The sequence below is a fragment of the Microcoleus sp. bin48.metabat.b7b8b9.023 genome, from assembly GCF_013299185.1.
GTDB lineage: Bacteria > Cyanobacteriota > Cyanobacteriia > Cyanobacteriales > Microcoleaceae > Microcoleus.
On sequence record NZ_JAAFKG010000024.1, the window covers coordinates 1 to 95,971 of the forward strand.

Annotated in this window: 85 protein-coding genes, 1 other RNA gene and 2 pseudogenes; 38 read left to right on the top strand and 50 right to left on the bottom strand. The window is 45.0% G+C overall.

Going from position 1 to position 95,971, the window contains the following annotated elements:
* A pseudogene (locus tag QZW82_RS15270) lies at positions 1-87 on the bottom strand (IS1 family transposase); the annotation flags it as partial.
* Positions 88-252: 165 nt separating this feature from the next.
* Complete coding sequence (locus QZW82_RS15275; protein WP_293149510.1) at positions 253-1,692, bottom strand: serine/threonine-protein kinase; 1,440 nt, start codon at positions 1,690-1,692, stop codon at positions 253-255.
* A gap of 123 nt (positions 1,693-1,815) precedes the next feature.
* Here QZW82_RS15275 and QZW82_RS15280 point away from each other — a divergent pair, with 123 nt between their 5' ends.
* Positions 1,816-2,346: a hypothetical protein gene (locus QZW82_RS15280; protein ID WP_293149512.1), complete on the top strand. Its 531-nt coding sequence runs from the start codon at positions 1,816-1,818 to the stop codon at positions 2,344-2,346.
* A 233-nt stretch (positions 2,347-2,579) separates the two neighbouring features.
* Here QZW82_RS15280 and QZW82_RS15285 read toward each other — a convergent pair whose 3' ends face one another.
* Positions 2,580-3,266, bottom strand: a complete 687-nt coding sequence (locus QZW82_RS15285; protein WP_293149514.1) for a uracil-DNA glycosylase — start codon at positions 3,264-3,266, stop codon at positions 2,580-2,582.
* A gap of 185 nt (positions 3,267-3,451) precedes the next feature.
* On the opposite strand from QZW82_RS15285, the gene QZW82_RS15290 reads away from it, so the two are divergent.
* Together QZW82_RS15290 and QZW82_RS15295 are read left to right on the top strand one after the other, a co-directional pair.
* Positions 3,452-4,123 carry a phosphoribosyltransferase family protein gene (locus tag QZW82_RS15290; protein WP_293149516.1) on the top strand — a complete coding sequence of 224 codons (672 nt, stop codon included), beginning with the start codon at positions 3,452-3,454 and terminating at the stop codon, positions 4,121-4,123.
* 72 nt (positions 4,124-4,195) lie between these two features.
* Positions 4,196-4,456 (top strand): hypothetical protein, encoded by a 261-nt coding sequence (locus QZW82_RS15295; protein WP_366665030.1) that lies wholly within the window; start codon positions 4,196-4,198, stop codon positions 4,454-4,456.
* 193 nt (positions 4,457-4,649) lie between these two features.
* Here the strand turns inward: QZW82_RS15295 and QZW82_RS15300 are convergent, their stop codons facing one another.
* Positions 4,650-5,024 carry a VOC family protein gene (locus tag QZW82_RS15300; RefSeq protein ID WP_293149520.1) on the bottom strand — a complete coding sequence of 125 codons (375 nt, stop codon included), beginning with the start codon at positions 5,022-5,024 and terminating at the stop codon, positions 4,650-4,652.
* A gap of 115 nt (positions 5,025-5,139) precedes the next feature.
* Here QZW82_RS15300 and QZW82_RS15305 point away from each other — a divergent pair, with 115 nt between their 5' ends.
* Complete coding sequence (locus QZW82_RS15305) at positions 5,140-5,595, top strand: hypothetical protein (protein WP_293149522.1); 456 nt, start codon at positions 5,140-5,142, stop codon at positions 5,593-5,595.
* A 108-nt stretch (positions 5,596-5,703) separates the two neighbouring features.
* Here the strand turns inward: QZW82_RS15305 and QZW82_RS15310 are convergent, their stop codons facing one another.
* Entirely contained in the window at positions 5,704-6,048 is a 345-nt protein-coding gene (locus tag QZW82_RS15310) for a hypothetical protein (protein WP_293149524.1), read from the bottom strand.
* Positions 6,049-6,111: 63 nt separating this feature from the next.
* Between QZW82_RS15310 and QZW82_RS15315 the strand changes: the two genes are divergently transcribed.
* The 5 genes from QZW82_RS15315 (at position 6,112) to QZW82_RS15335 (ending at position 10,449) form a co-directional block, all read left to right on the top strand.
* A complete protein-coding gene (locus QZW82_RS15315) occupies positions 6,112-6,282 on the top strand; it encodes a hypothetical protein (RefSeq protein ID WP_293149526.1) in 171 nt (56 codons plus the stop codon).
* A gap of 83 nt (positions 6,283-6,365) precedes the next feature.
* Entirely contained in the window at positions 6,366-7,202 is an 837-nt protein-coding gene (locus QZW82_RS15320; RefSeq protein WP_293149528.1) for a PHP domain-containing protein, read from the top strand.
* 185 nt (positions 7,203-7,387) lie between these two features.
* On the top strand, positions 7,388-7,597 hold the full coding sequence (locus QZW82_RS15325) for a CsbD family protein (protein WP_293149530.1): 210 nt from the start codon (positions 7,388-7,390) through the stop codon (positions 7,595-7,597).
* Positions 7,598-7,734: 137 nt separating this feature from the next.
* Positions 7,735-9,327 carry an AAA family ATPase gene (locus tag QZW82_RS15330; protein ID WP_293149532.1) on the top strand — a complete coding sequence of 531 codons (1,593 nt, stop codon included), beginning with the start codon at positions 7,735-7,737 and terminating at the stop codon, positions 9,325-9,327.
* Positions 9,328-10,449, top strand: coding sequence for a hypothetical protein (locus QZW82_RS15335; protein WP_293149534.1), 1,122 nt, complete (start codon positions 9,328-9,330; stop codon positions 10,447-10,449).
* Between the two features lie 51 nt (positions 10,450-10,500).
* On the opposite strand, the gene xseB is transcribed toward QZW82_RS15335, so the two are convergent.
* Together xseB and xseA are read right to left on the bottom strand one after the other, a co-directional pair.
* A complete protein-coding gene (xseB, locus tag QZW82_RS15340) occupies positions 10,501-10,728 on the bottom strand; it encodes an exodeoxyribonuclease VII small subunit (RefSeq protein WP_293149536.1) in 228 nt (75 codons plus the stop codon).
* A gap of 5 nt (positions 10,729-10,733) precedes the next feature.
* The gene (gene xseA, locus QZW82_RS15345) at positions 10,734-11,894 is read right to left on the bottom strand and encodes an exodeoxyribonuclease VII large subunit (protein WP_293149538.1); all 1,161 of its coding nucleotides are present in this window, start codon (positions 11,892-11,894) and stop codon (positions 10,734-10,736) included.
* A 496-nt stretch (positions 11,895-12,390) separates the two neighbouring features.
* Between xseA and QZW82_RS15350 the strand changes: the two genes are divergently transcribed.
* Complete coding sequence (locus QZW82_RS15350) at positions 12,391-13,158, top strand: hypothetical protein (protein ID WP_293149540.1); 768 nt, start codon at positions 12,391-12,393, stop codon at positions 13,156-13,158.
* Positions 13,159-13,307: 149 nt separating this feature from the next.
* Here the strand turns inward: QZW82_RS15350 and gmk are convergent, their stop codons facing one another.
* The 4 genes from gmk to QZW82_RS15370 form a co-directional block, all read right to left on the bottom strand.
* A complete protein-coding gene (gene gmk, locus QZW82_RS15355) occupies positions 13,308-13,871 on the bottom strand; it encodes a guanylate kinase (RefSeq protein WP_293149542.1) in 564 nt (187 codons plus the stop codon).
* Between the two features lie 78 nt (positions 13,872-13,949).
* Positions 13,950-14,216, bottom strand: coding sequence for an extracellular matrix/biofilm regulator RemA (remA, locus tag QZW82_RS15360; RefSeq protein WP_106149020.1), 267 nt, complete (start codon positions 14,214-14,216; stop codon positions 13,950-13,952).
* 901 nt (positions 14,217-15,117) lie between these two features.
* The gene (locus QZW82_RS15365; protein WP_293149545.1) at positions 15,118-17,220 is read right to left on the bottom strand and encodes a M3 family metallopeptidase; all 2,103 of its coding nucleotides are present in this window, start codon (positions 17,218-17,220) and stop codon (positions 15,118-15,120) included.
* 397 nt (positions 17,221-17,617) lie between these two features.
* A complete protein-coding gene (locus tag QZW82_RS15370; protein ID WP_293149547.1) occupies positions 17,618-18,439 on the bottom strand; it encodes a hypothetical protein in 822 nt (273 codons plus the stop codon).
* Between the two features lie 127 nt (positions 18,440-18,566).
* Here QZW82_RS15370 and QZW82_RS15375 point away from each other — a divergent pair, with 127 nt between their 5' ends.
* Positions 18,567-18,743, top strand: coding sequence for a hypothetical protein (locus QZW82_RS15375; RefSeq protein WP_293149549.1), 177 nt, complete (start codon positions 18,567-18,569; stop codon positions 18,741-18,743).
* Between the two features lie 129 nt (positions 18,744-18,872).
* Entirely contained in the window at positions 18,873-19,007 is a 135-nt protein-coding gene (locus QZW82_RS15380; protein WP_293149551.1) for a hypothetical protein, read from the top strand.
* 112 nt (positions 19,008-19,119) lie between these two features.
* On the opposite strand, the gene QZW82_RS15385 is transcribed toward QZW82_RS15380, so the two are convergent.
* The 5 genes from QZW82_RS15385 to QZW82_RS15405 form a co-directional block, all read right to left on the bottom strand.
* The gene (locus QZW82_RS15385) at positions 19,120-19,413 is read right to left on the bottom strand and encodes a TIGR03792 family protein (protein ID WP_293149554.1); all 294 of its coding nucleotides are present in this window, start codon (positions 19,411-19,413) and stop codon (positions 19,120-19,122) included.
* A 311-nt stretch (positions 19,414-19,724) separates the two neighbouring features.
* Positions 19,725-21,920 carry a PAS domain S-box protein gene (locus tag QZW82_RS15390; protein ID WP_293149556.1) on the bottom strand — a complete coding sequence of 732 codons (2,196 nt, stop codon included), beginning with the start codon at positions 21,918-21,920 and terminating at the stop codon, positions 19,725-19,727.
* Positions 21,921-22,208: 288 nt separating this feature from the next.
* A complete protein-coding gene (locus tag QZW82_RS15395) occupies positions 22,209-23,417 on the bottom strand; it encodes an AAA family ATPase (protein WP_293149558.1) in 1,209 nt (402 codons plus the stop codon).
* Positions 23,418-23,488: 71 nt separating this feature from the next.
* The gene (locus QZW82_RS15400; RefSeq protein WP_366665028.1) at positions 23,489-24,037 is read right to left on the bottom strand and encodes an RNA 2'-phosphotransferase; all 549 of its coding nucleotides are present in this window, start codon (positions 24,035-24,037) and stop codon (positions 23,489-23,491) included.
* Between the two features lie 143 nt (positions 24,038-24,180).
* Positions 24,181-24,876 (bottom strand): class I SAM-dependent methyltransferase, encoded by a 696-nt coding sequence (locus QZW82_RS15405; RefSeq protein WP_293149560.1) that lies wholly within the window; start codon positions 24,874-24,876, stop codon positions 24,181-24,183.
* Positions 24,877-25,520: 644 nt separating this feature from the next.
* Here QZW82_RS15405 and QZW82_RS15410 point away from each other — a divergent pair.
* Positions 25,521-28,355: a diguanylate cyclase gene (locus QZW82_RS15410; RefSeq protein ID WP_293149562.1), complete on the top strand. Its 2,835-nt coding sequence runs from the start codon at positions 25,521-25,523 to the stop codon at positions 28,353-28,355.
* A gap of 410 nt (positions 28,356-28,765) precedes the next feature.
* Positions 28,766-30,487 (top strand): leucine-rich repeat domain-containing protein, encoded by a 1,722-nt coding sequence (locus tag QZW82_RS15415; protein ID WP_293149564.1) that lies wholly within the window; start codon positions 28,766-28,768, stop codon positions 30,485-30,487.
* Between the two features lie 357 nt (positions 30,488-30,844).
* On the opposite strand, the gene QZW82_RS15420 is transcribed toward QZW82_RS15415, so the two are convergent.
* Positions 30,845-31,600, bottom strand: a complete 756-nt coding sequence (locus tag QZW82_RS15420; protein WP_293149566.1) for a pentapeptide repeat-containing protein — start codon at positions 31,598-31,600, stop codon at positions 30,845-30,847.
* Positions 31,601-31,752: 152 nt separating this feature from the next.
* Here QZW82_RS15420 and QZW82_RS15425 point away from each other — a divergent pair, with 152 nt between their 5' ends.
* The 4 genes from QZW82_RS15425 (at position 31,753) to QZW82_RS15440 (ending at position 34,799) form a co-directional block, all read left to right on the top strand.
* The gene (locus tag QZW82_RS15425) at positions 31,753-32,046 is read left to right on the top strand and encodes a hypothetical protein (protein ID WP_293149568.1); all 294 of its coding nucleotides are present in this window, start codon (positions 31,753-31,755) and stop codon (positions 32,044-32,046) included.
* On the top strand, positions 32,033-33,169 hold the full coding sequence (locus QZW82_RS15430; RefSeq protein ID WP_293149570.1) for a DUF6745 domain-containing protein: 1,137 nt from the start codon (positions 32,033-32,035) through the stop codon (positions 33,167-33,169). Before QZW82_RS15425 ends, QZW82_RS15430 begins: the two co-directional genes overlap by 14 nt.
* A gap of 424 nt (positions 33,170-33,593) precedes the next feature.
* On the top strand, positions 33,594-34,448 hold the full coding sequence (gene purU, locus QZW82_RS15435) for a formyltetrahydrofolate deformylase (protein ID WP_293149572.1): 855 nt from the start codon (positions 33,594-33,596) through the stop codon (positions 34,446-34,448).
* Between the two features lie 213 nt (positions 34,449-34,661).
* Positions 34,662-34,799, top strand: coding sequence for a hypothetical protein (locus tag QZW82_RS15440; RefSeq protein ID WP_293149574.1), 138 nt, complete (start codon positions 34,662-34,664; stop codon positions 34,797-34,799).
* On the opposite strand, the gene QZW82_RS15445 is transcribed toward QZW82_RS15440, so the two are convergent.
* On the bottom strand, positions 34,782-35,684 hold the full coding sequence (locus tag QZW82_RS15445; RefSeq protein ID WP_293149576.1) for a hypothetical protein: 903 nt from the start codon (positions 35,682-35,684) through the stop codon (positions 34,782-34,784). The two genes, QZW82_RS15440 and QZW82_RS15445, sit on opposite strands and share 18 nt — an antisense overlap.
* Positions 35,685-36,225: 541 nt before the next feature.
* Between QZW82_RS15445 and QZW82_RS15450 the strand changes: the two genes are divergently transcribed.
* From QZW82_RS15450 to QZW82_RS15460, 3 genes are all read left to right on the top strand, one after another.
* Positions 36,226-37,161, top strand: coding sequence for a class I SAM-dependent methyltransferase (locus tag QZW82_RS15450; protein ID WP_293149578.1), 936 nt, complete (start codon positions 36,226-36,228; stop codon positions 37,159-37,161).
* 209 nt (positions 37,162-37,370) lie between these two features.
* Positions 37,371-37,694 carry a hypothetical protein gene (locus QZW82_RS15455; protein WP_293149580.1) on the top strand — a complete coding sequence of 108 codons (324 nt, stop codon included), beginning with the start codon at positions 37,371-37,373 and terminating at the stop codon, positions 37,692-37,694.
* A 287-nt stretch (positions 37,695-37,981) separates the two neighbouring features.
* Positions 37,982-38,368: a tautomerase family protein gene (locus QZW82_RS15460; RefSeq protein WP_293149582.1), complete on the top strand. Its 387-nt coding sequence runs from the start codon at positions 37,982-37,984 to the stop codon at positions 38,366-38,368.
* Positions 38,369-38,463: 95 nt separating this feature from the next.
* On the opposite strand, the gene QZW82_RS15465 is transcribed toward QZW82_RS15460, so the two are convergent.
* The 7 genes from QZW82_RS15465 to QZW82_RS15495 form a co-directional block, all read right to left on the bottom strand.
* Positions 38,464-38,970 carry a MogA/MoaB family molybdenum cofactor biosynthesis protein gene (locus tag QZW82_RS15465; protein WP_293149586.1) on the bottom strand — a complete coding sequence of 169 codons (507 nt, stop codon included), beginning with the start codon at positions 38,968-38,970 and terminating at the stop codon, positions 38,464-38,466.
* Positions 38,971-39,053: 83 nt separating this feature from the next.
* Positions 39,054-39,389 carry a photosystem II reaction center protein Psb28 gene (gene psb28, locus QZW82_RS15470; protein WP_293149588.1) on the bottom strand — a complete coding sequence of 112 codons (336 nt, stop codon included), beginning with the start codon at positions 39,387-39,389 and terminating at the stop codon, positions 39,054-39,056.
* A 393-nt stretch (positions 39,390-39,782) separates the two neighbouring features.
* Positions 39,783-41,315, bottom strand: coding sequence for a DUF1565 domain-containing protein (locus tag QZW82_RS15475; RefSeq protein WP_293149590.1), 1,533 nt, complete (start codon positions 41,313-41,315; stop codon positions 39,783-39,785).
* A gap of 318 nt (positions 41,316-41,633) precedes the next feature.
* Complete coding sequence (locus QZW82_RS15480) at positions 41,634-42,230, bottom strand: Uma2 family endonuclease (RefSeq protein WP_293149592.1); 597 nt, start codon at positions 42,228-42,230, stop codon at positions 41,634-41,636.
* 132 nt (positions 42,231-42,362) lie between these two features.
* Complete coding sequence (locus tag QZW82_RS15485; RefSeq protein WP_293149594.1) at positions 42,363-44,111, bottom strand: hypothetical protein; 1,749 nt, start codon at positions 44,109-44,111, stop codon at positions 42,363-42,365.
* 244 nt (positions 44,112-44,355) lie between these two features.
* The gene (locus QZW82_RS15490) at positions 44,356-44,604 is read right to left on the bottom strand and encodes an SMP-30/gluconolactonase/LRE family protein (protein WP_293149596.1); all 249 of its coding nucleotides are present in this window, start codon (positions 44,602-44,604) and stop codon (positions 44,356-44,358) included.
* 90 nt (positions 44,605-44,694) lie between these two features.
* A complete protein-coding gene (locus tag QZW82_RS15495; RefSeq protein ID WP_293149598.1) occupies positions 44,695-46,407 on the bottom strand; it encodes a zinc metalloprotease HtpX in 1,713 nt (570 codons plus the stop codon).
* Positions 46,408-46,933: 526 nt separating this feature from the next.
* On the opposite strand from QZW82_RS15495, the gene QZW82_RS15500 reads away from it, so the two are divergent.
* The 5 genes from QZW82_RS15500 to folB all read left to right on the top strand — a co-directional run bounded on the left by QZW82_RS15500 (position 46,934) and on the right by folB (position 51,438).
* A complete protein-coding gene (locus QZW82_RS15500) occupies positions 46,934-48,214 on the top strand; it encodes a glutamate-5-semialdehyde dehydrogenase (RefSeq protein WP_293149600.1) in 1,281 nt (426 codons plus the stop codon).
* Positions 48,215-48,343: 129 nt separating this feature from the next.
* Complete coding sequence (locus QZW82_RS15505) at positions 48,344-48,946, top strand: hypothetical protein (protein WP_293149602.1); 603 nt, start codon at positions 48,344-48,346, stop codon at positions 48,944-48,946.
* Between the two features lie 283 nt (positions 48,947-49,229).
* Entirely contained in the window at positions 49,230-49,427 is a 198-nt protein-coding gene (locus QZW82_RS15510; protein ID WP_293149604.1) for a hypothetical protein, read from the top strand.
* 82 nt (positions 49,428-49,509) lie between these two features.
* Positions 49,510-50,877, top strand: coding sequence for a serine/threonine-protein kinase (locus QZW82_RS15515; protein ID WP_293149606.1), 1,368 nt, complete (start codon positions 49,510-49,512; stop codon positions 50,875-50,877).
* 204 nt (positions 50,878-51,081) lie between these two features.
* Positions 51,082-51,438 carry a dihydroneopterin aldolase gene (gene folB / locus QZW82_RS15520; RefSeq protein WP_293149608.1) on the top strand — a complete coding sequence of 119 codons (357 nt, stop codon included), beginning with the start codon at positions 51,082-51,084 and terminating at the stop codon, positions 51,436-51,438.
* Positions 51,439-51,839: 401 nt separating this feature from the next.
* On the opposite strand, the gene QZW82_RS15525 is transcribed toward folB, so the two are convergent.
* From QZW82_RS15525 to QZW82_RS15570, 10 genes are all read right to left on the bottom strand, one after another.
* Complete coding sequence (locus QZW82_RS15525; protein ID WP_293149609.1) at positions 51,840-53,129, bottom strand: adenylate/guanylate cyclase domain-containing protein; 1,290 nt, start codon at positions 53,127-53,129, stop codon at positions 51,840-51,842.
* A 22-nt stretch (positions 53,130-53,151) separates the two neighbouring features.
* Positions 53,152-53,547 (bottom strand): response regulator, encoded by a 396-nt coding sequence (locus QZW82_RS15530; protein ID WP_293149611.1) that lies wholly within the window; start codon positions 53,545-53,547, stop codon positions 53,152-53,154.
* Between the two features lie 44 nt (positions 53,548-53,591).
* The gene (locus QZW82_RS15535; RefSeq protein ID WP_293149613.1) at positions 53,592-55,490 is read right to left on the bottom strand and encodes an ATP-binding protein; all 1,899 of its coding nucleotides are present in this window, start codon (positions 55,488-55,490) and stop codon (positions 53,592-53,594) included.
* Between the two features lie 5 nt (positions 55,491-55,495).
* A complete protein-coding gene (locus QZW82_RS15540) occupies positions 55,496-57,901 on the bottom strand; it encodes an ATP-binding protein (protein ID WP_293149615.1) in 2,406 nt (801 codons plus the stop codon).
* Positions 57,902-58,685: 784 nt separating this feature from the next.
* Entirely contained in the window at positions 58,686-58,991 is a 306-nt protein-coding gene (gene nuoK, locus QZW82_RS15545) for an NADH-quinone oxidoreductase subunit NuoK (RefSeq protein ID WP_228042566.1), read from the bottom strand.
* Positions 58,992-59,115: 124 nt separating this feature from the next.
* Positions 59,116-59,739 carry an NADH-quinone oxidoreductase subunit J gene (locus tag QZW82_RS15550; RefSeq protein ID WP_293149672.1) on the bottom strand — a complete coding sequence of 208 codons (624 nt, stop codon included), beginning with the start codon at positions 59,737-59,739 and terminating at the stop codon, positions 59,116-59,118.
* Positions 59,740-59,965: 226 nt separating this feature from the next.
* Positions 59,966-60,544, bottom strand: a complete 579-nt coding sequence (ndhI, locus tag QZW82_RS15555; RefSeq protein WP_293149617.1) for an NAD(P)H-quinone oxidoreductase subunit I — start codon at positions 60,542-60,544, stop codon at positions 59,966-59,968.
* A gap of 98 nt (positions 60,545-60,642) precedes the next feature.
* On the bottom strand, positions 60,643-61,761 hold the full coding sequence (gene nuoH / locus QZW82_RS15560; RefSeq protein WP_293149619.1) for an NADH-quinone oxidoreductase subunit NuoH: 1,119 nt from the start codon (positions 61,759-61,761) through the stop codon (positions 60,643-60,645).
* Between the two features lie 675 nt (positions 61,762-62,436).
* Positions 62,437-62,827: a transfer-messenger RNA gene (ssrA, locus tag QZW82_RS15565) on the bottom strand.
* 216 nt (positions 62,828-63,043) lie between these two features.
* Positions 63,044-64,801, bottom strand: a complete 1,758-nt coding sequence (locus QZW82_RS15570) for a serine/threonine-protein kinase (protein WP_293149621.1) — start codon at positions 64,799-64,801, stop codon at positions 63,044-63,046.
* On the opposite strand from QZW82_RS15570, the gene QZW82_RS15575 reads away from it, so the two are divergent.
* Complete coding sequence (locus QZW82_RS15575; RefSeq protein WP_293149623.1) at positions 64,788-64,973, top strand: hypothetical protein; 186 nt, start codon at positions 64,788-64,790, stop codon at positions 64,971-64,973. The two genes, QZW82_RS15570 and QZW82_RS15575, sit on opposite strands and share 14 nt — an antisense overlap.
* Positions 64,974-65,200: 227 nt before the next feature.
* Here the strand turns inward: QZW82_RS15575 and QZW82_RS15580 are convergent, their stop codons facing one another.
* The 4 genes from QZW82_RS15580 to QZW82_RS15595 all read right to left on the bottom strand — a co-directional run bounded on the left by QZW82_RS15580 (position 65,201) and on the right by QZW82_RS15595 (position 69,325).
* Positions 65,201-65,791 (bottom strand): hypothetical protein, encoded by a 591-nt coding sequence (locus QZW82_RS15580; protein ID WP_293149625.1) that lies wholly within the window; start codon positions 65,789-65,791, stop codon positions 65,201-65,203.
* A 2-nt stretch (positions 65,792-65,793) separates the two neighbouring features.
* A complete protein-coding gene (locus QZW82_RS15585) occupies positions 65,794-66,447 on the bottom strand; it encodes a serine protease (protein ID WP_293149627.1) in 654 nt (217 codons plus the stop codon).
* 192 nt (positions 66,448-66,639) lie between these two features.
* Positions 66,640-68,607: a glycosyltransferase family 39 protein gene (locus QZW82_RS15590; RefSeq protein WP_293149629.1), complete on the bottom strand. Its 1,968-nt coding sequence runs from the start codon at positions 68,605-68,607 to the stop codon at positions 66,640-66,642.
* A gap of 148 nt (positions 68,608-68,755) precedes the next feature.
* Positions 68,756-69,325, bottom strand: a complete 570-nt coding sequence (locus tag QZW82_RS15595; RefSeq protein ID WP_293149631.1) for a hypothetical protein — start codon at positions 69,323-69,325, stop codon at positions 68,756-68,758.
* Positions 69,326-69,726: 401 nt separating this feature from the next.
* On the opposite strand from QZW82_RS15595, the gene QZW82_RS15600 reads away from it, so the two are divergent.
* Both QZW82_RS15600 and QZW82_RS15605 read left to right on the top strand, forming a co-directional pair.
* The gene (locus QZW82_RS15600) at positions 69,727-70,056 is read left to right on the top strand and encodes a DUF565 domain-containing protein (RefSeq protein ID WP_293149633.1); all 330 of its coding nucleotides are present in this window, start codon (positions 69,727-69,729) and stop codon (positions 70,054-70,056) included.
* 160 nt (positions 70,057-70,216) lie between these two features.
* A complete protein-coding gene (locus QZW82_RS15605; RefSeq protein ID WP_293149635.1) occupies positions 70,217-71,305 on the top strand; it encodes a glycerate kinase in 1,089 nt (362 codons plus the stop codon).
* Between the two features lie 106 nt (positions 71,306-71,411).
* Here the strand turns inward: QZW82_RS15605 and QZW82_RS15610 are convergent, their stop codons facing one another.
* Both QZW82_RS15610 and QZW82_RS15615 read right to left on the bottom strand, forming a co-directional pair.
* Positions 71,412-71,552 (bottom strand): hypothetical protein, encoded by a 141-nt coding sequence (locus QZW82_RS15610; protein WP_293149637.1) that lies wholly within the window; start codon positions 71,550-71,552, stop codon positions 71,412-71,414.
* 41 nt (positions 71,553-71,593) lie between these two features.
* Positions 71,594-71,971 (bottom strand): hypothetical protein, encoded by a 378-nt coding sequence (locus QZW82_RS15615; protein ID WP_293149639.1) that lies wholly within the window; start codon positions 71,969-71,971, stop codon positions 71,594-71,596.
* 322 nt (positions 71,972-72,293) lie between these two features.
* On the opposite strand from QZW82_RS15615, the gene QZW82_RS15620 reads away from it, so the two are divergent.
* Positions 72,294-72,821 carry an orange carotenoid protein N-terminal domain-containing protein gene (locus QZW82_RS15620; RefSeq protein ID WP_293149641.1) on the top strand — a complete coding sequence of 176 codons (528 nt, stop codon included), beginning with the start codon at positions 72,294-72,296 and terminating at the stop codon, positions 72,819-72,821.
* Positions 72,822-73,564: 743 nt separating this feature from the next.
* Here the strand turns inward: QZW82_RS15620 and QZW82_RS15625 are convergent.
* Positions 73,565-75,445 carry an ATP-binding protein gene (locus tag QZW82_RS15625; protein WP_293149643.1) on the bottom strand — a complete coding sequence of 627 codons (1,881 nt, stop codon included), beginning with the start codon at positions 75,443-75,445 and terminating at the stop codon, positions 73,565-73,567.
* A gap of 392 nt (positions 75,446-75,837) precedes the next feature.
* On the opposite strand from QZW82_RS15625, the gene QZW82_RS15630 reads away from it, so the two are divergent.
* Together QZW82_RS15630 and QZW82_RS15635 are read left to right on the top strand one after the other, a co-directional pair.
* The gene (locus QZW82_RS15630; RefSeq protein WP_293149645.1) at positions 75,838-76,560 is read left to right on the top strand and encodes a response regulator transcription factor; all 723 of its coding nucleotides are present in this window, start codon (positions 75,838-75,840) and stop codon (positions 76,558-76,560) included.
* A gap of 519 nt (positions 76,561-77,079) precedes the next feature.
* Entirely contained in the window at positions 77,080-78,732 is a 1,653-nt protein-coding gene (locus QZW82_RS15635) for an alpha-amylase family glycosyl hydrolase (protein ID WP_293149646.1), read from the top strand.
* Positions 78,733-79,056: 324 nt separating this feature from the next.
* Here the strand turns inward: QZW82_RS15635 and QZW82_RS15640 are convergent, their stop codons facing one another.
* Both QZW82_RS15640 and QZW82_RS15645 read right to left on the bottom strand, forming a co-directional pair.
* Positions 79,057-81,732 carry an EAL domain-containing protein gene (locus tag QZW82_RS15640; RefSeq protein WP_366665029.1) on the bottom strand — a complete coding sequence of 892 codons (2,676 nt, stop codon included), beginning with the start codon at positions 81,730-81,732 and terminating at the stop codon, positions 79,057-79,059.
* A gap of 301 nt (positions 81,733-82,033) precedes the next feature.
* Positions 82,034-82,411: a DUF2267 domain-containing protein gene (locus QZW82_RS15645; protein ID WP_293149647.1), complete on the bottom strand. Its 378-nt coding sequence runs from the start codon at positions 82,409-82,411 to the stop codon at positions 82,034-82,036.
* A 594-nt stretch (positions 82,412-83,005) separates the two neighbouring features.
* Between QZW82_RS15645 and QZW82_RS15650 the strand changes: the two genes are divergently transcribed.
* Complete coding sequence (locus QZW82_RS15650; protein ID WP_293149649.1) at positions 83,006-83,461, top strand: response regulator; 456 nt, start codon at positions 83,006-83,008, stop codon at positions 83,459-83,461.
* Here QZW82_RS15650 and QZW82_RS15655 read toward each other — a convergent pair.
* From QZW82_RS15655 to QZW82_RS15670, 4 genes are all read right to left on the bottom strand, one after another.
* Positions 83,430-83,846 (bottom strand): DUF2294 domain-containing protein, encoded by a 417-nt coding sequence (locus QZW82_RS15655; protein WP_293149651.1) that lies wholly within the window; start codon positions 83,844-83,846, stop codon positions 83,430-83,432. The two genes, QZW82_RS15650 and QZW82_RS15655, sit on opposite strands and share 32 nt — an antisense overlap.
* A gap of 555 nt (positions 83,847-84,401) precedes the next feature.
* Positions 84,402-84,788 carry a BON domain-containing protein gene (locus tag QZW82_RS15660; protein WP_293149653.1) on the bottom strand — a complete coding sequence of 129 codons (387 nt, stop codon included), beginning with the start codon at positions 84,786-84,788 and terminating at the stop codon, positions 84,402-84,404.
* A 236-nt stretch (positions 84,789-85,024) separates the two neighbouring features.
* The gene (locus QZW82_RS15665) at positions 85,025-85,459 is read right to left on the bottom strand and encodes an alpha amylase C-terminal domain-containing protein (RefSeq protein WP_293149655.1); all 435 of its coding nucleotides are present in this window, start codon (positions 85,457-85,459) and stop codon (positions 85,025-85,027) included.
* Positions 85,453-85,740, bottom strand: coding sequence for a glycogen-binding domain-containing protein (locus QZW82_RS15670; protein WP_293149657.1), 288 nt, complete (start codon positions 85,738-85,740; stop codon positions 85,453-85,455). Before QZW82_RS15670 ends, QZW82_RS15665 begins: the two co-directional genes overlap by 7 nt.
* 854 nt (positions 85,741-86,594) lie before the next feature.
* Between QZW82_RS15670 and QZW82_RS15675 the strand changes: the two genes are divergently transcribed.
* Positions 86,595-86,843 carry a hypothetical protein gene (locus QZW82_RS15675; RefSeq protein ID WP_293149659.1) on the top strand — a complete coding sequence of 83 codons (249 nt, stop codon included), beginning with the start codon at positions 86,595-86,597 and terminating at the stop codon, positions 86,841-86,843.
* Positions 86,844-87,098: 255 nt separating this feature from the next.
* Positions 87,099-87,224 (top strand): hypothetical protein, encoded by a 126-nt coding sequence (locus QZW82_RS15680; protein ID WP_293149661.1) that lies wholly within the window; start codon positions 87,099-87,101, stop codon positions 87,222-87,224.
* On the opposite strand, the gene QZW82_RS15685 is transcribed toward QZW82_RS15680, so the two are convergent.
* Together QZW82_RS15685 and QZW82_RS15690 are read right to left on the bottom strand one after the other, a co-directional pair.
* Positions 87,225-88,133, bottom strand: a complete 909-nt coding sequence (locus QZW82_RS15685; protein WP_363318788.1) for a cyanophycinase — start codon at positions 88,131-88,133, stop codon at positions 87,225-87,227.
* A gap of 1,045 nt (positions 88,134-89,178) precedes the next feature.
* Positions 89,179-89,376 (bottom strand): hypothetical protein, encoded by a 198-nt coding sequence (locus QZW82_RS15690; protein ID WP_293149664.1) that lies wholly within the window; start codon positions 89,374-89,376, stop codon positions 89,179-89,181.
* Positions 89,377-89,987: 611 nt separating this feature from the next.
* Between QZW82_RS15690 and QZW82_RS15695 the strand changes: the two genes are divergently transcribed.
* The 3 genes and pseudogenes from QZW82_RS15695 to QZW82_RS15705 all read left to right on the top strand — a co-directional run bounded on the left by QZW82_RS15695 (position 89,988) and on the right by QZW82_RS15705 (position 95,757).
* A complete protein-coding gene (locus QZW82_RS15695; RefSeq protein WP_293149666.1) occupies positions 89,988-91,898 on the top strand; it encodes an acetate--CoA ligase family protein in 1,911 nt (636 codons plus the stop codon).
* A 459-nt stretch (positions 91,899-92,357) separates the two neighbouring features.
* Positions 92,358-93,575 (top strand): annotated as a pseudogene (locus QZW82_RS15700) (transposase).
* 97 nt (positions 93,576-93,672) lie between these two features.
* Positions 93,673-95,757, top strand: coding sequence for a CHASE domain-containing protein (locus QZW82_RS15705; RefSeq protein ID WP_293149668.1), 2,085 nt, complete (start codon positions 93,673-93,675; stop codon positions 95,755-95,757).
* Positions 95,758-95,971 lie beyond the last annotated feature (214 nt).

Consider the following 95,971-nt stretch of genomic DNA (forward strand, 5'->3'; position numbering starts at 1 on the left):
ACTGCATTGGACACAAATGTGATTTTGTTTTCCTTTCTTCTTGCCGTTTTTACGGATATGGGTTGATTTACATTCAGGGCATTGCATAAATTATTCCTCCTATTCATACTCTAACTCAGCAACGCCGAAAATAGCTAGTTTCTACTCTTTAGTAATTTGGTAAATTGAAAGTACCAGGTATCGGAAACGTAGAGCTGGCGTGGTTTCGTGGTTTTAGCCGTTGTTATAAATTTTAACGAAACTCTGAAACGCTTAGATGTTACACTTTACAACTCTCGACACGAGAGAAGAGACTCTTGTAAACCCACCCCCTTCCCCCACACTCCACTCACCTTCCCCAGCCCACCCAGCCCACCCCTCTCTTCCCACACACCTCACAGGGAGGTGTCCTTCTGGTGCTTTCGAGTTGAATTTTAGATCGCAATAGTCGAACCACTTATCAAACCATTTATTTTCCACAACACACCAACCTACGCGAGCACCAAACTCTTTCCATTTCCAAGGATCGTATTCCCTGGTTCCGCCCAGACTTTGATAGATGGGCTTCTGCACTGAAAAGCCGAAGCGCCCATTACTGTATCTTACCCAAAGTTGGTCAATCGTTCGCAAGTCTTCACAAGGAAAATTATCTATTGATGACTCATCCAGATATTCTTCTTTCTCCCTACCTGCCACCTTCAGCATCACTCCCGCTGTTTCCCCATCTGCTTCTCGCCACTTTCCTGCTGCTAATAAATCTCGCAATTTTCTATAATCCATCCCCACCGCAGAAACCAATTGTACTTCATTAGCAGCCTGTTTAGGTATCACTAATTGTACCTCATTAGCAGCCTGTTTAGGCATCACTAAATTAGCAGCCTGTTTAGGCATCACTAAATCCAACCATTCCTGCACCGACTGGGGGCGATTTTGCGGTTCCAACTCCATACCTTTAATAATCGCCGCATTCACCCTATCACTAATCCGAGAATTGAATTGCTTTGGCGGAATTAAAGGGTCAACTGGCTTTCTGTATCTTGACGGACAGGGTAACTCACCCGTTAACATCACGTAAAGAGTCACAGCCAAAGAATAAACATCCGTATAAGGGCCGCGTTCGGCTTGCCTTTGATACTGTTCGATGGGGGCAAAACACTCTGTGCCAAAAACGCTACTGCTTCTCAATTTCCCCGGCAATGTCAACTCCCGTGCTAACCCAAAATCAATCAAAACTGCTTCTAAATTCTGCTGTCTAAGCATAATATTTAGCGGTTTAACATCACGGTGAGTAATGTTCTGCTTGTGAACAAAACTCAGTGCGTCTCCTACTTGCTGAATAATTGGCAAAGCTTTTTCTTGGGACAAAATGCCGTTATCTTCGAGATGGCTAGCTAAGTCAACCCCCTCGATTAATTCCATCACCATGCACCATAATTCGATATTTCCTGCCATTTCGGAAAACACTTCGTAAACTTGGACGACGTGGGGATGGCTACACTTGGCTAAAGACAAAGCTTCGTTGAGAAATTTGGTTTGGTGTTCGCGGAAGTTAGGCTTGCCTTGAACGTTGGCATTGAGAGTTTTAATCGCGACTAACTTGTTTTCTTTGCGATTTTGAGCGCGGTAGGTGACACCGAAACCGCCGCCACCCAGGATTTCTTCTATTAAATATTTGCCTTTGTGCAGTTGTTGTCCCCGTTTCCAGTGCTGCATATTGCTGTATTATGGTGTGTAGATACAGGATATTGTAGCAGATGAGCCTTGCTTTGACAATTGGCGGGCTAAGATCGATGAGGAGTATTTCGGCGGTTGAATGTATTTCTGATAAGTAGTATTTTGGCAGCGATTATTTGGGGAGTTGGGAGTCATACTCTGACGGTTGATGTTGCCACATATCACGGAAGCGAGCATAATTTGTTAGCCCGATCGCCCTGTCCGGCTGATTTGGAAGCTTTAGTCGATCGCCTGTTGCAGAATTTGCCGAGTTATGCTAACCGCGTAATTGTGCGATCGGGCTTTGCTCCTAACAATTCTAGGGCGATCGGTTACGTACCGCGTCAAATAATTTTAGCAGGTCGCCCGGAGTTTGAACCGCTACCTTTAAATTTTGAAGAACCACTTCCTGAAAATACCAATCAAGTTTTTATTACTACATTGGAACGACAGTATCGCGATGGAAAACGAGTCGATATTCAGCAATATCACTGGCTGTTTTTAGCTAAAACAGAGAAGGGGTGGGAATTAATAAAAATTGTTTCTAGGTTTGGTACAGTGGCGGATGTTCGTCCGTTGTCGCCGCCAGAAAACGAAAACAGTGCAATTGCTGAGGCGATTCGTTTGTGGTTGCGAGATTGTCGTGAAAAATGAGAAGTACCAAGGGTTGAGAAGTTCATACCGCAACACATACAACTCTAAAACCGCAGTCATGATAGTCAAATTCCGGCGTATTGAAAAAGCGAAAAGCAGAACGGCAATTCCTCGGATGGTAAAGTGGGTGGGGCGGGTTTATGAGATTGTTGGTCTGAAGCCAGAGATGGTTGGTGAACCCGCCCTTACAATTATTGGGGTTTATTGGAGATGATATAAGGGGTTAATTTTGATTAACTTACTGTTTTGAATTCATCCAATTTGGCTTTTACTGCCTGCATATCTTGCCACATAAACCATTTTGGTGTTTCCGGTTCGCGGGAGGGATTTCGCAATAAGTATGATGGGTGAAAAATTGGCATACACAAACGTCCTTCCCATTCAATCCATTGACCTCTAATTTTACTAATTGGTCGCTTGTCGCTTAACAAACCTTTCAGGGCTGTTGCACCAGTTAATAAAATAATTTTGGGATCTAAGATGCGAATTTGTTCGAGCAAGTATGGTTTGCAAGCTTCGATTTCTTTGGCTGTGGGAGGGCGGTTGTTGGGTGGGCGACATTTGATGACGTTGGCTATGAATACGTCGGTTTCTGTGCTCAATTCTACGGATTCTAAAATCTTATCTAACAGTTGACCCGATCGCCCGACGAAGGGTAATCCGGTTTCATCTTCATTTTGTCCGGGCGCTTCTCCCACAATCAAAATCGAGGCTTGAGGATTGCCGCGCCCGATGACGGCGTGAGTGCGGGTATTTCCCAATTCGCAGCGGTGACAGCGGTTGCAGTGTTCGCCGATTTGTTCCATGTTTTGATAGGTGCCGGCGGGAATGGGAATTTTGGCATTTGCTGGGATTGAGTCGTTTTGGAAAGCGGCACTTTGATTGCTATCAAACAGGCTGAGTTGCAAGTCGCTGGACATATGTTTAAACAGTTGACAGTTGACAGTTGATAGTTGACAGTTGGCAGTTGACAGTTGATAGCGAAAATCAGATCTAGGTTTTGCTGTAATTGTCTGCTGTCAATTGTCAACTGCTAAAGATGAGGGAGATTTTTCGGAAGCTAGAGTTTATAGTTTAGATCGGGTTGGCTCTTACAGGCAGGAATATGTTGTCTATTCCGTTTTTTGACGATCGCGCCGATGCAGGCGAAAAACTGGCCGAGGCAGTTGCAGACGAGCTCTGCCAGTTGAATTTAACAACACAGGATACTATTAAACCGATTGTTTACGCCTTGCCGCGCGGGGGTTTGCCGGTTGCTGTACCGATTGCGCGCCGCCTGGGCTGTGCTTTGGATGTAGTAGTTGCAAAAAAAATTACTCGCCCAGATAATTTGGAATTGGCGATCGGGGCTGCAACTGCTGACGGCGAGGTTATCTGGCAAAAGCAAACTCAGCAAAATTTACGCTTGCAAAAATCAGCACTCCAGCAGGCTGAAAATAGCGCTCAATCTCTGTTGGCAGATTTGGCTTCGGGACGGCCCAATGTCAGCGCGGCGGGGTCATTGGCGATTTTGGTGGACGATGGGATTGCGACGGGGATGACGGTGGCTGTGGCGGCGCAGGCTTTGCAGTCGCAGCAACCGGCGGCTTTGTGGATTTGCGCGCCCGTCGCCCCGCCAGAGTTGATGGGATTTTTGGCCCAAATCGCTGATAAGTCGATTATTCTGGAGACTCCTCACCCTTTTTACAGTGTCAGCAGGTTTTACGCCCAGTTTCCGCAGGTGGAGACGGGGGAGGCTTTGGTGTGTTTGCAGCGACAGATTGAATGGCGATCGTAGGTTAAGCTAGAAGGCTACATCCAAAAGCTCGATCGTTAAAACATGAGAAGTTGGGAATATTGGTTGAACACTGTGATTCTGTCTAGCCAGCAAAATCCGCCTCGCTTTGTTGAGTTGGTGATGTTGACTTTGGCGATGATTTTTCTCGGGCTGTGGAGTATAACGTTGCAGTGGCAGTATTTAACGCTGTCTTTGAGTTATATTATTGGTTCGTCTTTTTCAATTTTGGTGCGGGAATCTATGGGGCCGCGGCCTCAATTTCAGTTAACTCATTTGACTGCTTTGTTGTTGTTAATTATCAGTTTTTGTAGTTTTGCTGAATTGATTAGATAGTTGAGGGGTTTTGAACGAACCACAGGCGGGACGCCTGTTCCACTGAGGAAGAGGAACTCGATGGTTGATAGCAAATCCGGCTGTACCGGAATGATTGAACCGCAGAGGCCGCAGAGGACACAGAGGAAGAGAGTAGAGAGATGAATCATGCCGATGAGGAGGGGATTTGAGATTGCAAATCATTAACTCTTATCTACTGATTCGATTGATGCAAAATTAGGCGATTTCCGGCTGGATCGAAGGCATAGATTTCTAAGCCGTGAGAAGCTTTAATAATTTCTCCGGCGGGCGGATATCCTAAGGCCCAGATTCGGGCGATCGCAGTTTCGATGTCGCTGACTTCTAAACACAAACTCATGCCTGTTTTTGCCCGATTTGCAAATTCCGATTTGTGGGAGTCTTTGGGTTTGAATATGCCGAGTCTTAAGCCGGGGAGTTGAAATTCAGCATAGGTATTCGGAATATAGGGGTTCGGTTCTAGGTCGAGAAATTTTGTGTAAAATTTAACGAGAACTTCTTTGTCAATGTCTGCTAAAGTCACGAAGGCGGCGCTGTATTGGAAACTCATATAAATTTATAATGGGGAATTGGGGGAATTGTGTTCAATCATTGGTATGTGACTAATGGCTGTGGCGAAAACTCTAAACTAGATTATCATATTCTAATACAACAAATATTTCTCTATGGAACTCACCAATTTTATTGCTCTGTCTGTGATTGTTGTGGCTGCCCTGGGGATTGGCATGGGAACAATGACTTGGGCTTACTCTGGTAAGGGCAGTATTTCTGTACTGTTTAAAGAACCTATTTTAAACTCGCCAGAATTTCCCGATACAGACAGCGGTAGGAAAGCTGCCGCTTATTTCCAAGCTGGAATTGAGGCTTATCAGTCGGGAAATTACCGCAAAGCTCAAGATAAATTTACTAGCGCTTTAGCACAAATTTCTACCTTGGCTGAAGCTTACCACAATCGCGGTTTGATTTTTGCGAATTTGCGATCGGATGGCGAGGCTGTTGCAGATTTGATCCGTGCTAGCGAATTATACCAAGAGCAGGGTAATGGAAGTGCGATCGACAGCATCAAACAAAATCTGGAAGCGTTGAAGCAGCGCAAGTTAGAACGGGAGAAGCAAAAATAAATCAAAAAATAATAACGAAATTCCCGGCTTTTTTAGGAAGTCGGGAATCAGAGAAGGCAAGCTGAATTTACGTTTGGTGCCAATCAAATTTAAATATTAGTTATGATTTTAAAATAGTCTTGTATCTTCGATTCTGTCAATTTGAGCAATCAACATTTCTCGGCTACAAGCAACGTGTCGATAATTAGTAATTGGATCGTAAGCTTCCCATTCTTGAGTTACTTCGCGGTCTTGCCACATAAACCATTCGCGATAAATTTCGCCTTCATCAATATCGCCGCATACAGCCAGCCAATCATCTCCTCCCAAACTGCTGTAATCTCCTCCCACTAAGTCGATCCAAGCAGCAGCGATACAATAGTCGATGTTACTGTGAGAATTCATCCCATGATTGTTGGAATTAATTTTTTGAGAGTGTACGGAAGTTTCGGGGAAGCAAAGAGTAGATTTCATATGTTTTTCCTGAATGTCATGTTGTTACTTTAGAAAAAATCCCTGAGTCAGGGTGCTCGCAAAATGCCACTATCCCTACCTACACACTTTTTCGCTCGATCGCGGATGACGGGCGATCGCACTCAACCTTTTGTGCTGTATAACTTAAGAGTCTGTTTCTGCGTACAAGCAACAGACGCTAAATTCAGCCAATTCGCCAAGTGGCACAAGGGCGAAGCTGGAACCCATAGTTAGGAATCACGGACTAAGGTTATACTTGCTCAGGGGGTGAGTTTCAGTACAGTTTGCGAAGTCGATCGATAATTAATCAGGTCAATATGCTAGAGCTTCACTGCCATACAACTTACTCCGACGGTACTCTCACCCCCAGCCAACTCGTAGCAGCCGCCGCTGCCTCAGGAGTTAGGGCTTTAGCCATCACGGATCACGATACGATGTCGGGTTGGGACGAAGCCTTCGCCGCCGCTAGCTTGTACGATATTGAAATAGTACCCGGACTGGAACTGAGTACGGTACATAACGGTCGATCGCTGCATATTTTAGGTTTTTATCCCGATGCCAACAGGCTGCGAGCTCCTTTGAACGATCGCCTGGAAGGACGGTTTCGGCGATCGCAGGAAATGGTAGACAAATTAGCAGCAATGGGATACGCGATCGAACTGCCCAAAACATCCCCAGGAATGGCACCGGGAAGGCCTCACATTGCTACCGCGCTGGTACAAGCAGGTTACGCCAAATCATCGCGGGAAGCCTTCGATCGCTGGCTGGGAGATGACGGCCCCGCCTACGTGCATTACGAGAAATTCTCGATCGCAGAAGGCATCGATTTACTCAAGAGTTGCGGTGCAGTTCCGGTATGGGCTCACCCTTATTTGTTTCGTGGCGGCGCGGTTGAGGAAGTCTTGAAAGAATTAGTAGATGCTGGTTTAATGGGAGTTGAAGTATACCATCCCAGCCACAGTTCCAGCCAAATTCATAAGTTAAAACAATTGTGCCTCGATCGCGGTTTGCTGATGACAGGTGGCAGCGATTATCACGGCCCCGAAGTAGAAAGAAATGAAAGAAAAGGTGTTGAAACTACTCACTTGAATATGCTGCATATACCGTTAGAATTGCTAGAACCGATTAAAGTTGCTGCGGCGAGTTTAAAATAATAACTGTAGTTACTGTAGGGTGCGTCAGTTGAGAGCAGAGTAAATCGAAATAATCAAGTCATTCTGACGCACCCTACTACTAATAAAAATCAAAATTAACATGAATTAATGTGAAGTTATCGAGCAACTTCTGTCGATCTAATGTTAGGGTGGTAGTAGCGTTCAACTACTCAATGGAGCTGATTATGAGTACAGAAGACAGAGCAAAGGCGATCGGCAAAAACGTAGAAGGCAAAGCTCAAGAAATTTTCGGTAACATCACCGGCAACAAAAAAGATCAGGCAGAAGGCAAAGCAAAACAAGCAGAAGCAGCCGCCCGCCACGCAGCAGAAGATGTGAAAAATGCTGTTAAAAATATGGCGGATAAGGCTAAAAAGGCGATCGACAAATTGTAAGCTGTCGGGCATCTAGATTGTAATTGTGGGGGCGGGCGAGACGCCCGCCCCACAAGATTTTTATCAAAATTAAATCTAAGATTTAGAGGCGTCTGGGCAGATAAAATATTAAAGCTATTCCTTATTAAGAGGTATGAATGGATTCTATTAGAGTGGAAAGATTACGTTGTCTTGGTGACACTGGCTATATTCAGTTAAAGCCTATAACTGTTCTTCTTGGGCAAAATAGTTCAGGTAAGAGTAGTTTTCTGCGTATTCTTCCTCTATTGAAACAAAGCCTAGAATCTAGAACAACTGGGCCAATACTTTGGTCTGGTCGCCTAGTTGACTTCGGTAATTTTGAGGATGCTCATCAAACAGGAGCAGAAGATAATATTGAATTTTCTTTTAACTTCAAGCTCGAATCAAGACAGTTTCCCTCTGCTAGAGATTTTTCTTACTTTCTTTTTTCGGGAGAAGCAAAGATTTTAAACACTTGTGATATAACGTTAACTCTCCAAGTCTCAGAAAATAAAAAGAAAGAAACAACAAGAACAAGTAGAATCTTTTTGCAGCTTGAAGATTCAAAAATCCAATTATCTTTTGGTGAGGATGATTCTCTAACGGACTTTTTCGTAAATTCATTTAACGTTTTAAATTTGGGTAATAAATATGTTACTAGAAAATTTGACAGGAGTCTGATTCTGCCAACTATTACTGAAAGTGAGCAAAAAAAAGAATATGAATTTGAAAAATCATCCTCACTATCTCCTGGTTTTGTGAGATATCGTTCTCGCTTCAGAGCTTTATTTCAAGCTTTGATAGACAAAACCAAAGAGACGGCTCATCATGCAACTAAGTTAGAGACTATTATTCAAATGGCACTCTCTTTTGGTCTCGGCAACTCAGAAAATATGTTAAAAGATATTCAAGAAAATAATATTGCTGGCAAATCTTGGAAGAATAAAACTAAGAATTGGACAGTTGAGACAAAAGATTTTAAAGATTTAAGGGATCTGATTATCGCAAATGCGATACCTTTTATTCTTGAAAAATGTGATGATACACTAGCGAACTTCTCAAAGAATATTAGCTATATTGGGCCAGTACGAGCTACAGCAGAGCGTTATTACCGAACTCAAGATTTAGCTGTTGATGAAGTGGATTACCAAGGTAATAATCTTGCAATGTTTTTACGCAATCTAACTGATTCAGAAATGAAAAACTTTTCTACCTGGACTTTAGATAATTTTGGATTTAAGCCATCAATTAAATCTAGCCTTGGTCACATTTCAGTAAAAATTCGTTCTAAAAATTCTGATAAATACCTGAATGTTGCTGATACTGGATTTGGTTTTTCTCAAATTCTTCCTGTTATTACTCAATTATGGTTACTAAGTTCATTTCGTCGAGTAAACCGAGGAACAATAACCTACGCTATTGAGCAACCTGAGTTACATCTTCATCCCCGCCTGCAAGGGACTTTAACAGATGCCTTGGTTAAGTCAATCAAAGCAGCTAAGGAGAAGAAGATTCAGCTACGTTTAATGATTGAAACCCATAGTGAAGTATTGGTAAATCGCCTCGGGCAATTAGTTGCTGAAGGTAAAATTTCTCCTGATGAAATCAACATTGTTTTATTTGAGCCATCAGACAAACTAGGAGAAGTAACAATCAGAAATGCTCAGTTTGATTCAGATGGGTATCTTTTAAACTGGCCGCTAGGTTTTTTCGAGATGGAACTTGTATAAATGCTAATTTTGATCGATAGCTCTGTAGTAGATAAGGGAGATGAAAATAGTTGGGACGATGAGACTGTTTTGGCTTTAGAAAATCTTGCATCTGCTCGCCGGGAAGGTAAGCATATAGTAATGGCTAAGAGAGAAACTTTAAAAAAGATTGCTCTCTGCTCTCGTCTATCTCAATTTGCCAGGAATATTTACCATAAATTATACAACCAATCTACACAATTGCAATCCTATCTTTCTGCGGTAACAAAATATATTGAAATTGTTAATCCTTGTTATGAACCAGCAGTGGTTTCTGATTCAGGTAAGCAAATTATTAAAGTTGCTCCACGTTTTTTTCAGGATTCAGAGTCAGTACAGAAAACCATACTCTTGTGTGAAAATAGTGATGATGCTTTTTTATACGAAATTATAGCAAAAGTTTATCTTATATGGAAAAAGATGAATGTACAAATAGTTTGCGAATCTAGAGGTGGTGGTGGAAATACAATTTCTAGTGAGTATATTAATATTCAAAAACCCAGAAAACGCTTTTGCCTTTGTATTGTAGATAGCGATAAAATTGCTCCTGATGGAAACCTTGGCTCCACGGCATCTCGCCTCCAAGCTTTGAGCGATTCAACTTGTATAAATACGGAAAATTTTATTCTTGATTGCCGTGAAGTTGAAAACTTAATACCTAACTCAATTTTATCTGAGTTGTGTTCAAAAAATCAGGAAAGACTCAAAGCATTAATACATTTTGAAAATATTAGTAGTAGTACAGTCGATATTAGGTATTTTTTAGATATAAAAAAAGGAACTAGAATGAAGGAAATTATTCAATCAAGTAACCCTAATATTAAGTCTTTTTGGGAAGTAAAGATTTCTATGAGTCCCCATATATTAAGTTGTATAGATAATTGGTGTCAAGTTAACTGGCAATGCAGTAGTAGTGGAGAATGTCAATGTAAAATCTCACTGGGATTTGGAGAAAATACGCTCAGCAATACCGTTGAATATCTTAAACAAAAAAGTCCTCATGAGATTGCCAAAATAATTGATAAGTCCATGGTTTCTGATTGGGAAAAGATGGGACAGGTTGTGATGAACTGGTGCATTGCTGAAAGTCCTATTCGTGCTTGATACCTTGCCATTACTTGTTTATTTATAAAGGCGAAGCGCCTAAATCTGCGCTTAAAACTCCGGTTCCGCAGCCAAAAGCTCGATCGCCAAATCCATCCGATCCTTCCCCCGCGCTAGAAAACCTTCGCACTCTTGCAAACACTCCACAGCCACCGCAAACTGCTCGAAAACCTCTTCTAGAGGCAACTCTCCCGACTCCACTCGATCGATAATCGCCTCAATGCGATCGACCGTTTGCTCGTAATTCCAGTCAGACTGACGCAACTTCGACTTAACCATAACATTTATTCAGCATCCAAAACTTCCACAATTTTAACCTTCAGCACACCGCGACTCAACCTTACAGTCAACTCTTCGCCCAATTCCAAACCCTCTGTTTGGCGGACAATCGTACCGTCACCTTTGATTACCGCCGCATAACCCCTTTCCAAAACCGCCGCCGGATTTAGCGCCGCTAACTTTTCTTGCAATACCTCCAGTTTACCAGTTGCTTGCCGCAAAGTTCGCGATGTCGCAGGTAACTGTTTTAAACGATTTTGTAACCGTTGCAAATGTTGTTCTTCCTCCTGAAATCTTGCCCTCACAACACTTGCTAAATTTAGCATTCTCTGCTTGTGTTCCCAGTAAATATCTGCCAAAATTGGTACGGCTTGAGCAGCCGCCGCCGTCGGAGTATGGGCTCGTTTATCTGCTACTAAATCTGCTAGAGATTCGTCTCTCTCGTGGCCGATTCCTGTAATAATTGGGATTGTGCAATTGGCGATCGCCCTGACGACTCTTTCATCGTTAAAACAAGCCAAATCCTCCGCAGCACCCCCGCCCCGCCCTAAAATTATGACATCCGCCCTACCGTCCAATTCTACACGCGCGATCGCCCTGACAATCGCAGCAGCAGCCAAATCTCCCTGCACTCCTGTCGGCGACAGCAACACCTGCAAACCCGGATATCTCTGCGCTAACGTGCGCTGAATGTCTCCCCAAGCCGCGCTGCTATCGGAAGCCACAACGGCGACAATTTGCGGGTGTGCGGGGATTTGGCGCTTTCTCGCCGGATCGAAAAAACCCTCAGCTTCCAAGCGCGATCGTAATTGCTGCAACCGCAAAGCCTCCAATCCTTCCCCACCCGGTAGCGATTGTACAACTGTCAACTGGTACTCGCCGCGATTTTTGTACACCCGGATGCTTCCCAAAACCAGCAATTGCTCCCCTTTTACGGGCAACTTCAATAATTTTGGGCGCTGCGAATTCCACACCACGCAGCGAATTGCAGCACTTTTGTCGGTGTCGCACAGAGTGAAAAAGCAGCCGCTGGCGTGCTGGGAAACGTTCGATACCTCGCCGATCAGCCAAACTGATTGCAAGTTGCGATCGCCCTCCAGCAACTCTTGCAGGTATGATGTTAGTCCGCCCACCGATAACGTTGTGTCAGGAAAAATTGAATTCATTAAATAAATGTAGATTTGAGTTTTGAGATTTGAGATTTAGGCTACTATATCTAAGGTATTAATTTGTAGGTCTATCCTCTGCGAGGGCTTCTCTACCGACGAAGGTAAATTAACAGCAAACAAACTAGTCAGTAACTCAGCTCTCTCATAGACTGAGCTTGTAAGAAATTGCAAGCTATACTGACCAGCCTAAGTCTTAACTGACTACGTTATTTGGGTCACGACACCGGAGAATGCGACGCTAGTTTTCCGCTCTGTCGCTAGTAGTTAAACAGTTTTAAAGTCACTGAAACAGTGCTGCTAGCCTAACAAGCCCTTATAACATTGACCGACAAGCGAACATTACCCGAAAGGGATTCGGAGACAACCATATCGACCTAGAGGGGCAACCATACCCCTCTAACCCCGAAAGGGGATTCAAGGCGGTTGAAACCGCTCTTGGAGTTTCCCTCTCTTTATCTGAAGCCACTGAGTCTCCCACTTACCGAACTGTTTTATGATATCAGATGTCATGACTTCGATGAATGTGCTGCGCCAAGAGGCTGCGGCGATCGGCATTACTGATGCCGAAGCCAGAAAATATGGCGATCTCAGACATAAAAGAACTTGGTCTTTGGCGATCGAACATCACCTCTCGATGCAAGATTTTGCCGATCGCGAAGCCCTCGAAGAAGATCGCACAGCATCCGATTCTGACAGCGCACTCAGCCGCTCTCAGACTGAAGATTCTAAAGACTACGGCATTCAGCTAACGGCGAACCTGGGTGAATCTAAAGTCAAAACAGAAAACAAAACAGCATCTGGGGCTTCGTCGCAACAGCCAGGAATGGCGATCCTCTTCGAGGGCTTCGCTAACGGGCGATCGCACCACAATTCCGATTACCGCACCAACCAAAACCGAGGTTTTAAACAAGTAGTTCAAAACCACATTAAAGCCTTAACAATTGCCTCAGCCTCCCGCACTATTCAGATAAATTCACAACTGAACAATTGGGTTTGTCCTGAGTGCAGCCCAAAGGGCGAATCGGGTTGTCACCTGTGCGCCGGAGAAGGCTATGTCAGCGATCTTGCAGCTATTGGCTGGACACTAGCTTATATGGAAATGTTGGGATGTTCTGCTCGCGAAATAGAACCGCTCAGAAAATTTTCGCCTGCGTGCGAAACTCTAGAATTGAATTTAAAATCTTGTGTTGCTATCAAGAAAAGTACCGAAGTTTTAGCGCGTACAGAAAAATGGTTGATTCAGTTGACAGTTGACAGTTGACAGTTGACAGTTGACAGTTGACTTGGAATTAAGAGGATTGGATTAATGAATAGTGTGATTTTAATTTCTACCTACAATGGTTCCGGCTTTAAACCAAGTCTTGCTGGTAGTTGGCAATTCGTAATTGGTAATATCACATCATCATCCCCTCATTTCCTGTCGCTAACAAACAACACGGATTCTAGTTTTTTTAAAGCAACTTCTAAATCGTCATTGATAACTTGGAAGTCAAATTCGCCCGCAGCTTCAATCTCCTCTTTAGCCCGCAGCAACCGACGGGCGATCGCAATTTCGGAATCTTGACCTCGACTCCGCAGCCGCCGTTCCAATTCTTCCCAAGAAGGAGGTAAAATAAAAATTCGCAAAGCTTCAGAAAACTTATTTCTAATTTGCCTTGCTCCTTCGAGCTCAATTTCCAGGATTACCAATTTTCCCTCGCCGATTCCCTGTTTGAGAGCAAAAAATGGAGTACCGTAAAAATTGCCAGCAAACTCAGCCCATTCAGCCAATTCGCCAGCCTCAACCATTTCCTCAAAGCGGCTGCGGCTGACAAAATAGTAGTGTTGTCCCTCAATTTCTCCGTCACGGGGCTTACGAGTTGTCACCGATACCGAAAGATATAATTCGGGATGGCGGTTGAGGAGCGATCGCACTAGGGTGCCTTTCCCCACACCGCTAGGCCCCGTCAGAACAATTAATTTACCGGATTTCATTTTTAGAAGAGAAACGTGTCACAATTTGAGTTTTCGCTTACTCTAGACTGTAAGTGCTCAAATTGCAACCGACAAATCTCAATCATCCCGACCTTGACTGTCTTTGCCGATCGCAAAACGATTAGCAACCGTTTCCGGCTGAATCGCCGAGAGGATAACGTGACTCGAATCAGTAATAATAACCGCCCTCGTGCGGCGGCCGTAAGTAGCGTCAACCAGTTGTCCGCGCTCCCGCGCATCAGTAATTATACGCTTAATTGGCGCTGACTCGGGACTGACAATGGCAATCACTCGGTTAGCCGACACAATATTACCAAAACCGATATTAATTAATTGAATATCCATGAATATCTCAATCTATAGGTGAACAAGTAACTATCAATCCTTACGTCTCATCATATATAAAAATATATTTTCTGGCAAGGCTAAAATTATTCATAACAAAAAATTTTAAATTTTTACCTTCATTTTTTGCTCTTTTTTGAAGCAGAGTCTGCCGATCTTTATCAAAACTTTAAAAAACTACTGCTGGTGACCGCTGTATGTTAAAGATTCGGTAAAATTCTCAATTTTTCGTTGCGAATAAAGGCTTTAGCTGTATGGAGGAGAAAACCGTCAGTAAATGTTGCGAAATATAAATTAAGTGTCAGGTGTAGGTAAAGTTAAGTATCATCACTGATTAATGATAGCAAATATTCACCAAAGGCAGTTTATACTGACAGTATTGAGATTAATGCTGCTTTGATGAGCCTTCAAGCTAATCTAAAAGCTGCTGGCGATTACCTACGGGATAGCTACGCGGCGCGTACATCATCCCCAATTTTCGACAAAAAGATTGGAAATTATGTGTAAAACTACAGATGTTTGTTGCATGATGTTCTACAAAAAAAATGGTTCGTAGTGAGGACTTTAGTCCTATTAATACCAATTTAAAAGTGTTACTATAACCCTTCGATATTGTTCCTATAAAATTAGGTACGTTGTTGGGCTTTAGCCCTCTTTATCTATACTCCAAAAGAGGGCTAAAGCCCAACAACGTACCTTTATTTATTAATAAGTTGGGTCTAATACGCTACCCCAACTTTGAGGAATTAGGGGGAATCTACCTTAAGTGAACTGTATTGGATTATATGTAAATAAAAATTATAGGACTAAAGTCCTCACTACAAACTTTTTAATTTCGCTAAAAAGCGGGATTAATGCAGATGAATTTACCTGCATTAATCCTCAATTATTCGACAGTTTGTTAAGCCGCAACTAAACCGCTGTGTCTCAACAAAGCTTTAGTGCTCGGTTCGCGTCCCCGGAATGTTTTAAACACTTCCATCGGGTGCAAACTGCCGCCCAATCCTAACACTGTATCTCTGAAGAGTTTACCTGTAGAGGCGATCGCACTTTCATCTTCCAAACCCGCCTCCTCAAACGCCGCAAAAGCATCAGCACTAAGGACTTCCGCCCATTTGTAGCTGTAATAGCCCGCCGCATAGCCGCCCGCAAAAATGTGTCCGAAAGCGCACAAAAATGCGTCTTCTTCCAGAGGAGGCAACACAGTTGTCGTTTTAGCGATGCGGTTGCGGACATCCGCCACGGTTTCACTGCCGCCCGATCGATAGCGGTGGTGCAATTCGATATCAACACTGCTAAAATGTACTTGCCTGAGCATGGCACTGCCGCTCATGTAGTGGCGCGCTGCTAGCAGCTTTTGGTAATAGTGTTCCGGCAAAGTTTCCCCAGTTTGGTAATGTTTCGCCATCCCGAACAAAGTCGCCCTATCGTAACACCAATTTTCCATAAATTGACTGGGCAACTCCACCGCATCCCACTCAACATTATTGATGCCCGAAGCTCCCGGATAGTCTACCGTTGTCAGCATATGCTGCAAACCGTGGCCGAATTCGTGAAACAAAGTTTCTACTTCCAAAAAAGTCATTAAACTCGGTTTCCCGTCAACCGGAGGGCTTTGGTTGCACACCAAATACGCCACAGGTAAACGCGTTGTTGTTTTTCCCGCTTCCACAAACTTAGCGCGCACCACGCACTCATCCATCCAAGCACCGCCGCGCTTTTCTTCTGGGCGGCTGTAGGGATCTAGATAGAAATTGGCGATCGCATTTCCGGCTTCATCATCTATTTTAAAATAACGCACGTCTTTGTGCCAGACAGGAGCTTGACCGTCCGCCGCCGTTACCGTCACACCGAAGAGCCGCTTTACTAATCCAAATAACCCCTCCAAAACCTGCGGCAAAGCAAAATAAGGACGCAATTCTTCGGCACTAAAAGCAAACTTTTCTTCCCGCTGCCTTTCCGCCCAAAAACCCACATCCCAGTGCTTCAAATCCGCAGCTTCCGGCGCGCCTTTAGAGGCAGCAAAAACTTTCAATTCTTCTAAATCTTTGACAGCAGCACTGTAGCTAGCCAAGCGCAATTCTTCTAACAAAGCTTCCACTGCTGTCACGTTAGGAGCCATTTTGCTCGCCAAGCTCAATTCGGCATAACTGCCAAACCCGAGCAAAGCAGATTTTTCGTGGCGCAGTGCTAAAATGCGATCGGTCAAAGGCCAGTTATTCAATTCTCCACTGCTAGCTCTGCCGATCAAAGCTTTGTACAACTTTTCGCGCAAATCGCGGCGAGTGCTGTGCTGCATAAAAGGCCCGTAACTCGGAAAGTCTAAAGTAATCCGCCAAGGGCCATTTTCCGCACCGGCATTTTCGGCGCCGGCACTGCGAGCCGCTTGAGCTGCTAAACTCAACAAACTCGGCGGTAAACCGTCAATTTCGTCTTTGTTTGTGAGGGTGATACTGAAAGCTTTGGTAGCGTCGAGGACGTGATTGGAAAATTGAGTAGTAATTTCTGCCATTTCTAATTGAATGGCATTGAAACGCTCTTTTTGCTCGCCTTCTAAACCAACGCCGGAGAGTTGAGCATCTCGGAGGGAGGCTTCGACAATTCGCTGTTGAGCTGACTCTAAACTGTCCCAATTTTCGCTAGCCCGCAGCGCTTTAAAACCTTCATAAAGCGGTTTGCTCTGACTGAGCTTGCTCGCAAATTTTACTACTTCCGGCTGCACTGTTTCGTGAGCCGATCGCAATTCCGGACTATTTTTCACCCCCATCAAATGTCCGACAATGCTCCAAGTCCAATTTAAACGCTCTCCGAGCCGCTGCAATGGTTCTACCAAACCGCTCCAAGTCGGCTCAACAGAGGCTTCTAAGGCAGCTAACTCGGCTTCTAGTTCCGCCAGCAGTTGGGTAACGGCGGGGACTACGTGTAGGAGTGCGATCGCATCAAACGGTGGCAATCCTTTGCCAATTAATAACGGGTTATCAGTAACAGTTACGGTTGCGGTCATTTAATTTTCTTGTAACAGGTTGAAAACAGGTGAACTAGACAGATTGCCTTTTCAATTTGTAACACAGTTGTCGGAAAAGTTACACTCCAGCCGGGTGAGGGAGAGGGGGAGAGGGGGAGAATCTGGGAGCATCTCATTTTCGCAAAAAGTATTTTTTTTACAGTGCGAGCGGGGACGCTCGCACTACAAATGCCAAACTCAGATGCACCAGAAAATATTCCTTCTGACTGATGACCAATAACTGCTGTTGACGGCTGTTCGCGAGCGGAGACAGCACTAATGATTGGTGTTCGCGAGCGGGGACAGCACTATTAAATGCAAAACTGATATGCTCCCCTGCCAACTATCAACTGCTTTCGCAGTCAACTGTCAACTGTCAACTGTCAACTGTCAACTGTCAACTGTTTTGCAACTCCTTGACAACCGAGATTAAGCGCTTGAGGTGAGGTTTGACAACTTCTTGCTGCTCGTGTTCCAAACGGTGAATTTGAGCTTGAACTACAGACAAATCCGGAGTCGATTGGTACACAGGAGCTTGCACTTGGCTTTGCAGATTAGCCATAACTTTCTGGATTTCCAAAAATCGAGTATTTACTAATTCCCAGTCATCTCGGGTGAGAGCAGTTTCTGTCAAGCTCTTCATCGCACTTTGCAGTTGTTCTATCGCCTGTTCCACAGCTTCGATATTTGTCGGTTGGCCCACCGATAAATCTTGAATTTGTTCCCTCACCTGCTGGCGAACATCGAGCACAGCAGACGCCACAATTTCTTGCAAAGAAGCTACCGACTCTCCCAAACTCAGCAATTGTCGCTCAATATCGATCGACTCCTCAAAAGCTGCATTCCTAGGCAATGCAGCCATTTGCTGGCGCAGCGCTGCAATATCTGCTGACAAATGCCTCCGCAATTTAACAATTACCGTTACCGCCGTTTTTTCGACCTTATTTACAGACTTTTGTACTTGGGCCAATTCCGAAGTTTGATGAACCCGCACTTGCTGCTCGAACCGATACCGATTAGCCACATTCAGCGACAAAGCCAAGGTTAGGGGAGCCACCCCGTAAAAAGCTTGACCAGACACTGCCACCGCCAAGGAACCCAAACCAGAGGCCGCCAGAGAGGCGTACTCTGCCACCTCCAGCCAGTGCCTTTGAGGAAAACTTGGCCTCAAGCGGTTTCTAACAGAGGGGTTTGGCTTCCGCACGACTCTTTGGGTCATAGTATTTTCTCGTTGTTGATAAGGTTGCGAGACAGAGTGGAGCATCGATTTATATCCTTTTTTCAGTTATATGTTTTACATTATTTCTGTGCACTCTTCTATTTTTACCTAATTCAGTAAGTTAAGGATGATTGACACATTATTATGTATTTGCGAGCCGTCTTGCTGTCGCCCACAATTGGGGCTGTTAAAAGCTGAACCCCAAGGCGTCCTCTATTTTACAGGACGGGGCGCGATCGCCCGCAGGCGATCGACAATCGCTGCACAGGTCGGTCGATTTGAGATTTTCCATTTTTCGATTTGAGATTAAAACTGCCACCTACTGACGGCGATCGAAGCTTTTAGCCTAGCGGTAGTTGCGTTTTTGTTCGTGCATTGGTATAATTTACTTCTTCTCAATTTCTCAGATATAATTTACAGCCAGACTTGACAAATGAAATCAGAAAAACCCGAAAAGGCCGATCGGCTCAAGTCTATTGTCAGTATCACAATCTTTATCATCCTCGTCCTAGCAGTCGGCTTTTTAAGCGTGAATTTTATTTCAGCTCTCTATGCTAAATTTGCTTAGAATAACTGATTAATTGGTAATTGGTAATTGGCTGTCAACTGTCAACCCTTTGGCTGCGCGAGCGGGGAAGCTGTCAACAGTCAACAGTCAACAGTCAACAGTGTCACAAGAGTTAATGCAAAAACTTGCGAACTTGATATTCGCGACTTTCGACGATCGGCATTTGCAAATCGCCCATTTTAGCATCCAACTCATCGATTGTGCTTTGCGGCACCGAGTTCCACTGTTCCCTAGTTTCCCAGCGAATCAACATCAGCACCTCATTTTCCACCGCATCCACCCAAACTTCTTTGCCCAAATAACCGGGAAAACTTTTGAGTCCGGCAGTCCAAACTTCTTCATCTCGCAGAATAAACTGTTCCCATTTTTCACGAGGTACTTTAAATCTCAGCCACTCAATTACCATATGATTTTAGATTGTAGATTTTAGATTTTGTAAGGTGCCCAGGCAAAAAAGGATTGGTATGTCATCTCAGATTCATATCGTGTTCTTTCGGTTAACCCGGATAAGTAAGGATCGCGCGTGCGGACTTAAGTCCGCTCTGATGATGCGGACACTCCCGACGCACTACGAACTATTTTTGTTGTGCTAAGCGACAGCACATTATATCATTCCTGACGCACCTACAAAACTTATTGAAAAAAACATTAGTTCTCAGTCACAACATTATGATAGTAAAAGCACCCTAAAATAATTCCAGATTTGGATTTAATCGATTAATCGTTACCGATCGCAATTTTAACGATTAACTCAGTTCCCTCTCCCGGACGAGAAATACACAGCAAGTCACCACCATGCTTTTCTACTACCAAATGCTGGGATATTGCCAATCCCAAACCTGTGCTCGTGGTCTGACATTTAGTGGTAAATAAAGGGTCAAAGATACGGCAGAGAACTTCTTCAGTCATTCCAGGGCCGTTGTCGCTAATGGCGATCGCCACTTCGCTCTCCCCTATCACTTCTGTCCGAATCCGAATTTCGGGATTGAATATTTCAGTTCCCGAGCTACCGGCAGACAACAAAGACTGATTTTGGATTTTACCATACTTTTCCGGATTTCTCCCCTCTGCTTCCAAAGCGTCGATCGCATTTGTCAACAAGTGCATGAACACTTGATTTAACTGTCCCGGATAGCAGCGGACTCGCGGCAAATCCCCGTATTCCTTAACTAGAGAAATACCCGGCCGTCCCCCTTTAGCTTGGAGGCGATTTTGCAAGATCAGCACAGTGCTGTCCAAACCTTCATGGATATCCGCAGGCTTCATTTCAGGTTCGTCAGTACGCGAGAACAAGCGGAGCGATCGCACAACATCCCGAATTCTCTCCGAACCGACTTTCATTGAATTTAGCAGTTTTGGTATGTCTTTTTTGATGAAGTCTAAGTCTAATTCTTCCATCAAATCTTGAATTTCCGGAGCTGGATCGGGATAATTTTTTTGGTAAAGGTCGATCGAACGCAGCAGTTCTTGAATGTAGCCAGTGGCGTGGCTGACGTTGCCAGAAATGAAACTAACTGGATTATTAATTTCATGCGCTATTCCTGCTACCAACTGCCCTAGAGATGACATCTTTTCTGTTTGGATCAGTTGAGTTTGAGTTTGCTGCAAAACTAACAGCGTCCGCTCTAATTTTGCCGCTTGCTGGCGCAGGCGTTCTTCCGATTCTTGCAAAGCCAACAAAGACTGTTTGCTTTCTGTAATGTCCAATCCCACAAATACCGCTGCCGTATTTTTTTGATATTTTTGAGCCACAATTAAATAAGTTTTATTTTCTCCTCTGATGCTCGCTGTTACTTCTTGAGAGGTCTTATGGTTCGAGCCGACAAAAAAATCGTATACTAAGTCGTTAAATTTGGGACTTGTATCTAAAAAACCTACTTTTTTACCTGCAAATAGTTCAGCAGGCATTTGATAAGCGGAAGCTAAATGTCGGTTTACTCCCAAGTAGCGCAAATCGGAACTTACCCAAGAAACTAATCCGGGTACCGCATCCAAGACGGCTTGAAGTTGCTCTTTTGCCTCTAAAAGCGCAGATTTTGCTGCGAGGCGAGCGGAAATGTCGCGGGCGATCGCGCAACAGTATTCGCAGCCGTCGTATTCTAAATAATTGAGTTGAACTTCAACGGGAACAATGGTGCCATTTTTGGTTTTATAACTGGTTTCAAAAGTAAGGTTGTTTTGCTGCTTGAGTTCAACCCAGCGCTCTGGCCAATCCGATGCTGACAATTGCGAATCGATGTCGGTGAATCTCAGCTTTAGCAGTTCCGATTCCGAGTAGCCTCCTCGATCGCAAGCCGCTTTATTCGCATAGCAAATTTGACCGTCGGAGGTGGTGAAAAAAACTGTATCAGCAGCATTGTCGAGGGCTTTTTGAGTTAGTTGTAGTTTTGTTTCTAACTTCTGGCTTTTGCCACCGGGCCTCCATATATTGTTGTAGAAATTTCTTTCTGTTATCTTTTCGGCAAACAGGATCAAACCGCCGATCGCACCTTCGTTATTTTTCCACGGCCAAAATACCCATTTTTCCGCAGCCCTGACCCCACCTTCGATTTGTCCTGCTACAGATACGGGCGATTGCCCTACGACAAACTCGCTATATTCCAAAACTCCCGCCAAACAAGCGCGAGCATTTTGGTGCCAATATTCCGGGAGATTTGGGAACAGTTCCCAATGAGACCGACCCAGGGCCTCACCGCCACCAAACCCGCAATCTGTTTCCCAGCGACGAGAAACCGACAGATAGCGCATTTCACAATCTACCATTGCCACGGCGTCGGCGGAGCGCTCCACAAACCGCCGAAATCCCTCTTTATTTTCGGACATGGCTGCATCAGGGGGTTGGTGGGCGATCGGGATTTTCCCCCCGGCATACCTTCCCAGTCGAATTTCTTGCTTAACTGGCTTAGTTTGCACGATTTGGGATTTCCTCCATAGCTGTCAAGTTTGAAAAATCTATTTCAGACCTAAAACACTCTTCCCCTGATTGGCTGTTTTGGGTGATACCCTTGGAGGGTCTCACCCATCAGTAATATCATTTTCTAGGAGATGTGTCCATAGGTACTTAATAAATTGTTCCCGAAACATTGACATTCAGGAAATTTCCTCATAATTATTCAACATTTGAGGTGGCGCAGCAGTACGCACAGGCTAGCTATCCCTCTTCGTGAATCGCCCAAAGTGTGTGAGACTTTAGGTGCGTCGTCAAACAAATTTGTGCGTAAATTCACTGGTAAAATCCACTCTCCCTTTCCGCAGCATCGCAGGATCTAATCTTTCAATTGTGTTACAAGTGAGTAACACTACGAGTTTCTGCTGAAATTGAATCCCGTGCTCGTCCATCACGCTTTGATACAGAGTTCCATCCAGCAAACTCAAAATATGTTCAGTTTTGTTACTGCGTTGGGCCGCTGCGGTCGATCGATCTTGAGCCAAATTATCAGCCTCGTTGATAATAATGCAAATCCGCTCCAAATAACTCGGGGGCACAAAATTTTCCACCGCATCATGATCTAAGATAAAGATCACATAACCCAGCGGCACTAAAATCTCCTTTGCTACCGCTTGAGTCCAAGCAGTTTTGCCAGTCCCCGGTTCGCCGCTAACCAACACAGCCAACTGATTTTGATCGAGAATTGCCTGCTGAACAGTATCAGTAAAACTTTGAACTTCCGCAGAAAAACTCCGAATAGGAAAGTGACTGTGAACCTGTCCGACACGACTTTTGTACCCGCTGAGAATCACCGCTAAATTATAAGTAGCCTTGCTAACTAACGGCGCAATATCTTTGCAAATCAGAGTGTAGCACCGCCGACCCCTGTCGTAGCTGTCAATTTGCAGCCAACAGCCTGCTTGTCCCCAATAAGCATAAACAGTACCCAAAACTTCCAAACGTTCCCAGCTAACAAATCGCTCCCGCGGATAAGAAAAATGCCGTTCCATAAAAAACTGGGTAATCGCATCCGGTTTACCCAGCAAATCCAGAACCTTGAAAACAACAATCTCTTGGAGTTTGTTGAGAACGTAGTCGATGGGAATACTAGCGCGGCTGACCAATTGAACAACAGGCGTTTCCGTGACTAAAACATCTTTGTAACGGTAATCCGGGTAAACCGGTTGCGGAGTAATGTAATCCCAAAACTCGTCTATTTCGTAGCGAGTATTTTCCGAGAATACATTTAAGATATTCGCCCACCAAGTATACTGGTGTCGTCCCATGGCATCGGCGATATCGCTGGCTGCATCTAAAGTTTTTTGAGCGAGTTCTACAGGGTCGCTAGATGCTAAGTGCAGCAGGTGTTCCCAATCAAATTGACGGTAGAGAGGTCGCCAGCCCGATCCTAGGAGCCCTCGATTTTGAGGGTTGTTTTGATTAAAATTGTTGTCGCGATCGCCCATATCTTCCGCACTCATCTTGTAAAACTCCTAGTTACTCTTATTTTAAAATATTTGTCGCACACTTGCTAGAACCAAACAGGATTTTCTCAATAAACTTTTAGATAATTGGGCGGCACCATATCTACCAACCAAACTTTGTTATCCGAGCAGTAAAATGTATGGCCGTCGCATTGCATTGCTGCGGTATCTACAATCAAGACTGCCGGGATGCCGTGTCTGGCACCTACTTTACGGGCTGTTTGAATGTCCGCCGACAAATGAACGTGATGTCGAGACATTTTCCGAATTCCTTCACTGAGAATAGACTTGACGGCAGTCTTGCCTGTTCCGTGATATAAAATATCTGGTGGAACAGCAGGTTCTAACTGCAAGTCAACCTCTACACTGTGTCCTTGGTTGGCCCGAATTAGAGTGCCTGTCGAGTCAAAAGAAAAGCGCTGTTTGTCGTTTTGGGCGACTACTTCCTTGAGTTCGTAAAGCTGAACGGAAAAGTTATTTTTTTGGCAAGCATCGAGGAGTTCGCCAACAGAAATCCAGCCCCCCGGTGCGAGTTGAATGCCGATGCGTGCGGGCGCGTGGCGCAGGTGTTTGCTGAGATATCTGCTAATTTTTATTAATCGGGCATCGTTCATCATTTTACTTAATTTATTGAGTTATTTTGTGGGTATATCGGGTTTATTTAATAGGTACGTTGTTGGGCTTTAGCCCTCTTTCGATATATATAAAGAGGGCTAAAGCCCAACAACGTACCTTTATGAATCGGGAAAAACTCTGCCTTCTACCTTGGGACAATGCCGCCAAAAATAGCAAAATTGAGATAGCGCCAGTGACAAGCTACGTCTGCAAAACCCGCTGCTGCCAACCACTGTGTCTGCTCTTCCACTGAGGAGGGAATATCTTCTTTTAGATAGTTTTGAAACCAAGCTGCATCGTCTTCTCCGTTAGCTTTCATGTACTGCCGCCACAACTGTTCGTATTGCTCCGTCAACCTGGGAGTCGCACCTGTGACAATATCTCGAATGAGCAAGATTCCTCCTGAATTCATTGACTGAAAAAGTTTCTTAAATAGCGTTTGTTTTCCGGCGCCGTCTAGGTGGTGGATCGCCAATCCTGAAACTACCAAATCGTAGCCGCTGCCGAAATCGTCTTCGGCGAAGTTTCCCTGCTGCAATGTCAATCGGTGTCCGAAAGCGGATAAGTTAGTTTGACAAACTTTTAGCATATTTTGGGCCATGTCAAAGGCTGTGACTTTTGCTTGAGGAAATGCTTGCAAAATCATTGCAGACAGTATGCCAGTTCCCGCGCCTAAATCTAGAACTTTTATGTTGGCATGGGTTTCAAAATCAATTAATTGCAATATTATTTCGTGTTGCTCGCGATACTGCGGAATGAGGCGGGGAATTAAACCATCATAATCAAATGCTCTTTCTTCAAATTGTTGGCGTACATCGTCTAAATTCCTAGATAAATTCACTAAAACTTTTCCTCAAATTTTTAATAGTTGAGTGCGTTAATGCAGTTGGACTGCTCTCTCGTTAAATGTCGTATTACATTTATAATACAAAATATTTACAGACCTGTCAAGATGTAAGGAGAAAATAATTGAACTGAAGTTGCTGACGATCGCAAAACACAGACTTGGTTAGCCATTTCCCAGCCAATTATTTGGGAAGTGTCAAGCCCTGCACATATATCTGGGATGTGGAGTTGAGGCAGAATGCGGGAGAGTCGAAAGCCTGGGGCAGAGATTTTGTGCCAGATGCGGCATATTCAACAGTTGACAGTTGACAGTTGACAGTTGACCATGGGAGAGCGACCTCTACCCTTAAGTCCGAGGATTGGAGTAATGAATAGTCTGATTTTAATTTCTCCCTCAAAGACTTGGGGCTTTCAACCAATTCTTTCTGGTAATTTTAAGAAAAAAGTTGGGTTTTTGCAGCCAGCGGCGGAGCGGGCAGATCTGAGAAAATCTGTCTTCAGATTGACCAATTTTAGTCTAAACTTCAAATAAAATTTCAGGTGACTCCAGTTTTCCAAAATAGTGCCACTGTAGGCAGCTATCCCCAACCCCGATAGTTCTTGTTCATTCCTCATCTAAAATCTCGAATCTCAAATGGTATGACTCCTGAGTGGATGTGCTGTTTGCCGAGCATTCATGAAAATAAAAATATACAAAATATTACACCCGCCGGTGCGGAAAAAACAGTGATAATTAATCAGGATGCGAGTAGATTAGGTGTCAGTCATCAGGGGACAATAGAAGCAATGGAAATTCAAGAGCGGAGCCAGGAGCGGCGCGATCGCCTCAGTCAAATTTCTACGATAAAAGAACTAGATTCGTCGCTGCAAGAAGGTTTAGATTTTAAAGTAGCGATCGACAGATCGGCACTGGCGGTGAGAACCGACGCCCGAGGAATTATCAATTATGTCAGCGATCGACTGTGCAGCATCTCTAACTATTCGCGTACTGAACTAATAGGGAGCCATTTTTGCATCCTCCATTCGGAATATAAGTCTTCGGAATTAACCAAAAATCTGCTGTCAACAGTTGCCAAAAATGAAGTTTGGGAAGGAGAAATGAAGAACCAAGCCAAAAATGGCAGTGATTATTGGGTGTACGCAGCAGTAGTTCCGCTTTTGGACTTTAACGAGAAACCCTGTCAGTATTTGGCGATCGGATTTGACATCACCGATCGCAAAGCCGTTGAAGCAGCCCAAGCCGCAGTCAACCGCGCCAAAGAAGATTTTTTGGGCATCGCCGGACACGAACTGCGATCGCCCCTGAGCGCGATTTTGGGATGGGTGCAGCTAGCTCGATCGCGCAAGTTAAACGAAGCTACCACCAACCGCGCTTTGGAAATCATCGAGCGCAACGCCAAATTGCAAAACCGGCAAATAGACAATCTCCTCGATTTGAGTCGGCTGCTGCGGGGGAAAGTCCGCCTGAACCTGGCTCGGGTTCACCTCCCATCTGTCATAGAATCGGCTATTGAGACCGTCCGCCCCGCCGCCGAGGCCAAAAACCTCCGCGTAGAAACACAGTTCTACCCCGGCGTCAGCTACGTTGTGGCCGACGTAGAGCGCTTGCAGCAAATAGTCTGGAACCTCCTGGCCAACGCCATCAAATTTACCCCAGAATCGACACCAGACCCAGTTAAAGTGCGGATCGAGCCTACAGAGTCGGGTACCTTGATTCGGGTCAGCGACAGCGGTTGCGGGATTGAACCCAAATTTGTGCCGCACATCTTTGACTACTTCCGCCCCGGAGATAGCTTCCAGTCCAAGGAACAAAATCGGCTCGGGTTGGGGCTCTCAATTGTGCGGCATTTGGTGGAATTGCACGGGGGAACTGTTTGGGCTTCCAGTCCCGGCCTGGGTATGGGGACGACGTTTGGGGTGCTGCTACCGATCGCGAACAGCAACAATTCGCGCGACGACGATCGCAAAAGCGCGATCGGCCGCACCGAAAACCACGCGGAATCGGTTCCCAAACCCCTAGCCGGAAAGCAAGTGCTGGTGGTGGAAACCAGCGCCGAGATTCGGGAATTTCTCAAAACAGCCCTCGAAGCATTTGGAGCCAAGGTAACAGCGGTGGGTAGCGCTGGCGAAGCGATGGCGCAGTTGGAACAGTCGCGGCCCGACGTGTTGGTGAGCGATATGGCGGTGTCGGAAACAGACGGCTCCGATTTGATCCGCCGCATCAGAGCCATGGAAACGTCCGAGCAGAGGGAACTGCTGCCGGCGGTGGCCCTGACGGGAGGCGTCCGTGAGGAGGATTCGGCATCGGCCCTCTCTGCGGGGTTTCAGAGGCATTTGTCGAAGCCGGTGGAGGCGAATCAGTTGGTAAGCGCGATCGTCCAATTGGCAGGGATGAGTGAATTTGGCTGCTCAGACGAGGGAAATGTTGGGGCGATCGCCCCGATGCCGGACTCTAACAGTTGTGACGACAAAAATAATGGGGGACAATTAAAGCCTGACAGCCGAGAATTACCGCTGTTGCTGGTAGTAGAAGACAACTATTCTCTGCTGGCTTACCTCCAAACTTTATTGAGTCCGTACTATCGAGTTGCGGTGGCGATGGACGGGGTTGAAGGTTTAGAAAAAGCCAAAAGTTTGCAGCCGAATTTGATTTTGAGCGACCAAATCATGCCCCGACAAAACGGACTGGATTTGCTCAAGGAGATTCGGAAGACGCCGGAGTTGAGTTCGACTCCAGTAATCTTTTTGACAGCGCGATCGGGCATGGAAGCTCGGATCGAAAGTTTGGATGCTGGTGCTGACGATTATATTTCCAAACCTTTTGACGAGAGGGAACTGTTGGCGAGGGTTAGAAACTTGCTCAGAACCCACGCAGCCGAACAGCAGTTGACAGTGCTCAACCGCCAATTGCAGCAGCAGAAACGGCAGTTAGAAACAGTGAATCGAGCCTTGCAGTATTTGGCAACTTACGACAGTTTGACTGAGGTAAGAAACCGCCGCTTTTTTAATGATTATATGGATGCGGAATGGCGGCGTTTGGCGAGGGAAGAAGCGTCGCTGTCATTGATTATGTGCGATATCGATTACTTCAAACTTTACAACGACACTTACGGCCACCAACCGGGGGACGAGTGTTTGCGGCAAGTGGCGCAGGTTTTGCAGAAATCGGTAAACCGATCGGCTGATTTAGTTGCGCGTTACGGTGGAGAAGAATTTGCCATAGTTTTGCCGAATACGGATATTGAAGGTGCGGCTTGCGTTGCCGAAAGGATCGCCCAACAGGTGCGGGATTTGCAGATACCTCACGCGCAGTCTGCTGTCAGCGAATATGTCACGCTGAGTTTGGGTGTAGCTTGCTGCATTCCGGCGCCGATGTCGCAGCCGGCGACGTTAATTGCGATCGCCGATGAGTCGCTGTACCGGGCGAAGGCCGCTGGGCGCGATCGGGTTTCGGTTGCAGCCTTTGAAGCATAACAGTCATTAGTCATTAGTTTTTAGGTGCGTGCGTGCGATCGAAAATAAACTTAATACAAACAAAGGTACGTAGTTGCGCTTCAGCGCTCTTTCATATATCTACCAAAAGCGCTAAATTTCAACCACTCTCAAACGCAAATATCAGATAAAATAAAGGTACGTAGTTGCGCTTCAGCGCTCTTTCATAGATCTGCCAAAAGCGTTGAACTTCAACCAGTCCTAGACGCAAATATCAGATAAAATCAAGGCACGTAGTTGCGCTTCAGCGCTCTTTCATAGATCTGCCAAGAGCGCTAAAGCGCAACTACGTACCTAAGAATTAACTTTGATCGGAGTACCAAATTCTTGGTTTCATAGCAAAACTTGACAAAACTTTGTTGTTTTTATAACAACTTTAAAATATTATTGCCATGTCAAAACAACAGCCAAATCCCGCAGAATTCAGCAGCTTTGCCGATTGGTGCTTGCACAAAGACAGCCTTTCAAAAGAAGCAAGACATACAGTTGATGCGATGTTAGAATTCGCTGGCACTTCTGACATTAATCAAGCGAACCAGATACTATCAAGTAGCAATCATCTGAATCTCTCCGACAATCAAATATCAGACATCACACCCCTACAATCTCTGACTAATTTAACTATTCTGAATCTGTCGGACAATCAAATATCAGACATCACACCGCTACAATCTCTGACTAATTTGAAAGAGCTGATTTTCCACAAAAATCAAATATCAGACATCACACCCCTGCAATCTCTGACTAATTTGACTTCTCTGTCTCTGTACAACAATCAAATATCAGACATCACACCCCTACAATCTCTCACTAATTTGACTAAGCTGATTCTGGGCGGCAATCAAATATCAGACATCACACCCCTGCAATCTCTCACTAATTTGACTTCTCTGAATTTGTCCGACAATCAAATATCAAACCTCACACCCCTGCAATCTCTGACTAATTTGACTTCTCTGTCTCTGAACCACAATCAAATATCAGACATCACACCCCTACAATCTCTGACTAATTTGACTGCTCTGATTCTGCACAAAAATCAAATATCAGACATCACTCCCTTGCAATCTCTGACTAATTTGAATTGTCTGAATCTGGACTTTACACCCCAACAAAAGGCTCTCATCGAAGCCTTGCGTCATTCGTGGGAATTTCTCGCCAACTCTAGCGAATTCATAAATCATTCTCAAGCCGCAGCCGCCGTTAAAAATGCCTACCACACCCTAGATTTAGCAGCCCCAGAAATAACTTTTTGCAGTAGCCCCAACGAAGTATTCGCACAATTACCAATGCTGAAATATTCACTAAAGGAAACAGGGTTGAGCAACCGACTTGAGAAACAGGTAAAAGACGCGCTGCACCCCTTCTCCTTAACAGCATTGCCGCCGGAACTTTCGGAGTTAATTATATGGCAGGAACAGCTAGAACAACAATTCAAAGCAAACTTTTCCGATTATCATAATTACTCAAAGTCGATAGTGAATCCGAAATGCTTGTTTCATGCTGTCGCTGTTGGTGAATTGTATGTTTCTGCCTCGGGCAGGGCGCTGAAACCAGAGGCACAAAAAGCTTTTGAATATATCAAACAGATTCTAGCAGAATGTGACTGGATTTTTGCGTTTGAGAATGTCTGCTATGTGTGTTCGCGCCCAACCAAACTTTCCCTAGACAGCGAGTACCGCCTCCACGCAGAAGGGGAAAGTGCACTGGAATTTAACGACGGTTACAAACTCTACTCTTACCACGGTGTAAATTTGCCCGAAAAATACGGACAAGTTCACCCCAATCAATGGGAAGCTACTTGGATTTTAGAAGAAGAAAATGCCGAACTCAGGCGAGTGTTAATTCAGGGAATTGGTTACGCTAGAATTTGTCAAGAATTGCAAGCAACAGAATTAGATATTTGGCAAGAATACACGCTGCTAAGAATTGATTCTGATATTGATGGTTTTGAACCCGAGGAAAAAGAGCCAATTTACTTGTTAAAAATGACTTGTCCCAGCACCAGATTTATTCATGCTTTGCGGGTTCGGCCTGATATGCAATCTGCAAGGGAAGCGATTCGTTGGGTGAATTGGGATGTCGATTATGAGGAGTTTTCCGTGCAAACTTGACGGAACTTATAATATCGTGTCCGGTCGATTGACTGTCATAAGTAAGGTTCGTAGTGTGGACTTTAGTCCGCAGTATGTTGCGGACTAAAGTCCACACTACGAACGGTTTTTGTTATGGTAATCGACCGGACGTGATATAAATTGGTCTTCTTCCGGCTTCAAAAGTAGAATTAGCAGTAAAATTTTCTTTGCTATTTCCTAAGATGATTGAGACATTATTATATTTCAGTATTGGTTGCTGCTAATTCTAATTTGCCATCACTGTTAATGTCAGTAGGCTACCTCGAAACTTTTGCTACGCGCGAGCAATGATTTGTCAATAAAAACTAATCGCGATCGGTTATGCTAAATCATCCTTTAATAGCAAAGTTCGCTAGGGCCTCCCGGAATTGCACCACGCTGTTTGAGCATCTGTTTTTGGGCTGGTGTAAAGTCAGGATTTCCCTCTAAAATTGTGATTCTTGCACCCTCTAACTTTGCTCCATCTAACTTAATTTGATTGCTGGAAAGAAAGCACATTTTGGCATTTCTCAGGTCAGCACCGCTGAAATCTGCATTCACAGTTTTTGCGTTACTGAGTTGCGCGCCGAATAAGTTAGCATTTTGCAAATTTGTACCGCTCAATTCTGCGTATGGTAAGTCTGCATTTTGCAGGTTAGCATTCTGAAGTTGAGCATTAGATAGAATGATATTTGGTAAACCAGCATCGGTTAAATTTGATTCTCTCAGATTAGCAGCTTGAAAGTTGGGAGGGCTTCCCCCAGAGCTGCTTGTGCCACTCAAATTGGCTTTTCTAAGATTGGCATTCCTGAAATTTGCACTGGCGATATTGGAGTTATTGAGGTTAGCCCCTTCAAATTCGCCACCACTAAAATCTGCATTTGCAAATGCAAAGACACAATTAGCACACTGCTTGGTCAAACGAAATCGCATCGGATCTAGTTGACTAAATATCAGGAGGAATCCAATGTACAATAAAGATAAAATTATGCCGATCGCGATCGCAATAAACAGCAAAATCTGAGGTAAACTGGGATAGCCATATAAGTTGATATATTTCATTGCTGAAACAGTAAGAATAACGCCGATCGCAATTCCGATCAAAATTAACATAAAACCTCTCAGCAAACGATAGTTTCAGTTCTGCCCGATCCAAAATTATCAAAGCCGATTATTGACTTTTGTTTGTAGTATGCTAGTATTATGTAGTGACCGCGAATCAGGCTCGATTTAGCAAAACCACCAACCAAAATTAATAAAAACCTATGCAACCCATCCGACAAGGCGACGTAATTCTCACCCCCGTACCGCAAATCCAAGGTGACAAAAAACCTCATCTCACCCTCGCCGAAGGTGAAGTCACGGGACATTCTCACCAGATTGTTGAGGGGCAGGCTGAACTGTACGAAAAAGACGGTACCCTGTACTTGCGAGTGCTTTCGCCGACAGCTTTATTGAGTCACGAAGAACACAAAGCGATCGCCATTCCAGAAGGTAATTGGATGGTACGGATTCAGCGCGAATACGAACCCCAAGGCTGGAGGTATGTCGCAGACTAAGGTTAAAAAACTCACGCCAGCACAAGAGGCTGAGATTCCAGTTTATCGCGACAAGTGGAGGGCGATCGCACTTTCGACTGGCCCGATCGATCGCTCTCAAGCTGCGGAAACCATTACATTAGCTTACAGGGCGAGCGGCAAACAAGCACCGGAAATCATTTTTTGCGATCGTCCCTACCAAGCCGCTAACATCATCGACAGCCACGCAGACAAGCCCAGGAGTCACTTCCGCAGCCAATTAGAGAGCAAAGTACGCAGCGAATTTGAAAAACAACTGCTGACTTGTCTGCGCGGACAACTCGAAAACCAGCTAAAACGTCAACTGCAAAATCAACTCGAAAATGAACTTTACACCCAACTGCAAAGCCAACTGTGGAGTCCCCTCCGCGAGCATTTAGCGATGGAAATAGCCAGCAAATTGCCGATCGATTTAAGCGGACAGCGGGCCCGGTATTTGCACTACACTCATCTCAACAAACAACTAGATAATTGCATTCAACCGGAATTGTGGGCTGGTGGCGGGAGTTTGTTAGATTTTTGCATTTCTGTGTTGAATTGCGCGCACTCCTACGGCAATATCTGGACAATTTTTCAATCGCTTGTCAAGACTTGTGGCTGGATTTTTCCCTATGACAAAGTTTGCGTTGTGTGCGAAAAGCCGATCGCACTTTCTGCAGACAGCAACCACCGTTTACACGCCGAAGCAGCACCCGCCGTACAATTTGCCGACGGTTTTGCGATTTACGCCTATCACGGCGTGATTTTACCCGAATGGTACGGCCGCCTGCAACCGCACGAGTGGCAGTCTAAATGGCTGTTGAAGGAGCACAACGCTCTTGTTCGGCGAGCCTTAATTCAGGGCATCGGGTGCGATCGGATTTGTCAAGAACTAGCAGCCACTGAATTAGACACTTGGCAGGAATATACCCTGTTAAAAATGGATTTTGAGGACGATTTCGACGACTCGGGGATGCCATTACCAGTTTTTTTGTTAAAAATGACCTGTCCGAGCACTGGGTTCGTTCATGCCCTGCGAGTTCCTCCAAATATGACATCTGCACAAGAGGCAATTTGCTGGGTAAACTGGGGAATTGAACCAGAGGAGTTTTCCGTGCAAACTTGACTATTTCTCTTTACCAACAAGCCTGTTAGTTCGTTTCCGGTTGCATTGGAATGATTTAACTTTTCTAGAGCGCAGAGGACACAGAGGGAGAGAATAGAGAGATGAATAATTCCGATGCTACCGGATTTGATATTAGTTCGTCCTTCCGAAAGCCCGCCAGGGGTTTAAACCCACGGGGCTTTTAGCTAAAGTCCGTTAAAACGGACTGGTAGTATTAAAACATCCCACAAATGAACAGCAAATATTTTATGAAATTGCGCTCTCACCTGCTTAATTTCTGTTTAAAATCCAATACAAAAATCTTTTTTTTACAGTCCAAGCAGTCGCCAGCCCCGGACAGCACTACAAAAGTAAAACTGAGATGCTCCATAGGACGACCGACCTGATATAATCAATTAAAAATTAATACCCTTGCCACTATATCATGACTAGCCCTACTGCAACTCTTTTGATTTCCTGTCCCGATCGCAAAGGGCTTGTCGCCTTACTTGCTAATTTTATCGCTTCCCATAATGGCAATATTATCCACGCAGATCACCATACTGATTTTGCCGCCGGATTATTTTTAAGTCGTCTGGAATGGCAATTAGACGGTTTTGACTTAAGCATCGAAGAAATGACAGATGCTTTTACTGAACTTGCCAAGGATTTACAAGCAAATTGGCAATTACAGTTCTCTGAAGAAGTTCGACGGATTGCGATATGGGTTAGCCACCAAGATCATTGCTTGTTAGATTTGATTTGGCGACAACGTTCTAAGGAAATGCCTGCGAAAATCCCCCTGATTATCAGCAACCATGAAAAGTTAAAGCCCATTGCCGAACAATATGGTATCGATTTTGAGTATATTCCCATTAATAAAGAGAGCAAGGCTATTCAAGAAGCACAACAGTTAGATACTCTCAAGAAATATAACATCGATTTAGTAGTATTGGCAAAATATATGCAAATTTTGAGTCAAGATTTTATGCGCCAATTTCCCAATGTGATTAATATTCACCATTCATTCTTACCCGCGTTTGTGGGGGCGAATCCCTACGAAAGGGCTTACGAAAGAGGAGTGAAAATTATTGGTGCCACAGCCCACTATGTGACGCCAGATCTAGATGCTGGCCCGATTATTGAGCAAGATGTCGTGCGCGTGAGTCACCGCGATGAAGTGTCGGACTTGATTCGGAAAGGTAAAGATTTAGAACGGATTGTTTTGGCAAGGGCGGTGCGATATCATTTACAAAATCGTGTTTTGGTTTATGGCAATCGCACTGTTGTTTTTGCTTGATTTTTTGAGTTAAATTGTGAGTGGGTTGCTCTGATTGTAGGATGAGTTTTCCAGCCAATCCTACAATAAAAAATAATTTTTGTGGGACAGGCATCTTGCCTGTCCAGCTATTTTTGTAAGAGGTATGATAAGCAATCATAGAAAGATGCGAGGTGCCTGAAATAGTTCCTCGCATTCGATCGCTCTCACGAGATTACCAGAAGAAATAATTGGTTGAAAGCGTCTCCGTTTGGCGTAGAAATTAAAATCAGACAATTCATTATTCCAATCCTAGAACTTCCAGGTAGAGGTTGCTGTCAACTGTCAACTGTCAACTGTCAACTGTCAACTGAATCAAATCCGGGCGGATAATGTTTCGACGTAAGCGCGATCGATCAATTGGCGAGCAACCGTCTGAATTCCGGTATGCTCGTAATAATTGGTAGTCATGTCCAAAAAGGCGGCGACATAATCCAATTTGTCATCGGTAACATCGACGTATTGCTTGAGGCTGCCTAAAACTGTGGCGGGAGTTAAGCCGCGAGATACCACTAAATTGTTCATCCAACCTTGGGCTGAGGCGAAGGTTGCTGTCACGAATCCGAATTTTTGTGCATTGTTGGCGCCGGGAATTAGGTTGCTGATGTTTTGGAAGGTTGAGTTTTGCTGCAAGGTTCCAGGATTTACGCCGCTTAGGGTATTTTGCGCTACTTTGATAAAGTCTGGGCCGAGGGGAATTAAGCCGTCAGCGCATACTAATGCAGCCATCCGCATTAGAGATGCGCCTTTGTATTGTGATAAGTAATTGGTAAAGCTTCCCACGTTTTCAAGGGAAATTTTGTTGAGTTTGCAGAAGACGATGAGCTCGATCGCCACTTTGACGCATAAGTCGATCGTTTGAGTGGTATCAGCCTTGGGAGTCAGGCGGCTCATAAACGACAGAAAGCCGATTTTTTCGCCGATTTTATTCGCCATAGCCGTCGCGCCCAAGGCACTGTCAGCACTGTCTGCAAGCTGGTAAAGCTTTACTGCGCCTTGATAGGGCTCGTTGGAGTTGGCGTAAAGCTCGATCGCCCGGGCGCGAATTTTTTCGACTAAAGCGCGATCGGTTTCCCCTGTGAGCGATCGAATAGTATTATCAAAACCAGATAAATTATTCCACTCCCCCGGAACCACAAAATCGAGAGATTTCAACATCATCACAGTCACGCCACCAGACGGCAAATTGTCAACCAATTCCACAATAGACTTGCTCACAACAAACTCCTGAATAGCCACATTTAAAAGTATTCTTCCAAATACTCCAACTCCCAGAAATCCGATTCCAGATTTCCCGGTAATCTCATCTGAGATCTAATGCTGGCAGTCAGATAGGTTCGTAGTGAGGACTTTAGTCCGCATCAGATAGGTTCGTAGTGAGGACTTTAGTCCGCATCAGATAGGTTCGTAGTGAGGACTTTCGTCCGCATCAGATAGGTTCGTAGTGAGGACTTTCGTCCGCATCAGATAGGTTCGTAGTGAGGACTTTCGTCCGCATCAGATAGGTTCGTAGTGAGGACTTTAGTCCGCATCAGATAGGTTCGTAGTGAGGACTTTAGTCCGCATCAGATAGGTTCGTAGTGAGGACTTTAGTCTGCATCCAAAAAAGGACTGATTTGCTTCTAGCGAGGACTTTAGTCCGCATCCAAGAAAGGACTGAAGTCCTCACTACGAACCTTGTAAAGTTTGATTATCTCAACTCACTCAAAATTACCAAAACGTGTTAAAGTTGATGGCGCTAAATCGAAAACAATAAAATATGACTGTTGCAGTTAACAAAACTCCGGGATTAGCATCGCGTTTAGTAAATGGCGTACTCTCCATCAAACCTTTGGCCGCTCTAGCCAAGCACCAAGCGCGGGAAATGATGATAAACAGAGCCGAAAAAATCGGAGTGCATTGGCGAGAAGAAGCCCAAGCACTTTTGTCCCGAAATTGGGATGCAGAATTGCTCAGCGTAGAAAATCCCGATTTGGTTTACCCGAAATATTATCTAACTTCATTTCACGCTTACGAAAAAGGTAATATGAGTTGGGAAGCTGCCACAGAAGTTGAAGTTGCAGCCCGTGCAGTGCACGCCGGAATTTGGCCAGAAGCGGGTGCAGAAGGCGATGCTAAACTCCGCGCCAGCTATCACGAAATCGTCAAAGCTCAAATTTCTCAAACACCGCAAGATATTGTCGATTTGGGATGCAGTGTGGGAATGAGTACGTTTGCGCTTGGGGATGTTTACCCGGAAGCAAAGATGACTGGGGTGGATTTGTCGCCTTATTTTTTGTCCGTTGCTCAATACCGTTCCCAACAGCGAGAAGCGGAATTTTCTAATCAAAAATCTCCAATTTGGGTGCACGCTGCTGCTGAATCTACTGGTTTACCTGCGGCTTCTTTTGATTTAGTTTCTATTTGTTTAGTTTGTCACGAATTGCCGGAGAAAGCTTCTAAGGCAGTATTCCGGGAAGCGAGGCGTTTGCTGCGCGCTGGCGGACATTTGACAATTATGGATATGAATCCTCAGTCGGAAGTTTATGCCAAAATGCCTCCTTATATTTTGACTTTGCTCAAGAGTACGGAGCCTTATTTGGATCAGTATTTTGGGTTGGATATTGAGCAGGCTTTGGTTGATTCGGGTTTTGCGGTGCCGACAATCACTTGCAATACTCTCAGACACCGGACTGTTGTTGCTCAAGCAATATAGCAGTTTTAAGTTGACTGAATTACAGATGTTTGGGTAGGACATGGCAGTGCCGTGTCCCTACTGTATTTCAGTAAAGGTTGATGTGCAAAAACTGTTGGCTGTCAATGATGCTCGAAAACTAAATTCGATCGCAAATGTGGTAGAATTAATACTCAGACAGCAGTCTTAGCTATATCGTGTTGAGAGAAACCTAAAAAAAGGATATCATCATGAACCCGACAGCCCCCCCTCAAAAAATTATTGATTGTTTGCAGGTTATTTTGGATGCCACAGCCTCAAAAAATTACGAGCTGTTTACCACGGTGGGCGATGCAGGCTACAAAGCGGGAATTACACAAGAAATGTTCGATAATGTTAGCGATGAACTCGGTTCGCGCCTGCAAAACGGATATTCAATTAGTTATTTTGGTGAATTGACACAAGAGGGTTTTCAGGTTTATTTGTGGAAGCTGAGTTTTGCAGATGGTGGAGATGAATTTGTGGCACGCATGACGATGAATGGAGACAAGGTTGCTGGGATCTTCATCGCATAATATCTATTACTTGATATGGCGTTCGACTGAATGTCAAGGCGTCAGCCCACAACTTTCAAGCGAAACCTATCTGGTGTAACAAAGGTGGTGCCTTTTGGTACCCTGAAATTTATGTGCGATCGCTAGACAAGTTAACGCGAGACAAATAGGTTTTAATAGATATAGCGGTTCTCAGAAAGATGAGGTATGTTGTTGGGCTTGGGCCCTCTTGGTTTAAGGGTTGTGTGGGCTGTCAGTTATACCTCATCTTTTTGAGAAAGGCTATAGTTGTTGTCATACATAGAATTATGGTACAGGTTAAAATCTCCGGTTTGAGAGAGCATCTCGATCCCATTAAGCCTCAACTCTCCGATGTCATTAATTCCTGTGTCGTAGATGCACTTCATTATCCACCTGATAAACGTTCACACCGTTTCTTTCTGTTCGACTCCTCTGATTTTTTTTATCCAACAGGGCGCACAGAACGTTACACTATCATTGAGGTGAGCATGATTGAAGGACGCAGTGTCGAGACGAAAAAGCAGTTGATTCGTTTATTGTTTGAGCGATTACAGCCCTTTGGAATTTCCACACAGGATTTAGAAATCACGATTTTTGAGAATCCTAAACACAATTGGGGTTTTCGGGGCTTACCGGGTGATGAACATCAACTCAATTATAAAATCGAAGTGTAGCCGATCGCTCTTAACTTACAACAAAGCGGTCGATCGAGCTTTATTGTCGATCGACCGCCAATCTCTCCCCTCAGTGAAAAAACCAACTTCACCCCTCATCCACCCCGCAACTGCTTGACCAAGTGAACTAACTCTGGTAAAATTAGCTTTTCCACAGCTAGTTTCACGCCATTACTAGATCCAGGAAGAGAAAAGACTAACTTGCCTTGATACACGCCTGCAACAGCCCGAGATGCGATCGCCCTCGAACCAATTTCTTGATAGCTCAAAAACCGAAATATCTCGCCAAATCCAGGTAAAATCCTGTCGAGCAAACTCTCCATCACATCGTAGGTAGTATCTCGTGGAGAAATACCCGTCCCGCCACTCAAAACTATCGCATCCACATCTTCGCGCTGGGCAAGCGCCTGCATTTGCAATACAATTTTTGCAGCATCATCTTTAACAACAGTGTAAGCTACCACAGAGTGACCTGCATCTTTTAGCAATTTTTTCGTTAACAAACCGCTATTGTCTGTGTCAGCAGAGCGCGTATCGCTAACAGTCATGATAGCGCAATTTACGGTTATTTTAGATAAATCGGGGTGAGGAATTTGCGTCATTGTTTCTTGTCGTAAGTAATCGGCAACCAGCAATCGGCTATCGGCCAATTACCAATTACCAACTACCAATTATTAACTATCTATTATGCCTTGCTAAATCCTAAGCCGTTTGCTTCCGAGTAGCGTTCCATAAAACGCATAAAGCGTTCCCAGTCAGCGGCACTTTTCATCAGATAAAGAGCTTCCAAACCCGCAGGTTGACCGTTGATGAACTTAGCCTTAACTTCGCGAGTCAGAAGTTCGCCTTCTTCGTCGATCATGTACATTCCAGTAATGTCTTGGGTGCTATCGTTGCTGAGAGATTTCGGATTTTCAAAGATAAATGTGGCAGTGCCTTGAGCTCCGCTTTTAGAACGAGTTAGGCGGACTTCGGGTACAGTATCTTCGTCTATACCCCGGGAGAATTGAATTTTAGCCATAATCTGAGAGTGGAACCTTAAAGATTGCTGAATTTCTTAATCTTTTAATCATAAAACGATTTGGACGCTCCCAAGTCAAGACTTGGGGAGATTGTGCGATGGGGATCGGGGGAGAGGGGCTATTTTTCAGGTACGTAGTTGCGCTTGAGCGCTCTTTCTGGGATATCGGAAAGAGCGAAGACAGCGCAACAGGTATGTAGTTGGGCTTTAGCCCTCTTTCTGGGATATCGGAAAGAGCGAAGACAGCGCAACTACGTACCTTTGAGTTGCCTGAGCCCTGGCTCTCTCCTTCACTATTGGCTGTTGGGGTTTAGTACTTTTTCCCATATCTCACAAAGAGCGCTGAAGCGCAACTACGTACCAAAGAGAGCGCCCAAGCGCAACTACATACCTTTAGACGATGTAGGGAGAGTTAATTGGCTCCGCGCCCTTTGTGGCTACCAGAGTTTGGTAGACGAGGGCGGATATCTCGGCGCGGGTGATGTCGCGGGCGGGGGAAAGCTTGTCCCGCGCGGGATAGTTGACTACGATTTTGCGCTCTGTGGCGGTGGCGATGGAGTCGGTGGAAAAACTGGGAATTAAAGCCCGATCGGCATAAACGCTCAAAGAATTAGGATTGCCGCCTTTAAACTGCAAGCCGTTTATCAATGATACGATCGCCTGAGCTTTAGTCAAATTCTGTTCCGGGCGAAACGTGCTGTCGGGATATCCAACCAAAAACCCGCCTCGATTCGCTTTGACGATCGCACTTTGGGCCCAAAAATCCGCCGCCACATCCTTAAAAACCGTTGCTTCACGGCGCGGCGCCAACTCAAACGCCTTCGCCAGCAACGCCGCATACTGAGCCCTAGTTAAACTCTCGTCAGGTTTAAAAGTGCCGTCGGGAAACCCGTTAACAATATTCATCTTAGCGAGGCGATCGATAAAATCCTTAGCCCAGTGAGTGCTGATATCGCTAAACTTTACACCCCCAGGAGTCGGAGTTGGAGTTGGAGTTGGAGTTGGAGTTGGAGTTGGAGTTGGAGTTGGAGTTGGAGTTGGGGTTGGGGTTGGAGTTGGCGTCACATTTCCCAACTCAAATAAACCTTTTACCCGCGAAGGATTGAGTTGATTTCCCAGGGCAAAAATCTTAGTCGCAGTAGCATTTTGCAAATCAAATTCGCCATTGTTAGCAAAAATATTTCCCCCTAAATCTTGAGCCGTACCAAGATCTGGCAGAGATTTTTCCACCGCAGTCAAACCATCTTCGGTATTTTTTTCAATGCGATTCTTCCGCACAACCGGCTTAGAGTTCCCCGTTAAAACGATACCGGAGCGATTGGCGATAATTTGGTTTTCAACAATCAAAGGAGCCGATTGAGCTTGCAGAGAAATGCCGAAACCAGTATTTTGAAAAAGATTGCGCCGGATTACGCCCTTAGCACTCCCCGCCATAATTACCCCAGCGGCAGAGTTTTGAATAAATATGTTGTCCAGAATCGCCGGATTGGCATTTCCTGTGGCAAATACGCCTTCGCGCTTGGAAAGCGTGAAAGTGCAGCCAGCAACAGTAGGAGAAGTTGACTCCATCCAGACAGCAGTACCGCGAATATCTAGATTAGTGACAGTTACTCCCCGCAATTCTGCATCAGTTGCTAGCAGTAGAGTGATATTTTGACTTGCAGCGGTGGGACTGACAAATTTGCCACTTCCTTGAATTAGAGTACCGCTTCCTTTGTTGGCTTCATTGCCGATTACTTTGACTCCTGAGGAAATTTCTAAGGGGAATTGTTCGCCGCTGGCTGCGCTGTAAGTTCCCGCTGCTAGCTGAATAACTGTTCCCGATGCAGCGCGGCTGATAGCGCGGGCGATCGTTTTGAATGGAGCAGATTGGCTGCCGGCTGCTGCATCGCTGCCTGTTTGGGGGTTAACGTAAAGTGTTGCCATGTTGTTGCTATATGGATAATTTGCGATCGACTTTTGGGCAATTTACATTCTGTACGAATTTGACTGCGGATATATATTTAGCTTTGATTGGGAAGACAGCCATAGGGGATGACAACCCCAGGGGGATTGCCCCTACAAAATACTTGATTTCTCGTTCCCCGAAATAGCAGGTACCCGACTTCTTGAAGAAGTCGGATACCTGGGCAAGCTTTTCTGTATTTAAATTATTTGTCAAAACACAATTCCCCAATGAGTGGGGTGGGCGTCCCGCCCGCCCTTAACATACAATTTAAATGCGATCGAGCTTATTAAGCTTTTTCATTCGGATCGAGTCGAGATTCCCTGCCCAAAAACCTTCACCGCTTCAGCCAAATCAGTTTCGCCCATCAAAATGCAGCGTTTTAGCAAATCAATATCCAGCGTTTCCAATCCTGACAGTTGACTCTGAATTACTTCTTGATATCCATCTTCCCCAAGATGATATAGCCGCAATGTGCCATCCTCCCAAAACCAGATTTCTGGTACACCCAAAGCCCGATATTTTGGCAACTTAATCAGTCCACCGCTAGTATAAACTACCTCGATCGACAAATCGGGAATCAACTTAGGTTGTCCCAAACAAAAGGATTTGTCGGCTTGGGTTGAAACTTCTCCCGTTTTCTCCTGCGTCATGGAACCAGAAGGGTAAAACCTAATGCCTTGCGCCAGCAAAAAAGTTGTCACCAAGTAACCAATGATTTCCGAAAAATTTTGGTGTGGGAATCCCGGCATCAGAATTTCGATCGCACCTGCAAAAAAAGACAACTTTACCCCAGGGGAATCTTCCGAACCTTTCTGGATTAACTTGAATTGCTCCCAGGTGCCATTGAGCACCACTCGTCCATCGAGAATTTCGCGATCGAGAACTTGTGTCATTGAACCGCACCATTATCTCCTATGGGAATTATAACTGATATCATGTCCGTTCTCAAGAACAGGCCGGAAAAGCCTCTTCCACAAATAATTAGTTTTCTTGTGGGGTAGGCCCCTGAGCCCACTCGCTTCAACTCAAGAGGCGAATTTCGCAATGCAAGATGTTTGCAAAACTACTAAAACTTGATTCTCAAAAACCGCACAACTCGTCATTGCTTGAGTTAAAACAGGAACTTTCCCTTGTTTGAGAGCAAGTATAGCTTCCGGTGTAGAATCAAAGTCTTCGATCCAGCCGTAATCCTCTACATACTTAAGAGTTAAGGCATTGCGATCGAGCATCCAAAAATCAATTCCATAATTGTTAATGAACTTTCGCAAAACAGTTGGATCGCCCGTATATTGAGCGCGAATCAAATCGTTAATTCGCCGTAAAAATCTGCTGTAGTAGCCTTTCTGATAAGGCACTGCATATTCCTTTCCCACCAAAACCGAACGCTGACTAAAAGTTGGCAAATTGTCCGCCTCTGGGGCGATGGAAGCAATGAGGATATCTTTTGGTTGTTGCTGAAAAAACTTGTACAAAGTGGGCATTTTACCTTCTACATACCCGACTGTGGGAAATTTTTCCACTAAGCATGGATAAAGCACAACTGCGAGCGCAATTGTCGCTGTGGTAATTAGTGCAACTAGATTTTTTGGCGTTGCTGAATCAGGAAATTTTGTTTCGGTTGTTGATGCCCAGTTACCGACACCATCGATAATTAACGTTAGGGCGATCGCACTTGCGATCGCAACAACAAAGCGCAAGCTATACGCAGTATAGCGTCCAGGCTGATAAAGCTTAAAAATGGTAGCGTGAGCGGCCAAAAACATCGCCAAGGATGCTAAAAATAGCTGAAGCAACAGCCAAATTTTGCTATTAATCCGATTTGCCAAAGGAAAGCTAGAGCGAAATAGCAACAGCAGCGGCAAAAACAGCCCCACACAGTGAGTTACAGGCGTAAACAGCGACTTGGGAAACATCCCGCTACCCCTACCAGTCAGCCAAAAATCCTTGGGATTTGGACGAAAAAAAGCATTTCTGCCGTCGGCTGCAAATACGCCCATTTGCTTGGCTTCTGCTGCGGTATAAGTCGGGCCAAATTCCGATTTATCTAAGGCATAGGGCAGCATTACTAAAAAGATTACTCCCAAACCGGTAGTGCAAAATAGGTAGTTTGTGCGATCGCCCGACAAGCGCAAACGGCCATTTTCCCAGCTTAGCAGGCGCAAAACTAAAATTCCGGCAGCAACCAAGGCGTAGGGAGGGTAGAATAATCCAATTAGGGCGATCGCCCCCAAACAGGGCAGCAACGAACTCCGCGACAAATAATATAAAAAACCGAGAAATATCGGATAGATAAAAGCTCTGGGCGTTGTGGAAGCCAAATCATCCGTCATCCACATATGCTGATTTAGTAGCAAAGATGCGATAAATCCAGTCATCGGCACTGGCAGCATTTCCAAGCAAAGCCCAAAACAGTAATAGGTGGAGATTAAGCCGAGAAATAGCGGCAATATTTTGTGAAAAAATAGCGGGTGAATGCCGATGGTTGCAGCTAATTTGTAAAGGGTGCTGTATCCGGCGGGGGCGATTGATTGAAAATAGTTAGCAATGAAATCCTTGGGGAATAATTTCGCATCGACAAACCGCATCATCCAGAAAACGTGCTGTCTCGCATCGTCTTGCACCACATACTCGGCGCTGAAGGCTTGAGCAATTCCTAAAACACCATAAACTGCGGCAAATGTCAAGCTCAGCATCAACCAGAATATTGTGCGCGATCGGGATTTTTCATCCACAGTCGCCGTCAGAAATTTGTGCAAGCGGGCAATTAATACCATTTGAGATTTGAGATTGGGAAAGACTGATTTTCAAAAGTACAATTATATCATGCCATGTAAATTACCTAATAAAAAGTGTTGGTAGTGAGGACTTCAGTCCTGCTTTCTGAGGACTAAAGTCCTCACTACAAACCGTTTTTAAGGCGAATTCGATAAAGACTTTTACTTCCGGTAATGTAAAGCGTTTTATAATCTCTATCTCCCCAGACTAAATTAGTCGCCGTCTCGGGTACATAAATTTTGCCTAACAGTTCGCCTGTTGGGATAAAATCCACACTCCCCCAGGCCCGGTGCTGTAAATATTCCCTTCTAAATCAACTTTTAAACCCTCGAAAACTCCGCTTTGACTGACATCTTTGAGCTCAGCAAAAACTCGCTGATTTGTAACCTTTCCCTCTGGTTTGACATCAAAAATAGCAATGTATTGCGCTTCCGAATTGTTGACATAATTTTTTGCTCGTCTGGTAAAAAGGGGAAGGAGTGAAGTCCTCACTACGAACCTGGTTTGGGAAGGACTGAAGTCCTCACTACGAACCTGGTTTGATCGTTCGGACTTCAGTCCTTTCAAATGTTAAGCTGGACATTACAGAAAAAGAACTGCAATACCGATCGCGATCGCACCAATCCCCATCACAAAAGACCAAAAGCGGTGATAGCTGCTAACCGTCGTACCGCTATCGCTTTCAAGCTGAATCAAATCCATCCAAGGCGCCACACCCCGGCGGAACCAACCCAAAGCGCTAACATCCATACCAATCAAACTTTCAACCCGTTTCATCCCAAACAGAAAATTACCAATCGGCCCAAAACGAGAAGCATAATGTAGATACATCATTCCCGTTCTGTCTTGCAATTTCAAATCGGAACCAAAGGCATAACCCGCATCACCGCGACCAATTAATTCGCCTTGTAGTTTCGCAGGTTGACCGCGTAAAGGACTCGCATAAGGGTCAGACATTAAAGTTAAAACATCCAACTCTTCTGCTTGTGCGTAATTCGGGAACATCACCAAAGCTTTGATTAAAATTCCCACGCCCAAACCGATTAAAGCACAAGCAACCATCATCATCGGCTTCCCAGCCGAGAGGGAAATGCCGATCGCAAAACCCACCGCCAAACCCAGAGTTTCCGCACTGTACAGCAGCAAATCGAAAAAGAAATTTCCGTACAATTTCCGCTTGCTCAAAAGGTGACCCTCGCCCACAATCCGACCCATGTCAAACTCAATATCCAAGCCTAATTGTTCTGCGTAGGTGCTCAAAGCGCGAACTCGCTTACCAGTCAGCGGGTGAGTCGAATTCAACTCCATCCACCAACCCCACGGATTAAACATATCCCACAGAAAAACTCGTCCAATTTTTTCCGGTTCCGACGCAATCCTGTAAGCAGTACCGCTAGATGCCGCAGCTTTTGCATCATAAATGCCTAAAGCACGAGTTCCTTCTAACAAGCGACTGGGTTCCGTTGCTCTTTCTCCTTCTTCCAAAATACCGTAAGCAATCTTTACCAAAGCACGCGATAAAGCATTGGGGTTTCCGGTAGTTTCGGCGGCAAAATGGTCGGCAAAATATTCTCGCGTCCGCGACAAGTACAGCAACAAATAAGTGCCTGCGATGTAAAATACATAAGCAACAGCAGCGACAGTTCCGGCCGCATCTTTAGCTTTTTCGCCACCGCTTCGACCGAGGCTTTGAGCTGTAGTGTAAATTAAATAAGTAATCTGCACTAAAGTTGAAGCTAAAGTCATGACTGCAAAGTCCCAATGGACGATGTGACCGAGTTCGTGGGCGTAAACAGTGGCAATTTCATCGTCGTCTAAATAGGTGAAAAGACCTTGACTGACGACTAAGCGAGCGCTGTTAGGAAAAGAACCGTAGGTAAAAGCAGTAGGGTTTTGGTCGTCGATAATTCCTAAACGCGGCTGCTTGAGCTTTTTCTGTTGGCAAACTTTCTGAATAACTTTCGCTGTTTCCGGACTCAGGCTGTCAATTTCTGCTAGGGAAACCCAGCGAGTATTGTAGAGCCAATTTTGGGTTAAGTCCATCAAGTAAGGCGATAGGAAAAAAGCTGCGATGTTAAAAATTAGAGTGATCGGAAGTGCGATCGCCAATCCGACGACAGGATCGGGACTGTTGATAATGAAAACTGTGGCCAAGGACAACACGAACACCATACCAAACAGCATGATGATAGTGGCGCCGGAAGCTAAAACCAGGTTTCCGCCAGTTTTCTGGATCAGTTTAATCCCGGCTTTGGGCGATCGCCCTGCCTTGCGTAAAGGAGCTTGAGATGACATAATATTCTCCTAAGGTGATTGACAAAAGGTAATTACCGTGGGAATTTATCTATACTTCACTGTTTTAACCTGTCACTACGGAGCGGGGTAAGGGATCTCAACAAAAATATATAATTTCCTGTAAATTGTTAAGATGGAAAACAGCCCGCCCAATTTATTTCCCAAAATCCAATTCCCATTTGAAAACTCAACAATCAAAACTATTTATAGCGGTTCTCAGAAAGATGAGGTACGTTGTTGGGCTTCAGCCCTCTTGGTTTAATTGGTTATATAAGATGTCAGTTATACCTCATCTTTTTGAGAAAGGCTATATTTCAAAGTTACAAAAAAGAATTGGTTTCAAGCCGGAACCCTTGTAGGGAGAAATTAAAATCAGACAATTCATTACTCCAATAGTCTTCATTCCAGGTAGAGGTCGCCCTCAACTATCAACTGTCAATTAAGAGGGCGTGCACGGGGGCACCGCCCCTACAGTCAACCGTCAACTGTCAACTGTCAACTGTCAACTGTCAACTGAATAAACGCCATGTCGATTATTGAAATTGCCCAAAAAACACGCCAAGCTGCTAGGAAATTAGCAGTTTTGTCCGCCCATGCCAAAAATCAAGCCATTGAAGCGATTGCTAAAGCTTTAGAAGCTTCTGCACCCGACATTTTGGCGGCGAATGCTGCCGATCGCGCGGCTGCCCAGGCGGATGGCATTGCCAAACCGCTGTACGATCGCCTGAAGTTAGACGAAAGTAAGTTGAAAAGTGCGATCGCGGGCGTGCGAGACGTTGCCAAACTCCCAGAGGCGATCGGTGCCGTGCAAATCCACCGCGAATTAGACACAGGATTAATTCTGAAGCGCGTTACCTGTCCTTTAGGCGTTTTAGGGATTATTTTTGAAGCACGTCCAGAAGCCTTAATTCAGATAGTATCATTAGCAATCAAATCCGGCAACGGCGTCATTCTCAAAGGCGGCAAAGAAGCCGTCCGTTCCTGCGAAATCTTGACAAAAGTCATCCATCAAGCATTAGCAGAAACAGCCGTCAATCCCGCAGCAGTGCAGTTACTCACCACCCGGGAAGAAACAATCGAACTGCTAAAAATGGATGAATACGTAGATTTAATTATTCCCAGAGGTTCTAATTCATTCGTGCGCTTCGTACAAGAAAATACCCGGATTCCCGTCTTGGGACACGCCGACGGAATCTGTCATTTGTACGCAGACAAAGCAGCGGACATTCAGAAAGCAGTAGAGATTTCTGTGGATGCCAAAACTCAGTATCCCGCCGCCTGCAATGCCATTGAAACCTTGTTAGTCCACAGGGATATTGCCCCTATTTTCCTACCCGCTGTCGCCCAAGCATTGCAGCAGAAAAAAGTCGAACTGCGGGGAGACGAAGCAACTCGCACCATCTTGGATATTGCCGAAGCAAATGAAGCAGATTGGTCTACAGAATACAGCGATTTAATTTTATCAATCAAAATCGTAGACTCTGTAGAAGAGGCAATTAACCACATCAATACCTACGGTTCCAGACACACAGATGCGATTGTCACCGAAGATAGCGAAGCCGCCGAGACATTTTTAAATCAAGTCGATGCGGCCGGAGTTTATCACAATTGTTCGACTCGATTTGCTGACGGTTTCCGCTACGGTTTCGGCGCAGAAGTGGGGATTAGCACGCAGCAAATGCCGCCTCGCGGGCCCGTTGGTTTAGAAGGGTTGGTAACGTATAAATATCGAGTAGTGGGAGATGGCCACATTGCGGCTAGTTATGTGGGGAAAGATGCTCGCGAATTTACTCATCGGGACTTGTGATCTAAGATTTACGGAACAGCCATAATTAGTAGGGTGCGTCAGATCGGAAACCCTAAATGATCACCCTAGAACCGCGTCTGACGCACCCTACAACTTCGAGCGTTGTTTTTTTATCAGGTGAGAAGGATAATGATAGTAAATGGTATAAAATTCCTAGATGAGGATGCTGAATTTTTCCCAAATGGCTCCGTTCATGATGCTATACTTGCCAGCGATGCCGTAATTCAATGTGTTCCCTGTTTGGGCGATCGCAGTGCAGTCTTTTTTCCCTCCGGACGCCTTAAACTCTGTTGGCTATCCCAAACAACTGTTTTGGATGGTATTCCTTGTCTTGGTGACCGTATAGTCTACTTGCACGAAAACGGTCGGTTGCTGAATGCTTCGCTAGCTTCAGAGGTTGAAATAGATGGAGTTTTGTACCCGTCAGATAGCCGCCTGACTTTTGATCAAACTGGCAAATTGTTGGAGTATTCCCATGAAATAGACGCAGATCGAATAATCGAGGAATTTCCTTGCAGTTTGCAATTTGTTGTGTGGCGGTATGCCGGGGGTAAACCTAGTGTAATCGTGCTGTCTACTCAGCATACCATCAACGGACAAGGATATCCGCGCGGTGCCGAAGTATATTTAAGCGAAGACGGAGAAGTCATCGACTGGTATTTAATAGATCTGGATTCGGGGAATCGTTACAAGCAGCGATCGTATGGTGTATTTGAATTAGAGTGGGAATAAAAAAACGCGATGTATAAAGATTTATAACAAACTGACGCACCCTACAACTTACTTGCGATCTAAGATTTACGAAACAGGCATAATTAGTAGGGTGCGTCAGATTCAAGACCCTGAATAATCACCCTATACCCGCGTCTGACGCCCCCTACAACTTCGATCGCTCTTGTCTACCATTTTACCCTATGCACTTTTTCTTTTTCCATGAAGGCGGAGGGCGATCGAAATCTAATTTTACCTAAATTTCTAAATAGAAAGCTGTTAGAATTTTGGACAATTAACCCTCATGAAATTTAGCAAATCTCGCAAGCGCATACAATCTGTTCGTCTGAAAAATGCTGTACTTGGAGCAATCGAAAAAAAACACCCAAATTACGATCGAACAATGGCTGAAGTTGTGCAAGAAGCTTTAGCTAAATCAATATCTCGCCCTGCAATGACACCGAATGAGTTTTGTGAGTGGCTAAACAGTGTTTCGGATTAACCCATCTTGCCTCCATTCCAACCAAAATTAGCTACAATTAAGCGATACTGCGCCACCCAACTCGAACACTTTTCAGTTGTCTATGTCCAACCCTTCCCCCCTAGCCCCAGGTTCCACCCTCGAAAAACGCTACCGCATCATCCGCGAATTGGGCCGCGGCGGCTTCGGGCGCACTTACCTCGCCGAAGATATCAACCGCTACAACGAACAATGCGTGCTCAAAGAGTTCTCTCCGGTTGTTCAAAGCCCCAAAGCAGCCGAATTGTTCGATCGCGAAGCGAGTATGCTTTACAACCTCCAACACCCGCAAATCCCCCGCTTTCGAGAACTCCTCCGCACCGATTTGGGCGGCAATCTATCTTTATTTTTAGTTCAAGACTACATCCCCGGTCAAACCTACGAAGAAATACTTATATCCCGCCAGCAGCAAGGTAAAAATTTTACCGAGGCGGAAGTTACTCAACTCCTATTTCAGCTTTTACCAGTTTTAGAATACATCCATTCCCGCAATTTAATTCACCGCGATGTTTCCCCCGACAACATCATTCAGCACAGTGTTGACAAACTGCCCTTTTTAATTGACTTCGGTTCTGTCAAGCAAATCGCAGCAACAGCCGTATTTCAGTTTAGGGGACAAGCTGCAACGGCGATCGGCAAACAGGGATATTCGCCCCCAGAACAAATGCGACACGGAAAAGTTTCGGCGGCTAGCGATTTGTACGCTTTAGCTGTCACGGCTTTGGTACTGCTAAGCGGCAAAAAGCCTCAAAAATTCTACGATATCCATAACAGAACTTGGGATTGGCGATCGCACGTCACCGTCAGTCCAAACCTGGGAACCGTGTTAGATAAGATGCTAGCAGAACCACCGGGCGATCGCTACCAATCCGCAAAAGAAGTCCGCGAAGCCCTCAAAGATCCAAAATTATCCCAAATTGGCAACATCATCTCCCAAATGGTAACGATGAACTTTGTCGGGCGCCCCTTCAAAAACATTACTAAAACTGCTACCAACAATCAGACTCCAGTCAACCAAAACCCTCAAATTGTTAAAACTACCAATATTTTAAAATTAATTCCTTGGAAAACTGTTGCTAGTTTAAGCGTGGTTTTATTGCCGGGAGTGTTAGCTTTTGGTGCCGTCAAATCTGGTTTTACTCTACCCAAACTGCCTGAATTACCCAAGTTTCCGGAACTTCCACAATTTCCCACAAATACGTCTTTAGATGCAGAAATAGCTAGGCAAGAAAAAATTGGAAAGCGTCGCAAAAATCTCAACATTGACCCAGATATATTCTATCAAAAAGTAGATGAATTATTTTACAATAAATATCCCGAATTACAAGGTCGTACATTGACAGACAAGCCAGAAGATGCAGAAATTAGGCAGAAATGGTGTGAAGTTGCTGAGGATTTTCTGGATAATTTGGAGAAGGGAGGGCAGTTGTAAAATTTAAGATAGAATAAGAGTTATTTAACCACAGAGGGCGCAGAGGGCGCAGAGGGGAGAAAGAAAGAGATACAAGAGAAGGAGAACGGGTGCATCTCATTTTTGCAAATATCTTCGCCCTTTCCAAATTGAAATGCACCCAGGATAACTTTATCTGGTTTAATACAATTTGGTATAGGCAACTTACTTTTAGTTTATTTCACAATGGATTGTATTCAACTTACAGGAATTCGCTGCTACGGCTACACGGGCTATCTACCGGAAGAGCAAGTTTTGGGACAGCGGTTTGAGGTGGATGTCACTCTCTGGCTAGATTTGTCGAAGGCTGGAAAAAGTGATGATATTGAACATACTCTGGATTACCGCAGTGCCATTACTCTGATTCAAGAGTTAGTCAAAAACTCCAAGTTTTTATTGATCGAACGGTTAGCAGATGCGATCGCCCAAGCGCTTTTAAAACTTCCTTTAGTTGAAAAAGTTAAAGTACAGCTTTCAAAACCGGCCGCTCCCATCCCCGACTTCGGCGGCAAAATCACTCTAGAAATAGTTAGAAGTCATTAGTGATTAGTGATTAGTCATATCATGTCCGGTCAATTACCATAACAAAAACAGTTGGTAGTGCTGACTTAAGTCCGCTCCATTTTGCCGACTTAAATCCGCACGCGCGATCGAATCTAATTGCAGTTGGTAGTGCGGACTTAAGTCCGCTCCATTTTGCCGACTTAAATCCGCACGCGCGATCGAATCTAATTGCAGTTGGCAGTGCGGACACGATATCATTGATTATTAGTTATTGGTTATTAGTATAGCCTTTCTCAAAAAGATGAGGTATGACTGACAGCTTATATAACCAGTTCAACGTATAGGGCCCAAGCCCAACAACATCCGCGAATCTTTCTGATAACCGCTATATATCTTCTCAAATAACCAATAATCCGACTATTTTCAGCATTCATCGCCCTTTAATTGGAGTATTTATTTTGGCATCGATTCCAGTGTAATTGTGCTACAGTATCTTGTGGATTATGCTGCAAGCATTTTTCAAAACATCGGGAAGCAGCTTCCCATTCTTCTGTTGTGTAAAATACTAACCCTTGCTCAAACTCGGTTTTAGTAGCGAGTTTGTACTCTTGAATTTCCGGCGGTTCGGCATCGAAGACTTCAAAGACGGATACCACTTTAGATTTGCCTTTAACTTGTACAAGATCGACTAAACGAATGCAATATTGATTAGCATCTTTTAACCCTAAAAATGTGCAATCGCTAATCAACAACGGCACGCCATACAGCTTAGTTAAAGTTTCTAGTCGGGAGGCTATATTGACAGCATCGCCGATTGTTGTCCCGTCCATACGAAATTTTCCGCCTACAGTTCCAAGCATTAACATTCCTGTATTGATGCCGATACCAATTTTAATGTGAGGGCGATCGCGTGCTTGTCTGGTTAGATTGTATTCGGCAAGTTTTTTGAGCATAGAAATTCCCGCCTTGACGGCAGAATCCGCATGATAAACACTACCAAATAATGCCATAAGCGCATCGCCAATATATTTGTCAATTAACCCATTATTCTCAATAACAGCGGGTTCCATTATAGAAAAATAGCTATTAATAAATTTAAAAATATCTTCTAAAGGCATGGTTTCTGAAATACTTGTAAACGATCGAATATCAGAAAACATAACTGACATCTCTTTTTTCACAGAATCACCAAGTTCAATATCGACAAGATTTTTTTTATTCAACAATTTAAGAAACTCATCCGGTACGAAGCGAGAACAAGCTGTGTTTAAAGCAATTAAATTTTGGTTTATTTTAATTAATTCTATATTTTGTTTAACTATATTTTTTGCTTGTATATAACTTTTTGTAGCTTCTGTTATCGTCAAAAATAAATCTTCAGCTTGCCAGGGCTTAGCTATATATCGATAGAGTTTTGCCGTATTAATGGCATTGGTGACTCCCTCGATACTCGCTTGCCCCGTCAGCATGATTGTAATTGTTGAAGGAGACTTATTGTGAATTTCTTTTAAGACTTCATCTCCTTTCATTATGGGCATCATGTAGTCGGCAATTACGACAGCAATTTCATGACCATCTTCTAATAAATCATCGACAATTTGCAGCGCTTCATACCCGTCATGCGCTGTTTCTATTTCATATTGATTTTCTAGGGTTTCTGATAGTTCTTTTCTGAGGCTATCAAGAATCATTTGTTCATCATCGACACACAGAATGACTGGTTTTTTCATATTGCTCTAAAGTGGGATTAATTTATAATTTTTCAATTCCCGACTTGATGGAGTTAATCAGTTCTTGCTTTGTCCAAGGTTTGGGGATAAAATGATGAAGGTCTGCTTCTTTTTGGGCTCGTTCGATCGCTGCATCATCTGCCTGTCCAGTTAATAAAATTTTCACCGTTCCTGGAAACCTTTTCTGCACTTGAACGAGTAATTCATCGCCTTTCATTCCCGGCATTAACCAATCAGAAACAATAATTACGACTTGAGTTCCTTCTTCATAAAGTTCATCTAGAACTTCTAGTGCTTCTTCTGCATTTTCGGCAGTTTCATATACATATTGGTCATCAAATTCTTCTTGAATTTGTCGCAGTACGCTGTTTAAAATAACAACTTCATCATCAACACACAAAATTGCAAGCTTAGGCATAATTATTTCTCCTGAAATTACAAACAATTTAACATCAAACTACTCTAGATACCTGCTGGTAATGTCACAATAAAAGTAGTTTTACCAGGCAGCGATATAAAATGAATTGTCCCTCCATGTTTTTCAATAATTTTTTTCACGATGTCCAGCCCTAAACCGCTGCCCTCCCCTGGAGGTTTAGTGGTAAAAAATGGCTGAAAGATTTTATCTTGAATCTCTTCTGGTATACCACTGCCGCTATCAGTAATACTGACTTCGACGTTACCATTCGAGCGAGCGGCATCAACTCTGAGTATTCCCCGATAGTTCATCGCTTGCAAAGCATTGTGAATTAAGTTTGTCCACACTTGATTGAGTTCATCGAAATAGCATTCGATCTGGGGCAAATCTTCATAATTTTTGATTAACTCTACTCCATGTTTGATTTGATTTTGATAAAGCGTCAGAACCGCTTCTAATCCTTCGATAATATTGACTTTAATTTTTTGCTCGTTGAGATTTTGTCTGGCATAGGTTTTGAGTGCAAATACAACTTTTGCAGCCCTTTCAGAGGCAGTATTGATATCTCGAGTGCTTTCTTGCAATCGCACAAAAGAGCGGACTGTTTTGAGAAATATTTCGCTGCTGGGCTCTTGAAATAAATTGAACAGAGGCTCTATGTTTTCGTAAATTTTAAGATCGAGAAGCAGATTGGCAAGAGTATCGGCATTACTGAGATTTTGGGTTTCTAGTTGGGCGACGATTGCTTTTCTGAGTTGTCGTCTTTCCCTTCCAGAAATCAATGCAGGATTTACCATCGAGCGCGCTAATAATTCCTTAAATTGTAATTCTTTTTCGGGTGTCAACTGTCGAAACCATGTCGGTAATGCAGCCAAATTTTCCGAGAAGTAATCGCCAATATATTTAACAGAGGATTGAATCGCACCCAAAGGTGTATTGATTTCGTGGGCAACTCCCGCAATCAGTTGACCTAATGCTGCCATTTTTTCAGAATGAATCAATTCCTGCTGAGCTGATTCTAGCTGTTTTAAAGTATTGGCAAGTTCTTCGTTTTTTTGCTGTAGCTGTTGCGTTCTTTCGGAAACTTGAGATTCTAAATTACGATTGTAATTCTCTCTGAGTTTTTCGGCTTGTTTCCTTTCTGTAATATCGGAAAAAGTGGCAATCGCATAACAAATTTTTCCAGTTTCATCGCGAATTGGTGTCGAAGAAATCTCTAAAGGAATTATCCGTTTTTCTTGATGAATTTCTAGATCGTCAGTTCGCACTACTTCTCCTGACAAAGAACGCGCGATCGGCAAGTCTGGCGATCGGCACAAATCTTGGTACTCGCTTTGATACAAAGCATAAATATGGGGTAAATTTTCGATATTCGAGATTGTCCCTTCTGCGATTGCAAACAATTCCTTATATTTTTGATTGGCGTAGGTTAGTTGTCCCAGAGCGTTATGAACCGATACACCAATTGGCATAGCTTCTAAAAAATGTCTCAATCGCTGTTCATTTTCTATTAATCGTTTATTCTGTTCGGCTAGCTTTCTTTCCTGCACGTAACTTTTGATTGCTTCTTTTACTGTCAATTTTAAATCGACTTTGTGCCAAGGCTTGGAAATATATCGATAGAGTTTTGCGGAGTTAATCGCATTCACGATTCCTTCAACTGTTGCCTCGCCTGTCAACATAATTTTTAGAGTTTGTGGGAGTTTTTCGTGAACGTATCGCAGGACTTCATCTCCTTTGATATCTGGCATGATATAGTCAGATATCACCAGCGCAATTTCACTACCATCTTTGATTAACTCATCCACCAATTCTAATGCTTCCACACCTCCCAGTGCTGTTTCGATTTCGCATTCATTCTCTAAAGATTCTGATATTTCTCGGATGAGGCTATCCAGAACAAATTGCTCGTCATCAATACAAATCACAATAAGTTTACTCATTTTTTTTAACGCTCTATTGGTAGGATAACTGTAAATGTGGTTTGACCTGGACGAGATTGAAAAGTAATCTGTCCCCGATGTTTTTCAACGATTTTGCGAACGATATCCAGTCCCAATCCACTTCCTTCGCCTGGGGGTTTAGTGGTAAAGAAAGGTTGGAATATTTTTGAGTGGATTTCTGGGGGAATCCCGGTGCCACTGTCGGCAATGCTAATTTGGATATTTTCGTCATTGTGAATTGCGTTAACGGTGAGAAATCCTTTGTTATTCATCGCTTGTAGGGCGTTATGAATCAAATTCGTCCACACTTGGTTAAGTTCGTCAAAATAACACTGAATGGGTGGGATATGTTCGTAGTTTTTAGTTAATTCTATACCCTGTCTGATCTGACTTTGATAGAGGGTCAAAACTGCATCTATGCCGTCGAGGATGTTGGCTTCGATTGTTTCACCGCTAGAGTCGTGTCGGGCGTAGGTTTTGAGGGCAAACACGGCTTTGGCGGCACGATCGCTGGCGATGTTAATATCTCGGGTGCTGGCCTGCAAGCGTACAAAGGCCCGTACAGTTTTGAGGAATTCGTCGCTGTCGCTTTGTCGTAGAAGCGAGAATAAAGGTTCGAGGCGATCGTGAACTCCTAAGTCGAGGAGGATATTGGCTAATCCTTCTGATTTCTCAATGTTTTGGGCGGCGAGTTGGCTAGTAATTGTTTTTCTGAGTTGTCGGCGTTCGCGACCGGATACGATCGTGGTGTTGGCAATGGATCGTTGCAACAATTCCAAAAATTGTGTTTCTCGTTCTGGGGTAAGTTCGCGAAATAATGTGGGAAATTGGCTGAGGTTTTCGTTGAGAAAGTCGGTAATATAACTCACAGAAGAGCGAATTGCTCCTAACGGCGTGTTAATTTCGTGAGCAACTCCTGCTACGAGTTGACCTAATGCTGCCATTTTTTCCGATTGCACTAATTCATCTTGAGTCAGTTGGAGTTCGGTTAAGGTTTGGGATAGTTTGGCTGTGCGTTCGGCAACTTGTTCCTCTAATGTTCGATTGTAATCTTCGCGCAATTTTTCAGCTTGTTTGCGTTCGGTGATATCCTGGAAAGCTGCGATCGCATAACTTAGGTTTCCATCGGCATCGTAAATCGGCGTTCCTGCGCTTTCAATGGGAATAATTTTGTCTGGATGATGAATTTCCATATCCTCGCCACGCACGCTTTTTCCTTGCAACGCATTTAACAGGGGATCTGATTCTTGAGGATAAATGCGATCGCTACCAGCTTGGTAAATTTTGTATTGAATCTGAATTTGTTCGGCAACGGATGCTACCACACCTTGACCGAGAAGATGCTGTCCAGTTTGATTGGTGTAGTACGGATTTCCGTGACTGTCGGTGACAAAAACACCAATGGGCATGGCATCGAGGAATTGCGATAGGCGGCCTTCGCTTTCAGATAATGCTGAATTTAAGGCTTTCATCTCGGCATTCTTCTGTTTGAGTGTTTCTTCATTTTGGCGCAATGCGGCGGTGGCGCGATCGATCGCCAATTGCAACCGTGCCGGTTCGCTAGCTAAAATGAAGACAGCGATGCTTCCCACAAGTGCGATCGCCATACCTCCTCCCCTCAACCAAATAGTAACTGGTGAATGGTCATCCCATCCAGTTTTAGGAACGGCTGCTAACTGCCAAGAACCGTTCGGTAACGTGACGGAAAGAAAAACGGGTTTTTCCTGAAAAATTGCCCCATTCCCGAAAAAAACCTCACCTTTTTCCCCCAATCCATCTTTGCCACGCAGTACATATTTTAAGTTAGAGGATTCTTGTAACAATCCGGCTTCTTCATAGATAGTTTCGGGATTGACCAAAATACTCGCGAGTCCCCAATATTCAGATTTTCCCTCTATTGATTTGACAAAAATAGGCGATCGGTTAATAAATGCAATACCGCCTTGTACGAGTTTAACCGGGCCGGCAACAACCGATTTTTTGGAGGCAATAGTTCGATCGACAGCTTCTTTTTGGGTCGGCGTTGCTGCTAAGTTCAACCCAAAAGCTTTTTCGTTGCCTTCAACGGGATAAATATGACTGATCGCCGATTTTTTGGCTAGGTTCATACTCCGAATCCCTCGATACCTCTCCAACAGAGGAGAACCAATAGCTGTAAATTCATCTTGGGTGAGTTCGGGACGGGTTGAAGCATGAATGACTAAAGCTTCTACGAGAAGAAGTCTGGTGTTAATTGCCGCTTCCAAACGGGCTCGCACGGTACTCAGTTGATTGAGAGTATCTGCCTGTTGTTGTTCCTGAAATCGTTGAGTTTCGGAGCGATCGAGAATCATGGTAGCCGCCAGAATTGATAAGGCTGCGCTCGCAGCAGTTACAAAGGCTTTACCAGTATGTTTTTGAATTTTTCTCATACTAGATTGTCCGATAGGACTCAATATAAGTTAAAAAAATGGTACGATAGCCCCAATGAATTCGGTAGGTTACAATCGGGAATTGCTAATTTTTAAGATACCCGAACTTAAGTAACACAAAAACTCCTTACAAGTAGCAAAGTTTCCAAAATTCAGCTCGCTAGTGCACCCTTTCCCGATCGCGATATTTAAAATAAGCTACAATTATGAGCAATAGTCCGGACAGTTTTTAGTTGTAGTCTGAAACCCTTGATTTTCCGTCGGCCACTCGATTACCGACTTCCCTTGAAACTTTGATGCTCTTCTTGGCGATCGAATACTGTCCGAAGGAGTGCATCTGGTTTTTCAAGAGGGCGAAGCATGACCGCATATAAGTTATTAGTTATCATCTCATATTGATTTCGGTCATGCTTCGCCCCTACAAACATATTTGCCTTGCACAAGCCGCTGCACCCGTCCGAAGTATTGGTTAGAAAAATTATCTGTATTGCTGTATTCTACAGCGAGTTTATTGAGAATTGGCAGCGATTAGGATTTTTACCAACTGCTCTGGGAGCTTTGGTTTGAAGTTGTTGGAAGTGGTATTACACGATACTTTTCAGACATTTTATAGTGTTGCGACATCTGAAAACATTTCAACCTTATCTCTATTAGCCGATCGCCCTTGATAGTCTTTTACTTCTAATTTATTGGGTTGAGGGTTGGGGATATTTGAGCTAAAACACCGAAATTCCCCAATTTGGTCAACCCTCCACCTTAATTTTGACAGCTTAATGACTGCCGATTACCATTTCAGCAAATTAAACTCTTCCATGTCTACGGTATTGCGGTTGCGGTAAATCGCCAAGACGATCGCCAAACCAACAGCAGCCTCAGCAGCCGCAACGGTGACTACAAAAACAGTAAATACTTGACCTTTAATCTGTACGGGGTCAAGATAGTTAGAAAAACCCATCAGATTGAGATTGACTGCATTCAGCATCAACTCGATCGACATCAACACGCGCACGGCATTTCGGCTGGTAATTAAACCGTAAATGCCAATGCAGAAAAGTGCAGCAGCTAATAGCAGGAAATACTGGAGTTGCAGTTGCATAATTTTTGGGAATTGCTCTCAGTCTAAATTACTACAAAACAGGCAGATACAGAGGCTGCGAACAGAAACCAGGTTTCTCGCCTGACGAACACATAGGTGGGCAGTGCACACCCTACAATTACTTTGTTTCCGGTGAAGAAACATCACCGGCTGAAACTAATTCGCGGGGGCGTTCCGGCAAACTAAAAGCTGGTGTATCTGATTGCTTCATGGACAATTCATCCGGGAAGAAATCGCGGCGCGCCAAGACAATTGCTCCTACCATTGCCATCAACAAAAATACCGATGCTAACTCGAAAGGTAGCAAATAGTCGGTGAAGAAGTGTTTGGCGATCGTCACGATCGAACTTTCGGCGGGTGCTCCCGTCGTTGTAACAATTGCCCAAGGAGTAGACACGACCATTGTACCCAACAGCGCAAACAAACCAGCACAAACGACTGCGGTTGCGACTTGACGCACCCAAGCGTTAGGAATTGTGCGGAACTCTTCTCGTTTGTTTACCAACATGATGGCAAACAAAATTAAGACGTTAACAGCGCCAACATAAATTAAGATTTGCGCTGCTGCTACAAAGTCAGCATTCAACAATAGGTACAAGCCGGCAATGCTGGTAAATACGCCACACAGCAGAAATGCTGAGTAAACGATGTTGGAAAACAGCACTACTCCTAATGCTCCTCCAATCATCATTAAGGCGAGTATGCCAAATGAAACAATTTGAACCCCTTCGGCTAGATTCACAATATTTAATCCTTTGTTAATTGGGCAAACAGGGCATTGGCCAAACAGGGCATTGGGCATTGAGCATTGGGCATTGGGCGAAGCGAAGCGGAGGGATTGGGCATTTGTTATTTGTTATTTGTTATTTGTTATTTGAAAAACTACTAACAACTAACAAGTAACCACTAACCACTAACTACTAACTATTCCCCATGCCCGATGCCCCATGCCCGATGCCCCATTCCCATTACTTACTTTCCTGAATTTCCTCTGGGCGGAGGCCTGCACGGCGATCGGTGTAGGAAACTTCATGAGGATCCATCACACCTTTCGGCAAATAAGCGAATTCGCGCAACGGTGTCACCATCGGATCGTCTGAAACCTTGTAGGGCAAACGTCCGAGGGCCACGTTGTCATAATTCAATTCATGACGTTCGTAGGCGGCTAACTCGTATTCTTCTGTCATCGACAAACAATTAGTCGGACAATATTCTACACAGTTACCGCAGAAGATACACACCCCGAAATCGATACTGTAGTGCTTGAGTTGCTTCTTCTTAGTTTCTTTGTTAAATTCCCAATCCACCACAGGCAAATTGATCGGACAAACTCGAACGCAGACTTCGCAGGAGATGCACTTGTCAAATTCAAAGTGAATTCTGCCCCGAAAACGTTCGGAAGGAATTAGTTTCTCGTAAGGATACTGCACCGTAACCGGGCGGCGTCTCATGTGATCGAAGGTCACTGCTAGTCCTTGGCCGATATACTTAGCAGCTTGAACAGTCTCTTTGGCGTATTCGCCTACTTGATTGAGGAATTTTAGCATCGTGTTCTCTCTCTGTACTTGAGTTTTTGGTAATTGCTAACTAATAATAGGTAATTGGTTAACAGGTATTTTTTCTGTTGCCCTTTACCTATTATGAATTAACCGCCAAAAGCAAAGGGAAAGGCAAGTTTCAAAGCTGCGGTCAATAGCAAGTTAACTAGAGCAACCGGAAGCAAAAACTTCCATCCCAAATCTAGCAATTGGTCAATCCGAACTCGTGGCAGAGTCCAACGGAGCAGAACTGCCAAGAACAGGAAAAAGTAGGCTTTCAACAAGGTCATTGTAATGCCCAGCGTGCCAGTAATTACCTGCAACCAAGGAGTTGTTTCGCTCAATCCCAGGGCATTTGTGATAACTCCGACGGGAATCGGGCATTCCCAACCACCGAGGTACAAAACGGCTACTAGCAGGCAAGAAAGGACGAGGTTAACGTAGGAAGCGATGTAGTATAAGGCAAATTTCATGCCTGTATACTCAGTCTGATATCCTGCTACCAATTCTTCTTCTGCTTCGGGTAAGTCAAAGGGCAAACGTTCGCATTCGGCTAGTGCTGCAATCCAGAAAATCAGGAAACCTGCGGGTTGGCGCCAGACGTTCCAGCCGATGATGCCGTAGCCGGCTTGTTGGTGTACGATGTCGATCGTACTTAAGCTGTTGGACATCATCACAACTGCCAATACTGCCAAAGCTAGGGGAATTTCGTAGCTGAGGGATTGAGCAGCGGCTCTGAGTCCGCCGAGGAGGGCGTATTTGTTGTTAGAAGCATAGCCCGACATCAGCAAGCCGATCGGCTGAATGCTAGAGAGAGCAATCCACAGAAATATCGCTGTCCCCATATCGGCGATGAGCATATGCTCTCCGAAGGGTACGATCAAGTAGGACAGAAACACTGGAATCACGACAATTACCGGGCCGAGCGTGAACAGCAGCGCGTCAGCTTTTGCCGGTACAATGTCTTCTTTGAATACCAACTTCATGCCGTCAGCAACGGGTGCTAGGACTCCCAGGGGGCCGAGAAATTCCGGGCCAATCCGCTGTTGAGCGGCGGCGGAGATTTTCCGCTCTAGCCAGACGCTAGTCAGTACCCCGAATACAGCACCGACAACCATCAGCACCATCGGCAGTGGCAGCCAAAGCACGTGGGCGATGTCGGCAGGTAAGCCCAAATTCATTAGGGCTTCTACAAAACTTCCTTGTAAGTCAATTCCTGGGTTCATGTTTCCAGCTTTTGAGCGATCGCCATATAATTTTTCACCCGTCCTTCGTAGGAGTAGGCTTAGAGAGCGGGGACTTTGTAAAGATTTTTAATGCTTTACCGCATATCAGTATATCGCCGGACTGGCCCCAAGAACCGATGGATGAGGTGAAGTTCTAATTATCTGAGCCCCAACGCGAGCTAATCGGTTGGTAACTTATGGTTGAGTGTTAGCTAATTACTGTTGACTGTTTGTAGGGAAAGACCAAAGAAACCGGGTTTTTATGGGTTTCTGCGAGTTGTAACGAAGTTTTTTCGCAAAAACCCGGTTTCTGAGTACCCGCGTGTAATACCATTTTTCTAAAATCGTGCAACACTCTTCGACCCCCCCTAGCCCCCCCGCTGCATTGCGGGGGGGACAAGAATACTGTTGCATTCTTTTTTTAAATTGGTATAAGTTCGATGAACGAGATATAGCAACCGCCACATCGGGCGCGGACAGAAATAAACTCATGAATAAGGCCGACGAACCCTCGAAAAACGGTTTGATTCGCTTGCTATAACTGTCAACTGTCAACTGTCAACTGTCAACTGCTATATAGCCCAAACAAAAAGGGCAGAGAATTAATTCTCTGCCCTTTTTATGCTTTAAGGTAACTTTCAAATGGCTTAAACCATTGATTTTACGCTACCTTTTTTATGGAACTGGGCAGAATCGAACTGCCGTCCAAAGCGGGTATTTACCTTCCGATCGTTCACAGGTTTATCCCCTCTGATCCTCGGGGCGGGAACCATCTTTATCCCAAATGGGGGGATTTTCTAGTGATTTCTTTCCCGGCTAACCGACTAGAAACGTTTAGCTAGGGCATCCGTTGGGGGTTGTTATGCTGCCTTTAACGGAGTTAAGCGGCATACACTCTGAACCAAGCTAGAGAAGTTTTTAGGCTACAGCTACGGCTTTGCGAGCGAAAGGAACGATGTTGTTCGCATTTACTATTTTTTTTGAGCCGATATTAACGAGAGTAGACTCCCTCTCGACCTGCATCACGGAGCAGCTTTCGCCACCCTGTCGAAACCATTACAGCCCCTCGTGTTCTCTAATCATAGCTAATATTTTGTATAACGTCAATCGATTTTGGATTTTAGATTTTAGATTTTGGATTTTAGATTGTGGATTGAGGCTTTTTTTACCAATAGTCGAGGACGCACTACCAACAAAGAAACCGGGTTTTTTACAAAGAATGAGCATTTTGGGCAAATATTTTCGTTAAAAAACCCGGTTTCTCTACACCCGTGGAAGATTTCTAATGCAAAGTTTTGTCCCAGACACCGATGTAAATTCGATCGCGCTCATTGCGTTCGATCGTCCCTTTCAGCGAACCTTTCTGAAAATTAAACCGATTGGTGCGACGTTGCTGCACGTCCCGGAACCCTTGCAAAATCTCCTTATCTGCGCCGCCCACCATGCCGTTTAACGCGGTTCGGACTACCAAATCGTCCACCGACTGGGCAAAAGAGCCCTCTGTTTGCACGAGTTGTTCGGAATTGCGATCGTAAATATAGCCCAGAGTAACCCGGTTCGGCAGCAATTCATAAAGTGCGGTGCGAGTATTCGGCCAATAGCCGCGGGATTGAGAGTCTGTGGGATCTCCCAGTGCACTTACAATCTGACTTTCCGGCGTACCAACGGCAAACCCTGGGATAGTGGGAGTCTTCTGATTGCTGGTTGCCGGTGGTTCGCTGGGTGCGGATCCGGGCGGCAATTGCTTGTCAACCAGTTTTTCCGGTTGTGTGGGTTCGGAAGCCTTAGGTTTTGGAGTTGGAGTTGGGGCTGGAGTTGGGGCTGGAGTTGAAGTTGGAGTTGCAGTTGCAGTTGCAGTTGGAGTTGCAGCAGGAGTTGGAGTTGGAGTTGGAGTTGGAGTTGGAGTTGGAGTTGGAGTTGGAGTTGGCGACGGAGTTTCTAGGCGAGGGGGAATTGGTGCGGGGCTGGTGCGTGCGTCTGGATCTGCGGGGGTGGAAGTGCGATCGTCCTTCGCTATTGGTGCCGGTTCCGAAGATTGTCCGTTGAAGAAAATCCTCGCAATGCCGACCAAACCACCGAATATAAGTGCGATCGTCACAAACCCCAAAATCAACCAAACCTTGCGGTTGCCGAACCCATTCGTCACCACAGCAGGCGCTGTTTTGAGAGTTGCAGGCGACTGAGGGCCGTGTCCCGGCATCACAGCCAGCGTCGGCCCGGTATCCGGCGACTGCCCGTGCAGCAGCGCCAGCCACTCATCCACGCTAGCAGGGCGATTTTGAGCCTCTACCGTCATCCCCCGCATCACCGCTTGACTCACAGTCACACTTAAGTCAGGGCGCAAGTCGCGGGGTGAAGGCATCGGCTGACTGGTACGCAAAATGGCAGCCACGGGCACCCTGGCTGTGAGCAAAGTGTAAAGCGTCGCCGCTAGCCCGTAAACATCGGTGGCGGGCGTATATTTTCCTTGGGCGAAATACTGTTCTGGTGGTGCGTAACCGTCGGACACCATATTAGTGTGACTTTGGGTTGCGCCTGCTGTAAACTCGCGAGCAATGCCAAAATCGATCAGCACGACTTCTTGAGTACCTTGGCGCAGCAGGATGTTTTGCGGTTTGATATCTCGGTGCAGCAAACCCTTTTGATGAACTGCTTTCAAAGCAGCCCCAATTTGAGTGATGTAGAGAATTGCCAGATTTTCTGGGAGGGGATTGTTTGTACCGACTACATCGCCCAAATTCTGACCGGCTATGTAGTCCATTACCATGTATGGCTGTCCGTCTTCAATGAAGAAGTCGCTGACGCGGACTATATTCGGATGGACGCAGGAAGCCAACCGCCTTGCTTCGTCTTGAAACTTGCGATCGAATTCAGCAAAATTTGGTTGTCGCCGCAGGGATTCGTTGAGGGTTTTAATAACGACAGGCTGTCCTAAATAGCGGTGAGTTGCCTTGAAGGTAATTCCAAAGCCACCGCGTCCCAATTCTTGTTCGAGGGTGTACTTTCCACCCTGTAAAGTTTTGCCGATGAGCGCATCCATAGGTTCGGGCGATCGCACTTCAAGTAATATGGCTGATTATGGCACATATGGTTTGCTCAGTTACCAGTCTAAATGGCGATCGCACTCCTCAATTGACGTTGCCATTCCTTCCCGAATCGATTCCCGCATCGCGCTACAACTGCCCCAGGAACTTATCGTACTCTGCGTGTGAACCAACCCAAAACCAGATCGCAGTGTCTCCATCCAACTGACCAACAGCTCGATAGTTTTGGTTAATTCGGGCAGAATAGATTGGTAACTCTGAATGCACCTTCTTGAAACGCAGGCTTGGGTGACTTGGGTTTTGCTTGAACTGACGATACGCCGCGCGCGTCTGATCTCGAACTTGTTCGGGTAAATCAGCAAATAATTTACGGAACTCGATTGTCGTGCGTGACTTCACAATGTTTCTGGATCTAGTTCTTGAGTTTTGCCTGCATGATACTCAGCCATTGCGGTCGCTGCGAGTTTAGCAAGAACATCTGGGGAACGGGAGAATGATTGATCCCAACGCATATCGTCTACCAAGTCAGCTTCTGATAAGAATACTGCATTGCTAGTCTGTCCTGCAATCACAACCGCTCTATCCGCAATCTTACTCATTGTCATTAATTCAAGAACAATTACAGGCATGACGTAGGCTGTTGCTATGCCTATTGCTGGGGCAATTGCTGCTGAAACAGAACTCACGAAAGTTTTTTGTAGTACCTCTGACGAAGAAACTAGCTGTTGTTCATCAGCATATTTTTCATTGCCGCTTAAGAATTTTTCGATTTCATCGCGGACTTTTTCAATAAATACATTTTTTGCTTGTTCTGCTCCTAATGGGAATGTGTTTTCTGGCATTGCATTGAGCCACTGTTTCGCTGCCTCTTCGTAAGAGTTAGTGGAATCCACTAGCTGCTTTATCCTATTTTGTTGGTATTTAGGCAGCGTTGCGAGCCACTCTTCACTGTCAATCTGAAATACTTGTGCTAATTTATTTTCCATATCTACAACATTTCCCTAACGTACTCAACAGAGACCGCATGAGTAGTTTGATGGAGGGTATGCGGATCTACCCCACCCAATGAAATACCACCTCCACCACCTGGAGCATATGACCCAATTAGAATAGCAACTACTGTAGTAGTGTATGCAGAGAATATAGGGCTTCCAGATTGACCTGGGCGAGCCTGAGTATTCAGCACGACGTGCTTGGTTTTCACTACTCCATTTTTAATTAAGATTCTTGCACCGATCTCAGTTCGTTGATGAGTAAGTACCAATCTCCCATGATCTGCGTGAGGATAACCAAAAATATCAACAACACTGCTCACGTTTAGAATATCCGTGCTACCTATTGATAGGTTAGAAGACAGATCAATATCAGCCGACAAAATACACAAATCTGTGAAGGGATCAATAGCTTCAATGCGAACAGGAATTACCTGAACTTGAGAATCAGAAGTATCTTGATAGTCCTCAATAGAATTGTAATTTCTTAGGACTACGACTAGATTCTGGTCATCTTTATTAGTAACATGGGCAGCAGTAACAAATCTTCCTGGACTATTTAGTAGAGTCGCTGTACCAAGCAACTGTACCCCGTTTGCTCCTGTTCGTCCCACCGCAAATACTATGTTTGCTAAAGCTGAGTATGACATTTTACTTTGGGCGATTTAAGTATGAACTTGCCATATCACTATCAATTATACCGTAACTGTGGTATAACACTCTTGTGTAGAGATTATACCACATTTTCGCCAAAGTTATGTTTCTAAGCCGATCGGATTGTACTGCAATTTCAACGTCATACCTTGTCTGACGATCGATCGCCAAAACCGCAGTACAATACACTAATTCAAAAACGCCTTTCTCTGAACCCTTGCCAGTTGGTACGCGCCGCGACTGTCCAACAACTGATATTGATTTGGCTGCAATCCGAATTCCACAAACTTGTGTGGATATCCCAGCACTAGAATCGTCGGAGAAGTGTGGTTGTTGGATTCCTCAATGTAGTCTTTTGCGCCCCTGGGAAGTCGGTAGAAAGTCACCGGATCTTGGGTATAAAAAACTAGACTCGGTTTCCAGAAACCAATCATCATCAACTCTTCTCCCGGCAGTTTTTGTTGGACAACAACCTTCGCTAACTCTCTCAGAGGTAACTGGCGGTTGAGATCGACCAAATTGTAGGCGGGAGTCAAACCAAAGATGATAAATGCGACTAATCCGATGAAGTTAGCTACCAAAATCCAGCGCTGTTGACGTTTCCAGAGTAAAAGTGCGATCGCCCCTGCCGTAATTATCCAAATCGTACCGCCCACCATCAGCAATCCCGACTGCTGAATTGCTTCGGGAAAATTCGGCATTGCCGGATCGTCTCCCAGCCAGTGGTAGCAGTAGAAAGTTGCTCCCGCTAGAATCAATAAAAATACGACGTTAACAATGAATGTAACTAACAGCGATCGCGGCAGAGAATTTGGTTTGTTTGTCGATCGCCCGGGCCTGACTTCTGATGCTTTTCCTGCCACAATATCGTCCCACAGCAGCGTTACCAAAATCGCCGCCGCTGGCAGTAAAGGCAATACATAACTCGGCAATTTTGTCACGGCGATCGTGAAAAAGCCAAAGATGCAGCCGAACCAAAATAGGGCAAATAAACTTAATTGTGCCGATCGCGCTTGACGGCGCCAGTAACTGCGCTGCCAAAAACGGGTACGCGCGATCGCCACCGGCAAATAAATTGACCAAGGCGCAAAACCAAGCAGCACTACAAAAAAGTAAAAATACCAAGGCGCCGAGTGCTTGTTGACTACTCCAGTAAAACGCTGGAAATTGTGATAGCCGAAAAAACTCTCAATATAAGTTTCACCGTTATCTAATATCACCAGAATGTACCAAGGCAGGGCGATCGCCAAAATAATCAGGATTCCCGACAGCGGACGCATTTCGCGCCAAAGTTGTCGAAAATTTCCCAAATACAGCGCGAAGCTACCAATAATCATCGCTGGTACGACAATTCCCACAGGCCCCTTAGCCAGAATTGCTAAGGCAATTAGTACGTAACAAGTCACATACCATTTATTGGGAAATCGCCCAGCAGAAATGGTGGAAAGTTCTGCTTTTTCTCTCTTTTCTTCTAGCGTGTAACCGAGAAAAAATGCCAGAAGTGCCGAACACATACAGGCAACTAATAGCATATCCGAAACGCCAGTCCGCCCCCAGGCAATAGTTTGGGGATTTAAAGCTATTAATGCCGCACCAATCCAAGGAGTAGAAAGAAACAGCGGGAGATGACGAGAGGGGGAGAGAGGGAGAGAGGGAGAGGGGGAAAATATTCTCTCAGACTTCTCCCTTGTATCTGTTAAATCCGTTACATCCGCTAGAGAATCCGTTGCCGAACTTCCTTCTTCCTTCGATCGCGATAGAGTGTAGAATCCGAGGCAAGTCAGGCCGATCGCGCACAAAGCCGACGGAAGTCGCACAGCCCACTCGTTAACGCCCAGAGTGCGGTAAGCCACCGCCATCAGCCAGTAAATCAACGGTGGCTTGTCAAACCTGGTTTCGCCGTTGAAATAAGGAGTGATCCAATCCCCTGTCACCGTCATTTGACGGGCGGCTTCAGCAAACAGCGGTTCGGTTTCGTCAACTAAGCCGATGTTGCCTAAATTCCACAAGAAAGCTACCCAGGCGATCGCGCACAGCCACAACACCGATAGCAACAAAGGTACCATCGGCCGATGCCTGTAATATTCTGACAAATTTTTAATAACTTCCTTCACGGAAACTTCCTGCGATTTTAGATTGAAAATTTTAACTCGCATAGAGAGTCTACCGAAAGATTCGCGCGATCGAAACTGGAAATTCGATCGCACTCCTTCAACTCACATCTTGCACCGTTCTCAACAATTCGGGGGGACGCTTGCAAAACATCACTAATGACTGATGACTAATGACTAATGACTGATGACTTCACTGCTGCAAAGTTAATTGCCATTCTTCAGCTTTGGGATTCCAAGCGGGCGAGGCTGTCTCCCCGGCGACGTAGGGCCCCCAGTAGCGGCGGGAACCATCCTGAGCAAAAACCACCAGAATGTCTCCCTGTTTGACTTTTAACTTGCCCTCCGGCAGCGATAGCATTAGTCCCTTGCCGCCACCTTCCCCCGGTGCAAAATCCCAGTGGGCCGGTTTTCCGTAGGATTTCTCGGTTTGCCGTTTCGACAGCAAGGCCACTCGCACTGGGTGTTCGCTGCGGTTGCTGACTCGCAAACTGCCGGCGGCTTTGCCATTGACAGGGATTGAGGAATTGGTTTCTTCCTCTGCTTCTGGGGGTAAGTCGGGTTTGGGCGCCCTAGCGGTGTCTGCCGAAGCTGTCGCGACTGTCGAAACCGGAGGTGTTGGAGGGAGTGCGGTGGCTGCTGAGGGCAAATCACTCGATCGATTTGCACCGTTGGAGATGGTGATTTCAAAACGTCCGAGAAACATTCCTGTAATTAGGACGATCGCCATTCCAATTAATATCTGGTAATTTTGAAGTTTCATAAATTTTATGCTTAAAGGATAGACTGCACCCCTGCTATTAGTCCTACCTATCTTGAATGTAGAATCCGGGGCTACTGTGCCACAAGATACAGTTACACTTAATTACTTGACGGTTCGGGGCTATAAAGCTCGCGATCGCTCAATACCATTTTAGATGTAAAATTTGAGACTTGACATTGCCGGATACCGATCCGGTAAGGATTTGGGGTTGTTGGCGATCGGCATTTTTTAACCCCGCTCAAAAACAGCTACAAGCCCCGATACTCAAGAGTATCTAGCCAAAAACTTGAGACTCCTGGTCAATCTCCCAGCAGATTCAATACGACAGTAAATCTAAAATCTAAAATTCTTCAATCTAAAATCTAAAATCTACTGACTCATCCGCATAACTTTTAACTTTTATGCAGAATACCCGAATTAACAGATTGATTGATGTTCTGGGCGAGCAATTTGCAGGCTGGGCTAGCAATCCTTGGCGGCGGATTTCGCTGCTGGTAATTAGCCTGCTGTTCGGCAATTTTTTGGGAACTGCTCTTTCGACGATCGCCGGACAAGCCGCTAATTGGGATATTATCGTAGCCGGGATGTTGGTGTTGTTGACCGAGTTGGCGAACCGATTGGTTTACAGCAGGCGGCGGCTGGCTGGTGCTTTGTGGGTGGAAATGCTCAATGCTCTAAAAATTGGCGTGACTTACAATTTATTTGTAGAAGCTTTCAAACTTGGCTCTTAAATTATTAAATCATATGGTGTCCGCTCGATTAATCGCAGTAAAATTCGTTTGTAGTGCGGACTGAAGTCCGCTCTCACTCTGCGGACTGAAGTCCGCACTACAAACTATTTTTGTTATGGTAATCGACTCGACATAATATCATCCAATCCTAAAATCTAAAATGGTTGGCTCGCCTGTAAATCCTGTTGAAATTTTACACCGCTGGCGATCGGGCGATCGCCCGATCGCTCCCGATTTCGATCGCCTCGCCTGTTGGGAACTTGCCGACGGTGTGCGATCGCGCGCTTTTAACATTACTCCTGACAACGCAGCCCATGTTGTCCGCCACAAAACCGATTTATTCCTGTCTGTACTCGATCGACTGCATACTTTCCCCGTCAAGTCAAGTGTTTTTCTCGAAAGTTTGTGGAATCTGTGGCTGCCGCTGGCGATACAATTATCGACTGAAAAACAAAGTTTAAACCAAACTTTAATTCAAGGAATTTTAGGAGTCCAAGGAACGGGAAAAACTACTTTATGCCAAGTTTTGAGGCTGATACTCGAAAAATTGGGACATTCTACAGTCAGCCTTTCTTTAGACGATCTTTACAAGACTTATGCCGATCGCCAAAATCTCCAACAAGCCGATCCGCGTTTGATTTGGCGCGGCCCCCCCGGCACTCACGATATTGACTTGGGAATCTCCGTTTTAGACAAGTTGCGCGCTTCTGGCACGGGCGAATTAGCAGCATTTGACAGTCAAAAAATAGAAATTCCCCGGTTTGAAAAATCAGCCTGGGGAGGTGCGGGCGATCGCAGTCAATCCGAACTTATTTCCGGTGCGGATATTGTACTGTTTGAAGGTTGGTTTGTCGGTGTAAACCCAGTCGCCGATCGCAGATTGAACGAGTTTTTGGCGGCGGCGCCGTTTCCGATTTCGACAGAGGGCGACTGTCAGTTTGCGCGCGATATGAATGCGAAGCTGCACGACTATTTGCCACTGTGGAACCGATTAGATCGGTTGATGGTTTTGTATCCCCGAGATTACCGCCTTTCTCAAGTGTGGCGCAATCAGGCGGAACAGGAAACGATCGCTGCGGGGAAGTCGGGAATGTCTGAGTCGGAAATTAATCGGTTTGTGGAATATTTCTGGAAAGCGCTGCATCCTGAGTTATATATTCAGTCGATGCTGGAGGGCGATAGCGTGGATTTGGTGGTGGAAATTTTGCCCGATCGCGCGATCGGTAAGATTTGTCGTGCGATCGACTGATAATTAAACCATTAGCAATACCAATTTTAAACGAATTAGGTACGTAGTTGCGATTCAGCGCTCTTTCCTGATATTCGCAAAGAGCGCTGAAGCGCAACTACATACCTTAGAGGCTCGATCGCGCGATCGGGAAGATTTGTCGCGCGATCGACTGATAGCCATTACCAATACCAATTTTAAACGAATTAGGTACGTAGTTGCGCTTCAGCGCTCTTTCCTGATATTCGCAAAGAGCGCTGAAGCGCAACTACATACCTTAAAGGGTTAATTTTAAGTCTCAATTCTAAATTAACTGCCGGGAGTACCGAGTTCGATCGCCTTTTGCACCAAATCGTCCGTAACATAGCCCGGTGCACCTGTGGGGTTAACTTCCTTAGCCATCGCTAAAAAATCATCGGGATTTCCCTGTGCATCCGCCGGCATAGGAATTTCTTGAGGGGCGGGAATCTCAAACTTAGGCGCAGTTGCAGCAGCGGCAGCTTCGGCGCCGGCACTCGTGCGATCGATATCGCTAACGCTGAATTGTTTTGAAGCTTCGTAGTCGGCCGATACATTAACCTCAGGCAACTTTTGTTCTCCAGCTTCTACGCTTTCAGTTATCTGTTGAGCATCAAATGTTTGAGTGTTATCTAATTCTGTATTCACTTGAGGATTAACTTCAGACATAGCCGACTCCTTGTTACTTCTATTTAACAATTCAATATAATTATTGTCGCTAAAATTCCTGTTTTTTTCATCTATCCGCAGATGTATCGTGCGCTTCTATCTCAAGGATGATTTATGCTAAGGTCGTGGCTCAAAATTATTTGTGTAAAAAAAGAAGGCTACTCTACGCCAGCGATCCAAACCCATACATCATAAGTCATTCCCTGTTTGGCCAATTCCCAATTCCCAATTCCCAAATCGCATTACCTCTCGGGGATGGTGACTTGTACCTACAAATGTTGATATTTATATATTCTGGAAGCATTTTTAAGGAATTTTACCTATGAACTCACCCGCCGCGACCAATACTCACGCTCTCTCAGACGATACTCAAAACATGGTTGATAAAATCAACGGTTTGGGTACAGATGAAAAACTGGCACTGCTCTACTTTATTTATGAAAAAATGGGAGAGTCAATTACACCAGCCGCTCCCACTGCTGCGGAACCAGAGTTAGCTCCCATGTTGCTAAATGATTTTTACAACCTTTCCCACGACCAACAACTGAATATCATGCGATGTATTGTCAACGGTGACGACACGCCTTATTCTCGCGCTTACGGAGCTTTAACTGCTAACAATCAGTTGCTGGTTTGGTATGCTTGGGCTATTGATATGGGGGATAAAATTGTCGATATCCCCGAAGGATATGAGGCAACTGAGGCTGTGAATTGCGTGTTAGATCAAATTGAAGGTCTGGAGTTTGAACAGCAAATTTCGGTGCTGCGCGATGTAGCTAATAATATGGGCTACACGGATGTTAAACCAATTGCTACTCAGGCTCAAGTTGGGAAAACTTCTAGTTTTTAGGAAATAAGACGGGACGGTTGCAACCGCGTATCCAGTCAAAGGAAGATTAGATTCTGTGGACTGAAGAATAAAGCAGGCTTTAAAGCCGGATTTGGTGTCATACCATGTCCGGTCGATTACCATAACAAAAACAGTTTGTAGTGCGGACTTCAGTCCGCAGCTTTTTGCGGTCGATTACCATAACAAAAACAGTTTGTAGTGCGGACTTCAGTCCGCACTACGAACGAATTTGATTGTGGTTAATCGAGCGGATACGATATAATTAGCGGGCATGAGTAAACCTCCGAAGTGTCTGCAGGTTTGTAAGCAAACTCCGGTTTTAATCCTTCCTAAATTGCTCCTGGATGCAGAACCTAATTATCTAGGATGTTCGTAGTGAGGACTTTAGTCCTCAATTTTTATGAGGACTAAAGTCCTCACTACGAACCAATTTTATTGTGGTGGTTCGAGGGAATATGATATGAAGTGACGAAGGAGTGCGATCGCCAACTATTCTTCCTTCTTCCTGATGACTGATGACTAATATAGCCTTTCTCAAAAAGATGAGGTATAACTGACAGCTTATATAACCGCTTAAACCAAGAGGGCCCAAGCCCAACAACGTCCGCGAATCTTTGTGAGAACCGCTATAACCAATAACCAACAACCAATAACCAATAACCAATAACCAATAACCAACAACCAACAACCAATAACCAATAACCAATAACCAATAACCAATAACCAATAACTAATGACTTATGCTATGGCTTTTTGGGGTTAACTGTTCGAGGAATTTCGATCGCAAATCTCGAACCTTTTTTTAGTTGACTTTCGACCGTAATTGTGCTGTTCATTATCTTGACTAACGAGGCACTAATCGCTAGTCCTAAACCGGTGCCTGGATATGGGCGGGTTGTGCTTTGGTCGGCTTGATGGAATTTGTCGAAAATGTGGGGCAGATCTGTTTTAGAAATGCCGATTCCTGTATCCCGAACGGTGATAATTAGCCGATCGCCCTCTAATTCCCCTACCTCAATGCAAATGCAGCCCTGATGAGTGAATTTAACCGCGTTGGAAATCAGATTCACCAAAACTTGCCGCAGCCGCAACTTGTCATTAACGATACACCGATCCTGCAAGCCCACGCAGACGGACATTGCCAGATTCTTTTCGGTGGCTTGATTTCCAAATTCCAGAGCCACATCCATTACTAAATGCCCTAAATCAAATTCTTCAATTTCTAATTCGGTGCGACCGCTCTCGATTTTGGAGAGGTCGAGGATATCGTCCAGCAGGACTAGCAGGTTTTTGCCGTTATTTAAAATTCGCCCCACCATATCTATTTGCTGCGCGCTCAGCAGTTGTTTGTGCTGGCGCAGCAGCAATTGGGAAAAGCCGATAATCGAATTCATGGGAGTTAGCAATTCGTGGGACATGCTGGCCAAAAATTGCGATTTTAACTTTGCTGCTTCTAGCAGTTGCAATTTTTGCTGTTGAATGCGCCGACCCTGATTTTCCAGTTCTTGTTGTTGGCGAATTAGCAGCTCGTTTTGCAAGTCTAAAAGCTGTTCCTGCTTTTTAAATTTTTCGATCGCCCGCGTGCTGTTAATCGCGATCGCAGCTTGTCTTCCCATCACCGCCAGCAGTTGCACAGATCCGCTGTCAATAGCCGTCCTGTCTTTCCCGTTACCGATCGCCAAAACGCCCAAACGCCCGGTTTCCCGCGACTCGATCGCCGCAGCACAGGCCGCCGCCGCCACTCCTGGGCACGACTCAGAGCGCCACAGTTGAGACTCTCCCGTCGCAAACGCCCTCAGCAGCAGCTTGTCTTGCACGTGCAGGGTTTTGCCTTTCTCAAAGTTTGTCGCACCCCCGACAGCGCTGAGTTTGAGCCCGCTGGAATCGCACTCCGGGAGCGCAACCAGGCAAAATTCAGCTCCGGCGATCGCCTCCACAGTCGCGTCCGCGATCGCTTGTAACAATTCCGACAAGTTACCTGCGCGCTGGCTCAACAGATTTGTAAACCGCTCGATCGCCTGCAAATTCGCCCCAGCATCCATTAGTATTGGGTATTCGGGCAATTTTTCTGCTTTTAAGTTAGCGGACGATCGGGCGATCGGGCGCAAAAATTCGACTTCTGATTCTGGTTCGGCTTGAGTTTGTGCGATCGGGTGCATATCTGTGTAGGTTCCCACCCATTCCATAACTTCCTGACTGTGTGGGTTGGCGGGCGATCCTCTAGCCAGGTTCCAGCGGTAAGTCCCCTCTCGCGTCCGCAGCCGAAATTTGATTTCGTAACTTGGTGGCCGCTCCCCACCCGTGCCCGATGGCGTTGGGTTCCACCCGTGGCGCGCCAACAGACGGGGGCGGTCTTCTGGGTGGACGCACGCCAGATACCCGAAACCCAAAGCTGCTGATGCTGGTACTCCCGTGTACTCTTCCCACGGCTGACCTAAATAAGTCGTCCAGCCGCCGGTATTAGCTTTCCAAACTATGTGAGGAATGGCCGACCACAGGCGATCGTCCACAGTTTCGCGATCGCAAACTTGCTGTAGGGGGGATGGTATTTCAGATACTTTGTGTAATATTTCCGCCTCAGAAAACTCCGAGCGAAAAGAGTTGTTGCCGTGGTAGTGAGTCATAACTGGTTTTATAAATAAGCATTCAACTTTAGCCATAACACCAGATCGAGGCTCGTGCTGCTAGCTTTATTGATTTGACGTACAATGTGCATCAAAAGTTTTTATACCTTAAATTTATCCAGGTAGTGGTATCTTTACCTCTATCAAGGGGCGGACAATGAGATAATTCAGTTACAATGTTTAAACATTGAGAGCTTACCTGTCCCGATCTCGCTTTCCCCGCGCCGCAAAATAATTTAAAAATTTACTTGCAATCTTGGCGGCTGCATGAGTATCCTGGAAAAAGATGTGCGGGCTGTCAAACCCTAAATCAGGACACATTCTCAAATTTACTCAGCTTGGCTGAGTCACTTGACGATATTTTAAAAGTTTAGCGGACTATTGGAAGAAAGATGAGTAAAATTCGCGTTGCTTTAATAGAAGACCACGACCTGACAAGAGTCGGCATCCGCACAGCTTTACAACAGCGTGACACCATCGAAGTTGTCGGGGATGCAGCTAACGCTACAGACGGATTGAAACTGCTTCAGTCTACCAAACCTGATGTGGCAATTGTAGACATCGGTTTGCCAGATTTTGACGGCATTGAACTGACACAAAAATTCAAAAAATCGATAGCAGCCGACTCCGATCCGGATACCAAAGTTTTGATTCTGACTTTTCAGGACAACGAAGAAGAAGTTCTGGCAGCTTTTGCCGCCGGAGCTGACTCTTACTGCATGAAAGATATCAGCTTCGATCAGTTGTTGGATGTAGTAAAAGTAACCCATGAAGGTAACTCTTGGATCGATCCGGCGATAGCTCGCATCGTTCTGAAACAAGCTCGCACTAAAGAGTCTGCTCCGGAAGAACCCAAGCCTGAGGGCAAAAGAGTCACAATTAAGGCTGCCGAACCCGAGTTCAGTCACATCATTGAAACTTACCCGTTAACCGAGCGGGAGTTAGAAGTTTTGGAACTGATCGTGCAGGGTTACAGCAATGCTGCTATCGCCGAAAAGCTGTACATTACTGTCGGTACAGTCAAGACTCACGTCCGCAATATTCTGAACAAGCTGTGCGCTGACGATCGCACTCAGGCGGCCGTTCTCGCCCTGCGTTCTGGCTTGGTTGGATAAAGCCTCACCAGCAGGCAAAAGCAAGTTAAAAGTAAGGTGCGCGGGCGCACCTTACGCATTAATTTTAGGATGCGTACTTGGCACCGGCTGACTAATTGTTGGCGCTTATCTAGGGTATTCTTCGGCGCACTTTACTGCCGAAGATATAGACTTCAATCTCAGCATCGCCAGCCGCATAATCTGATGTCTTAAAAGCTATATTTAAGTCCGCATCTATCCTGGTGCAGATATTTACAATCATCTTTTGATCGGTAAATCTACCTTAAGATAGATGCCAAATAATTCTCAACTTACTAATACTTATGGTTGAGAAATAGAAAGTTAGATAAAATTCCGAATCGCACTGTCGGTATGGCGCGATGTCACTTCATAAAATGCGTAGGCTCGGCTAGATACTCATACTTTTAGGAATAGTTAAGCACTTACAGAAATTATATCCGCAGAGTGATGCCAGAGTTCGCTTCAATTTGCGAGATTAAAACTATCTACTGCTACTGAAAAATCTTAAAAAGAGGCATTATGAGCGCTCCAATTGAATTTCAGTTATTTGCTCCCTACAACAAAGGAGCTGCCTTGATGGGGTCTTTTTCTAATTGGGAAGAAATTCCGATGGCAAAGGACGAAGAAGGTTATTTCCGCACGCGAGTTGAGTTGGAGGATGGCGTTTATCAATACAAATTTCGCGTGCAGTCCAAAAGCTGGTTTCTGGAGGCAGATCAGTGGGTAGATGTGGTAGATCCCTACGCGACTGATATCGACGATCCCACTCAAAACGGCGTGGTTAGAATCAAAGATGGCGATCGCATTGTCGATACCTACGTGTGGCAGCACGATGACAAACCGCTACCTGCCGATCGAGAATTAGTAATCTACGAAATGCACGTTGCCGACTTTTCCGGCGGCGAAGCCGATCCCCTCGCCCGCGGCAAGTACGAGCACGTCGTCGAAAAACTCGATTATCTAGTCGAACTCGGCGTTAACGCGATCGAACTCATGCCCCTCAAAGAATACCCAGGCGACTACAGTTGGGGCTACAACCCGCGCTACTTCTTCGCTGCCGAGTCCAGCTACGGCACCACCGAACAACTCAAAAACCTGATAGACGAGTGTCACGGGCGCGGGATTCGCGTCATCATCGACGGGATTTACAACCACTCCGAATCATCCAGCCCCCTCACCCAAATCGATCGCGATTATTGGTACCACCACGCCCCCCGCGATCCAGGCAACAATTGGGGCCCAGAATTCAACTACGAATTTTACGACGAAAACTTAGGAACTTATCCGGCGCGCAAATTCATTGGCGATACAGTCCGCTATTGGGTTCAAGAATACCATCTCGACGGCATTCGTTTCGACGCCGCCCGACAAATTGCCAACTACGATTTCATGCACTGGATAGTTCAAGAAGCCAAAAATGCTGCCGGCCCGAAACCGTTTTACACCGTTGCTGAATACATTCCCGAAACTCCCAGCATCACAAATCTAGAGGGCCCGATGGATGGCTGCTGGCACGATAGTTTCTATCACTGCATTGTCAAACATATCTGCGGCGATACCTTTGATTTAGAACGGCTGAAAGATGCGATCGACTGCAAGCGCCAAGGTTTCTTGGGTGCGACAAATGTAGTCAATTATTTGAGCAATCACGATCGCGATCGCGTATTCTCAGAATTGGGCGATCGGGGAATTTTGGATGAACCAGCATTCAAGCGGGCGAAGTTGGGTTCTGTGTTGTTAATGACAGCAGTTGGCGTACCGCTGATTTGGATGGGCGAAGAATTTGGCGAATACAAAGCCAAAACAATCGAGCAAGCAAAAATTGACTGGACGCTGCTGGAAAATGACATGAATAAAGGTTTGTGGGAATACTACAAAGGCTTGATTCACCTACGCAAAAACAACCAAGCACTTTACACCGAAAACATCGACTTTTTCCACGAAGACCCCGACTCGAAAGTGTTTGCTTACACTCGCTGGAACGATGAAGGTTCGAGAGTTGTAGTAGTTGCGAATCTGTCGGAAAATTATCTAGCGGGTTACAGCGTTCCCCACTTCCCAGCAAACGGAACTTGGCACGAATGGACGGGCAATTATGATGTGGAATCTGGCGATGACAATATTAAGATTGACTTGCCGGAATACGAAGCCAAAGTATTTGTTTGGCAGTAATCTGTTAGGTACGTTGTTGGGCTTTAGCCCTCTTATTATATATGTGAAAGAGCGCTCAAGCGCAACTACGTACCTTTATTTAATTTTACTGCGCTCTTATTCTATATATGAAAGAGCGCTGAAGCGCAACTACGTACCTTTCTTTAATTTTACTGCGCTCTTATTCTATATATGAAAGAGCGCTCAAGCGCAACTACGTACCTTTCTTTAATTTTACTGCGCTCTTATTATATATGTGAAAGAGCGCTCAAGCGCAACTACGTACCTTTCTTTAATTTTACTTGCGAGAAATTTTATTTTTTACACGGGCCCTACTGGTATTTCTCAATGTGAAGGTAAACTACATATTTTACTCGGTTGATTTTCTAGATACAATTGGGTTGCAGCCGCCGCCGGTATGGGTTTGCTAAAGAAGTAACCCTGACCCATATCGCATTGAAGCGATTGCAAAAATGCCAACTGTTCTGCTGTTTCCACTCCCTCAGCAATCACCTGTAAATTCAAGCCCTGTCCCAGAGCGATCGCCACTTTCACAATCGTAGCACCGCTGTTGCAGTTGAGCAAATCTGCCACGAAGGATTTATCTATTTTTAAATTATTCAGTGGAAAGTTTTTCAGAGACCACAGCGAAGAATAACCTGTGCCAAAATCGTCCAGAGAAATTTGAATGCCCATTTGCTGCAACTGCTGCAATACCGACACCGTAAAATTTACATCTGTCATGGCAACTGTCTCGGTAATTTCTATTTCTAAATACTCGGGATTTAACTCGGTTTCTGACAAGATTTTAGCAATGGTTTCTACCGTGTTAGCTTGTAGAAACTGACGGGCTGATAAATTCACAGCTACCCGTACCGGCGGCAATCCCAATAACTGCCACTCTCGATTTTGCAAGCAAGCTGTCCGCAGCACCCATTCGTCAATTTGGCAGATTAATCCTGTTTCCTCAGCTAGGGGAATAAATCGATCGGGAGAAATCAAACCGCGTTCGGGATGCTGCCAGCGAATCAAAGCTTCCATGCCGACTATTTGGCAAGTATTTAAGTTTATTTGCGGTTGATAGTGCAGCACAAACTCTGATTGTTTCAAAGCTTTGTAAAGCTGATTTTCTAAGTTAAGTTCCTCGGAGACTTGATTGCCGATCGCCCGCGTGTAAAAATGATAATTGTTCCGACCTTTCTGTTTAGCTTTGTACATCGCAGCATCAGCATTTTTCAGTAAGGTTTCTGCATCTTCTCCGTCATAAGGAGCCAAAGCAATTCCCAAACTAGCCTTAGTATAAAGTTCCCGACCGTCAAAATCAAAAGGAGTGCTTAAACTCTGGATTATTCGCTGGCAAACCTTAGTTGCGTCCTCTGGGCTGTTGATATTGTACAGCAGCAAAGTAAATTCATCCCCGCCCCAACGGGCGATCGAATCCCCGAGGCGCAAACAGTTAGTCAAACGCCTAGATACACCTTGCAGCAACTGGTCGCCCACTGGGTGGCCGAGAGTATCGTTAACATTTTTAAATCTGTCTAAATCTAGAAATATCACCGCCAACATTTCTGCATTCTGGTGAGCGTTAGCTAAAGCTAAAGACAGCCTTTCATTAAACAGCAATCTATTCGCTAAACCTGTTAATGGGTCGTGCGAAGCTTGATGTCGCATCATTGCCTCGACGCGCCTCTGCATGGCAGCCATGTACAGGTGAGTTCCTAATGATTTTGCTAGCTTCTGTTCCTCGCTGCTCCATTTTTGAGCTTCGCCGGTTTTGATTTCTTTCCAAGCTGCAAAGGACTGTCGGGGTCGATCGCTCCGGGCGTCGGAACTGCAACGGCCAGCCCACAAAATTTCGGTTTCTACGGCTGCGCGAAAAATGGTGAGACAGCCGATGCACTGTTGGCGGTATTGCAGCGGTACTGCCAAAAATGACCGAATGTCAGCTTCGAGAAAATTTGCAGATAAAGATTTGACTTGAGGTTCTTGAGAAATATCGGAAATCGCGTACAAGTGCGGGACGATTAAATTAGAAATATTTGTATCAATTGAACTGTAATGCTCGGAATATAGATTTTGATAAATGCCTAATTGGCTGGTACTGTCGGCAGTTTTTGGTTGCTCGTCTTGGTTTGCCCACCCCATGATCTGCTGCCAAAACTCGGTGAGTTCGAGATTGGTGTCTGGAGGCTGCACGCCGCAGGTATAAAGTTTAGCCGGCCGATCGCCAAATTCGGCGGCAATGTACAAGCGTCCTCCCGAACCGTGCAAATGCTTGACAGTTTGTTCGAGAACTGCTTGCCGAATTTCGTTTAGTTCCAGAGGAGAGTGCAGCAAACTGCTAATTTGGTTGACAACGGCTTCGTCGTGCGCTTGCTGTCGGGCTTGAGTGAGGAGAAAAGATTGGGCGATCGCAATTGAAAGCTGATCCACAAGCAACTGTACTATGTTCAATTCTCGATCGCTAAACCGTTTGGGTTGACTGTGGTGACAGGCCAGCAGCCCCCAAAGTTGATTTTGATGTACGATCGGCACCGTCAGAGAAGAACGCGCCCCCATAGCCTCCAGATATTCTGCGTGACAGGGGTCTACAGGACAATAGCGAATATCTTCAACTGCTAAAGTTTGGCCGGTTTCGGGACAATCTAAGCGATTAATTATTTTATGCTGCAATCCCACATCTACAATCACTCGCTGCCGCGCTTTGACAAACATTTCGCGCGCACTAGGCGGAATGTCGCCCGCAGGAAAGCGCAAACCCAGCAGAGATGGCACATTTTCGCCGTTGATGGCCTCGGCAATCACCTCGCCGCTACCGTCTGCATCAAAGCGATAAACTTTTACCCGATCGCTTCCTAAAAAGCTGCGGATTTCTCGCGCCGTTGTCGTCAAAATCTCTTGCAGTTCTAAAGAGTTGCGGATGCGATTGGTAATTCGATTGAGTAAAATCTCTTGTTTTAAATTCGCTCTTGACGTTTGTCTAACTCTTCTGCGGGCCATCCCTTTTAATCTCCAGGGCAATTGACAGCATTTTTGCGAGCCACCTTGTTAACTCGCCCTGTTTTATAGACTACAACACTTTCGCTCAGTCTGTGGGATTGACGCAACCAGAGAGCCAGAAACCCAGTTTTTATGAATATTTCTGGTTTTTCCACAAATTTTCGGTAGGAACCGGGTTTCTTAACAGACTTTTATGCGGACTAAAGTCCGAACGATCAAACCAATCTAGAAAGCGGGTCGATCGCACAAGCTTCTGACTGAGAGTGCAGAATGCTGGAATAGTAAACCCGGTTGCTCAGTATTTATACTGGGAAATATCCCGTTAAGCCGACTCCCAAATTTCCCGAATTCTCTCCGGCAAAAAGCTCGCTATTTCCTGAATTCGCTCCTGGGACAACTCATTCTTCGTTGCCGAAAATACACCCGCGATCGCAGTTTCCGATTTTACTCCCGAAGGAAGTGAGCCTTCTAGTTCGACCCTCCGTACAAACAAATTGGCATCGATGCCCAAAGGTGCAGGCCCGCGCAAAGGCTCACGCACCCGGCTTAGCAATCGTACCAGCGGATTCGTATCTTTCCAGAGGTCAGCTATTTCTGTTTGGAGGGTTTTGTCGTCCGTAGGTAAAACTTCTTTGTGCAGTTCGGCTTCCACGCGATCGCTGGCTTCTGTTGTCATCAAATCGGGCGGGCGGGCTTTCAACCAATTCTTTCTGGTAAGTTAAGTCGTCTCTGATTGCAATTGTCATCAACATCTCCTAGGTTAATATCTGGTAAACAGTCAGTAAAAAATGATATTTTTACGGGTTTAAGTAGCGATAATTACTACTTAAAAACATTGAAATCTAAACCGGAGAAATAAGTATCTCAGCAGGTGGAAGTTGTTAAATTTATGTGCCTCATCTAATCTTTCTTTAGGTATATACACGGAGGATATCAGTAGTGTAATGTTGAGAGAATTCTCAAAAACTGCGGCCACTCTTCAAAGCAAAAATTAAGCTAGGATAGTTTATTAGCAAGCTTTTTCCTAGTAATCGCCTCTTGTTGTCAAAGCTGACGCAACCTTAGGGCGTAAGTTGGCAATTTGCCCGGGGATCGGTAAAATTATGGAGATACTGTGGGAGCGCTCGACTGGTGCAGTCTTTGCCAGAACTCGCAGCGATATTGTACAATCTGGCTAGACTGAAGACTGGCCATCTGAGAGCTACAAATACGAGCCAATCTGTTTCAAGTGCCGGAGCGCCACTTGAAGAATGCCTCGGGTAAAACTTTTACGATCGTTTTTCGATCTGGATTTATGAACTACCCTACGTGGAATCAGCATTTGGAATCTTCTTTAAATATGGGTCACCTGGCGGTTGACAAGCGTCCTCTCGTATTGGCTGTAGACGACAATCACGATAACTTAGAGCTGCTGACGCAAATACTCGATTTATTCGGCTGCGAGTGCGTAGGAGCCATGGACGGCTACAGTGCTCTTTCGACAGCAGTCTCGCGCTCTCCCGACTTAATCGTACTCGATATTTGTCTGCCCGATATAGACGGTATAGAATTAGTAAAGCGGATCAGAGAAAACCCGGATCTCAGACATATTCCGATCGTGGCCGTCACAGCACTAGCAAAAACAGAAGACCGCGATCGGATTCTCGAAGCAGGCTGCGTTGCATATCTTTCTAAACCTTTCAACATCAAGGATTTAGAACAAATTATCCGCCACCATCTCAACCATCAGCCGATTCTCGTGGAGTTTTAGACTTAGAACTCGAATCGCGAACTTGAGGTGCAGACTCCAAAATTGCGATCGTTCCGGCGCGGCCCGTCTCCAAAGTCGCATCGCTGAGCAAATCAGTCACGGCCACACCCAAAACCTCTTTGATTAAGTCTTTCAGTGCCACTTCCAGAACTGACTCTAATTGCGATCGCACCTGGGAAGCCAAATCTTCCTGACCGTTCTGAGCCAGCAGTTTTTCTGGTTGAGTAATCGCATTTTCGATTACAATGATTAATTTGTTATCCAAAAGATTGCAGAGCGCCTGACTCGTTTGCTGTCCCAGCAGAGAGCGATACAAAGCTTGAATACCCTGGGCCAGACTGCGTTCTAACTTTCCGCGAGTAGGTACTAAATTTTCCCCGGTCATATTTTTTACGTACAGCAAGATCGCTCAAAAAAATACTTAATAGTTAACAGTTCATACCAATTTTTATGAGACTGCATAGAATCTGATCCCCCCTAACCCCCCTTAATAAGCAGGGCGGTTTTATTGTCGTCAGAAAATTAGGTATGTAGTTGCGCTTCAGCGCTCTTTATAAGATTAGCTAACAGCGCAAAGATCGAAACTACGTACCTTGGCGAGCAATACTTTTCGTAGTTAGAAATTTCCTATCCTGACAATAAAACCACCCTGCCTAACCCCCCTTAATAAGGGGGGGACTGGAATCTTCTCAAAGTCCCCCTTCTTAAGGGGGATTTAGGGGGATCGGAATATGTGCAACTTCACATTAAATTGGTATCACAGTTAACAGTTCACTTGTTAACCGTTAACTGTTCCCAACAACCGTCGCCCTAGCCAACGGGAGCATCTCAGTTTTGCAAAAAGCATTTTTTTTATTATAGTGCGAGCGTCCCCGCTCGCGTATTCTACAACTCGCGAGCGGGGACGCTCGCACTATAAATACCAAACTGAGATGCTCCCCTAGCCGACAGTAACTTGATTGGTTTCCACCCCAGTTGCACCCTTAACCCTTTTAGCAATTGTCACCAACTTGGTGACAATTTCCTGACTGGGAACCGTACCTTTGAGAACCACCGTAGTACCGTGTTGAGCAACATAAACAGTCTCAATGTCCGCCACATCAGGATTTGCATCGAAAGCCTGAGCCACCCGTTTAGCTAAACCGCTTTGATCGTATTCTCCATTCAATCCCATGCGTTCCGGCGGGATTGTCTGAGTCGCCCTAGCAGCAGGTTGAGTTTGAACTTGAGCTTGAGATGGAGCTACAGGTGCTTGGTAAGCAGGAGCTTCCACATTTTCTTGATTTTCCAGTTTTTCTAAACCAAACAGTCTTTTTAGCCAGCCCACAGAAGTTACCCTCTCAAAATGTTTTTGTTAATTGACATTTGGCACGGCGCCGTACAATTCTTATACTCAATACCAGGAATTGCGATCGCCATTCAGGACGCAGACACCGAGTTGTTACGGCCATCAGGCTCGGTACAAAAACTCGGTCGAGCGAGTTGTATGTGCCAGTCATAAATACAATTTAATCTTCTACAACTTCATCAAACCTCTGCCTGGGGACATAAATTTTTCTCATCTCAAAGAAATACATGAGCCGACCATTCCGGGAAATCAAACTTAAAGTCTTCTTCCCCAACTTCTACAATTTTGTTGTACATCCACTCGTGCCAAGTTCCGGTATCGGGAAAGTTAGGAATACAGTAAGTAGATAGATAAGTGTCCGAAAAATTGGTCACCACTACTATTCGCGAACCCTCATCGCTCCAGCGATAGTAAGCGAGCACTTTAGCTTCGGTATTTTGGTGGATGAATTCAATGTTTTGGGTGTAAAGTGCCGGAACATTTGTCCACAATCGAATCAGGTGTTTGTAGTATTCCAACAAATCATGATTCTGCTGATTGTTCAACAAAGACCATTGCAAGTTATTCGGCTGGCTGGGGGTTTGGCGAGTGGATTGTCCGAACTCTTCGCCCATCCACAGCATCGGTATTCCTACTGCTGTGACTAGCAAAACTGCTGCCAATTTAGCGCGTTTAAAATATGAGCAGTGCTGTCAATCTCAGTAGCGTAGGGGTCATTAACTTTTACCCATTCGTCGGTTTCAAAACAAGGACTCTGCAACTGCACTCGGAACTTGTATTGATAAATACCGTCTGCGAGCTGAATTTTAGTGTGGAAATAACCTCTATCATCTTTTTCTAAGGGAATTTCTTCCCATTTAGAAAAAGAGCCGAACACTGTAGCTGCTTTGTTGTTGGGAGCGAAGAGTTTGAATTGAATTGCAGCGGCCATGAATACCTTTTACGCAGAACTTATAACTGTGATTAGTATTCATTTTTACAATTTTGCCAATCTGTCGCCATCGTTCTTAAGAGTTAAATCGTAACTCGAATGTTGTCATGAGTTCCGCGCGCACCCTAGAGCGTGGTTTGATTATCATCATAAAAATTAGGTACGTAGTTGGGCTTGGGCCCTCTTTATCCATACGTCTCAAGAGGGCTGAAGCCCAACAACGTACCTTTATTTCTCGTGACAATAAAACCACCCCCGTTTTGAAACGGATTAGGGGGATCGGGGGCGTAATTGAGTCAAGTGCAGTACCAGCAAAGCATCCCTAACCTGAATGAAATCAAAATTGTAGCTAAAGTAACTAAAACTTATCGATCGCTGTTTATGAAAATTAATTTAACTTTTGATAAGTAGATAAATCGCCTTCAAAGATTAATATTTGTAACTAAAGGAACATTTTTTAGCTGACAGAGCTAATACCGTAGAAAGATGTCATTTTAGGCGGAAAGAGCGAGGATGAGCTTGTAGTTATCAAGTAAGGGAAACCAGAAAGATAAATACTTTATTCAACTGGATTCTCGGGCGATCGCCTTTAAGTCGAGTTTGAGCGGATAAGAGCAATGATTATTTTTGCTTATACCTTGGTAGCACTTGTTTTTTAGTCAAAGACTGGGAAACTTTGCAGAACCAAAATCAGCTTAAACGACTGCTGCTACCTCAGTAATTGGTAATCGGTGAAAATTTCATCCGTCCCTGTTACCTGTTAGATCTTCCGAGCAGCGGCTAAGATGGCTCTAAAAGTTTAATTTGGGATGTTGACGAATTACCGTTACTGTAAAAACTCTGGAGTGTTAAAAATGCTAAAACAAATGTGTTGGTTGCCCAGATTGGGAGGCAATGGAGAAAAGATATTGCACCTGCGTACCGAAGCTCGTCAAGCGTGGCGGCCTTATACTGCTTTTCCGCAGTTCGCGGTTTCGGACTACATGGAGCCAGGGGGTTCTAAGGGATGGGCAACTTTTCAGAAGCTGATAACTCAAGGGTGGAATTTAGTATCTACTGAAGATGGGCAGCAGTCATTTTTTGACGAACAAAAAAGTGCTTAAAAAAGCAGAAACGGCAGTAATAAAAGAAGAGGATTTTGCCTCTTCTTTTTATTAGTGTCTTGGACGAAGTATCAGGTTGTTTTTACCCTGAGTTCGTGTCCGGTCGATTACCATCGCAAAAAGGTTTGTAGTGCGGACTTAAGTCCGTAAAAATCTACGGACTTAAGTCCGCACGCGCGAACAAAAAGGTTTGTAGTGCGGACTTAAGTCCGCTTTCCGGAGGCGGACTTAAGTCCGCACTACAAACGAGTCTGATTGCGGTTAATAGATCGGACACGATATGATACTTCGTTCAAACAGCAAGGTGCGATCGATCGCACCCTAGATAATTTTGAGATTTTTGCACAGTTGCAAGCAAGTTGCCCGATCGCCCGAGTCTGACTATGCTACCGTTGCTACCCTATCGAGCATCGGCTGGCGAGTTTTCAAATTAAATCGATATCCGTGGGGGAGGATGTGCAACTTGGCCCCGCAAAGCGCCAAAGCCTCATCCTTCAACAGTCCATCCATATTGTCGTGGAGTTTTTCCGACTCGTCGATGACAGTTACAGCCCCTTCGCCAATGACTTCAACCACGTCACCGCTGACTAAAATAGCTGTATTTTCGTCAATCCCAAATCCCAAGACTGCTGGTTGCAACAAGAGTGCAGCAACTAAGCGTCCCAGACGGCCTCGCTGGGCGAAATGCTGATCGATGACAATTCCTGGCAGGAAACCCATTCCCGGGCCCATTGCTACCACGTCAACGCGAGGATTTGTCTCGGAGTCTCCTTCAATAATCATCATGTCTGGCATCATCGCCGCGCCTGCACTGGTGCCGCCAACGATCGCCCCTTCGGAGTAGCGTTTGTGCATAGCTGCGTCGAGTTTGGTATCTTTCAAGCAGCTAATAATCCGCGCTTGCTCCCCGCCGGTAAAGAATATGCCAGTCGCTTGTTCGATCGCTTCTAAATAATCTGGATTGTCAGCATCTTCGGCTTTCTGGGTATCAACCACTCGCACATCTTCAGCGCCCAGCCGTTCAAACACTCTGATGTAATTATCTCCGACTTCTCCCGGGAGGCTTGTCGCAGCCGTCATCACTACAATGCGGGCTTTAGTGCCTCCAGCGCACCGCAAGAATTCCCGCAGAATTTTGCAATCCCCGTCTTTGTCTTCGGCGCCGCCAATAATTAGCAACTTTCCCTGATTTTCGCTGCCAGCCATACGATCTGCACTCTTAATGAATTGTATTTCAGTGACGTACCCGACTCTGATGCTTCGCATACAGAAGCGGGCTTCCCGTTTCATCCGCCGTTGCCGTTGCTCCCACAAGGAGAACACTGGTCTTACACAGCGTCCACAGGTTTGGATCACTTGTGTGTCCCTTACTGGCAGACTGCATACACAGCCTCCGGGCAGACTCCCTGCGCCCCAAGGAGTTTAATTGTTTTCTGTCCTTGCCGTATGGCTTGCTCATGGCTTCCAGTGACGGTTCGGCTTCCCTAGCGACAATCTTGCTGTGGCAAGCATATGACTGCTACTTAATCCTGTCTGTTCGAGAGGCTAGGCAGGTCAGCGACCTCGCGAGTAGTATATCAGTTTTTCTCGCTTCGTATCCGCTCAATAAATCGGGGTAAATCGCTCAATGATGAGCGTCAAGCATCGCAAAATCGTTCCAAAAGCAGTAGTCTACCCCGAGTTATTGAGCGGATACAGTTTTTCTCGCTTCGTTTGTAGGAGATTGGCAATTCTTCATCGTGCCCAATCCCTTGCTCAAATGCGTTTCGCATCGGTCAAGGGCACAATTCATCATTGCCTTGGCTCTCATCCCGACGCTCATGGCAACGCAATAGAGCGCGGGGCTTCCCGCCGAGGAGCTAAAACATAACTTTTTTGTGTCCTAAAACTGCCAAAAGGTAGAGATCGATACAGAACAAACCTCTGATTTTGATAAGTCTGGGAGGCACGCAACTCAAGCGTTCCGGTTATTTCACTCGAATCCCGGGCTTTCAACAGTTGACAGTTGACAGTTGACAGTTGACAGTTGACAGTTGACAGTTGAAAAGCGAACTCTACCTAAAAGTCTGAGTATTGGAGTAATGAATAGTCTGATTTTAATTTTTCCCTCAAAGGGTTCCGGCTTTCAACCAATTCTTTCTGGTAAGGCGATTTTTGATAAAAAAACTAACCCCTCCTCACACCATGGAGGAGGGGTCAAAAAATGAGTTTACATTACAGGACTTACGCGCGACGGGTCATCAACCCGATTTCTGACTGGAGACTTGACCCATAAACCTTTTATTTTTCGTATCAACCGGGTCGATCGGCGCTTTTAGATTAGTTCGATCGCGAGTTAGTGCGATCGCTCGATCAAATTGCTCAATACTGTACGCGCTCGTTCCAAAGGCAGGTGTCGGGGTTTGCCGTTCCAGACAATCTGATATTCATTGCTGTGTTGACCGTCACCGTACCCAGAAATCAGCTTCAAGTGAAATGCTTCCTCAGCTAATTGATGAACTTGATCCCTGAGAGCAGTTTGTGCAATCTTCATAATTCTCTGCCTCTTAAATCCTTTTTCACAGTCATAGCCAATTTTAATTGGCTGTGTACCTCTCAAAAGTTATAGCTTTTTTTCATTAGTGATTGATAATTTAGTGATTAGTCATTTAGTCATTAGTCATTAGTATTCGTAATGGGGAATTGGTAATTGGGAATTGGTAATTGGGTAATTCTCCCCCTCTTCGTCTCTATCTTCCTCTCCCTCTCTCTCCCCCTCTCCCTCTCTTTCTTCCTCTCCCATTCTCTCCCTCTCTCTGCAATATAGTGGCGATCGCACCCCATGAGGTATGCCAGATTCTGCGAATGTCAGGATTTGTAAACGGTGGCGTCTGTACCTCCAAAAACCCGATCGAGCCTATATAGCGGTTATCAGAAAGATGAGGTATGTTGTTGGGCTTAAGCCCTCTTAGTCTAAGCGGTTATACCAGCTCTCAGACGTACCTCATCTTTTTGAGAAAGGCTATATGCGCGAGCGATTACCGATTACCGATTAGCGGACATACCTCATCTGTCTGAGACTCTACAATATATATGCCCGCAGGTAGTATCGAATGCGCCGACAAGAGAGCTAGTGTGATAAGTTAGCTCAAAGGAGGTTAAAAAATGCTGCAAGAAAAAAATACCGAGACAGCCCGGGTTAATGCTCGAAAAACCGATGTTTTTGATATTTTCAACTTCAAACATTACATCGGGCCAAACCCTTATTTAGAAACAGCGGCTTTAGTTTTCGATTTGGCGGTGACGGATGCGATCGCACCACAGCCGATCGCACATTACCATGAAATTATTGGCGATCGCTACCCGCAACTGTTGCACGAAAGCTTCACGAACCACGCTCAACTGTTCGGCCGCACCGCCTCAGAAGTAGCAAAACTCGATATGGGTTTGCACTTCCAACACTGGAACGTCAAACCATTTTCTGGGTTTAGCAGAATCAGCATAGAAGCAATTCACGCCCGCAGCGCCAGAGCCGTAGTTTACGCTGTTTGGGATTGGTTTGAAGCGATCGATCAAAATCAAGATTTCCCGTTAGCAGCACAAATCGGCGCCCTGCAAAATATGTTCCGCCAGTCTGTTTACGGAGGCCCGACAGTTTATTCATTAATGCGATCGGCATCCCAAAAAGGCATTCCCACATTTTATTTGTGGGATGAAGGATTGATGCAATACGGTTACGGTAAAAAACTGGTGCGCGGCTCTGCCACAACTTTTGATTCCGACAGTCATTTAGACTCAGATTTTACCACGCGCAAAGATGATTGTAAAGCTTTTCTTGCTACCTTAGGATTTCCAGTTCCTAAAGGCGATATCGTCTCCACAGAAAACGGAGCTTTGGGAGTTGCGAGAGAAATTGGCTACCCAGTTGCTATTAAACCAGTAGTCGGTCATAAAGGAATTGGCGTCACCGCAGATGTGGGAGATGCAGAGGAATTGCAGGCGGCTTTTAAAAGAGCAGTTAACGCAATTCCCGAAACCTCGCCCGTGCGAGTTATTGTGGAAAACAGCATCAAAGGAGCGGATTTTAGGCTGCTGTGCGTTGACGGCAAGTTTGTTTCTGCAACTGAACGCCGGCCCGCTTGGGTAAGAGGAGACGGCGACTCAACTATTCGGGAATTGATCCGCCGCGAAAACCGCAAACCAGAACGCTTGGACACGCCAACTTCGGCGATGAGCAAAATTCAGTCCGACGAAGCGATGGAAATGTATCTAGAAGAACAAGGGCTGTCATTGGATAGTGTCGTAGAGGGCGATCGCACTGTATCTCTGCGGAAAGTAGCCAATCTTTCCGCAGGTGGCGTCAGCATCGATGCTACTCGCACCATTCACCCGGATAACATTGTTTTAGCTCAAGATATCGCCCTGCATTTTCGGTTAACTTGTTTGGGGATTGATGTTGTCACAGAAACTCTCGCCAAATCTTGGAAAACTGGGAATTTTGGGATTATCGAAATCAATGCCGCGCCGGGAATTTTTATGCACCTCAACCCGGCTGTCGGAGAAGGGGTTGATGTGCCTTCACATATTATTGATACTTTCTTTGATTCTGGAAAATCAGCCAGAATTCCGATTATTACGTTCAACCGAATTTCGGTACACGAACTGCAAGAAACAATCGACCACATTTTGTTGCAACATCCTGATTGGACAATCGGTGCTGTTTGTCGCTCTGGACTTTTTGTCAACCGTTCTGAAAAGGTTTTGCATAAAAATTACAATCTTAATGTGCAAACTTTGCTGCGAAATCCTAAACTCGATTTGTTGATTGCTGAATATCCCGAAAATGTTTTGGAAGCTGAGGGAATGTTTTATCAGGGCAGTAATATGGTGGTGCTGGACAATCCGGGGGAAACAGAGATGATTTTGCTCAGGGAAAGCACTGATGATGATACTGTGGTGGTGCGGGAAGGCAATAGTATTTCTATCCGCCGCCAAGGTTTGATCGAACAGTACAGTCTGGAGGATGGGGAACCGTTTACTCGGGTGTATTTGAAGGAAATTGGGACTGTTTTGTAAGGTGCAAATTGCTACTTGAGTAAGGTGTGGGTTGCAGACAATTAAATCAACACAAAGGTGCGACTTGTTACTCGCACAAAGTAATAAGCGCACCTTCGTGTCAACGGTTAAGTGCGAGTTGCTATTTAGGCAAGGTGTGTAGCGCCCACTCAAATTTAACAATCAAGTGCGAATTGCTACTTGTGTAAGGTGCATTCGGCGCACTATACTGAGGTAAGGTAATTATCATCTTGTCGTTACCAAACTAATATTTTCGCAGAAACCGACTTTATGAAGATAAATTCATATTTGTGCGATCTTAAGTTTTGAGACAATCTTGTTTCTGCGCTGTCGATCGTGTTATCAAGGAAACTGGGTTGAAAACCCAGTCCTTCTAGGATGGCTTTAATTATAAATCTTTGTTGCACTTGCGAGCCAATCTTGTACTGAAAGATATAGGATAACGTGGGAGGTCAAACCATGCTAGTTTTTGAGTTTAAAGCCTACGGGAAATCAAGTCAGTTCACGGCAGTAGATGAAGCAATTCGTACAGCTCAATTTGTTCGCAATAGCTGTTTGCGCTATTGGATGGACAATAGAAAAATAGATAAGTACGACTTAAACAAATATTGTGCGGTACTGGCGAGTGAATTTCCGTTTGCCGACGAACTTAACTCTCAAGCAAGACAAGCCAGTGCTGAAAGAGCATGGTATGCTATCTCCCGATTCTATGATAACTGCAAAAAAGGGATTCCCGGTAAAAAAGGATATCCGCAATTCCAGAAAGATTGTCGCTCAGTTGAGTATAAATTAACTGGATGGAAACTGGCCCAAGATCGGAAGTCGATTAAGTTTATCGACAAAAAAGGAATTGGCAAGCTCAAACTCAAAGGAACACGGGACTTACACTTCTACCAAATTAACCAAATTAAACGGGTGAGATTGGTGAAACGGGCTTCGGGCGTATATGTTCAGTTTTGTGTTGATGTTGACCGAAAAGAAAACATAGTAGAACCGAATGGTAATAACATCGGCTTAGACGTTGGGTTGAAGGAATATTATACCGATTCCAATGGGGTAATGGTTGAAAACCCCAAGTTCCTCCGAAAAGGTGAAAAAGTTCTTAAGCGTTGTCAACGTCGAACATCAAGAAAACTAAAAGGTTCAAAGAACAGAGGCAAAGCCAGACAGGTGTTAGGAAAACGCCACCTCAAAATAAGTAGGCAACGTAAAGATCATGCAATCAAACTTGCACGGTGCGTAGTTCAATCTAACGATTTGATAGCTTACGTAGGCGCTTCGCCGTGCCGAAGGCAGATTTGAGAATTAAAAATATGGCAAAAAATCACTGTTTGGCTAAGTCGATTAATGATGCTTCTTGGTATCAGTTTCGTGTCTGGCTTGAATATTTTGGCAAAGTATTTGAGAAAGTAACAGTTGCGGTAAATCCGCAATATACCAGCCAAGAATGCTCTAGTTGTGGTACAATTGTCAAGAAAACACTATCTACTAGAACTCACGTTTGTCAGTGTGGTTGTAGCTTAGATAGGGATTTCAATGCAGCTAGAAATATCCTAAGTCGAGGATTGGCTACCGTAGGGCATACGGGAAGCTTTGCATTAAATGCAAGCAACGCTTTGGGAGATGAGTCCTCTACTGCAAGCTGGAGAAATCCTGCATCAGCAAGTCATGTCGTAGATCAAAGAATCCCCACGCCTTCAGGCTGGGGAGTGTCAACAAGGAAATTCAGAACTATTTAAACGAATCGCACTCCGGTGCCAAAAACTCTGGAAATATGAATGTTGCGAGCAATTGGTTTAATTTAGTAACGAAAAGTTTACAGTCGTATCGCCGCTACATTCCAGCAGCGTTGACTCTTTGCACGGGTGCCGGCTTGTCATTGATAGCGGCTGCCGTTGTCTGGAATTGGGAAAATCAGCGGATGGCAGCAGAATTTCATCAGCAAGCCGATCGCCTGAATGCGACATTACAGCAAAGCATCAACAAAAACTTAGATTTTCTGTACTCAATTCAAGCATTCTACAGCGCATCTGCTGAAGTTAGCAGAGAAGATTTGAGGGAATTCGTTCAACCGGCACTGTCCCGAAATGCTGCCGTCTTTTCTGTAAACTGGGTTTTGCGCGTCCCGGCTGCGGACAAAGCAGCTTACGAACAGACAATTCGAGCCGAAGGTTTTCGGGCATTTCAAATCTACGAGCGAGATGCTGACAAAAAGCCTGTACCAGTAAAAGCGCGATCGGAATATTTTCCTGTCACGTACAGAGAAGCCCTGGAAGCAGATACAAAATCACTGGGTTTCGATCTGGCTTCCAATCCCGAACGCAAAGCAGCTTTAGAGAAGTCGGTGAATACCGGGAAAATAGCTGCTTCGGGGAAGATTCAATTAATCAAGAACGATCGACCTGGAGTGCAACTATTTCTGCCAGTACCTGGCCGCGCAAGTTCTCCAGATAACTCGGCAAACAGCCGCGAAAACCTCAGGGGAGTGATTTCAGGTGTGTTTCAGATTACCAATATGGTCAATTTTTATTTAGAATCGCTGAATTTAGATCACATAAATTTTTATCTCTATGACAATTCAGCTACAGGGAAAGAACGCTTTCTGATGCGGTACGACTCGCAAACCAAGCAGTTTATAGATAATGCAGAACTAGAACATCCAGAGTTAACTAATCTCCGGCAACCTATCTGTGAAAATAAGAGTGCTTGCACTCGCACATTTAACATAGCAGACCGCCAGTGGATGCTGCTAGTTTTGCCGGGAAAGGGGTACGATAGTCTGAGCGCCCATGAGGGTTCGCTGGCAATTGGCGCGATCGGGCTTTTGATGAGTGGCAGCTTGACGGCTTACCTGTTGATGTCTCTAGGACGTACAGCCAAAGTAGAACACCAAGTGCGCGATCGTACAATTCAACTAAAAGAGCGCACCGCTGAACTAGAAACGGCACTGACAAATTTACAGTCAGCGCAATTAAAACTAATCCAAACTGAAAAAATGTCCAGCTTGGGGCAGTTGGTGGCTGGAGTGGCTCACGAAATTAACAATCCTGTCTGCTTTATTTCTGGCAACCTGAGCCATACAGGCGAATATACTCAAAACTTGCTGGAACTTGTGAAAATATACCAGCAGCAATATCCCAACCCAACGCCAGAAGTACAAGGAAAACTACAAGAGATCGATTTGGAATTCATTAGTGAAGACTTGCCTAAACTCCTAAAATCGATGAATGTAGGAGCCGAACGCATCCGCCAGATTGTGCTTTCTCTACGAAATTTTTCGCGTTTGGATGAAGCTGAAATGAAGTCGGTCGATCTTCACGAAGGCCTTGACAGTACCTTGATGATTTTGGACGGTAGGCTGAAAGCTAACGGTGATTTTCCCGGCATTAAAATTATCAAAGAATACGGCAAATTGCCCTTGGTGGAGTGCTGGGCAGGACAATTAAATCAGGTATTCATGAATATTTTAAGCAATGCGATTGATGTTTTGTATGACGGCGAAAAAAATAAACATTTAATCGCAAAATTTTCCTCAGAGTCGCCTTTTTTACCTACCATTGTGATTCGCACTGAACTTTTAAGTTATAATTGTGCGTGCGTGCGGATCGCGGACAATGGAGCGGGCATGACGGAGAAGGTAAAACAACGTTTGTTTGAGCCGTTTTTTACTACCAAGCCTGTAGGCAAAGGTACCGGATTGGGATTGTCGATTAGCTATCAAATAGTGGAAAAACATCAAGGTTCGCTCAGGTGCGTATCGGCTCCGGGAGAGGGAACTGAATTCTGGATTGAGGTACCCGTGCGGCAACAGCCCGAGCAATCAGTTGCTAATATTTCATCAGCGGTACGCGTCAGTTGACAGTTGACAGTTGACAGTTGACAGTTATATGGCGGTGCCAAGAGTGCGGGCCCTCTTAGGAATGAGAATTAAATAACTTACAATTTTGGCGTTGCTGAATCAAGGTATGAATGCTCCAGGAATGGGAATATCGTCAAACTTCAAGTAATGTATTAATAATTTAATAGAATGCTTGAGCATTTCCTCACATTTAGAATAACAAAGAGTCTTGCGA

What these genes read in the sequence shown, in the direction of transcription:
- QZW82_RS15275 (WP_293149510.1), bottom strand. Translation starts at nt 1,692, where the DNA reads ATGCAGCACTGGAAACGGGGACAACAACTGCACAAAGGCAAATATTTA.
- QZW82_RS15285 (WP_293149514.1), bottom strand. Translation starts at nt 3,266, where the DNA reads ATGTCCAGCGACTTGCAACTCAGCCTGTTTGATAGCAATCAAAGTGCC.
- QZW82_RS15290 (WP_293149516.1), top strand. Translation starts at nt 3,452, where the DNA reads ATGTTGTCTATTCCGTTTTTTGACGATCGCGCCGATGCAGGCGAAAAA.
- QZW82_RS15300 (WP_293149520.1), bottom strand. Translation starts at nt 5,024, where the DNA reads ATGAGTTTCCAATACAGCGCCGCCTTCGTGACTTTAGCAGACATTGAC.
- QZW82_RS15305 (WP_293149522.1), top strand. Translation starts at nt 5,140, where the DNA reads ATGGAACTCACCAATTTTATTGCTCTGTCTGTGATTGTTGTGGCTGCC.
- QZW82_RS15310 (WP_293149524.1), bottom strand. Translation starts at nt 6,048, where the DNA reads ATGAAATCTACTCTTTGCTTCCCCGAAACTTCCGTACACTCTCAAAAA.
- QZW82_RS15315 (WP_293149526.1), top strand. Translation starts at nt 6,112, where the DNA reads ATGCCACTATCCCTACCTACACACTTTTTCGCTCGATCGCGGATGACG.
- QZW82_RS15320 (WP_293149528.1), top strand. Translation starts at nt 6,366, where the DNA reads ATGCTAGAGCTTCACTGCCATACAACTTACTCCGACGGTACTCTCACC.
- QZW82_RS15325 (WP_293149530.1), top strand. Translation starts at nt 7,388, where the DNA reads ATGAGTACAGAAGACAGAGCAAAGGCGATCGGCAAAAACGTAGAAGGC.
- QZW82_RS15330 (WP_293149532.1), top strand. Translation starts at nt 7,735, where the DNA reads ATGGATTCTATTAGAGTGGAAAGATTACGTTGTCTTGGTGACACTGGC.
- QZW82_RS15335 (WP_293149534.1), top strand. Translation starts at nt 9,328, where the DNA reads ATGCTAATTTTGATCGATAGCTCTGTAGTAGATAAGGGAGATGAAAAT.
- xseB (WP_293149536.1), bottom strand. Translation starts at nt 10,728, where the DNA reads ATGGTTAAGTCGAAGTTGCGTCAGTCTGACTGGAATTACGAGCAAACG.
- xseA (WP_293149538.1), bottom strand. Translation starts at nt 11,894, where the DNA reads ATGAATTCAATTTTTCCTGACACAACGTTATCGGTGGGCGGACTAACA.
- QZW82_RS15350 (WP_293149540.1), top strand. Translation starts at nt 12,391, where the DNA reads ATGATATCAGATGTCATGACTTCGATGAATGTGCTGCGCCAAGAGGCT.
- gmk (WP_293149542.1), bottom strand. Translation starts at nt 13,871, where the DNA reads ATGAAATCCGGTAAATTAATTGTTCTGACGGGGCCTAGCGGTGTGGGG.
- remA (WP_106149020.1), bottom strand. Translation starts at nt 14,216, where the DNA reads ATGGATATTCAATTAATTAATATCGGTTTTGGTAATATTGTGTCGGCT.
- QZW82_RS15365 (WP_293149545.1), bottom strand. Translation starts at nt 17,220, where the DNA reads ATGACCGCAACCGTAACTGTTACTGATAACCCGTTATTAATTGGCAAA.
- QZW82_RS15370 (WP_293149547.1), bottom strand. Translation starts at nt 18,439, where the DNA reads ATGACCCAAAGAGTCGTGCGGAAGCCAAACCCCTCTGTTAGAAACCGC.
- QZW82_RS15375 (WP_293149549.1), top strand. Translation starts at nt 18,567, where the DNA reads ATGATTGACACATTATTATGTATTTGCGAGCCGTCTTGCTGTCGCCCA.
- QZW82_RS15380 (WP_293149551.1), top strand. Translation starts at nt 18,873, where the DNA reads ATGAAATCAGAAAAACCCGAAAAGGCCGATCGGCTCAAGTCTATTGTC.
- QZW82_RS15385 (WP_293149554.1), bottom strand. Translation starts at nt 19,413, where the DNA reads ATGGTAATTGAGTGGCTGAGATTTAAAGTACCTCGTGAAAAATGGGAA.
- QZW82_RS15395 (WP_293149558.1), bottom strand. Translation starts at nt 23,417, where the DNA reads ATGAGTGCGGAAGATATGGGCGATCGCGACAACAATTTTAATCAAAAC.
- QZW82_RS15400 (WP_366665028.1), bottom strand. Translation starts at nt 24,037, where the DNA reads ATGATGAACGATGCCCGATTAATAAAAATTAGCAGATATCTCAGCAAA.
- QZW82_RS15410 (WP_293149562.1), top strand. Translation starts at nt 25,521, where the DNA reads ATGACTCCTGAGTGGATGTGCTGTTTGCCGAGCATTCATGAAAATAAA.
- QZW82_RS15415 (WP_293149564.1), top strand. Translation starts at nt 28,766, where the DNA reads ATGTCAAAACAACAGCCAAATCCCGCAGAATTCAGCAGCTTTGCCGAT.
- QZW82_RS15420 (WP_293149566.1), bottom strand. Translation starts at nt 31,600, where the DNA reads ATGTTAATTTTGATCGGAATTGCGATCGGCGTTATTCTTACTGTTTCA.
- QZW82_RS15425 (WP_293149568.1), top strand. Translation starts at nt 31,753, where the DNA reads ATGCAACCCATCCGACAAGGCGACGTAATTCTCACCCCCGTACCGCAA.
- QZW82_RS15430 (WP_293149570.1), top strand. Translation starts at nt 32,033, where the DNA reads ATGTCGCAGACTAAGGTTAAAAAACTCACGCCAGCACAAGAGGCTGAG.
- purU (WP_293149572.1), top strand. Translation starts at nt 33,594, where the DNA reads ATGACTAGCCCTACTGCAACTCTTTTGATTTCCTGTCCCGATCGCAAA.
- QZW82_RS15450 (WP_293149578.1), top strand. Translation starts at nt 36,226, where the DNA reads ATGACTGTTGCAGTTAACAAAACTCCGGGATTAGCATCGCGTTTAGTA.
- QZW82_RS15455 (WP_293149580.1), top strand. Translation starts at nt 37,371, where the DNA reads ATGAACCCGACAGCCCCCCCTCAAAAAATTATTGATTGTTTGCAGGTT.
- QZW82_RS15460 (WP_293149582.1), top strand. Translation starts at nt 37,982, where the DNA reads ATGGTACAGGTTAAAATCTCCGGTTTGAGAGAGCATCTCGATCCCATT.
- QZW82_RS15465 (WP_293149586.1), bottom strand. Translation starts at nt 38,970, where the DNA reads ATGACGCAAATTCCTCACCCCGATTTATCTAAAATAACCGTAAATTGC.
- psb28 (WP_293149588.1), bottom strand. Translation starts at nt 39,389, where the DNA reads ATGGCTAAAATTCAATTCTCCCGGGGTATAGACGAAGATACTGTACCC.
- QZW82_RS15475 (WP_293149590.1), bottom strand. Translation starts at nt 41,315, where the DNA reads ATGGCAACACTTTACGTTAACCCCCAAACAGGCAGCGATGCAGCAGCC.
- QZW82_RS15480 (WP_293149592.1), bottom strand. Translation starts at nt 42,230, where the DNA reads ATGACACAAGTTCTCGATCGCGAAATTCTCGATGGACGAGTGGTGCTC.
- QZW82_RS15485 (WP_293149594.1), bottom strand. Translation starts at nt 44,111, where the DNA reads ATGGTATTAATTGCCCGCTTGCACAAATTTCTGACGGCGACTGTGGAT.
- QZW82_RS15495 (WP_293149598.1), bottom strand. Translation starts at nt 46,407, where the DNA reads ATGTCATCTCAAGCTCCTTTACGCAAGGCAGGGCGATCGCCCAAAGCC.
- QZW82_RS15500 (WP_293149600.1), top strand. Translation starts at nt 46,934, where the DNA reads ATGTCGATTATTGAAATTGCCCAAAAAACACGCCAAGCTGCTAGGAAA.
- QZW82_RS15505 (WP_293149602.1), top strand. Translation starts at nt 48,344, where the DNA reads ATGATAGTAAATGGTATAAAATTCCTAGATGAGGATGCTGAATTTTTC.
- QZW82_RS15510 (WP_293149604.1), top strand. Translation starts at nt 49,230, where the DNA reads ATGAAATTTAGCAAATCTCGCAAGCGCATACAATCTGTTCGTCTGAAA.
- QZW82_RS15515 (WP_293149606.1), top strand. Translation starts at nt 49,510, where the DNA reads ATGTCCAACCCTTCCCCCCTAGCCCCAGGTTCCACCCTCGAAAAACGC.
- folB (WP_293149608.1), top strand. Translation starts at nt 51,082, where the DNA reads ATGGATTGTATTCAACTTACAGGAATTCGCTGCTACGGCTACACGGGC.
- QZW82_RS15525 (WP_293149609.1), bottom strand. Translation starts at nt 53,129, where the DNA reads ATGAAAAAACCAGTCATTCTGTGTGTCGATGATGAACAAATGATTCTT.
- QZW82_RS15530 (WP_293149611.1), bottom strand. Translation starts at nt 53,547, where the DNA reads ATGCCTAAGCTTGCAATTTTGTGTGTTGATGATGAAGTTGTTATTTTA.
- QZW82_RS15535 (WP_293149613.1), bottom strand. Translation starts at nt 55,490, where the DNA reads ATGAGTAAACTTATTGTGATTTGTATTGATGACGAGCAATTTGTTCTG.
- QZW82_RS15540 (WP_293149615.1), bottom strand. Translation starts at nt 57,901, where the DNA reads ATGAGAAAAATTCAAAAACATACTGGTAAAGCCTTTGTAACTGCTGCG.
- ndhI (WP_293149617.1), bottom strand. Translation starts at nt 60,544, where the DNA reads ATGCTAAAATTCCTCAATCAAGTAGGCGAATACGCCAAAGAGACTGTT.
- nuoH (WP_293149619.1), bottom strand. Translation starts at nt 61,761, where the DNA reads ATGAACCCAGGAATTGACTTACAAGGAAGTTTTGTAGAAGCCCTAATG.
- QZW82_RS15575 (WP_293149623.1), top strand. Translation starts at nt 64,788, where the DNA reads ATGAGCGCATCCATAGGTTCGGGCGATCGCACTTCAAGTAATATGGCT.
- QZW82_RS15570 (WP_293149621.1), bottom strand. Translation starts at nt 64,801, where the DNA reads ATGGATGCGCTCATCGGCAAAACTTTACAGGGTGGAAAGTACACCCTC.
- QZW82_RS15580 (WP_293149625.1), bottom strand. Translation starts at nt 65,791, where the DNA reads ATGGAAAATAAATTAGCACAAGTATTTCAGATTGACAGTGAAGAGTGG.
- QZW82_RS15585 (WP_293149627.1), bottom strand. Translation starts at nt 66,447, where the DNA reads ATGTCATACTCAGCTTTAGCAAACATAGTATTTGCGGTGGGACGAACA.
- QZW82_RS15590 (WP_293149629.1), bottom strand. Translation starts at nt 68,607, where the DNA reads ATGCGAGTTAAAATTTTCAATCTAAAATCGCAGGAAGTTTCCGTGAAG.
- QZW82_RS15595 (WP_293149631.1), bottom strand. Translation starts at nt 69,325, where the DNA reads ATGAAACTTCAAAATTACCAGATATTAATTGGAATGGCGATCGTCCTA.
- QZW82_RS15600 (WP_293149633.1), top strand. Translation starts at nt 69,727, where the DNA reads ATGCAGAATACCCGAATTAACAGATTGATTGATGTTCTGGGCGAGCAA.
- QZW82_RS15605 (WP_293149635.1), top strand. Translation starts at nt 70,217, where the DNA reads ATGGTTGGCTCGCCTGTAAATCCTGTTGAAATTTTACACCGCTGGCGA.
- QZW82_RS15615 (WP_293149639.1), bottom strand. Translation starts at nt 71,971, where the DNA reads ATGTCTGAAGTTAATCCTCAAGTGAATACAGAATTAGATAACACTCAA.
- QZW82_RS15620 (WP_293149641.1), top strand. Translation starts at nt 72,294, where the DNA reads ATGAACTCACCCGCCGCGACCAATACTCACGCTCTCTCAGACGATACT.
- QZW82_RS15625 (WP_293149643.1), bottom strand. Translation starts at nt 75,445, where the DNA reads ATGACTCACTACCACGGCAACAACTCTTTTCGCTCGGAGTTTTCTGAG.
- QZW82_RS15630 (WP_293149645.1), top strand. Translation starts at nt 75,838, where the DNA reads ATGAGTAAAATTCGCGTTGCTTTAATAGAAGACCACGACCTGACAAGA.
- QZW82_RS15635 (WP_293149646.1), top strand. Translation starts at nt 77,080, where the DNA reads ATGAGCGCTCCAATTGAATTTCAGTTATTTGCTCCCTACAACAAAGGA.
- QZW82_RS15650 (WP_293149649.1), top strand. Translation starts at nt 83,006, where the DNA reads ATGAACTACCCTACGTGGAATCAGCATTTGGAATCTTCTTTAAATATG.
- QZW82_RS15655 (WP_293149651.1), bottom strand. Translation starts at nt 83,846, where the DNA reads ATGACCGGGGAAAATTTAGTACCTACTCGCGGAAAGTTAGAACGCAGT.
- QZW82_RS15670 (WP_293149657.1), bottom strand. Translation starts at nt 85,740, where the DNA reads ATGGCCGCTGCAATTCAATTCAAACTCTTCGCTCCCAACAACAAAGCA.
- QZW82_RS15675 (WP_293149659.1), top strand. Translation starts at nt 86,595, where the DNA reads ATGCTAAAACAAATGTGTTGGTTGCCCAGATTGGGAGGCAATGGAGAA.
- QZW82_RS15685 (WP_363318788.1), bottom strand. Translation starts at nt 88,133, where the DNA reads ATGAAACGGGAAGCCCGCTTCTGTATGCGAAGCATCAGAGTCGGGTAC.
- QZW82_RS15690 (WP_293149664.1), bottom strand. Translation starts at nt 89,376, where the DNA reads ATGAAGATTGCACAAACTGCTCTCAGGGATCAAGTTCATCAATTAGCT.
- QZW82_RS15695 (WP_293149666.1), top strand. Translation starts at nt 89,988, where the DNA reads ATGCTGCAAGAAAAAAATACCGAGACAGCCCGGGTTAATGCTCGAAAA.
- QZW82_RS15705 (WP_293149668.1), top strand. Translation starts at nt 93,673, where the DNA reads ATGAATGTTGCGAGCAATTGGTTTAATTTAGTAACGAAAAGTTTACAG.